Annotated in this window: 93 protein-coding genes and 1 pseudogene; 49 read left to right on the top strand and 45 right to left on the bottom strand. The window is 63.1% G+C overall.

Features of this window, described 5'->3' with window-relative positions; genetic code table 11:
• Positions 1–337: 337 nt before the first annotated feature.
• From NKH73_RS02625 to NKH73_RS02600, 6 genes are all read right to left on the bottom strand, one after another.
• Positions 338–706 carry a hypothetical protein gene (locus tag NKH73_RS02625; RefSeq protein ID WP_352927619.1) on the bottom strand — a complete coding sequence of 123 codons (369 nt, stop codon included), beginning with the start codon at positions 704–706 and terminating at the stop codon, positions 338–340.
• The gene (locus NKH73_RS02620; RefSeq protein WP_352927616.1) at positions 703–2916 is read right to left on the bottom strand and encodes a mechanosensitive ion channel family protein; all 2214 of its coding nucleotides are present in this window, start codon (positions 2914–2916) and stop codon (positions 703–705) included. The genes NKH73_RS02625 and NKH73_RS02620 overlap by 4 nt, the downstream gene beginning before the upstream one ends.
• Positions 2917–3043: 127 nt before the next feature.
• Positions 3044–4048 carry a cytochrome d ubiquinol oxidase subunit II gene (locus NKH73_RS02615; RefSeq protein WP_352927614.1) on the bottom strand — a complete coding sequence of 335 codons (1005 nt, stop codon included), beginning with the start codon at positions 4046–4048 and terminating at the stop codon, positions 3044–3046.
• Positions 4048–5418: a cytochrome ubiquinol oxidase subunit I gene (locus NKH73_RS02610; RefSeq protein ID WP_352927611.1), complete on the bottom strand. Its 1371-nt coding sequence runs from the start codon at positions 5416–5418 to the stop codon at positions 4048–4050. Before NKH73_RS02610 ends, NKH73_RS02615 begins: the two co-directional genes overlap by 1 nt.
• 200 nt (positions 5419–5618) lie before the next feature.
• A complete protein-coding gene (locus tag NKH73_RS02605; RefSeq protein ID WP_352927608.1) occupies positions 5619–9914 on the bottom strand; it encodes a putative Ig domain-containing protein in 4296 nt (1431 codons plus the stop codon).
• A 733-nt stretch (positions 9915–10647) separates the two neighbouring features.
• Positions 10648–12354 carry a phospholipase D-like domain-containing protein gene (locus NKH73_RS02600; protein ID WP_352927605.1) on the bottom strand — a complete coding sequence of 569 codons (1707 nt, stop codon included), beginning with the start codon at positions 12352–12354 and terminating at the stop codon, positions 10648–10650.
• Between the two features lie 346 nt (positions 12355–12700).
• Between NKH73_RS02600 and NKH73_RS02595 the strand changes: the two genes are divergently transcribed.
• Both NKH73_RS02595 and NKH73_RS02590 read left to right on the top strand, forming a co-directional pair.
• On the top strand, positions 12701–13627 hold the full coding sequence (locus NKH73_RS02595; RefSeq protein WP_352927601.1) for an ABC transporter ATP-binding protein: 927 nt from the start codon (positions 12701–12703) through the stop codon (positions 13625–13627).
• A complete protein-coding gene (locus NKH73_RS02590) occupies positions 13624–14385 on the top strand; it encodes an ABC transporter permease (RefSeq protein ID WP_352927598.1) in 762 nt (253 codons plus the stop codon). Before NKH73_RS02595 ends, NKH73_RS02590 begins: the two co-directional genes overlap by 4 nt.
• A 146-nt stretch (positions 14386–14531) precedes the next feature.
• Here the strand turns inward: NKH73_RS02590 and NKH73_RS02585 are convergent, their stop codons facing one another.
• Both NKH73_RS02585 and NKH73_RS02580 read right to left on the bottom strand, forming a co-directional pair.
• Positions 14532–15569 (bottom strand): phosphatidylglycerol lysyltransferase domain-containing protein, encoded by a 1038-nt coding sequence (locus tag NKH73_RS02585; protein WP_352927595.1) that lies wholly within the window; start codon positions 15567–15569, stop codon positions 14532–14534.
• 280 nt (positions 15570–15849) lie between these two features.
• A complete protein-coding gene (locus NKH73_RS02580; protein WP_352927592.1) occupies positions 15850–17856 on the bottom strand; it encodes a PhoX family protein in 2007 nt (668 codons plus the stop codon).
• A gap of 206 nt (positions 17857–18062) precedes the next feature.
• On the opposite strand from NKH73_RS02580, the gene NKH73_RS02575 reads away from it, so the two are divergent.
• The 5 genes from NKH73_RS02575 to NKH73_RS02555 all read left to right on the top strand — a co-directional run bounded on the left by NKH73_RS02575 (position 18063) and on the right by NKH73_RS02555 (position 22998).
• Complete coding sequence (locus NKH73_RS02575; protein WP_352927589.1) at positions 18063–18401, top strand: hypothetical protein; 339 nt, start codon at positions 18063–18065, stop codon at positions 18399–18401.
• 12 nt (positions 18402–18413) lie between these two features.
• Entirely contained in the window at positions 18414–19112 is a 699-nt protein-coding gene (locus NKH73_RS02570; RefSeq protein ID WP_352927586.1) for a phosphatase PAP2 family protein, read from the top strand.
• 179 nt (positions 19113–19291) lie between these two features.
• Positions 19292–19561 (top strand): helix-turn-helix domain-containing protein, encoded by a 270-nt coding sequence (locus tag NKH73_RS02565; protein WP_352927583.1) that lies wholly within the window; start codon positions 19292–19294, stop codon positions 19559–19561.
• Between the two features lie 117 nt (positions 19562–19678).
• Positions 19679–21403, top strand: coding sequence for a SulP family inorganic anion transporter (locus tag NKH73_RS02560; RefSeq protein ID WP_352927579.1), 1725 nt, complete (start codon positions 19679–19681; stop codon positions 21401–21403).
• Between the two features lie 218 nt (positions 21404–21621).
• A complete protein-coding gene (locus NKH73_RS02555; RefSeq protein ID WP_352927576.1) occupies positions 21622–22998 on the top strand; it encodes an adenylate/guanylate cyclase domain-containing protein in 1377 nt (458 codons plus the stop codon).
• Between the two features lie 83 nt (positions 22999–23081).
• Here NKH73_RS02555 and NKH73_RS02550 read toward each other — a convergent pair whose 3' ends face one another.
• The 3 genes from NKH73_RS02550 to NKH73_RS02540 form a co-directional block, all read right to left on the bottom strand.
• Complete coding sequence (locus tag NKH73_RS02550) at positions 23082–23909, bottom strand: C40 family peptidase (protein ID WP_352927573.1); 828 nt, start codon at positions 23907–23909, stop codon at positions 23082–23084.
• A gap of 61 nt (positions 23910–23970) precedes the next feature.
• Positions 23971–24918 (bottom strand): CHAD domain-containing protein, encoded by a 948-nt coding sequence (locus NKH73_RS02545; RefSeq protein WP_352927570.1) that lies wholly within the window; start codon positions 24916–24918, stop codon positions 23971–23973.
• Positions 24915–25388 carry a CYTH domain-containing protein gene (locus tag NKH73_RS02540; RefSeq protein ID WP_352927567.1) on the bottom strand — a complete coding sequence of 158 codons (474 nt, stop codon included), beginning with the start codon at positions 25386–25388 and terminating at the stop codon, positions 24915–24917. Before NKH73_RS02540 ends, NKH73_RS02545 begins: the two co-directional genes overlap by 4 nt.
• Before the next feature lie 91 nt (positions 25389–25479).
• Here NKH73_RS02540 and NKH73_RS02535 point away from each other — a divergent pair, with 91 nt between their 5' ends.
• From NKH73_RS02535 to NKH73_RS02520, 4 genes are read left to right on the top strand one after another with little or no spacing between them, the layout of a single operon-like run.
• On the top strand, positions 25480–26175 hold the full coding sequence (locus tag NKH73_RS02535; protein ID WP_352927564.1) for a CerR family C-terminal domain-containing protein: 696 nt from the start codon (positions 25480–25482) through the stop codon (positions 26173–26175).
• The gene (locus NKH73_RS02530; RefSeq protein ID WP_352927560.1) at positions 26172–27125 is read left to right on the top strand and encodes an HlyD family secretion protein; all 954 of its coding nucleotides are present in this window, start codon (positions 26172–26174) and stop codon (positions 27123–27125) included. The genes NKH73_RS02535 and NKH73_RS02530 overlap by 4 nt, the downstream gene beginning before the upstream one ends.
• Positions 27122–28042, top strand: a complete 921-nt coding sequence (locus NKH73_RS02525) for an ABC transporter ATP-binding protein (RefSeq protein WP_352927558.1) — start codon at positions 27122–27124, stop codon at positions 28040–28042. Before NKH73_RS02530 ends, NKH73_RS02525 begins: the two co-directional genes overlap by 4 nt.
• An 8-nt stretch (positions 28043–28050) precedes the next feature.
• Positions 28051–29187 (top strand): ABC transporter permease, encoded by a 1137-nt coding sequence (locus NKH73_RS02520; protein ID WP_352927679.1) that lies wholly within the window; start codon positions 28051–28053, stop codon positions 29185–29187.
• A gap of 75 nt (positions 29188–29262) precedes the next feature.
• Here the strand turns inward: NKH73_RS02520 and NKH73_RS02515 are convergent, their stop codons facing one another.
• The 3 genes from NKH73_RS02515 to NKH73_RS02505 form a co-directional block, all read right to left on the bottom strand.
• Positions 29263–29916: a glutathione S-transferase family protein gene (locus NKH73_RS02515; protein WP_352927555.1), complete on the bottom strand. Its 654-nt coding sequence runs from the start codon at positions 29914–29916 to the stop codon at positions 29263–29265.
• Positions 29917–30012: 96 nt separating this feature from the next.
• The gene (locus NKH73_RS02510) at positions 30013–30996 is read right to left on the bottom strand and encodes a threonine ammonia-lyase (protein ID WP_352927553.1); all 984 of its coding nucleotides are present in this window, start codon (positions 30994–30996) and stop codon (positions 30013–30015) included.
• A 212-nt stretch (positions 30997–31208) separates the two neighbouring features.
• Positions 31209–31532, bottom strand: coding sequence for a hypothetical protein (locus tag NKH73_RS02505; protein WP_352927550.1), 324 nt, complete (start codon positions 31530–31532; stop codon positions 31209–31211).
• 191 nt (positions 31533–31723) lie between these two features.
• Between NKH73_RS02505 and mbfA the strand changes: the two genes are divergently transcribed.
• Entirely contained in the window at positions 31724–32707 is a 984-nt protein-coding gene (gene mbfA, locus NKH73_RS02500; protein WP_352927547.1) for an iron exporter MbfA, read from the top strand.
• A 6-nt stretch (positions 32708–32713) separates the two neighbouring features.
• Here mbfA and NKH73_RS02495 read toward each other — a convergent pair whose 3' ends face one another.
• From NKH73_RS02495 to NKH73_RS02485, 3 genes are all read right to left on the bottom strand, one after another.
• Complete coding sequence (locus NKH73_RS02495) at positions 32714–33058, bottom strand: antibiotic biosynthesis monooxygenase family protein (RefSeq protein WP_352927544.1); 345 nt, start codon at positions 33056–33058, stop codon at positions 32714–32716.
• A complete protein-coding gene (locus NKH73_RS02490) occupies positions 33055–33441 on the bottom strand; it encodes an NIPSNAP family protein (RefSeq protein WP_352927541.1) in 387 nt (128 codons plus the stop codon). The genes NKH73_RS02495 and NKH73_RS02490 overlap by 4 nt, the downstream gene beginning before the upstream one ends.
• Positions 33442–33537: 96 nt before the next feature.
• Entirely contained in the window at positions 33538–33765 is a 228-nt protein-coding gene (locus NKH73_RS02485) for a DUF1127 domain-containing protein (RefSeq protein ID WP_352927539.1), read from the bottom strand.
• 68 nt (positions 33766–33833) lie between these two features.
• On the opposite strand from NKH73_RS02485, the gene NKH73_RS02480 reads away from it, so the two are divergent.
• On the top strand, positions 33834–34508 hold the full coding sequence (locus tag NKH73_RS02480) for an ArsR/SmtB family transcription factor (protein WP_352927536.1): 675 nt from the start codon (positions 33834–33836) through the stop codon (positions 34506–34508).
• Positions 34509–34516: 8 nt separating this feature from the next.
• Here NKH73_RS02480 and ligD read toward each other — a convergent pair.
• Positions 34517–35596: pseudogene (ligD, locus tag NKH73_RS02475) on the bottom strand (DNA ligase D); the annotation flags it as partial.
• Positions 35578–36084, bottom strand: coding sequence for a YciE/YciF ferroxidase family protein (locus tag NKH73_RS02470; protein ID WP_352927533.1), 507 nt, complete (start codon positions 36082–36084; stop codon positions 35578–35580). The gene NKH73_RS02470 and the pseudogene ligD, both read right to left, overlap by 19 nt.
• 401 nt (positions 36085–36485) lie before the next feature.
• Between NKH73_RS02470 and NKH73_RS02465 the strand changes: the two genes are divergently transcribed.
• Together NKH73_RS02465 and NKH73_RS02460 are read left to right on the top strand one after the other, a co-directional pair.
• The gene (locus NKH73_RS02465) at positions 36486–36632 is read left to right on the top strand and encodes a hypothetical protein (RefSeq protein ID WP_023801394.1); all 147 of its coding nucleotides are present in this window, start codon (positions 36486–36488) and stop codon (positions 36630–36632) included.
• A 212-nt stretch (positions 36633–36844) separates the two neighbouring features.
• A complete protein-coding gene (locus tag NKH73_RS02460) occupies positions 36845–37288 on the top strand; it encodes a thiol-disulfide oxidoreductase DCC family protein (protein ID WP_352927528.1) in 444 nt (147 codons plus the stop codon).
• A 69-nt stretch (positions 37289–37357) separates the two neighbouring features.
• On the opposite strand, the gene NKH73_RS02455 is transcribed toward NKH73_RS02460, so the two are convergent.
• From NKH73_RS02455 to NKH73_RS02445, 3 genes are all read right to left on the bottom strand, one after another.
• Complete coding sequence (locus NKH73_RS02455) at positions 37358–37735, bottom strand: DUF1850 domain-containing protein (protein ID WP_352927526.1); 378 nt, start codon at positions 37733–37735, stop codon at positions 37358–37360.
• Complete coding sequence (locus tag NKH73_RS02450) at positions 37732–39822, bottom strand: TRAP transporter permease (RefSeq protein WP_352927523.1); 2091 nt, start codon at positions 39820–39822, stop codon at positions 37732–37734. The genes NKH73_RS02455 and NKH73_RS02450 overlap by 4 nt, the downstream gene beginning before the upstream one ends.
• A gap of 187 nt (positions 39823–40009) precedes the next feature.
• On the bottom strand, positions 40010–40969 hold the full coding sequence (locus tag NKH73_RS02445; protein WP_352927521.1) for a TAXI family TRAP transporter solute-binding subunit: 960 nt from the start codon (positions 40967–40969) through the stop codon (positions 40010–40012).
• Between the two features lie 253 nt (positions 40970–41222).
• Between NKH73_RS02445 and NKH73_RS02440 the strand changes: the two genes are divergently transcribed.
• Together NKH73_RS02440 and NKH73_RS02435 are read left to right on the top strand one after the other, a co-directional pair.
• Complete coding sequence (locus tag NKH73_RS02440; RefSeq protein ID WP_056585399.1) at positions 41223–41576, top strand: YciI family protein; 354 nt, start codon at positions 41223–41225, stop codon at positions 41574–41576.
• Positions 41576–42832, top strand: a complete 1257-nt coding sequence (locus tag NKH73_RS02435) for an RNA polymerase sigma factor (protein WP_352927517.1) — start codon at positions 41576–41578, stop codon at positions 42830–42832. Before NKH73_RS02440 ends, NKH73_RS02435 begins: the two co-directional genes overlap by 1 nt.
• A 15-nt stretch (positions 42833–42847) precedes the next feature.
• On the opposite strand, the gene NKH73_RS02430 is transcribed toward NKH73_RS02435, so the two are convergent.
• From NKH73_RS02430 to hrcA, 6 genes are all read right to left on the bottom strand, one after another.
• Positions 42848–43474, bottom strand: coding sequence for a glutathione S-transferase family protein (locus tag NKH73_RS02430; protein ID WP_352927515.1), 627 nt, complete (start codon positions 43472–43474; stop codon positions 42848–42850).
• Between the two features lie 167 nt (positions 43475–43641).
• Positions 43642–44622, bottom strand: a complete 981-nt coding sequence (gene cysK / locus NKH73_RS02425) for a cysteine synthase A (protein ID WP_352927513.1) — start codon at positions 44620–44622, stop codon at positions 43642–43644.
• A gap of 172 nt (positions 44623–44794) precedes the next feature.
• On the bottom strand, positions 44795–45412 hold the full coding sequence (locus tag NKH73_RS02420) for a LysE family translocator (protein WP_352927511.1): 618 nt from the start codon (positions 45410–45412) through the stop codon (positions 44795–44797).
• Positions 45413–45548: 136 nt separating this feature from the next.
• On the bottom strand, positions 45549–46904 hold the full coding sequence (locus NKH73_RS02415; RefSeq protein ID WP_352927508.1) for a PQQ-dependent sugar dehydrogenase: 1356 nt from the start codon (positions 46902–46904) through the stop codon (positions 45549–45551).
• Between the two features lie 103 nt (positions 46905–47007).
• Positions 47008–47205, bottom strand: a complete 198-nt coding sequence (locus tag NKH73_RS02410; protein WP_029347942.1) for a hypothetical protein — start codon at positions 47203–47205, stop codon at positions 47008–47010.
• 98 nt (positions 47206–47303) lie between these two features.
• Complete coding sequence (gene hrcA / locus NKH73_RS02405) at positions 47304–48401, bottom strand: heat-inducible transcriptional repressor HrcA (RefSeq protein WP_352927502.1); 1098 nt, start codon at positions 48399–48401, stop codon at positions 47304–47306.
• Positions 48402–48535: 134 nt separating this feature from the next.
• On the opposite strand from hrcA, the gene rph reads away from it, so the two are divergent.
• The 5 genes from rph to NKH73_RS02380 all read left to right on the top strand — a co-directional run bounded on the left by rph (position 48536) and on the right by NKH73_RS02380 (position 51912).
• Complete coding sequence (rph, locus tag NKH73_RS02400; RefSeq protein ID WP_352927500.1) at positions 48536–49252, top strand: ribonuclease PH; 717 nt, start codon at positions 48536–48538, stop codon at positions 49250–49252.
• Between the two features lie 14 nt (positions 49253–49266).
• Complete coding sequence (locus NKH73_RS02395) at positions 49267–49677, top strand: VOC family protein (RefSeq protein WP_352927497.1); 411 nt, start codon at positions 49267–49269, stop codon at positions 49675–49677.
• Positions 49677–50339: an RdgB/HAM1 family non-canonical purine NTP pyrophosphatase gene (gene rdgB, locus NKH73_RS02390; protein ID WP_352927495.1), complete on the top strand. Its 663-nt coding sequence runs from the start codon at positions 49677–49679 to the stop codon at positions 50337–50339. The genes NKH73_RS02395 and rdgB overlap by 1 nt, the downstream gene beginning before the upstream one ends.
• Entirely contained in the window at positions 50336–51499 is a 1164-nt protein-coding gene (gene hemW, locus NKH73_RS02385; RefSeq protein WP_352927492.1) for a radical SAM family heme chaperone HemW, read from the top strand. Before rdgB ends, hemW begins: the two co-directional genes overlap by 4 nt.
• An 89-nt stretch (positions 51500–51588) precedes the next feature.
• Positions 51589–51912 (top strand): low molecular weight protein tyrosine phosphatase family protein, encoded by a 324-nt coding sequence (locus tag NKH73_RS02380; protein ID WP_352927489.1) that lies wholly within the window; start codon positions 51589–51591, stop codon positions 51910–51912.
• A 121-nt stretch (positions 51913–52033) separates the two neighbouring features.
• On the opposite strand, the gene NKH73_RS02375 is transcribed toward NKH73_RS02380, so the two are convergent.
• A complete protein-coding gene (locus tag NKH73_RS02375; RefSeq protein WP_352927486.1) occupies positions 52034–52222 on the bottom strand; it encodes a hypothetical protein in 189 nt (62 codons plus the stop codon).
• A gap of 7 nt (positions 52223–52229) precedes the next feature.
• On the bottom strand, positions 52230–52427 hold the full coding sequence (locus NKH73_RS02370) for a hypothetical protein (protein WP_352927484.1): 198 nt from the start codon (positions 52425–52427) through the stop codon (positions 52230–52232).
• A 158-nt stretch (positions 52428–52585) separates the two neighbouring features.
• On the opposite strand from NKH73_RS02370, the gene rsmI reads away from it, so the two are divergent.
• Positions 52586–53527, top strand: a complete 942-nt coding sequence (gene rsmI / locus NKH73_RS02365) for a 16S rRNA (cytidine(1402)-2'-O)-methyltransferase (RefSeq protein WP_352927481.1) — start codon at positions 52586–52588, stop codon at positions 53525–53527.
• A complete protein-coding gene (locus NKH73_RS02360; RefSeq protein WP_126104219.1) occupies positions 53520–53897 on the top strand; it encodes a YraN family protein in 378 nt (125 codons plus the stop codon). The genes rsmI and NKH73_RS02360 overlap by 8 nt, the downstream gene beginning before the upstream one ends.
• Before the next feature lie 22 nt (positions 53898–53919).
• Here NKH73_RS02360 and NKH73_RS02355 read toward each other — a convergent pair whose 3' ends face one another.
• Positions 53920–54726 (bottom strand): undecaprenyl-diphosphate phosphatase, encoded by an 807-nt coding sequence (locus NKH73_RS02355; RefSeq protein WP_352927477.1) that lies wholly within the window; start codon positions 54724–54726, stop codon positions 53920–53922.
• Between the two features lie 187 nt (positions 54727–54913).
• Here NKH73_RS02355 and NKH73_RS02350 point away from each other — a divergent pair, with 187 nt between their 5' ends.
• From NKH73_RS02350 to mepA, 4 genes are all read left to right on the top strand, one after another.
• Complete coding sequence (locus tag NKH73_RS02350; RefSeq protein WP_352927473.1) at positions 54914–55606, top strand: glutathione S-transferase family protein; 693 nt, start codon at positions 54914–54916, stop codon at positions 55604–55606.
• On the top strand, positions 55587–56747 hold the full coding sequence (gene queG, locus NKH73_RS02345; protein WP_352927471.1) for a tRNA epoxyqueuosine(34) reductase QueG: 1161 nt from the start codon (positions 55587–55589) through the stop codon (positions 56745–56747). The genes NKH73_RS02350 and queG overlap by 20 nt, the downstream gene beginning before the upstream one ends.
• Complete coding sequence (locus NKH73_RS02340; RefSeq protein WP_352927468.1) at positions 56744–57652, top strand: SDR family oxidoreductase; 909 nt, start codon at positions 56744–56746, stop codon at positions 57650–57652. Before queG ends, NKH73_RS02340 begins: the two co-directional genes overlap by 4 nt.
• A gap of 161 nt (positions 57653–57813) precedes the next feature.
• Positions 57814–58884 carry a penicillin-insensitive murein endopeptidase gene (mepA, locus tag NKH73_RS02335; RefSeq protein WP_352927676.1) on the top strand — a complete coding sequence of 357 codons (1071 nt, stop codon included), beginning with the start codon at positions 57814–57816 and terminating at the stop codon, positions 58882–58884.
• Positions 58885–58995: 111 nt separating this feature from the next.
• On the opposite strand, the gene gshB is transcribed toward mepA, so the two are convergent.
• Positions 58996–59937, bottom strand: a complete 942-nt coding sequence (gene gshB, locus NKH73_RS02330; RefSeq protein ID WP_352927465.1) for a glutathione synthase — start codon at positions 59935–59937, stop codon at positions 58996–58998.
• Positions 59938–60246: 309 nt separating this feature from the next.
• On the opposite strand from gshB, the gene NKH73_RS02325 reads away from it, so the two are divergent.
• From NKH73_RS02325 to NKH73_RS02270, 12 genes are all read left to right on the top strand, one after another.
• Positions 60247–61014 (top strand): SDR family NAD(P)-dependent oxidoreductase, encoded by a 768-nt coding sequence (locus NKH73_RS02325; RefSeq protein ID WP_352927462.1) that lies wholly within the window; start codon positions 60247–60249, stop codon positions 61012–61014.
• Positions 61011–61970, top strand: a complete 960-nt coding sequence (locus NKH73_RS02320) for a 2-dehydro-3-deoxygalactonokinase (RefSeq protein WP_352927459.1) — start codon at positions 61011–61013, stop codon at positions 61968–61970. The genes NKH73_RS02325 and NKH73_RS02320 overlap by 4 nt, the downstream gene beginning before the upstream one ends.
• Positions 61967–62608 (top strand): 2-dehydro-3-deoxy-6-phosphogalactonate aldolase, encoded by a 642-nt coding sequence (locus tag NKH73_RS02315; protein ID WP_352927455.1) that lies wholly within the window; start codon positions 61967–61969, stop codon positions 62606–62608. Before NKH73_RS02320 ends, NKH73_RS02315 begins: the two co-directional genes overlap by 4 nt.
• Positions 62605–63486 (top strand): SMP-30/gluconolactonase/LRE family protein, encoded by an 882-nt coding sequence (locus NKH73_RS02310; protein ID WP_352927452.1) that lies wholly within the window; start codon positions 62605–62607, stop codon positions 63484–63486. Before NKH73_RS02315 ends, NKH73_RS02310 begins: the two co-directional genes overlap by 4 nt.
• Positions 63487–63594: 108 nt before the next feature.
• The gene (locus NKH73_RS02305; protein WP_352927449.1) at positions 63595–64683 is read left to right on the top strand and encodes a D-alanine--D-alanine ligase family protein; all 1089 of its coding nucleotides are present in this window, start codon (positions 63595–63597) and stop codon (positions 64681–64683) included.
• 95 nt (positions 64684–64778) lie between these two features.
• Positions 64779–65447 carry a helix-turn-helix domain-containing protein gene (locus NKH73_RS02300; RefSeq protein WP_352927447.1) on the top strand — a complete coding sequence of 223 codons (669 nt, stop codon included), beginning with the start codon at positions 64779–64781 and terminating at the stop codon, positions 65445–65447.
• 29 nt (positions 65448–65476) lie between these two features.
• Entirely contained in the window at positions 65477–66547 is a 1071-nt protein-coding gene (locus NKH73_RS02295) for an extracellular solute-binding protein (RefSeq protein ID WP_352927444.1), read from the top strand.
• Between the two features lie 9 nt (positions 66548–66556).
• Positions 66557–67450: an ABC transporter permease gene (locus NKH73_RS02290; RefSeq protein WP_352927442.1), complete on the top strand. Its 894-nt coding sequence runs from the start codon at positions 66557–66559 to the stop codon at positions 67448–67450.
• Positions 67447–68232, top strand: coding sequence for an ABC transporter permease (locus NKH73_RS02285; protein ID WP_352927439.1), 786 nt, complete (start codon positions 67447–67449; stop codon positions 68230–68232). Before NKH73_RS02290 ends, NKH73_RS02285 begins: the two co-directional genes overlap by 4 nt.
• Before the next feature lies 1 nt (position 68233).
• Complete coding sequence (locus NKH73_RS02280; protein ID WP_352927435.1) at positions 68234–69343, top strand: ABC transporter ATP-binding protein; 1110 nt, start codon at positions 68234–68236, stop codon at positions 69341–69343.
• Positions 69344–69366: 23 nt separating this feature from the next.
• Positions 69367–70752 (top strand): NAD(P)/FAD-dependent oxidoreductase, encoded by a 1386-nt coding sequence (locus tag NKH73_RS02275; protein ID WP_352927433.1) that lies wholly within the window; start codon positions 69367–69369, stop codon positions 70750–70752.
• A 25-nt stretch (positions 70753–70777) separates the two neighbouring features.
• A complete protein-coding gene (locus NKH73_RS02270; protein WP_352927430.1) occupies positions 70778–71131 on the top strand; it encodes a cupin domain-containing protein in 354 nt (117 codons plus the stop codon).
• 148 nt (positions 71132–71279) lie between these two features.
• On the opposite strand, the gene NKH73_RS02265 is transcribed toward NKH73_RS02270, so the two are convergent.
• From NKH73_RS02265 to NKH73_RS02235, 7 genes are all read right to left on the bottom strand, one after another.
• The gene (locus NKH73_RS02265) at positions 71280–71567 is read right to left on the bottom strand and encodes a DUF1330 domain-containing protein (RefSeq protein ID WP_192363750.1); all 288 of its coding nucleotides are present in this window, start codon (positions 71565–71567) and stop codon (positions 71280–71282) included.
• 25 nt (positions 71568–71592) lie between these two features.
• Complete coding sequence (gene pyrF, locus NKH73_RS02260; RefSeq protein WP_352927673.1) at positions 71593–72276, bottom strand: orotidine-5'-phosphate decarboxylase; 684 nt, start codon at positions 72274–72276, stop codon at positions 71593–71595.
• Between the two features lie 20 nt (positions 72277–72296).
• Positions 72297–72893, bottom strand: a complete 597-nt coding sequence (locus tag NKH73_RS02255) for an NADPH-dependent FMN reductase (protein WP_352927427.1) — start codon at positions 72891–72893, stop codon at positions 72297–72299.
• A gap of 236 nt (positions 72894–73129) precedes the next feature.
• Positions 73130–73735: a phospholipid N-methyltransferase PmtA gene (gene pmtA, locus NKH73_RS02250; RefSeq protein WP_352927424.1), complete on the bottom strand. Its 606-nt coding sequence runs from the start codon at positions 73733–73735 to the stop codon at positions 73130–73132.
• 141 nt (positions 73736–73876) lie between these two features.
• Positions 73877–75007, bottom strand: a complete 1131-nt coding sequence (gene dnaJ / locus NKH73_RS02245; protein WP_095484655.1) for a molecular chaperone DnaJ — start codon at positions 75005–75007, stop codon at positions 73877–73879.
• 212 nt (positions 75008–75219) lie between these two features.
• Positions 75220–77136: a molecular chaperone DnaK gene (dnaK, locus tag NKH73_RS02240; protein WP_352927420.1), complete on the bottom strand. Its 1917-nt coding sequence runs from the start codon at positions 77134–77136 to the stop codon at positions 75220–75222.
• 478 nt (positions 77137–77614) lie between these two features.
• Positions 77615–78412 carry a GGDEF domain-containing protein gene (locus tag NKH73_RS02235; RefSeq protein WP_352927418.1) on the bottom strand — a complete coding sequence of 266 codons (798 nt, stop codon included), beginning with the start codon at positions 78410–78412 and terminating at the stop codon, positions 77615–77617.
• Positions 78413–78960: 548 nt separating this feature from the next.
• On the opposite strand from NKH73_RS02235, the gene rpe reads away from it, so the two are divergent.
• The 3 genes from rpe (at position 78961) to NKH73_RS02220 (ending at position 82674) form a co-directional block, all read left to right on the top strand.
• Positions 78961–79638 (top strand): ribulose-phosphate 3-epimerase, encoded by a 678-nt coding sequence (rpe, locus tag NKH73_RS02230; RefSeq protein WP_352927415.1) that lies wholly within the window; start codon positions 78961–78963, stop codon positions 79636–79638.
• Positions 79639–79777: 139 nt separating this feature from the next.
• Positions 79778–81151, top strand: coding sequence for a malonyl-CoA decarboxylase (locus tag NKH73_RS02225; protein WP_352927412.1), 1374 nt, complete (start codon positions 79778–79780; stop codon positions 81149–81151).
• Positions 81148–82674, top strand: a complete 1527-nt coding sequence (locus NKH73_RS02220) for a malonate--CoA ligase (RefSeq protein ID WP_352927409.1) — start codon at positions 81148–81150, stop codon at positions 82672–82674. Before NKH73_RS02225 ends, NKH73_RS02220 begins: the two co-directional genes overlap by 4 nt.
• Before the next feature lie 15 nt (positions 82675–82689).
• On the opposite strand, the gene nagA is transcribed toward NKH73_RS02220, so the two are convergent.
• The 4 genes from nagA to NKH73_RS02200 are packed head-to-tail and all read right to left on the bottom strand — an operon-like array spanning position 82690 to position 86541.
• Entirely contained in the window at positions 82690–83859 is a 1170-nt protein-coding gene (gene nagA / locus NKH73_RS02215) for an N-acetylglucosamine-6-phosphate deacetylase (RefSeq protein WP_352927407.1), read from the bottom strand.
• Positions 83856–84887 (bottom strand): SIS domain-containing protein, encoded by a 1032-nt coding sequence (locus tag NKH73_RS02210; RefSeq protein ID WP_352927403.1) that lies wholly within the window; start codon positions 84885–84887, stop codon positions 83856–83858. The genes nagA and NKH73_RS02210 overlap by 4 nt, the downstream gene beginning before the upstream one ends.
• Positions 84884–85666 (bottom strand): GntR family transcriptional regulator, encoded by a 783-nt coding sequence (locus NKH73_RS02205; protein WP_352927401.1) that lies wholly within the window; start codon positions 85664–85666, stop codon positions 84884–84886. Before NKH73_RS02205 ends, NKH73_RS02210 begins: the two co-directional genes overlap by 4 nt.
• Positions 85663–86541, bottom strand: a complete 879-nt coding sequence (locus NKH73_RS02200; RefSeq protein WP_352927399.1) for a glucosamine kinase nucleotide-binding domain-containing protein — start codon at positions 86539–86541, stop codon at positions 85663–85665. The genes NKH73_RS02205 and NKH73_RS02200 overlap by 4 nt, the downstream gene beginning before the upstream one ends.
• 141 nt (positions 86542–86682) lie before the next feature.
• Between NKH73_RS02200 and NKH73_RS02195 the strand changes: the two genes are divergently transcribed.
• The 6 genes from NKH73_RS02195 to NKH73_RS02170 all read left to right on the top strand — a co-directional run bounded on the left by NKH73_RS02195 (position 86683) and on the right by NKH73_RS02170 (position 92466).
• Complete coding sequence (locus NKH73_RS02195; RefSeq protein ID WP_352927395.1) at positions 86683–87114, top strand: hypothetical protein; 432 nt, start codon at positions 86683–86685, stop codon at positions 87112–87114.
• 2 nt (positions 87115–87116) lie between these two features.
• On the top strand, positions 87117–88376 hold the full coding sequence (locus tag NKH73_RS02190) for an ABC transporter substrate-binding protein (protein ID WP_352927393.1): 1260 nt from the start codon (positions 87117–87119) through the stop codon (positions 88374–88376).
• Between the two features lie 228 nt (positions 88377–88604).
• Entirely contained in the window at positions 88605–89528 is a 924-nt protein-coding gene (locus NKH73_RS02185) for a carbohydrate ABC transporter permease (protein ID WP_352927390.1), read from the top strand.
• Between the two features lie 10 nt (positions 89529–89538).
• Positions 89539–90378 (top strand): carbohydrate ABC transporter permease, encoded by an 840-nt coding sequence (locus NKH73_RS02180; protein ID WP_352927387.1) that lies wholly within the window; start codon positions 89539–89541, stop codon positions 90376–90378.
• On the top strand, positions 90375–91436 hold the full coding sequence (locus tag NKH73_RS02175; RefSeq protein ID WP_352927384.1) for a Gfo/Idh/MocA family protein: 1062 nt from the start codon (positions 90375–90377) through the stop codon (positions 91434–91436). Before NKH73_RS02180 ends, NKH73_RS02175 begins: the two co-directional genes overlap by 4 nt.
• Before the next feature lie 31 nt (positions 91437–91467).
• Entirely contained in the window at positions 91468–92466 is a 999-nt protein-coding gene (locus NKH73_RS02170) for an ABC transporter ATP-binding protein (protein WP_352927381.1), read from the top strand.
• Between the two features lie 164 nt (positions 92467–92630).
• Here the strand turns inward: NKH73_RS02170 and NKH73_RS02165 are convergent, their stop codons facing one another.
• Together NKH73_RS02165 and NKH73_RS02160 are read right to left on the bottom strand one after the other, a co-directional pair.
• Positions 92631–93476, bottom strand: a complete 846-nt coding sequence (locus NKH73_RS02165) for a fumarylacetoacetate hydrolase family protein (RefSeq protein ID WP_352927378.1) — start codon at positions 93474–93476, stop codon at positions 92631–92633.
• A gap of 31 nt (positions 93477–93507) precedes the next feature.
• The gene (locus NKH73_RS02160) at positions 93508–94239 is read right to left on the bottom strand and encodes an SDR family oxidoreductase (protein WP_352927376.1); all 732 of its coding nucleotides are present in this window, start codon (positions 94237–94239) and stop codon (positions 93508–93510) included.
• Between the last annotated feature and the right edge of the window lie 58 nt (positions 94240–94297).

Below are 94297 nucleotides of genomic sequence, written 5' to 3'. Positions count from 1 at the left end.
AATCCACCGGGTACAAATTAACTTACCGCGCCTCTCCCCCTGGCGGCCCCGGGCGCCCGTGGGGGGGGGGGTGGGGGGGGGGCGGGGCGCCCTGGTCATAGGCGATGATAGTGTGGGCTTGATCGGGGAAGTGTTCTGGTTTCCGCAGTTGTTGTGCGCTGTTCCGCAGAGGTGGAAGGGGCCGGCACTGCTGCGATGCAGAAGCTTTCGAGGCGGGGGTCGGTTCGGTTGGCGAGACGCAATCGGACATACCGAGGAAACGAAATTGGCGCTCAACGCGCGGGGATCCCTCTGTCGCCTTCAGCGACATCTCCCCCTCAAGGGGAGTAGCGCCGAGCTACGCGCCTTTTTTCCACGGCAGGCTCCAGCGCACCTTTTCCCGCGTCGCTCCGGCCGCAGTCGATGTCGGGGCGGGCTTCATTTCGTGGTACTGTGCCGAGCCCTGCGGTGGATAGGCGTGGGTGTTGTTGAGAGCGAGCTTCTCGATCTGGCTGAAATCGGGGAAAGGCAGATTTTCCGCCTCACGCCAGTCGCGGACCCTTTTCTCCGCAGCGATGCGTTTTTCCTCGTCGGCCGGCAGATCGGCGGCCGTGTACTCCAACTGCGAGGGAAAGGCGAACTGCGTGCCGGCATCGTCCATGATGTTGATGATGGACAAAAGGATGTCCTCGCGTATGGCGAGGAACTCGGACCCGTCCGCCGTCATGATATAGTGGACACCTCGATGTCGAGCGAATAGGGGCCGAAGCCGACAAAGCGCACGTGACACGGATCGTCGATGACGCGCGGATGCGCGATCAGCAGCTTGCGCAGCTCGGCCAAAGTATAGCGCAACTGATCGGGCGTGGTCTCGTAGCGCAGTTGCAGCGTCGTCGCGAAACGGGTGCGGTCGCGATGCGCGTAATTTTCGATCTGCATGCCGGCGAAGTCCGAATTGGGCACCGAGATGATTGTGCGGTCGGGCGACCTTATGCGGGTCGAGCGCATGCCGATATGCTCGATGGTGCCCGACTGTCCGCCGAACTTGCAGAAGTCGCCGACGCTGACCGGCCGGTCGGCGTAGAGCGTGAGGCCGGAGAGGAAATTCTGCAGCGTCGGCTGCGCCGCCAGCGCCACGGCGAGGCCGCCGATGCCGAGGCCGGCGATGACGCCTTCATAGGGGATGGCAAGCACTTCGGCCAACAGCAGGAAGGCGACGATCAGCAGGGCCACGCGCGCCACGCCGGTGGTCAGCGAAATCAGCGTGTCGTGATAGCCCGGCACCCGCCACATGCTACGGTAACGACCGGCGATCCTGCCGATCAGGTGCCAGATCACCGGTACGAAACCTATCACGATCAGGCTCCAGGCCACGGCCTTCACTGGTGCTGCGACCACCTGCGGCAGGCCGAGCGGGCGCAATGTCACCAAAAGGAAAAGGCCCAGGAAGATCGAACGTACCGCCCATTCGACCACGCGCAGGAAACCCGACCGCTGCGAGCGGTTCTGGCTGGGCGTGAAGAAGGAAATTACTGCATTGGCGATGAAGCCGAAGACAATGCCGGCCAGCACTGCCAGGCCGAGCATCCACCATTGCCAGCGCTCCATCGGTCCGGCGCGGGTGAGCAGGCGGGGGCTGATCTCGCGGGCCAGGCCACGCGTGGCGAAGAACGGGTCGGTGCTGGCGAAAGCGGCGAATTCCGGCGCCACCGGGACCTCTTCCACATCGGCATAGAGCGTGCGGATATTGGCGAGCGTCTCGGGCGTGAATTGCCAGATCTTGCCGTTGCCGGTGCCAGCGGGGTCCGTTTCCACCGGGCCGATGACGATGTTGCCGGACGGATGCTCGAAATAGACATAGGGCGTGTTGCTTTTGGGATCGTCCGGAATTTCCTGCCAGTAGACATAGCCGATACGATCGATGACCTTCTTCAGATAGCGCTCGAGAAGGACCGCCTCGTCGGCGCGCACGGCCGGAGTGTAATCGCGCAGATCAAGCGCCGCCTGTGCCGGGTCGCCGGCCTCGGTGACGCCGCTGAGCAGCACCTTGAACGCATCGCGCGGCGAGGCCAGCTTGGCTGGATCGTCGACCATATCGACGGCTTCGCCGCGGGCCGCCTGGAATTCGGCGAGCTTGGCCTGGAGCAGGCCAAGCGGCGGCCCGACGATGAACCACTCGCTTTGTCTGCGCCGGAAGGTGACGTCGAAGGCGACGTTGGTGCCATATTGCTGGAGCTTGGCGCTCACCTCGTCGCCCGCGATCGCGTCATGCGGCAGGCTCCAGAGGCGGAAGGTCGCATTGTCGATGACATTGAACAGAAGCTTGGTGTAGTCGGGCATGTTGAGGCCACCGCGGTCGGCGTCGGCGACATCGACCAACCCGGCCGCTCGGGCGGCGAGGCCCATGCCGCCGCCGGTTGCGCGCGGCACATTGTCGGCGCCGCTCTCGTTCATCGCCTGCAGGAACGAGCGCATGGTCGTCATCGGGCTGGCCTGGTCGACACGGATGTCCTCGACGGCACTGACGCGCACGCCTGTCCACCATTCGGCGGTAGCGGTTTCGAAGCGCCCCATGAAGCTCTCGCCGTCGGGCGACTGAACGAAGAGGAAAGCGCCCTGGCGATTGCCCTCGAACCAGCGTCCGACAAGCTTTTCGCCTTCGGCCTTTGCCTCGATGCGGCCATTATAGAGCGGGTAGACGCCCTTCACCTCGGCGCCGGTCTGCTCGAACGTGATCTCGGCGCCGCCGCCGCGCCATTTCGTGTCCCAAACGCCGGTCCAGTTGGCACCGGCCCAGTCGGCTGCCTCCTGGGCATCTGCCTGTTGCAGCGACGGCAGCAGGCCGGACAAGGCAAGCGCCACGATCAGAGCGATCATACGGATCAGGGCCGAGGCCAGCCGATGCTGTCTGGCTGAAGCGACGGGGACACCGCTCATTGCATTGTCCTTCTTCTCGCCCGTGCAGCAGTGGGCGGGACTCTGTCGAAGAAGGGTTATTGCCGCGGAAGGTGAATATTCTGTTTCCGCAGGGTCATGGAACACCGCCGGATCGCGGCGCTTGCCGTCAATCGTAGGTCAGATCCGTCGCCTTGCCGCCGAAGACGCGGTAGGCGTAGAACGAATAGAAGATGATGATCGGCAGCACGACCACCGTGCCGGCCAGGATGATGGCAAGGCTTTCGGGCGCGGATGCCGCCTGCCAGATGGTCAGCCTGTCGGGCACGACGAAGGGATAGAACGACCAGGCAAGCCCGGCAAAGCCCAGCGTGAAGATGGCGGCCAGCGTCAGGAACGGTATCAACGCATGGCGGTCGTCTGCCTTGGGCAGATGAAAGGTCTGCCGCCATAGCCAGCCGAACAGCATCGCCGACAGGACCGGCAGCGGCGACAGATAGAGCATGGAGGGCCAGACGAACCATTTGTCGAAGATGCGCGGGCTGGCTAGCGGCGTCGCCAGCGAAACGGCGACCATGCCGAGTGCGGTCAGCACCAGCGCACTGCGCAACCAGAGCACCGCCTTCTTCTGCAATTCGCCTTCCGTCTTGTAGATGACCCAGGCCGCGCCCATCGCCGCATAGGCCGCCGCAAGGCAGAGCGCCACCAGCGCGCCAAAGGCGATGCCGCCGAGGCCGACATCCAGGCCGAGCACATAGATGCCCAGCATATAGCCTTGTGCCAGCGAGGCGATGACCGAACCGAGGAAGAAGATGCGGTTCCAGCGATGTTTCCTGCCGGCCGGCACCTTGGCTCGGAAGTCGAAAGCGACGCCGCGCAGGATGAGGCCGACCAGGAGCAGGAAGACGGGGATGTAGAGCGCGGTGAGGATGGTGCCGTGCGCCAGCGGGAAAGCGACCAGCAGCAGCCCGACGGCCAGTACCAGCCAGGTCTCGTTGGCGTCCCAGAACGGACCTATCGCGGCGATCATGGTGTCCTGCTCGGCGTCTTCGGCGACCGCGAACAGGATGCCGATGCCGAGATCGAAGCCGTCGAGAATGACGTAGATCAGGATGGCAAGGCCCATCAGGCCGGCGAAGATGACGGGGAGCAATGTCGGCCAGTCGAGGGTCATCACCGTTCTCCTGGTTGGGCAACAGGCTGCGACAGCGGCGCGTTGAGGACACCCGGCAGCGGCGAGGCGTCGCCATCCTTCGCCGCCTTCAGCGCCAGATGCACCAGCACGCCGAGATAGGCGATCAGAAGCAGCGCGTAGAGGGTGAGATAGACCGCAAGCGACAGCGCGACTTGGCTGCCGGCGACCGGGCCGACGGCATCGACGGTCTTGAGCACGCCGGTCACCAGCCAGGGCTGGCGGCCGATCTCGGTGGTGTACCAGCCGGCTAGCGTCGCCAGCCAGCCGGACAGCGCCATCGGCACCATCACCAAGGCCAGCAGTTTCGGCAGGCTGTGGCGGCGCTTCAAGAAAAAGGCGGCCGACCAGGATACGACGAGCATCAAGACCCCGGTGCCGACCATGATGCGAAAAGCCCAGAACACCGGGAAAACAGGCGGGTGGTTGCCGACATAGTCGTTCAGCCCCGGCACGACGCCGCTGGCGCTGTGCCTGAGGATGAGGCTGGCCCCGTCGGGGATGGTGACCTCGAACTTGTTCTCTTTAGCCGCTTCGTCGGGAAGCGCGAAGAGGACCAACGGCACGTTTGGTCCGGTGTTCCAGTTAGCCTCCATGGCGGCGATCTTCTGCGGCTGGTACTCCAACGTGTTGAGGCCGTGCTGGTCGCCGGCAAAGATCTGGATGGGGATCAGGATCGCCGCAGTGAAGACACCGGTGCGTAATGCCTTCCACATCGATTCCGAGCGGTCGCCATAGAGATAGCGCAGCGCCGACAGGCCGGCGATCAGGAACGAAACCGTCAGGCCTGAGGCAAGCAGCATGTGGATGAGCCGGTAGGGCATGGATGGATTGAAGACGATGGCCCACCAGTCGGTGGCGTGGGCGACGCCGTCGCGCATCTCGAAGCCGACCGGCGTCTGCATCCACGAATTGAGCGCGATGATCCAGAAGGCGGACAGGGTGGTGCCGCCGGCCACCAGCACGGTCGCCAGCGTGTGGATGCGGTTGGAGACACGGCGGAAGCCGAACAGCATAATGCCGAGGAATGCTGCCTCAAGGAAGAAGGCGGTGAGGATCTCATAGGCGAGCAGCGGGCCGGCTATGTTGCCGACGGTCTCCATGTAACCCGGCCAGTTGGTGCCGAACTGGAAGCTCATGGTGACGCCCGAAACCACGCCCATGGCGAAGGACAGCGCGAACACTTTTACCCAGGTGAAATAGGCACGCATCCAGGCGGAATCGCCCGTGGTATTATAGCGAAGCTTGAAGAACAGCAGCACCCAGCCAAGTGCAATGGTGATAGCCGGAAACAGGATATGGAACGAGATGTTCGCGCCGAACTGGATGCGCGAAAGGATGAGCGGGTCCATGGTGGGCTCCGGCTGCTGCTTATGGCAGGAAGATAGGCCGGATGCGCCAAACGGTCAAAGCGGCGTGGCGTCACGCGAGGCGGAACGCCGCAGGACGGGACCGTTTATTCCTGAGGCGTTGTCATCGGAGCCAGGGTAGGCACCTATACTCGGATCAGTATACGGCCTAGCGCCTTGAGACCGGTTGACCGATCTCAAGACTAGAACCGGATGCCGAACTTGGCTGAGACGGTGTGATCCTGGCTGTCGCCATCGGTACCGACCACGGTGCTGTAATTCATACCGAAATTCCAGCCATCGCCCATCTGCGCGTCAAAGCCGAGGCCGACCGACAGCAGATCCTGCGAGAAGGCTTCGACGTCGAACCCATAAGGCAAGGTGCCGAGATCGGCATAGCCCATGCTGGCGCGGCTCGATCCCTCGAAATCATGCGTGTATTCCAGCCGCAGGCGTGGCGTCAGCACGCCCCAGCCCATGGGCATTGCCTTTTCCAGCCGCAGGCCGAGCGTGCCGGACAGCGTGTCGATCTCCTGCTCGCCAAAGGTCAGATTATCGAGGCCGGCGCCGGTCTCGGTAAAACCATCGAGCCTGGAGCGCGAGCCTGACACCCGCCCGTAAGGCGAGATCAGAAGCCCGTCCTGGCGATATTCATAGCCGGCCGAGAGCGAGGCGAAGATCTGGTCGCCGCTGCGTGTTCCCGATGCGAAGTCGCCCGTCGCCGTCACGTAACGCTCGCTGTCGAAATCCAGGCTGCTATAGCCGGCGAGCCCATCGAGGAAGAAGCCAGGCACCGGGCGGTAGCTCCCATACGCCGCAATGGAAATGGCTTTGGCATGGCTTTCGGTACCATTATCGCCGACATCGGTGACGTCGCGCCCGTAGCCGAAGCCGACTCCGGCGGTCAGTTGAGGGCTGAACCGGTAATCGGCGCCGGCACTGACGCCGACCAGGGTGCTTTCCAGCTTGAGCGCGCCATCGTCATTCCTGCCGAAATTCACATAGCCGCCGCTCCAGAGGGCGAGTTCGCCAAATGGGCTGTCGGAGACGATCGGGTCGGCCGCGGCGCTGCCGCTGCTGCCTTGAATCGCCGTGCCGGTGGCCGGCGCCTGGCGCTGCTGGCCGGGCTTGTCCTGCGCATAGGCTGTGGCAGTGGTGGGCAGCGGCTGCGCGGCTGTTGCCGTACGGTTACCGCTAGCGGTGTTGGTCGCCGCGTCGGGTACAGCGCGCTGGATGGCATCCAGCGCAGGATCGCTCTGCACGATCTCCTCGGCATAGGCGTCCGGATCGTTCGGATCGCTTTGGACGCCGAGATTTACGCCAATGGAATTTGTGCGCCGTTCGCCCTCATTGTGAAGCTGTTCGAGGCGCTGGTTGAAGTGGCGGATCTGCGTGTTGGCGAACCGCTTGGTGCTTTCCGTCTGTGCCCGGATCAGGCCGATCACTTCCGGATCACGCGATGGATCGGCGCGGGCGGTGACATTGATGGTGACTGTCGCCGGCGCCGACGCGCCATCGGAGTTGGACAGCGTATAGGTCAGGCTGGTGGCGCCGGCAAAAGTGGCGGACGCCGCAAAACTGAGGATGTAGGTACCGCTTTCCGCGACGATCGTCGCCTCGCCGGCCTCGTCTGGCGCCGGCGTGACAATGGCGGCGCTGGTGAACGGGCCATTGACCGCACCTTGGGTGAGGTCAACCGTGCCGGTGGTGCCGGCCAGAACGGTCAGCGTGTGATCCTGTGCTTCCGGCTGCGTTCTCTCGATCACGAGCGTATAGGCCTGTTGGCCGGTGAAGCCGAGATTGTCAGTCGCCGTCACGGTGAGATTGAACGAGCCGGATTCCGTTGGCGTGCCGGAGATCTGGTTGCCGCCAAGGCTCAGGCCCGCCGGCAAGGTGCCCGCCGTCAGGGCAAAGCTGTAGGGCGCTGTACCACCCTGAGCGCTTATCGTGACCGCACTATAGGCATCGAACACGTTGCCAGTCGGCAGGCTACCAGGTGCCAGTGTAATCTCCGGCGCCTCGATGGTCAGCGCGTAGGCGCGCTCGCCGGTAAAGCCGTGGGCGTCGGTGGCCGTTACGGTGAAGGTGAAGTCGCCGGCGACCGTAGGCGTTCCCGTGAGATCGCCATTGGTCAGGGTTACACCAGCCGGCAAGGCGCCAGCCGTCAGTGTATAGCTATAAGGAGCGGTTCCGCCTGCTGCAGCAAAGGTAGCTGGCCCATAGACAACGCCCCCGGTTCCGATCGGAAGGCTGTCCGGTCCCAGGGTAATTTCTGGGGCGTTGATGGTCAAAGTGTATACATTTTCGCCGGGAAAGCCGTTGGTATCCGTGGCCGTCACGGTGAAGTTGAAAGTACCGGCAGCGGTCGGCGTTCCCGCCAACTGACCATTGGTCAAGCTCATCCCGGCCGGCAGGGCGCCGGCGGTTAGTGCAAAGGTATAAGGTGCTGCACCGCCCTGACCGGAAAGCGCCACCGGCCCGTAGGCAGTGCCGGCTGTTCCATTTGCCAGATTGTCGGGCAATACATCGATGCCCGGCGCGTTGACGATCAGCGCATAGGCGCGCGCACCGGTAAAGCCATTGGCGTCGGTGGCCGTCACCGTGAAATTGAATGTGCCGGCGACAGTCGGTGTCCCCGTCAGTTCGCCATTGGTCAAGGTCATCCCGGCCGGCAGCGCGCCGGCAGACACTGCATTGCTGTAGGGTGCCGTTCCGCCCTGAGCCGACAGCGCCACCGGCCCATAGGCAGTGCCGGCCGTCCCATTGCCAAAGCTGACAGGTTCGATGCTGATCGTAGGGGCAACGACGGCCAAAGTGTAAGCCCGTGAACCGGTAAAGCCGTTGGCGTCGGTGGCCGTCACGGTGAAGTTGAAGTTGCCGTCGACAGTCGGCGTCCCGGCCAGTGCGCCAGCGGTCAAGGTCATCCCGGCCGGCAGCGTGCCGGCGCTCAGCGTATAACTGTAAGGTTCTGTTCCGCCCGTTGCAGAATATGCCACCGGCCCATAGGCGGTTCCGGCCACTCCACCGGGGACGCTCGCGGGTTCCATCGCGATCACCGGTGCGACAATCGCCAACGAATAGGTCCGGGTGCCGGAAAAGCCGTTGTCCGATGTTGCTTGCACGGTGAAACTGAAAGTGCCGGGCGTATTCGGCGTCCCTGACAAGATGCCTGCCGACGATAGTGTTAACCCCGCAGGAACCAAACCAGATGAGATGACGAAGCTGAAGGGCGCGGTTGCGCCATTTGGACTGGTGGCCGTGAGGGTCTGGCTATAGGCCACCGCCGACACGCCGCCGGGCAGCGTCGATGGCAAGATATCGACGGTCACGGCGGTGCAGGCGAGCGCCAAATTGGTCACATCGGCGCCGGCAATGGTGCCGGATGTTGGGTGGAGCGTGCAGATTTCCTGCGCCGGGTTGGAGACTATCGAGGCGCTCCAGCTGGTGCCGTTGAGCAATCCGGTAGGGAAAGTGAAGCCGGCCGCCCCGGCTGCGACAGTAACGGTCTGAGGGCCGCTCGAACTGTTCAGTTGAAGAGTGACCGGACCGCTGGCGCTGCTGCCGGTGCCGCCGACGAAGAAGCGTGGCTCGGCAAAGCAGATCAGCGCTGAGCCATTACCGGCGACAACACCGTTGTTGATTGTAGCTGATTGCAGCCCCGCGACACCCGAGCTACCGCCCGCACCGCCGCCGCCGCCGCCATTCCAGTTCTGCTGACAGTTGGTCGTGCCCACACCAGCACCACCGCCGCCTCCGCCGGTGACTGCGCCGCCGCCACCGCCGCCGCCATAGCCGGCGCCGGTAAAGGAGCCCGAGAAATTGAAGGCATCTCCGCCATCGCCGTTGGCGCCGCCGGCTGTAGCGGGAAATGTGCCGCAACCCGCACCGCCCGCACCGCCAGTGCCGACGCTGCCGCCGCCGCCGCCGAATGGCCCTGTGCCACCGGGCACGGTCGCGCCTGCAAGGCCAAGGCCACCACCGCCTACACCTCCGGCACCACCGGCAGTCGCATTGGCTGTGCTCCAGCCGGCATTGCCGCCGCCACCGCCGCCGCCTGCTATGGCGACACGGCTGCCGCTTCGCCGCAGATCCGTTGCGCCACCGCCAATGCCATCGACCCCTTCCCCAACACCGCCAGGATTGACAGCCTGCGAGCCCTGTCCGCCGACGCCGATTGTCAGCACATCGCCGGGCGTGACCTGAAGCGTCCCGCGAACGCGGCCGCCGAGGCCGCCGACGCCGCCGGGGCTATTGGGGCTATTGCCAATGGTGCCCGCGCCACTCCTGCCGGAACCACCCTGGGCACCCGAGAGAAAAACCGTGGCCTGGGTTACGCCGTGTGGAACGGTTATGGTTTGCTGGCCGCCGGTAAAACCGAATGGATGTGCCGTCTCGCCGGGAGCACAACTTTGCGCCGATGCGCTGGCCGACCAGGCGCAGACCATCGCGATCGCGCCCAGTATCCGCGCAACCGTTCGCACATGTCTCTTCGATTTCATGACGCCCCCGCCAAGTCTGCGACTTTCGATCTATAAGAATGATCTACCGGCGCAGTGCAATCAGAATTTCCATGAAGTTGTCGTGATATATCGGATGCGGCAACTGAGGCTCAATATTAAGCAAGTACGATGCATTTTTGCTACACCAGTAATGCTGTAGCCCAAACAGGGGGTGCAGGCTTCGCCAGCCTAAGCTTCGCGGTTGAAGGAAGCGTTGATATCTTGGATCGCGCGCGCCCTCTCGCCTGTAGTTTCGTTGGGAAGCTTAACTGTAGGTATTCGCATTCAAAATCGCAATGATGGTGCAATTATACTCGAATTAAATAAGATTCTTACCGACGTCACGCCCCTCTCGCAAATCATCGGTCTACGCTCGGATCAGCGAGACGCTTATGGCCGTCTCATTTGGGTAGACGTCAGCGGAGCAGCGTGGCGAGACGGTTTTTGCGTCTCATAAGGATTGGTTGCCACAGTCCGAGACGCTAGCGTGGCGTCGTCTAGAGCACGTCCTGTGATCGATGAATCGATTGTGATATGACAGCAGGCTTCGCCGGTGATTCCGTTAAGTTGATAAGGCCATTCCTGGCTTTGGACTAGGCGTTTAGATTCAGGTCAGGCAGAGCCGAGAATGGTGGGTCCCGAGAACCGGAACGGAGCGGACATTTGGGTCCATCAGTACCGGACGCGCAGGAAACCGCCGTTCGCAGGCCGGCATCACCTGAATATTCATGCCCTAGATGATCTGTGGGTCCGTCATCACGGTGAACATTCCGACCCGTTTGGACCGCAAGCTTCCGGGCTTGTATTTGCTGAGCCATTCATCCGTTTCGGACAGGAAAAGGCTCGCCTTCGCGTCTGCGGCGGCATTGCCGGCCGCCTCGGCTCTGCCCTGTATCGCCTGGTGAACAGACCGGAAATAATAGTGGAAGAAGAGACGGTTGAATTCGGTGAAGTAAATGTCGGCAGCCCTTCCGCTGCCGCGGATCACGAGCATGTTCTCGTCGTTGCCAGTGATCGAAGCGTCCGAAAAGTTCGTCGAACCGGTGATGACGATCGGGTCCGCGCCGAGCGGGTCCTTCAACAGAAACTTCGAATGAATATAGGCGACATGCTGGTTGAGCTTCAGGATGCCGGCATTGATCTCGCGGGTCCAGCGATAGAGATTGTCCCGCAAATACGATCCCCAAGCCTGGTAGACGTTGTGCTTCGCGGATAGCCGCACGAACGCATCGGGCTTTTTCGGATCCGGCTTGTCTTCCTTCTCCAGCATGAGGAAGGAGATGTGGCTGTCTCGCGTATTGTCCGCGAGTGCGGATTTGACCAGCGGGTTGACGCCGAAGGCGAGCGTGATGCAAGCGAGCGATTCCGCCGCGTCAAGCGTCTCGACATACATCTCAAGAACTGAAAGGCCCTTTCGCGGGCTGAAGATCGGCGTCACTCCGGCTGGGATCTCCGACAATTTTCCAGGCGTCGGCAGCAACGCCATCACCGCCTCGCGGTAAGCCGCTTTTTTGGCTGTCGCCTTGGCCCTTGGGTCGCCCTTCAACGAGCCAGGATCGGTTGCCAGCAGTTTCCAATATTTGCTGAACGCCGAGGCAGTGTCTTTGTTGCGAAACCAGTGCCCGACATTGGTTTGCCCGTGAACCCCGCCATCCGACAGATTGGTGGAGCCCGTCCAGACCTCTTCTGCGACCGCGGGGTCGCCACGCAGAAGCACCAGAAACTTGTTGTGCTGGATGTCGCTTGGATTGGCGGCGCGCCAGCAGGCGACGCTGTCCGCCGGCAATCCGGCGGCGGCCACCGTGCGCTTGCTGTCCTCCAGCGGGTAGCTTTCGACAAGCTTTCCCGTCTTCTTGTCGATATGGGCGTTGTCCTTTGCGTCGAGGACCAGCTTGACGGCAACCCCGCGTTCGACGGCGACCGTCAGTCTTTTGACGACGGGCAGATAGCGGAATTCATAAAAACACCCAAGCAGCGTATCGCCGGCTTGCGCGCTGTCTATGAAGCGGATCAGGGCCTCGTCGAGATCGCGGCTCAGCCAGTCGAGCGCCGCCTGGCGCTTGACCGGGTCGGTGATCTTGTCCGGCGCCTTGTTGTCGAACTGGCGCGCATAGGCCTGACTGCTCGCGACGCCACGATTGAAGAAGATGTCATGCTCGCCCTTGGTAAACAGCGGCTCGGTGCGGATGCCGATCTCCACCGGCGCTGCGCTGCGGTCGATATTCCTCGGTTTTCCCTTCAGCGGATGAAAGAAATAGCGATATTCGCGACCTGGTTTGGCGGTGAAGTCATCCCAGACGAAACTCTGGATCGGCTGGTCATATGTACTGACGATCATGTCCTGGCCGGGAAAGGGAATTACAGACGGAAACACCTTGAAACCGTACATGAAATAGCGCTCGTCTTCCTTCGGGTCGAAGCGCTCAACCGCAAAACCCAACAGGCCCGCCGTATCGGCCTGTCGGTAGTCGACAGCAAAAGAGACAGTGTTTGTGCCCGAGACAGCATATATTACATAGCCGTCTACAGAGTTTGACCTGAAATGCACGAGAACCCCCTCTTGTTCATCGTTTTTTACGGAACGCAGCGAAGTAGATACTACTATAGCATGGAATATGCTTTTATGGCGAAACTAGGCGTGCAACCGTCCGATTGCGGCAGGGGAAGATGCGTCTTCGCATGCCAATGTCCAGAACTGTCAGGAGTGCCATTGACTTCCGGCTGCGCGCACCGACATTCAGCGGATTAAAATCAACAAACCTCCTTTCAAGCAGCCGTTTTCAGCCATGTCATCCATCATTTCCATTTCCGGGGTCACCAAGACCTACGCCACCGGTTTCAAGGCGCTGAAGGAAATCAACCTCGATATCGAGCGCGGCGAGATCTTTGCGCTGCTCGGGCCGAACGGCGCCGGCAAGACGACGCTGATCTCGATCGTCTGCGGTATCGTCAACCGCTCGTCGGGCACGGTCACAGTGGACGGCCACGATATCGGCCGGGATTATCGGGCAGCGCGCAGCCTGATCGGGCTGGTGCCGCAGGAACTGACCATCGACGCGTTCGAGAGCGTATGGGCGACTGTCAGTTACAGCCGCGGCCTGTTCGGCAAGCCCGCCAACCCCGCCTTCGTCGAGAAGGTGCTGCGCGACCTGTCATTGTGGGACAAGAAGGACGCCAAGGCGATCACCCTGTCCGGCGGCATGAAGCGGCGGCTGATGATCGCCAAGGCGCTGTCGCACGAGCCGAGGGTGCTATTTCTCGACGAGCCGACAGCCGGCGTCGACGTCGAGCTGCGCCAGGACATGTGGGCGATGGTGCGCCGGCTGCGCGAGGACGGCGTCACCATCATCCTGACCACGCACTATATCGAGGAGGCCGAGGCGATGGCCGACCGCGTCGGCGTCATCAATCGCGGCGAGATCGTGCTGGTCGAAGACAAGGCCGAACTGATGCGCACGCTTGGCCGCAAACGGCTGTTGCTGGAGCTGCGCAGCCCGCTTGCCACCATACCCGAAACGTTTTCGCGCTATGCGCTGGAGCTTTCGCCGAACGGTGACCAACTGACCTATACCTATGACAACCAGAGCGAACGGCCGGGCGTCGCCTCGTTACTCCGCGACCTTGAGACGGCCGGCATCCAGTTCCGCGATATCGACACACAAAACAGCTCGCTCGAGGAGATCTTCGTCAATCTGGTGAGGAAGGACGCATGAACCTGCGAGCAGTCTGGGCGATCTACAAGATGGAGATGGCGCGCGCCTTTCGGACCGTGCTGCAGAGCATCGTCTCGCCGGTCATCTCGACGTCGCTCTATTTCGTCGTCTTCGGCTCGGCCATCGGCTCGCGCATCACCGAGATCGACGGCATCAGCTACGGCGCCTTCATCGTGCCGGGGCTGATCATGCTGTCGCTGCTGACGCAGTCGATCTCCAACGCGTCCTTCGCCATCTACTTCCCGAAATTCGTCGGCTCGATCTACGAATTGCTGTCGGCGCCAGTATCCTATCTGGAGATCATCATTGCCTATGTCGGGGGTGCGGCGACCAAGTCGATCATACTCGGCCTGATCATCCTGGCGACCGCGGCGCTGTTCGTGCCGCTGACCATCGAGCATCCGTTCTGGATGCTCGCTTTCCTGGTGCTGACGGCGGTGACGTTCAGCCTGTTCGGGTTCATTATCGGCATCTGGGCGAAGAGCTTCGAGCAGCTGCAGCTGGTGCCGCTGTTGATCATCACCCCGCTGACCTTCCTTGGCGGCAGCTTCTATTCGATCGATATGCTGCCCGGCATCTGGCGCACGGTGACGCTGTTCAATCCTGTCCTCTATCTGGTCAGCGGCTTTCGCTGGAGTTTCTACGGCAAGTCCGACGTCTCGATCGGCATCAGCCTAGGCATGACCGTCGTTTTCTTGCTTATCTGCATAGCGGTCGTCGCGTGGATATTCAGGACCGGCTACCGGCTGCGGAACTGACGAAGCCAGAAAGCACTCGGCCAGGTCACTAGAGCAATTCCAGGAAAAGTGCGTAGCGGTTTTCCGTTGGGAATTGCGTAAAAACAAACACTTAGAGCCGGTCAGCGGTTCTATCAAAAGCTGAACCGCTCTAGGTGTCGCGTCGCCTAGAGCGCCTTGATCAGGCGGAGCAATCCCAGCATCTCGACGAAGGTGCCCCTGCGGAAGGCGACGTAGGTCGGCTCCTCGATGCCGTGGAAACGGCGTTTGAAAGCAGCCTGCCCCTGCAGGTTGAACTTGCTGCGGTTGATCCATGGCGAGTCATAGGCGCGCTGAAAGGTGGTGCGCCAGAAGTCGCTTTCGGCAAATCCGCTGGGTCCGATGTCGACGAGCGGCGACAGGCCGAGCGTGACGACGGAGATGCCTTGCTCGCGGAAGCGGTCGACTGCGAATTTGGTCAGACCGATCTCGGCATGCGGCGTGGCGTCGACATGCTTGCGCTTGAACGAGGTGGTGTAGCCGATCACCTCGCCACCGCTGAACAGCGGATCGAAGTCGAGCAAGGCAACGAGCTCGCCATCCGGGCCATGCAGGACGAAGCGGCGCATGTCGACGCCGAGATGATCGCTGAAGGGGCGGTTGAGGAAAGCCATCTCCCATCGTTTGACGATGCGGTCCGCCCGCCAGTTCTGCGATAGCCGCTGGATCTCGTCGAGAAAGATGGTCCGCTTGTCCTCGGCAAAGGAGAACCCCTTCTTCAGCAGCCAGCGCTCGGAATAGCGCACGGTTTCGTTGCGCTTTCCGGAAAAATCATGGGCTGGCAGGACCAGCCGCGTATCCACGCCGAGACGGTTGACCTGGTATCCGAGCCCGGCCAGCACGCGGGCCGTCTGTTCGCCGATCTGCACGAACCAGGGGTTATCGGCGGCCTCAACGAAACGCCTGATATAGTCGGGCCGATCGGGCGGATGGACCACCGGGTCGCCAAGCGCGAAATGGTGCCTCATCTTGGTGCCGAAGGCGATGTAGCCGTCAGCGTCACCGAAATAGGAAAGGTTGCGCTGGACGGCGGTCGAATAGGCGAGCGAAAAATTGCCGTGCTGGCGGACCAGCGCCAGGCGCTGGACATGCGTCAGCTCCCGCCGCTCTACCTTCGGCGCTGCGCCCTCGAGCAGGCGGTCGAAATGAATGCGCAAGGAGGGCATTGTCGAGATTCCGCGTCCCGCGCTTCACTACTGGGAGTACCCGCCAGCTCGCGGGCTTCGAATCAATCGCATTGGGCGGTCTGATTGTCGATCATATCGCGCATGTGCCCTATAGAGCGCAACTGGGGTGGTGAACACCTGAAATGGTAGCAGCGAGAATTGAACGAAAGCCCATTAGTTGGGCATAAACTGGCAATTGGGCATAAAAATGAGGGGCTTCGGCCGAACCGAAACCCCTCCTTCACGATTTATCAGAGTGGACCTTGGAGCGAGATGATCTCTAGACCGCGATCTTGCCACCGCCCTGTTTGGTGATGGCGACGACCGACGGCCGCACCGGCATATCGGGCTTGAAGTCGGGCCAGCGGGTTGACAGGTCCTCATAGTAAGAGGGGCGGCCAAAAGGCTCCCAGTCTTCGCCGCCATCGGCCGGATGCTGGACCGCGACGAAAGCGGTCTGGTCGTCGGGTGTGAATATCGGGCCACACAGTTCAGCACCGATCGGTACGCGGAAGAACAGCTTTGACGTCGCCCGCGCCTCGCCTTCGGTGTCGACGGCCCACAGGCCGTCGGTGCGCCCGGTCGCCTTCGGACCCTGGCCATCGGTCGAGACCCAGAGCCGGCCGGCCGAATCGACGAAGCAATTGTCCGGCATGCCGAACCAGCCATTGGCGGTCGTCGCGGTCGAGAAGGTGGCACCGACTTCGGCCACCGAGGGATCGCCACATTTCAACAGGATTTCCCACTTGCCCTTGGTGGCAGTGAAATCGCCACCGTCCTCGACGATCTCGATGATGTGGCCGAAGGCGTTTTCGGCGCGCGGGTTGGCGGCGTCGACTTGGTCGGCCTTGCGTTTCGAATTGTTGGTCAGCATGACATAGACCTTGCCGGTCGTCGGGTTGGGCTGAATGTCCTCAGGACGGTCCATCTTGGTGGCACCGAGAAGATCGGCCGCAAGCCTTGTCCCGATCAGCACGTCGGCCTGGCTGGCAAAGCCGTTTTCGGCGGTCAACGGGCCCTGACCGTGAACCAGCGGCAGCCATTCAAGCGTACCGTCCTCGGCGAATTTGGCAACATAGAGCGTGCCGTCGTCGAGAAGATCCATGTTGGCGGCGCGGTCCTCGGCGTTGAACTTGCCGGCTGTGACGAATTTGTAGACATAGTCGAAACGCTCGTCGTCACCTTGGTAGAACACCACACGGCCATCCTTGGCGACAGCCGACTCGGCGCCTTCATGCTTGAGGCGGCCAAGCGCGGTGCGCTTTTTCGGGACGGAATTGGGCTCAGTCGGATCAATCTCGATCATCCAGCCGAAGCGGTTCGGCTCGTTCGGCTCCTTGGAGACGTCAAAGCGCTCGTAGAAATTCGCCCATTCATAGGTGCCTTCAGGAATGCCGTACCGCTTGTAACTTGCCGCTTCAGGATGATCGGCGGGAAGCTCGCCAGCGAAATAGCCGTGGAAGTTCTCCTCGCCAGACATAACCGTCCCCCAAGGCGTGAGTCCACCAGCACAGTTGTTGACGGTGCCCAGCACCTTCGTGCCGGTCGGATCGGCGTTGGTCTTGAGCCGGTCATGGCCGGCAGCCGGGCCGGTCAAAGCCATCTCGGTCGTGGAGGTGATCCGGCGATTCTGCTTGCCGTCGCGCACGACCTGCCACTTTCCGTCGACCTTGCGGATTTCGACGACGGTCATGCCATGAGCCGCCATTTCGATGTCGACGCGCTTCTTGTCGGCGGGCGAAACCTCGATCTTGCCCTCACTGATCTTGACGATGCCGGGGAACATCAGATGCGGGTTGGTGTATTCGTGATTGGTGACGAACAAGCCGTGCTCGGCCGAGCCGTCGATCGGGATGTAGCCGACATAGTCGTTGTTGTAGCCGAATTGTTTGGCCTGAGCCTCCGCCGACTGGTTGACCGGATCGAATTCCGGCGAATCGGCAAACAGCGGATCGCCCCAGCGCAGCAGCACGTCGGCGTCATAGCCGGCGGCGACATGATGCTTGTCGTCGACGCCTGCCTCGACCTCGTCGAAGGTGAAGGCCGAGCCGGCGGCGGCGCGGGCATCGTCGGCGAGCATCAGCGCCAGCGGGCTGACGGTGACGGCGATGGCGGTTGCCGCGAGCGATCCCTGCAGGAAACCACGGCGCGAGAAACGCGCGGCGATGATCTCGCCTATCGTCTGGTTGTCGGTGGGATTGGTTCCTGGCCCATCGTTTTCCTCGAGCAGGCTGGTGCGGAACTGGGCGTCGGGGGCGCGATGTTCAGTCGAGCGATGTTCGTTCATGTGGACTTGCCTCTGGCTTCTTTGGGATGGCTGGAGCGTCTTGCTTGACTGACCGCTATCGCCAGCAGATCACAGTTTGATGACGTTGCCAGCCAATTTCCAGTCCCGATTCCGTGTCGATGATCGGCCCCGCTTGACCGCAACCGACGCTTCGGAAACAAGATCTGCGGCAGGCACGGAAGCACCGCTTCGAGAGGGATAAAAAAGTGAGTTTTTGGGGACTGGGGCAGCTCGGTATTTCGACGGTGATCTTCCTTCTGGCGGCGACGGCCGCCAAGCAATGGGGACTGGCGCCGAGCATCGGCAAGATCATTCTGACCTTGGCGCTCTATTCGCTGGGCAATCTGATTATGCTGAGGCTGATCCGTGAATTCGGCATGTCGGTGTCGTTCAGCCTGTCGGCGGTGATCCAGTTGGTGTCGGTGAACGTGGTGGCACTGGTTTTCTTTGGCGAGCGCGTCAATGCGTTGCAGGCGACCGGGATCGTGCTCGCCGTCGCAGCGGTGGCGCTGATCACGCTCGGACCCTATCTGCAAAAATTGTAATTGCGAGGGCCGATGAAGAACACCACAACCAAGTTGCTCAGCTGGATCGAATTCCCGGTGTTGCTGGCCGGACTGGTCATTGCCGGCGGACTATGGGGGTTCGAGGAACTGATGGAGGTGGCGCGAGACACCACGCCGCACGCCTTCGACACGGAAATCCTGCTTGCCTTTCGTGAAGCGGGCCAACCCGACGATCCGATCGGCCCGCCATGGCTGGAAGGGGCGATGCGCGACATTACCAGCCTCGGCAGCGCCAGTGTCCTCGTGTTGATCACTGCTGCGGTGATCGTCTATCTGCTGCTGATCCACAGGCCGGGACCAGCATTTCTCGTTTTCGTAGCGGTGGCGGGCGGGCAGGCCTTGTCGAGCACGCTGAAGCTCGGAATCGACCGGCCTCGCCCCGAGCTCGTCTCGCATCTCGCCGACGTGGCGACGCTTTCGTTTCCGAGTGGCCATGCGATGCTGTCGGCGGTGACATATTTGACGTTGGGCAGCATGGCGTCGCGCTTCCTGCCTGGGCGAACGACGAAGATCTACGTGCTGTCGCTGGCAGTGCTGACGACGGTGCTGGTCGGCATCAGCCGCGTCTATCTCGGCGTTCATTGGCCGTCCGACGTGCTGGCCGGCTGGTGCGCCGGCTTCGCCTGGGCCATGCTGTGCTGGCTGGCCGCATGGGCGTTACAGCGATGGCGCGGGCAGACCGACACCTGAGCGACGCTGCGGCTAACACTCCTCGAAATTGATGACGGCCGAGGGCCTGCTGTCCCAGTTGGCGCGCAGGCTCGGCAGGACCTTGGTGTGCACGTCTGACATATACATTATGATGCTTGAAACATCACAATGATGGTATTATACATAGGAATGTAGACTTAGACGGGGGTTTTTAGCCGATGATCACTGCCGCGCAGATGCGCGCCGCAAGGGCGCTGGCCGGCATCGATCAGAAGACGCTTGCCGAGCGCGCCGGGGTTTCGCTTCCAACCATCCAGCGCATGGAAGCGAGCGACGGCGTGGTCAGGGCCGTGGTCGACACGCTGATGAAGGTCATCCAGGCCCTCGATGAGGCCGGCGTGGAACTGATCGGCGAGAATCAGGCCAGCGAGCGCGGCGGCAGGGGCGTGCGCCTCAAGCCGGTCGTGCCGAAGAGCCCGCCGGGCTGAGTCGGTAAAAGTCGCGACGGCGACCGCCGACAGTCCTGCCGACGATCTCGCCGCCTTGGTTTTTATGCATGTCGTTGCCCAGTTTGAGCGACCTGCATCAGGAGCGAAAGGCAGTCCATGGATCGGCGGGCAATTCATCAACCGGCCCAAAGTCCGGCAAAGCCGACTTTTTCCGAACTGTTCACGCCGAAGCTGGTGACAGTGCTGCGCGAGGGCTACACAGCAGAGCACTTCAAGGCCGATGCCATTGCCGGGCTGACCGTGGCCATCGTGGCGCTGCCGCTGTCGATGGCGATCGCGGTCGCATCCGGCGTGACGCCGGAGCGCGGACTCTACACGTCCATCATCGGCGGCTTCCTCGTCTCGGCGCTCGGCGGCAGCCGCTTCCAGATAGGCGGGCCGGCTGGCGCCTTCATCGTGCTGGTAGCGGCAACGGTGGCGCGGGTCGGTGTCGACGGGTTGCTGCTGGCGACAATGATGGCCGGCATCTTCCTGCTCGCCATCGGCTATCTCAGGCTTGGCACCTACATCAAGTTCATTCCCTATCCGGTGACCGTTGGCTTCACCGCCGGCATCGCCATCACCATATTCTCCGGCCAGATCGTCGAGCTGTTCGGGCTGAAGCTCGCCGGCAAAGAGCCCGGACCGCTGGTGCCGAAGCTGATGGCGCTCAGTGAGGCGGCCGGCACGGTCAATCTCGCTGCCACCTCCGTGGCCGTACTGACCATCGTCGCCATTGCCCTGATGAAGCGATGGCGACCGAAATGGCCCGCCATGCTGATCGCCATCGGTCTGGCATCGCTTGCCGTGGCGCTGTTTTCCCTGCCTGCCGAAACCATCGGCACGCGCTTCGGTGGCATCCCGCGCAGCCTGCAAATGCCGGCCTTTCCGCCGATCAGCTTCGACAAGGTAATCGACGTCCTGCCGGACGCCATAGCCTTTGCGCTGCTCGGCGCGATCGAATCGCTGCTGTCGGCGGTTGTCGCCGATGGCATGACAGGAAGGCGGCACCGCTCCAATTGCGAACTCGTTGCGCAGGGCTTTGCCAACATCGCGTCGGCCCTGTTCGGCGGCATCTGCACCACCGGCACCATCGCTCGAACGGCGACCAACGTGCGGGCCGGCGCGCATGGACCGGTTTCGGGCATGATCCACTCGGTCCTCCTGCTTGCGCTGATGCTGGTGGCAGCGCCGCTGGCCAGCTACATCCCGCTTGCAGCCCTTGCCGGCGTGCTGGCGGTGGTGTGCTGGAACATGTTCGAGAAGCAAGCCTTCGCCACGTTACTGCGCGCTTCGCGCGGCGACGCGCTGGTGCTGATGGCGACCTTCCTGATCGTCGTCTTCCGCGACCTCACCGAAGGCATCGTCGTCGGTTTCGCTCTGGGCTCGATCCTGTTCATCGACCGCATGGCCAAGAGCATTGCGGTTGAGCCGGACCAGAGATTGGTGCCGGACGACGTCGCCGACAGAACCGGTGCCGCGAACGCCTATGATTCCAGTGAAGCCAGCGATACCGACACCGTCGTCTACCGTATTTCGGGCGCCTTCTTCTTCGGCGCCGCCTCGACCGTCGCCACGGTGCTGGACCGCATCGCCGACCAGCGCAAGAACTTCATCCTCGACTGCTCCGCAGTGCCGTTCTTCGATTCTACGGCAGCCAACGTCATCGAGGGCGCGGCCCACAAGGCGAGGGGCGCCGGCGTGCGCTTCATCATATCAGGCGCTTCGCCGCAGACACGTCGCATGCTGATCAACCACGGCGTCAAGCGGCCGCTGGTGACATACGCCGCCTCGATCAGGGATGCGCGGGCGCAACTGGCAGGGAAGCGGAAGACGGAGTAGCGACCAGGATTTTGCCGGTCAGTGGGTCATCTGTCAGTGCAAGAATGTCCGCCCGTTGCTTCAGTTTCCACCATGATCTTTTGTCTGGACATTTTTGCTCTTTGCAGCCGCGCTTCAAAAATGGAACCACATTCATGGTAGAGTTCGCGCACTGATTTGCCAGTAGAGCGCGGGTTTGCCGAATGCGTGACACGTCCCCGTGAAATCGAAGTGATCCTATGCCGACCGCGCCAACACTTGAACTTCGCCGCTATTCGCGCCTGAAAAATTTGCGGGAGCGCGCAGAACGCCAGGGTGCTGCATTGCAGTTCTGGGCGCGTACGGCATCGCTCGCCGTGATCTCCTGCTTCTTTTCATCGATCAGCCGCTGGGATGCCTCGCTGCTCTTCGTGCTGGCGGGCCTTGTGCTGTTCCAGCTCGTCGGCCTGATCCAGTTTCTCTTTGCGCGCCGTCGAAACGCGCCATGGTGGATCGGTTACCTCGTGGGTACGCTGGACATCATTCTGTTGACCGTTCTGCTGGTAACGCCCAACCCGTTTTCCCTGGAGGTCGCGCCGGCCGCCATGCAACTGCGCGAGGGCAGCTTCAAATTCCTGCTGATCTTCGTATGCCTTGGCGCGCTGACTCTTTCGACACGATTGGCGCTCTATCTCGGCGCGCTCGCGGCCTTGACGTGGGCGATCGGGGTGGGGTGGGTGATTTTTCATGCGGGAACCGTCATTCCGGCGACGAACCTCTATTCGCTGCCGATGACAGAGCGACTGAACCTCTATCTCAATCCCAATTTCGTCGATACATTCGCGCAGGCGACCAACGTGTTGGTTGTGCTGATTATCGGCGCGATCATGGCGCTGGTCGTCTCTCGTTCCCGACATCTGTCGGAAGACTATGTCAAGGCAGAGCGCGCCCGCGCCAATCTTGCCCGGCATTTTTCGCCCAATGTCGTCGACCAGCTCGCCACGGATGACGAGCCCTTCGGCCCGGTCCGCCGGCAGGATATCGCGGTGCTGTTTGCCGACATCGTCGGCTTCACACATTATTCCGAGGATCATCCGGCCGAAGCAGTGTTCGAACTTCTGCGTCAGTTCCACCGTCGCATGGAGCAGGTCGTTTTCGACCACCATGGCACAGTCGATAACTATATCGGCGATTGCATCATGGCGACATTCGGGGTTCCGCAAGCCAGCCATGACGACGCGACTCGGGCCATCCAATGCGCTGAAGCGATGATCGCCGCTCTCAAAGACTGGAATGTGCAGCGGGTGTCCAGGGGATACCCGCCGCTGGACGTTCGGATCGGTGCACAATACGGCGCAGTCGTCATCGGCGCGGTCGGCAGCGAGCGCAATCTGTCCTTCGCGGTGGTGGGCGACACCGTCAACGTCGCCAGCCGTTTGCAAGCGCTCTGCCGTGAGCTTCAGGCGAATATTTGCTTTGGGTCACGACTGATTGAGGCCGCGCAGGCGGAATCGCCCACGACACGGTTGAATGCGCGCGATCATGGACCGGTGAGCATCCGCGGCCGGGACGAACCGGTCCATGTTTGGGTCGAACACAGAGCCGAAAACCAGGGCGCTGTTGCGGTCTCGGCGTGATATAGGCCGCCAGTGAAACGCCTGCACTTCGGCCGGATAGCGGCCGCGCCATAGGGGTATGTCCTGACCCAGGCCGAAAGCCATCACGTGCCTGAGGTGATTGCTCCAGCCTTCGCTGCTGCGGCGTCTGTGCCTGCCTTGTCCTCCCAGGCCACCGTCCGGTAGTCGAAACCATATTCCAGCGTCGGTTTGACGATGCGGAAGAAGGGCGACAGGTCGAAGTCGCGCGGCGTGTAGAGCGAGTGGTGGCGGATGTGCAGGATTTCCTTACGCGAATAGTTCGACTGCGCCGAGGCACGGCCGGGCGCCCGGGTGATCTCGGGCAGGATCGGATAGCGGATCTGGCCATAGGCCTCGGCGATCAGCGAGGAGCAGATGGCCCGGGTCGGGTCGCCGGAACCGAAAGCCAGCATGCGGCGGCGCCAGCGCACCGGTACCGGCGGTGTCGGGAAGAAGTAACGCAGCATGTCGAAGATATTCTTGAGGTCGTATCTGAGGCCGAGCTTGCCGATCATGAAGGTAACGACCTTGTCTCGATCTTCCGGCACCAGGCCGCTCGCCCGGCAGATGCGCGTATTGTAGGTCCGGTAGCGCGACAGCGGCACGGCGATGCAGCCATCGCCAAGTGTGACCTCGATCAGGCGGCGACGCTCCGATCCGTCCTCCGGTTCGGGCAAGGCATCGCCGATATAGAAGGCCGCATGCGACCACGTCGACTGGGTCAGGTATTTGATCGCTGCCGAGATCTTCTGATTGCCCTCGATGAGCAGGATGTCGCCGGGCTCGAGCGTTCGGCGCAGCGTCTCGGCATCGGACGGCGTGTAAGGCTCGTAGCCCGACGATTCCTCCTGCAACCGGCCGGCAAGCCAGCGGCCAAGTCGGTCCAGAAGCGTGTCCCCGGTCTCGATCATGCCAGACGGCGATTACCACAGGCCGGCGGCCTAGACCATGATCCCGAACTGAAGGGCTGTGTCAGCCGGCGGCTCCGGGCGCGCTGGCGTCTTCGCGCGGCGCGGCCGCCAGATCGTCGCGCGCCTTGCGTGCGAGTTTCCTTGTCGAGCGCCTGGGGCTATCGCCGAACAGATCGGCTGCCGCAGCGAGGCAGGTCTTTTTCAGGCTCTTCTCCGAGCGCTTCAACAGTTTGCCCAGGAGCCGGGTCTCTTGAGGAGAGCCGAGCGGCCGGTCGTCGGCATCGAGAAGTTCGCGCAGGACGAACAAATCATGCAGCTCGCCCAGTCTTTCACCCAATTCGTCGACTGCTTTACGCCGGGCCTTGATCGGCGTCGGCCACAGCCTTCCGAGCAGCGACAGATGCATACCGTGGGTCTTTGCCGCCTTGCGCAGATCATGGAAATCGTCGGCCTCACCGCGGGAGCCCGCCTTGTCCAGCGCCTTTCTGGCGCGACGCAGCGTGGTGCGGGCGCCTTCGGCAAGCACATCGGCGGCCTGTTCAGGCCGGTCGGGCAAGGCCAGCATATCGATCCGGTTGATTCCCTCCTCGCAAGCGGCAATCGCGGCAGCTACCGCAGCGTCGAGGCCGACACCGCCATGCAATTCGTTCTGGCGCGCGACGAGCGTCTCGCGCACGGCATCGAGGCCGCCGCCGGCGCTCTGCTCGGGAAAGCTTGCCGCCAGCCGGTCGATGGTTTCAACCAGCGCGGTCGCCTCGCGCGGACCGGCAAGCAGGGCCGCCACCTGTCGGTAGCACTGGTTCTCGGTCACGCAAAATGTTTCGTCTCCGGAACGGACCAGGCGTAGCAAGGCGCGTGCGTTCTTCAGCCGCTTGCGGCATTTGTGCAGCGCCTGCTCCGGCCGGTCATGCGCCGCGTCCAAATGGATGAGCGCCTTGCCGATCTCCTCGGCGAGAATGCGCCTGACCTCATCGGTCAGCGGCAGGCGCGGGTCGATGCGATAGCTCATGCGGCGATCTCCGGAATCCCCCCGAGGGCGAGCGACGCGTTATAGAACCTCTGCTCGCCAGTGACTTCGCGGCCGAGCCAGTCTGGCAGCATTTCGTCCGGTACGTCCTCCGGCGTCTCGAGCTCGGCGACTACAAGACCACTATGTATCCCGCCGAAGACATCGACTTCGTAGAGATGGCCGCGATGCCTAACATGGTGGCGTGTCTTCTCGATGACATGTCCGATGGCGAAGGCCAGCATCTCCTCCGCCTCCGCCAGAGGGATCAGATATTCGAATTCGTCGCGTTCGCGGGCCTTGCTGCCGAATTTGAGCGTCAGCTTTGCCGAGGCGCCGTCGCTGATGCGCACGCGCACCGAGCGGTTGGGTGCGGCGGCGAGGTAGAACTGGCGAATGCGGATATCCGCCTCGGCCAGGTCCCGCCACTCATTGCCGGAGACCAGGAACTTGCGCTCGATTTCCTTGACCATGGCTTCGCACTAAAGCGCGTGCGGTAGGAGAAGGCAAGGTCGAGGTAGTCAAAGGTTGACTTTAATCATTCGATTGATTAAATCGCTGATCATGAGCAAATCAACGGACTCCAAAATTCCGCGACGCGAGGCATCTCCCGCCGACATGACGCGTGCGGCACTTGTCCGCGCAGCGCTGAAGCTGTTCGGACGCCAGGGTTTCGACGGCACGTCGACACGCGAGATCGCGGCGGAGGCCAAGGCAAATATCGGCTCGATCGCCTATCATTTCGGCGGCAAGGAAGGGCTTCGCAACGCTGCGGCCGACTACATCGTCGACACCATCCAGACCATTGCCGGCCAGGCGATCGGCAATCTGCAAGCGCCCGCGGCGGCAATGACCGATCCCGAAGCGGCGCGGGCGCATCTATTCACCGCGCTGGAGCGGATGGTGGCTTTCATCGCGGCAAGGCCGGAAGCGGGCGAGATCGTGCAGTTCGTCCTGCGTGAGCTGTCCCATCCAACCGCCGCGCTCGACCGTATCTATGACGGCGTGTTCGAACCCGCGCATCGCCGGCTCTGCCTGATCTGGGAACAGGCCACGGGCGAGCCGGCCGAGAGCGAGGCTACCCGTCTCACCGTGTTCACACTGATCGGCCAGGTCGTCTATTTCCGCATCGGCCGCGAGGCGGTGATGCGCCGCATGGGCTGGCGCGCGATCGGCGACGCCGAGGCCACCAAGATTGCGGCGGTGGTGACGGATAACCTTGGGGCCATATTGGCCGCCCGGAAGGATCGTAGGTCATGAGTTTCCTCTGTTCTCTGCCGCTCGCCGCCCTGCTTTTCAGCGCCTGCGCACCGGCGGCACCGCTCGCCGTCGGCTATGTCGAGGGCGACTATGTGCTGCTCGCGCCGATCGAGGTGGCGCAGGTCGAGACGATTTCGGTCAAGCGCGGCGACCGCGTCGCGCCGGGCACGCCGGTGGTGACGCTTGAGAGCGCCGACGCGAAAATCGCCGTCGCGCAAGCCGAGGCGGCGCTTGCCCAGGCCCAGGCGCAACTTGCCGACTTGCAGGTCGGTAAGCGACCGGAAGAGATTGAGGTGCTCAAGGCGCAGGTCGACATGGCCAGGGCACAGGCCGCCGACGCCAAACGCAGATACACCCGCGCCAGCGATCTGTTCAAACGCGGCACCGGCACGCAGGCCGATTTCGACACCGCCTCGGCCACCCTGGAGACAGCCAACGCGCAGGTCGGCCAGGCGGAAGCCAATCTCGCTGTCGGCGGCCTACCGGCGCGGCCGGAGACGATCAAGGCCGCCGACAATCAGGTCAGGCAGGCGCAATCGGCGCTGGAGCAAGCGCGATGGCGGCTGTCGAAACGCGTGCTGGCGGCGCCGTCGCCGGGGCGCGTCAACGATGTGATCCGCAATCCGGGCGACACGGCCGGCCCGACCGCGCCTGTCATTTCGATGCTGCCGGATGGCGCGGTGAAGCTCAGCGTCTATGTGCCGGAAAGCGCGTTCTCGTCGGTGAAAGTCGGTACGCTGCTTAATGTTCATTGCGATGGCTGCGGGCCAGACGTGAAGGCTCGCGTCAGATACGTGTCGCCGGATCCGGAATTCACGCCACCAGTGATCTACTCACTCGAGACCCGGCAGAAGCTGGTCTACCTGGTCGAGGCGCGGCCCGAGGGCGACGCCAGCGCGCTGCAGCCGGGGCAGATCGTCGACGTTGATCTGGCGGATATCGGCAAATGAACGTCATCGACGTCCATGGCCTGGTCAAGCGCTTCGGCGACAAGACCGTCGTCGACCATGTAACGATGACGGTGGCAGAAGGAGAGATCGTCGGCTTCCTCGGCCCGAACGGCTCGGGCAAGACAACAACGATCCGCATCATGTGCGGCCTGCTGACGCCGGATGAGGGCGACGGCACGGTGCTCGGTTTCGACATCCGGACCGACAGTCTGAGTATCAAGCGCGAAGTCGGCTACATGACGCAGAAATTCTCGTTCTACGAGGATCTGACCATCGCCGAAAATCTCGAATTCGTAGCGCGGCTCTACCAGTTGAAGCCGCTCGACGAGCATGTGGCTAGGACGCTTGCAGAACTCGGCCTGACCTCGCGCAAAGACCAGCTGGCCGGCACTCTGTCCGGTGGCTGGAAACAGCGGCTGGCACTGGCCGCCTGCATCATGCACAAGCCCAGATTGCTGCTGCTCGACGAGCCGACGGCGGGCGTCGACCCGAAGGCGCGGCGCGAATTCTGGGACGAGATCCATCGGCTGGCGAGTGGCGGGCTGACCGTACTGGTGTCCACCCATTACATGGACGAGGCCGAGCGCTGCCACCGCATCAGCTACATCTCCTACGGCAAGATGCTGGCGTCAGGCACGGTCGAAGAGGTGGTCAGGAATGCTGGGCTGACGACCTTCGTCGTGCATGGCCCGCGGCTTGATCAGGTTGCTGCCGCACTCGGCGGCCGCTCCGGCGTCGACCAGGTGGCGCCGTTCGGCGCGACGCTGCATGTCGTTGGTTCCGACAAGAACGCGCTTCAGGCAGCCCTCGCCGACGTCGAGAAAGAGCACAAGGGCGTAACGGTGACGCCGGGCGAGACCAGCCTGGAGGATGTCTTCATCCAGTTCATGTCCGGCTCGAAGGACAATATGGGATGAAAAATGGGATAAACAGCGTCTTCTCCTTCGCCAGGCTCGGCGCGCTGCTGATCAAGGAATTCATCCAGATGCGGCGCGACCGCATCACCTTCGCCATGATGCTGGGCGTGCCGCTGATGCAGCTGGTGCTGTTCGGCTATGCCATCAACAGCGATCCGAAGAGCCTGCCGGCGGCCTTGGTTACGATGAGCAGCGATCCCTACACGAGGGCCATGGTTTCGGCGCTGCAGACCACCGGCTACTACCGCTTCGACCATGTCGCGCAAAGTGCCGCCGAGGCGGAATTCCTGATGGCGCGTGGCGACGTCGCCTTCGTCGTCACCATCCCCGCCGATTTTGCCCGGAAGGTCGAGCGCGGCGACAGTCCGCAGATCCTGATCGAAGCGGACGCGACGGACCCGGCCGTCGCCAGCGGCGCCATCTCGACGCTCGGCACGGTCGCCAACCAGGCGCTGCTTCGGGCGCGCGGCATGCAGGAGACGGCAGCCGAGAACGCCAAGGGCCAGCTCGAAGTGGTGGTGCACCGGCGTTACAATCCGGAAGGCATCTCGCAATACAACATCGTGCCCGGCCTGCTCGGCGTCATCCTGCAGATGACGATGGTGATGATGACCTCGATCGCGCTGACGCGCGAGACCGAGCGCGGCACGATGGAGAACCTTCTGGCGATGCCGTCGAGCCCGCTCGAGATCATGCTGGGCAAGGTGCTGCCCTATCTGGTGGTTGGTGCCGTCCAAGTGGTGGTGGTGCTGGCGGCGGCCAAGCTTTTGTTTGGCGTTCCGTTCACCGGATCGATGTCGCTGCTGCTGACGGCGGTCCTGATCTTCGTGCTGGCGTTAGTGCTGCTCGGCTATACGATTTCGACGATCGCCCGCACGCAGATGCAGGCGCTGCAGCTTACCTTCTTCTTCTTCCTGCCGTCGATCCTGTTGTCCGGCTTCATGTTTCCCTATCGCGGCATGCCGGGCTGGGCCCAGATCTTCGGCGAGGTCCTGCCGTTGACGCATTTCCTGCGCATCATCCGCGCGGTGATGCTGAAAGGCGCCGACCTGCCGGCGATCGCAACAGAGATCGGCTGGCTGGTGGTGTTCGTGGCGCTGTTTGCCGGCGTGGCGCTGGTACGGTTCCGCCGGACGCTGGACTAACTCACGCAAAATGGCCGAGATGGGTGGAGTGAGGGGCTCCAACGCGAACGCGCAACGGCCGCGGGGATGCTCGGTTCATGCAGACTTGGCCTGAGCCGGAACCGGCGGCAATTCAGGCGCATCCAGTCCTTTGAAGGGATCGCGCCAGGCGTCGATTTCTTCGAACTGACGATACCAGCGGCTGACAGACGGATAATCAGCGAGCGGTAATCCGGCGACATCGTTGAAGGGCAGAAACGTCGCCATTCGAAAGTCGGCATAGGAAACCGAATTTTCGACCAGCCATTCTCGCTCGGAAAGCTCGGCCTCGAGTGTCGCAGCGGCCGTGCGGAAGTCCCTCAGCCCCTCCTCAACGCGGTCCTGGTCAATCGGGCCGAGCCCGTACCGCTGTTTGGTGCCGCGTTCGAAATGCACGACGTCGCAAGCTCTTGCGAAGTTCTCTTTGCCCCAACTGAGCCATCGGATCATCTCTGGCTCGTCGTCACCGGTGCGCCAGAAATCCGAATGCGCGTCGCGTGAAAGCCGGCAGGCTATGGCGTCGGCCTCCCAGAGGCTTTTTCCCGAGCCCACAAGTATGGGCAATGAAAGATTGGGATTTAGCGGGCGAAATCGCTCAGCTTGCCCTGGAGCGAAGGGGGAGGCGAATTCAAACTCGACCTTTGCGTTGAGATAACGTGCCACCGCGACCGTGAGGCGCGGATTCGGATTGCGGCTGAAGAACAGTTTCATTCCATGTCAGCCTTCGAATGGTACCGGTTCGACTGGACGCGCCAGGAGTGCGCTTTGAGACTTTGAATCGGCGCGTGACCCGGAACTGGCCGCCACCTACGCTGCCGCCATGATCTCGGCATAGGTGCCGAAATCGACATTGCCGCCGGAGAGCACCACGACAACGCATTTGCCGGCAATGTCGATCCTGCCCGTCGATAGCGCGGCCAGCCCGACGCAGCCGCCGGGCTCGACCACCAGCTTGAGATGGGCCATGGCGTCACGCATCGCCTGTGCCGCTGCCTTGTCGGATACGGCAATGCCGCCGGCGAGATTCTTGCGGTTGATCTCGAAGGTGATCGCGCCCGGCTCGGTGGTGAGGAGCGCGTCGCAGATCGAAGTGTGGCCAGGTTCGATCGAAACCCGTTCACCTCTGGCCAGTGAACGACAGGTGTCGTCGAAATGCTCGGGTTCCACCGCCCAGACGGCCGTATCAGGTGATGCATCCTTGACCGCGATGGAAATACCGCTGCTCAAGCCGCCGCCGCCGCAGGGAATGACGACCGCGTCGAGGCTCACCCCGAGCGCTTTCGCCTGCGCCATCAGTTCGAGGCCGATCGTGCCCTGGCCGGCGATGATGGCCGGATCGTCGAATGGCGGGACCAGGACCATGCCCCGTTCCATGTAGGGGCGAACGACCGTCATGCGATCGTCGCGGAAGCGGTCGAACGGAACCACTTCCGCTCCCATTTTCCTGACATTGCCGACCTTCATTGCCGGGGCATCAGTAGGCATGGCGATAACCGCCTTGACGCCGAACATCGCCGCCGACGCAGCGACGCCTTGCGCGTGATTGCCCGACGAGAAGGCGACGACGCCACGGGCGCGTTCTTCCTCGGTGAGCGAAGACAATTTGTTGTAGGCACCGCGAAACTTGAACGAGCCGGTGCGCTGCAGCGTCTCCGGCTTGAACAGGATCCTGGCGCCGAAGCGCTTGTTCAGCTCCGGCGATTCGATCAGCGGCGTTTCGACGATCAGGCCGGACAACCGCGCTGCTGCGGCGTGGATATCGGCGATGCCGGGAGGGGTTGGTGCGGTCATGAAGTGGTCTCGTGAAAAGACATGTTGCCTTTCATGATGCCCGGAAAGGGAGGCGGCGCACCAATGAAAAAATGTGACCGTTACAAATTCCCGCTGGTAGGAAGAGGGCGGTGTGCCTGTCACCTACCGCCTCCCCGGCCTTCCGCTATGGCTCCGGGCGTTCGTCGCTTCAATCGACAAATCGTTGTCGATTGATCGGCTTCGCCGACCGATCACCCCAAAAGCGTTCGTTGCCGTTTGGCGCCGCCCATCTTGCGCCAGTTGTTAAAGCGATGGGTGGCGGCGGCGAATGAGATCTTCATCTGCTGGGCAACCGAATAGCGCGATTTGCCCTCGTCGAACATACGGTAGCAGCACTCGACGCCCTCCTCGGTCAGCTTGCCGTCGGGAGCCTTATTGTGCGGATTGGCCGGATCGAATTTTTCGACCTGCTGCTCGACCAGGCCTTTCAGCCGCTGCAGGTCTGCCTCGATATTGGCGATGAGGTCGAGAACGGGTTTCGGGTCAAATGCATGGGTGGGCTGCTTTGCCGGCATCAACGGTTTCCTTTCTCTTGGCTTAGATTCAGCTATTTAGGTGAACATTCGCCAATAATGAAGAGGCGCCAATAATGAAGAAGCGGAGGAGGATACCCGGAGCCAATAATTTGAGCGTCCAGGCGCGAACGACATTGACCAAGCGCGCGCTGAGTCCTAGTTTAGAACTATTCTAAACTAGGGTGATTCTCATGCTTTCCCGTGTTTTCGGCTTTGGCCGCCGTCCTTTCGAAACGCTCTCGGAGCAAGAGATCCTGGCGCTCGCCATCTCTTCGGAGGAAGACGACGGGCGTATCTACCGTGCCTATGCCGACGGGCTGGCGGAGAGCTTTCCGCATTCGGCCAAGGTGTTCGAGGAAATGGCCGAGGAGGAGGACGGCCATCGCGACTCGCTGATCGAGCTTCACCGCGAGCGTTTCGGCGAGCGCATTCCGCTGATCCGGCGTGAGCATGTAAAGGGCTATTACGAGCGCAAGCCCGACTGGCTGGTCAGGCCGCTCGGCATCGAGCATGTGCGCCAACAGGCCGAGTCGATGGAGCGGCAGGCGTACCTGTTCTACGTCGAGGCGGCGAAACGCACCAGCGATGCTTCGACGCGAAAGCTGCTCGACGACCTGGCGGTGGCCGAACAAGGTCACGAGACGCTGGCGCAGCGGCTGGAGAAAAAGCATGTGCCGGGCGCGGTGAAGGACGAGGAAGCCGCAGCCGAGCAGCGCCAGTTCATCCTGACCTATGTGCAGCCGGGACTGGCCGGGCTGATGGACGGATCGGTGTCGACGCTGGCGCCGATCTTTGCCGCCGCCTTTGCCACACACGACACGTTCCAGACCTTTCTGGTCGGGCTAGCCGCCTCGATCGGCGCAGGCATCTCGATGGGCTTCACCGAGGTGGCCTCCGACGATGGCAAACTATCGGGCCGTGGTTCGCCGGTGAAACGCGGATTGACCGTCGGCATCATGACCATGCTGGGCGGCCTCGGCCATGCGCTGCCCTACCTCATCCCGTTCTTTTGGACGGCGACGATTGTCGCTGCGGTCGTGGTGTTCTTCGAACTGTGGGCGATCGCCTTCGTTCAGAACCGCTACATGCAGACGCCGTTCTGGCGCGCCGCCTTCCAGGTGGTGCTGGGCGGCGCGCTGGTGTTTGCGGCGGGGGTGCTGATCGGGAATGCTTAGAAAGCCCTACCCATGCAGCGCCCGGCTGTCCTCAGGCGCCTCTGCACGTTCGGTCAGGCCATAGTCGCGCACGACATGGGCGATCCGCAGACGATAGTCGGCAAAGATGCCGCCGCGGCCGGCCTTCTGAGCCCGCCTGTGTTCCTCCGTATTGCGCCAGGCCTTAACCGCCTCTTCGTCTCGCCAGAACGACAGCGACAGGATGCGGTTCGGATCGACAAGGCTCTGGAAGCGTTCGATCGACAGGAAGCCGTCGATGCCATCGAGCAGCGGACGCAGGTCAGCGGCGAGGCCGAGATAGGCATCGCGCTTGCCCGCTGCCGGCTCGACCTCGAAGATCACGGCGATCATAGCTTCACCTTTCCTTCAGGCATGATCTCGGTCTGAAAAGTCTGCAACTTTTCAGGATCATGCCTTGGTGCATGCGGTCCGGAAGCGAGCTTCAGGAACATGCGATCCTCCTTCAGGATGAATCTCTCACGCCGGGCGAACTCATAGTTCGCCTTGCCGGCGGGATCGGCGGCCAACCTGCTACGGTAGGCTTCGTAAGCGGCCAGGCTGTCGATGTTGTAGGCGGCGTAGGCGGTAGTGGCCGAGCCTTCATGCGGCGCGAAATAGCCGATCAGATCGGCGCCGCAGCGCGGAATTGCTTGGCCCCAGTTGCGGGCATACTCCTCGAACGCCTCCTTGCCGAACGGGTCGATCTCGTAGCGGATAAAGCAGGTGATGGTCATCTTTTGTCTCCTTGCTGAATTTTGGTTCGTTGCGGCGACAGTTCGAGCCGGGTCGAAACGTTCGGCGGATCAACGTGCTACGCAGCGTCTTGGTGGTCACGCTTGCCAGAAGGATTTCGAGCATTCGTGACGAACGTCTTCCGGCGTCAGGCCAAGGTCGCGTAAAAGGTGCTCGTCAATCTCGGCGAGGTCGAGGCGTTGTAGATGGCGGTCATACCACCGCGCCAACAGCCGCAGGCGCAGCCGGCGTAAGGTCACGAACGGGAACGGCCGGCGGCCAAACCGGCCAGCGGATGCGGCGTCGGGAACGGTTCTTGCAGTCATCGTCGTCTCCTTGATCTCAGCGAAGGATAGTGGTTATCTGACGACAACGCTTCGATGAGGAACGAACTATGCGCGAAGGACCAGATATAGCCCGCATCGCCAGCCTGGTCGGCGATCCGGCGCGGGCAAACATGCTGACCGCGCTGATGGGCGGCACGGCATTGACGGCGAGCGAACTGGCGCTCGAGGCCGGCGTCTCGCTGCCGACCGCCAGCTCGCATCTGTCGAAACTGATGGAGGGCGGGCTGCTGACGTTGGCAAGCCAAGGACGGCATCGCTACTACGGCCTCGCCGGTCCGCAGGTCGCGGGCATGATCGAGGCAATCACCGGCGTCGCCGCTGCGGTCGGGCCGCAGCGGGTGCGGCCGGGTCCGCGTGACGCGGCCATGCGCGTGGCGCGGGTCTGCTACGACCACCTCGCTGGAGAACAGGCGGTGGCGATGCTGGATCGTCTTGTCGCTCGACAAGTGCTGCTGCGCGACGACAATGAGATCAGGCTTGCGCCATCAGCCGCCTCGTATTTTGCCGCGATTGGCATCCACGTCGAGAGCAAGGCGCGGCGGCCGGTGTGCCGGGCCTGCCTCGACTGGAGCGTGCGGCGGTCACACCTTGCCGGCACGCTGGGTGCGGCCATTCTCGACAAGATCCTGCTGGAAAAATGGGCGCGGCGCGAGAGAGACAGCCGCGCGGTGGTGTTTTCGCCGACGGGCAAGCAGGCGTTCGAGAAGGTGTTCCTCGGTTGAAAAACTGATCAGTCGCGCTTGAGCGGCTTACCCTGCCTGAAAAAATCCGCCCAGGGATCGGCTTTCGCCAGCTGCTTCAGCGTCGTCTTGTCGCCGATCGGGAAAGCGTTCGGCGCCAGTCCGGCCTTGATCTCCGCCCAGGTCGCCGGCATTGATACGGTAGCGCCCTTTTTGGCTCGCGACGAATAGGGCGCCACTGTGGTCGAGCCACGACCGTTGCGCAGATAGTCGACGAAGACCTTGCCGGTGCGCGCCTTCTTCGACAGCGTCGCCGTGTAGCGCTCGGGTGCCGCCTGCTCGAGGGCGAGGGCGAAATCATGGGCGAAGCCCTTCACCTCATCCCAATCGGCCGATGGTTTCAGCGGCACGACGACATGATAACCCTTGCCGCCCGACGTCTTGACGAAATTCGGCAAGGACAGCTCATCGAGCCGGCCGCGAATTTCGAGCGCCGCCGCGCGCACCGCCTTTACGTCGACACCTTCATCAGGGTCGAGATCGAAGATGATCTGGTCCGGCTTGTCCAGTTCGTCGATGGTGCAGCCCCAGATATGGATCTCGACCACGCCGAGCTGGACCAAGGCAGCGACACCGTCGAAATCGCGGATGAACAAGATCTCCTCGCCGTCCGTCGGATCCTTCATCCTGGCGATCTTGTCATGCATGCCGGCTGACGCATGCTTCTGGAAAAAGCGTTGGCCGTCGACGCCGTCCGGCGCGCGCACCAGGCTGAGCGGCCGATTGACGACGAATTGTTGCATGCGCGGCCAGACCAAAGCGTAATGATCGAGCAGGCCCTGCTTCGATACCTTCTCCTGCGGCCACAGAAGCTTGTCGGGATGAGAAAGCTTTACGACGGTGTTTGCCGACCCGGCGGATTTGACCTTGGTCTCGCCCTTGCTACCGGCAGGCTTTGCCTTGGTGTCAGCCTTCGGCTTTTCCTGCACGACTTCCTCCGCCGGTTTGTCCTCGCGCAATCCCTGGAGCGAGGCGTGGCGTATTATACGATCGGACGTCCAGCTACGGAACTCCACTTCGCCGACAAAGTCTGGCCCCGCGAAAGCGAGTGTTATTCGGCGGCCTGAAGGTTGACCTTGGCTTCCGCAATCTCGGTAAGCTTGCGGTCAGTCGCCTGCTCTTCCTTGATGTTGTTGGCCAGGACATTGGCGCAATCGCTGCGGCCAAGCTGCTTGGCCCAGGCGATCAACGTGCCGTAACGGGTTATTTCATAGTGCTCGACCGCTTGCGCGGATGCGATCAGGGCGGCATCGAGAACGTCCTTGTCGTCGATGTCGCCGCTGACTTCATCGGCTTCCTCGAGAATGCCGTCGATGGCCGGACAATTGACCGTCTTGGCCTTCACGCCATGCAGTTCGAACACCTTCTCGACGCGCTCGATATGGCCCTTGGTTTGGCCTAGGTGCTTCTCCAGGCCGGCTTTCAATTGCGGATCGGTCGCCTTGTCGATCATCTTCGGCAGCGCCTTCTCGATCTGCTTTTCGGCGTAATAGATGTCGCGCAACGTGTGGACGAAGAGGTCGTCCAGCGTCTTGATGTCTTTCGAAAAGAAACCCATGGCTTTTGCCTTTCCATTGTTCTTGCTGTTGGGATGCAGCGGCGGTTTCGTTCGGCGCTGCCTGCTGGGGCCGGGTTGGTCCGGCTCTTGGCGTCAACGTGCGGCTATCGGACGGGTTCCTGACTTTCCCTGGGCAAGCACGGAAATTTCACGGCACCGGCCAAGGCTGAAACAGAAGCGCGTCGGAGCGACATCCAAACGAAACATATGTGATGCAAAAGTCACATCGACCGAAATGCCGACGAACTGCATGGAAAGACCCCGAATCAGCCGCATTCCGGCCACGAACCAAGGCATTTTCGACCAGATATTAACATCGTGTTCACCGACTATTCACGCCTCGACGCTATGATCTCCGCAATTCGGAAGGGACATCCGAAATCGGGACAGGGACAGGTAAAATGAACTTCTTGACGCACCTCATCGGCTACGCTGCCGCCATCCGCGAATTCGTCGCGCCGACCTACCGGCCGGAGCGCTATTACATGCGCGGCCCAGGGCCCGCCTGCGCACGCCGCGGCCACACGCTCGGCATCAGCGCGCACTGATGACGACCATGGAAAGCCGTCATGACAGCCGGATCTGCAGGCCGGCCGCCGATCACCGTGCGACCACCTATCGTGCGGAGCGCCCTGCGCTCGCCGACAGGCGGCGTGCGACAATGCCAACGTCCTGAGATTCTCGGCTCTGAGATTCTGGGGCTTTGATCTCGCCGCCGGCAAGCTTATGTGTCCTTTGACACCAAGCAGCCGGGACTCGCGTGATCACCCAGCCAGACCATCCTCCTGAAAAGCCAGCCTTCGATGCAAGCCATCCGTTGATCGTGTTCGACGGCGTCTGCGTGCTGTGCTCCGGCTTCGTGCGCATGGTTGTGAGGCTCGACCGCAAAAGCCGCTTCCGCTTCGCCACGGCACAGTCACTGCTTGGCGAAGCGCTGTTTCGAAAATACGGGCTGCGGACAGACAGCTACGAAACGAATCTGGCCCTCATCGAGGGTGCCGCCTTCACCCGCCTGGACAGTTTCGTTGCTGTGATGGCCGAACTGGGCTGGCCGTGGCGGGTGGCGAGGTTTTTGCTCCTGCTGCCGCGCCCGCTCCGCGACTGGCTTTATGATCGCATCGCAGAGAACCGTTACGCGCTGTTCGGCAGGAAAGAGAGCTGCGAGATCCCCTCCGCCGAATTGAAGGGCCGGCTGATTGGCTAGCTCCGGCCTCCAGGAATGCTCATCCTGCCCACGAGCGGGTTTGCACCCCTTCATCGGAACGATCGTGCGCTATCGCGGCTGGCTCGAGCCCTCGCACGGTTCCAGCACGATCGTGCCGCCTGCCGCCTTGCCCAGTTCGCGGCAGTCTTCAACCGTGCACAGTGTCCAGCCTTCGCCGGTGGCGCCGGATGCGGCGAGCACGAGGCGCGGCTGAGGCTTGATCGGGGGCGTGTAGGCCCACCAGCCGTCCCGCAGAAGCGCTCCCTCGGGTGGCTCCATGCCGGCGCCCGATCCCTTGACCCGCGCCTCGACGATTTGCAGGCCGGAGGGCAGCACCTTCCAGTCCTCCTGCCAATGCGTCTTTTCCACCGAATGCGTCCAGGACAGCGTGAAAGCGGCGACGGCGAGCGTCACCGTCTTGCCGGCGGCCAGAACACAGAGGCTCATACGGACCCGTTGGCCGACGCCTGCCGCGCGCGCCAGCAGTGCCAGCCGATCCAGACGAGAGAGAGCGCCCAGCCGGCTTCGTCGGTGAGCGGCAGTGCGGCAACCAGCAGCGCGCCGGCCGCGAAGGCGACGAGACGTTCCCACCAGGCCATGCGCCGGGCGAGGAACCCGACAGCGGCCGCGCCCCACAGGACGATGCCCATGCCGGCCTTGGCGACGACATAGGCGACCTCGACGGGATAGCCGAACTGGGCGGCGATCGGACCGGCGTCCTGCAACATCAATGCCGGGGTGTAGACTGCCATGAACGGCACGACGAAGCCGGCGATGGCAAGCTTGGTAGCCTGGATGCCGATCTTGAGGCCGCTCTCCTTGGCCATGGGCGCGGCGGCGAAGGCGGCCAGCGCCACCGGCGGTGTGAGATCGGCCATGATGCCGAAATAGAAAACGAACATGTGGCTGACCACCAGCGGCACGTCGAGCGCCAACAGGGCCGGTCCGGCCAGCGACGAGGTGATGATGTAGTTGGGAATCGTCGGGATGCCCATGCCGAGTATCAGGCAGGTGAGCATGGTCAGCACTAGCGACAGGAACAGATTGTTCTCGCCGATGGAGATGATCCAGCCGATGAAGGTCGAGGCTATGCCGGTGAGCGTCAGCGTGCCGATGACGATGCCGACAATGGCACAGGCAATGCCGACCGGCAGCGCGTTCTTTGCGCCCTCGGCAAGCGAGTCTATGCATATCTGCAGCGTCTCGCGGCCGCCCTTGAAAGTGAAGCAGGCGACAATGAGCGCAGCGATCACAAGGCTCAGGATATTGACGCCGAACTTCATGAAAGAGGCGGCGGCAAGCCCCAGCGCCAGCCAGAAGACAATGCGGAAAGCAAGCGGCCCGATCAGCGCCGCCAGCGGTGTGCCGAGGATGAGCACGATGGTCAGAGCCAGGCCCATGGTGCCGGCGAAGATCGGCGTATAGCCGGCAAACAGCAGGTAGATGAGTGCCGCGAGCGGCAGCACCAGCGGCCAGTGTCTTCTCACCGCGTCCCACGGATTGGGCAGGTCCGCCTTGGCCATGCCGTGCAGGTCGGCCTTGCCGGCTTCCAGATGCACCTGCCAGAAACAGGCGCCGAAATAGAGCAGCGCCGGGATGATCGCCGCCTTGACCACCTCGGCATAGGGGATGTTCAGCGTCTCGGCCATGATGAAGGCGACCGCGCCCATCACCGGCGGCATGATCTGGCCGCCCATCGACGAGGTCGCCTCGACGGCGCCGGCGAAAGCCGGGCTGAAGCCGAAGCGCTTCATCAGCGGGATGGTGAACTGGCCGCTGGCGACCACATTGGCGACGCCGGAGCCGGAAATGGTGCCCATCAGCGCCGAGGACAGAACACAGACCTGGGCCGGGCCGCCGCGCCACGAGCCGACCAGGCCAAGAGCGAAATCGTTGAACAGCGCGATCATGCCGGCGCGTTCGAGAAAGGCGGCGAAGACGACGAAGATGAAGATGTAGGCGGCCGAGACGTAGACCGGTGTGCCGTATATGCCTTCGGTGCCAAAGGCGAAGGTGTCGACGAGCTGGGCGAAGTCATAACCGCGATGGATGAAGGGCGGCGGCAAATGATTGCCGGCAAATGCGTAGGCGAGGAAGATCAAGGCGATCAGGGCAAGCGGCAGCCCCATCAGCCGCCGCGCCGCCTCGAAGACCAGCACGACCAGCACCGTGCCGACGATCAGGTCCGGCGTGGTGAGGAAGCCGGAGCGGCGGATGAGATCGGCATAGAACACCCAATTGTAGAGGCCGGTGCCGAAGCCGAGCACGCCGAGCGCCCAGAACGCTGCTTTCGCCGGGACGCTGGTGGCGCGCAGATTGGCGATCAGGGCAAAGCCGAGCAGCAGCAAGAAACCGACATGCATGGCACGCACGACCTGGCTCGGCAGGCTGCCATAGGCGGCGATGTAGATCTGGAAGATGGAAAAGGCGATGGCGATGAGAAAGGCGGCCTTGCCAGCGATACCTTCGCCGAAGCCCGGCGGCAGGCCTTCGACCGGGACTTCGGCGGCGGGGGAAGCTTCGGGATGGGTCATTGACGGGGCTCCTGGCGGGGCGCTCCCCTCCCCCTCGAGGGGAAGGTGCCGAGCGAAGCGAGGCGTGTGGGGTCGCCTCAACTGCCTCGACCTTGACTGAGAAAGTTGGAGCGCGTCGCCGAGGACCCCACCCGTCCATCCGCCTTCGGCGGCTGTCCACCCTCCCCTCAAGGGGGAGGGGGACGGCTTACTTGATGAGCCCCTTCTCCTTGTAATACCGCTCGGCGCCTGGATGCAGCGGCACCGGCATGCCGTCGAGCGCCTTGGCCGGATCGATCGCCTTGGCGGCGGCGTGGGCCGCAGTGAGCTGATCGAGGTTTTCGAACAGCAGCTTGGTCATCTGATAGGCGGCCTCGTCGGAGACGTCGGCGCTGGTGATGAGGAAGTTGCCGACGGCGGCGGTCGCGACGTCCTCGGCCTGGCCCTCGTAGGTGCCCTTGGGAATGGTCACCGAAAGATAGGGCGAGCCGATCTTGGCGACGTCCTGGGCCGGTACGGCAACGACGTTGATCGGCACCGAGGTGGCGAGGTCGCGGATCGAGGCGACGCCGAGGCCGGCCGATTGCAGCGTGGCGTCGAGCTGGCGGTTCTTGATCAGCTCGACCGATTCAGCGAAGGGCAGATACTCCACCCGTCCGAGGTCTTCGTATTTCAGCCCGGCGGCGGCGAAGATGGCGCGGGCGTTGAGCTCGGTGCCGGAGGCCGGCGCGCCGACCGACAGGCTCTTGCCCTTGAGATCGGCGAGCGTCTTAATGCCGGACTCCTTGCTGGCGACGATCTGGATGTAGTTGGGATAGATGGCGGCGATACCGCGCAGCTTGTCGAGCTTGCCGGGGAAGCCGGCTTCGGTGTTGCCCTCGGCGGCCAGCTTGACGGAATCGCCGAGCGCGAAGGCGATCTCGCCCTTGCCCTGCTGCAACAAATTTAGGTTCTCGACTGAAGCTTTCGTCGCCTGCACCTGGGTGCGGGCGCCTTCGATGCCCTTGCCATAGATTTCCGACAGCGCGACGCCGAGCGGATAATAGACGCCCGAAGTGCCACCGGTCAGCACGTTGATGAATTCCTGCGCCTTGGCCGACACCGCGCCTAGGCCAAGCGACAGCGCCAGCGCGCCGGCGGCAACAAACTTCGTCCTGAAATTGAGCATGTGATTTCCTCCCTGAAATATCTGCTGTACCGCCCTCTCCAGCACGAGCCGAAGCGAGTTTAGACAGCGGGCGGGAAATGCCAACCCGGTATTGTGCTGATTAGACGAACGGCTGAGTGATGCCGCAACGCATGGCCGCTTGCGCGACATGCGATCGGAGCCGAAGATTTTCGCAGAGCCTGTCGAAATCGGGCGAGGCCGCGCGACATACGTCCGGCTCGCAACGATGCGGCCTTCGAAAATGGAGAAGACCATGCGATACATGCTTTTGATCTACGTCAACGAAGCCGCGATGGCGGCAGCGCCGACCGACAAGACCTACGAGATCAGCGCGGCCTATGGCGCTTATACCGAGGCGTTGAAGAAGTCCGGCGCCTGGCTCGCCGGCGACCGGCTAAAGCCGACCCAGGCCGCCACTTCGGTGCGCATGGCCAACGGCAAGACCAACGTGCTCGACGGCCCGTATGCCGACACCAAGGAGCAGCTCGCCGGCTTCTACATGATCGAGGCTGAGGACGCCGATGCCGCGATCGCCTGGGCGGCGCGCTGCCCCGCCGCCAGCGCCGGCACGGTCGAGCTACGGCCGATCTGGGAACAGACCATGTGATGGAAAATGGCCTGGAGATGGCGCGGGCGGCGGCGGAAGCGGCCGCCCGGCAAAGCTACGGCAAGCTGGTCGCCTGGCTGGCTGCCCGCACGCGCGACATCGCCGGCGCCGAGGACGCGCTGGCCGATGCCTTCGCTGCGGCTTTGGAGCGCTGGCCGCAGACCGGCGTGCCGAACCGGCCGGAAGCCTGGCTGCTGGCGGTGGCACGCCGGCGCCGGGTCGACGCGGTCAGACGACGGCTGACCGGGGAGGCCAGCCGCGACCATCTCAGGTTGATCGCCGAGGAGATGGAGGCACGCATGACCGACGACGACCTGCCCGACGAGCGGCTCAGGCTGATGTTTGCCTGCGCCCATCCGGCGATCGAGGCGAGCGTGCGCGCGCCGCTGATCCTGCAGACGATTTTGGGCTTCGATGCGGTAACGATCGCCTCGGCCTTCCTGGTGTCACCGGCAACGATGGGCCAGCGACTGGTGCGTGCCAAAAGCCGTATCCGCGAAACCGGCATTCCGTTCCGGGTGCCTGAACGAGCCGAGCTCGGCGAGCGGCTGGACGCGGTGCTGGAAGCGATCTACGCCGCGTTCGCCGAAGGCTGGTCCGACCCGGCCGGCACCGAAACCCGGCGCCGCAATCTCGCGACCGAAGGTATCTGGCTCGGCCGGCTGATAGCGTCGCTGATGCCGGACGAGCCGGAAGCGCTCGGCCTGCTGGCGCTGATGCTGTTTGCCGAGGCGCGGCGGGGAGCCAGGCGCAGTACCAAAGGCGATTTCGTGCCGCTTGCAGAGCAGGATTGCCAGCTGTGGGATCGCACCCTCATCAATGAGGCGGAGACGCTGCTTTCCCACGCCGCCACCAAGGCGGTGATCGGCCGCTACCAGCTCGAAGCAGCGGTGCAGTCCGCCCATGCGGCGCGACGGCTGACCGGCCGCACCGACTGGATGGCGATCCGCGAACTCTACGACGCGTTGCATTCGATCGCAGGCTCGCCGGTGGTGTCGATCAACCGAGCGGTGGCCGTTGCCGAGACCGAGGGCGCCGCGGCGGGATTGAGCGCACTTGATGGGCTTGGCGACGACAAACGGCTGCATGATTATCAGCCTTATTGGGCCGCCCGCGCGGGCCTACTGGCCAGGCTCGGCAAAACCCGGGAAGCGACCGAAGCCTACGACCGGGCGATCGGCCTCGAACGCGATCCTGCCGTGCGCCGGTTCCTGCAGGAACGACGGGCTGGGCTCGGCCGCGTGGAAAAAGCCTGAGACGTGGCGGTCCGTTCAGGCAGGCCACATGGCGTGGGAGGCGTTCAGCTTCTTCATCACCGGATGCTCCCGCAACCCGGCCCACAGGCGTTCGATGTTTGGCCGGGCGCTGGGGACCTTTTCAATTTCGGGATGCCAGGCCACCAGCATGATGAGATAGATGTCGGCCAGCGAGAGCCGGTCGCCGACGAGCCAGTCACGGCGTTCGAGGGCAGCATCGAGAATGGCCAAGCCGCGATCCATTTCCGAGATCGCCGCCTGCTTGACGGCGTCCACCCCGTCTGGATCGGCCGTGTAGCGATGAGCATAGAAGAACCGCAGGTCAGCTTGATAGATGGCCGACGACATGAACGTCATCCAGCGCAGGAAGTCGGCGCGATCAGGCGAGTTCGCTGCCGGCGCCAAGTTCGCTTCCGGGTGGCGCTCGGCAAGCAGGATGCAGATCGCCGCCGATTCGGTCATCGAGCTTCCGTCCGGCAAGACCAGGACCGGCACCTGGTTCAACGGGCTGATGTCGAGAAAGGCCTGGTCGGGCGAGGTCGACTTCGGAACGCCGATCTGGTCGAAAGGCACGCCCGCCAGTATCAGCGCCGCCTCGACGACAAAGCCGCCGGTGTTGGCACGGGTATAGAGTTTATACATGAATTCCTCCGCCAGCCGGTGCAAGGCCGGCGACGATCTGAACGGAAGCGCCGCTTTACTCAAGCGCGCGGCAGCCGCCACAGGTATTTTTTCAGCGGTCCAGCGAACTGCGATGTAAACCCTGGGCGTTATCGTTGGAAGCTGTCGCGAGACGAAGTGTCGAGGACCTAAGCCCCCAACCCCTCGAACAAGATCGTCGACAGATAGCGTTCGGCGAAGGATGGAATAACGACCACCAGGTTCTTGCCCTTGTTCTCCGGCCGCGAGCCGACGACGATCGCCGCCTGCAGGGCAGCGCCCGAGGAGATACCGACAGGGACGCCTTCGAGGCGGGCGACGAGCCGCGCATTGGCGACCGAATCCTCGTTGGAGACCTTGACGATCTCGTCATAGATCGTCGTGTCGAGGATCTTCGGCGCGAAGCCGGCGCCGATCCCCTGGATCTTGTGCGGGCCGGGCTGGCCGCCCGACAGCACCGGCGAGGCTTCCGGCTCGACGGCGACGACATGCACGGAGGGCTTGCGCTGCTTCAGCACCTGGCCAACGCCGGTGATGGTACCGCCGGTGCCGATGCCGGCGACCAAGATGTCGACCTCGCCTTGGGTGTCGTTCCAGATTTCCTCGGCCGTGGTGCGGCGGTGGATTTCCGGATTGGCCGGATTCTCGAACTGCTGCGGAATAACGGCGTCGGGCAGCGTCGCGGCCAGCTCGTCGGCCTTGGCGATAGCGCCCTTCATGCCTTTCGGACCTTCGGTCAGCACCAATTCGGCACCGAGCAACGCCAGCATCTTGCGGCGTTCCACCGACATCGTCTCCGGCATGGTCAGGATCAGCTTGTAGCCCTTGGCGGCGGCGGCGAAAGCGAGCGCGATGCCGGTGTTGCCCGAGGTCGGCTCGATCAGCGTGGTCCTGCCGGGCGCAATCCTGCCCGATGCCTCAAGCGCCTCGATCATCGAGACGCCGATGCGGTCCTTGACGGAGGCGATCGGGTTGAAGAATTCGAGCTTGGCCAGCAGATTGGCGACGACGCCCTTTTCATTGGCGAATTTGTCGAGCCGCACCAGCGGCGTGTCGCCGATCGTCTCGGTGATCGAATTGTAGATGCGGCCTCGGCCGGGCGCGTGCGCGGTGGTGGCGGGCTTGTTCATTGGTTTCGCTCCCAAGAGTTAGGCGGGCAAGAGTGAGGCAATTAAGTCTCGACCAGGCAGGATAAAGCCTTCGGCCGCGCAAGATAGTCTGCCGTTTGAAAATATCCGAGTAAGCCGCATGCCGAAAGCATCCTCGCCCCGGAAGAGCATTTCAGACGTGACCAAAAGTGGGCTATTGCCGGGCGGCGATGGCAGCGGCCGCTCCGACCATGAAGCCGGCGGCGGTGCGGTTGAGCGCCCTCAGCGCGCGCGGCGACTTCAGGAGCCCACGCGCCTTGGCTGCCAGCGCCAGATAAGGCACCAGCACCACCAGCAGCACGACAACCGTCAGTGCGACGAGGATGGCGTAATCGGCCAGCGTGATGGTCTTCAGATCGACGATGGTCGGCGTGATGGCGAGATAGAAGATCATCGTCTTCGGATTGCCAAGCGTGACGGCGAGGCCGGCGATAAAGCTCGACACCAACCCGCCTCTGCCTTTCTTCGCCTCTACCGTTTCGGGCGTGATGCCGCTCGTCCAGAAGCGCCAGCCAAGGAAGGCGAGATAGGCTACGCCCAGCCATTTGATGGCCAGGAAGGCCACGCCGAAGGTCTGCGCGATGATGGCGAGGCCGAGCACCACGGCGGTCAGATAGGTGAGATCGCCGAGCATCAGCCCGAAAGACATGGCGAGCGCCGAGCGAAAGCCGGAACCAAGTGCACGCGCAATAAGCGCGGTGAGTCCAGGGCCAGGAATGGCGGCGGCAATGCCGAGAGCCGCGCTATAGGCAAGGAATCCGGTGAGAGTCATGATTTCGGCCCTAGCGCATGACCCCGAAAATCGGAATCGATTTCAAGTCGTGCCTTGTCGCACAAAGGCAGGCAGGCATGAATTCCCTGAGAGACGGATTCGATTGCACCAGCGGAGTGCCGGGCGACCTCGCCGATCAAGACGGACTTTTGCCGTAAGTGACGCGCCAGATGGAACCGCTGCCGTCCTCGGTGACAATCAGTGCACCGTCCTTGGCCACTGCGACGCCGACCGGGCGGCCCCAAACCGCGTCATTGGAGACGACGAAGCCGGTCATGAAATCCTCATACTCGCCGGTCGGCTTGCCGTCCTTGAACATGAGCCGCACCACCTTGTAGCCTGTCCTTGTGCCGCGGTTCCACGAACCATGCAGGGTCACGAATGCGTCGCCCCGATAGTCGACCGGAAAGTTCTTGCCGTCGTAAAAGGCGATGTTGAGCGGCGCCGAATGCGCCTGCATCAGCACGTCGGGGATAGCGACCTTGCCGGCAAGGTCGGGGCGTTTGCCTCTGTGGCGCGGATCCTCATTGTCGCCGATATAATACCAGGGCCAGCCGTAGAAGGCGCCGCCCTTTATTTCAGTCGCAAATTCGAACGGCACGTTGTCGCCGAGCCCATCGCGCTCGTTGACGACGCACCAGAGCGCACCCGTCGCCGGCTGTACGGTCATGCCGGAGCAGTTACGCAGGCCGGTGGCGACGATCCGCCTGTTTTTGCCGTCGGGGTCGAACGCCAGCACATTGGCACGGCCTTCCTCCGAGCCCCAGATCGCTCCGAGCGGCTTTGCCTCAATCCACGCGTCGAGACCGCCATCCGGCTCAGCTCCGATCTTCTCGGCAGCATTCGAACCGGAACCGACCGACAGATAGAGCGTCTTGCCGTCCGCAGAGAAGGCGATGTCGCGGGTCAAGTGACCGTTCGAGGGAATGTTGGCGACGATGGTTTCCGGCTCGCCGGAGGCCTTCAGGTCGCCGTCCCGATAGGGGAAACGAACGATGCTGTTGCTGTTGGCGATGTAGACCCATTGCGGCTTGTCACCCGGCGGATAGAAGGCGATGCCGTAGGGGCGAGTGAGTTTCGTGGCGTAGGTCGATTTCTCGGCCGGTTTTGCGCTGTCCTCGGCGAGACGGTAAACCCGTATCTGGCCGGCTTTGCTGTTGGCGACGAACAGATCGCCATTCGGCGCAACACGGACGGCGCGCGGATTGTAGATGCCGGAGGCGATCATCTCGGCCGAGAAGCCCGGTGGCAGCAGTGGCCTGGCACCTTCGGGTATTTCGGCCCGGCCGGCGCCGTTCTTTACGGATTGGCTGACATTGGGCGCCGGCAGATCGTCTGGCCTGATCAGGCGTCGCACGCCCGGCCTGTCACCTTTCCAGCCGCCGAACGCGGCTTCGCCTTTCAGCACCTGTTGATCCGCTTGCTGGGCGAACGCTGCTGTCGCAAGAAACAAGGCGGCTGCAATGGCCGCAAAACCGCCAAATCGGATCAACCTGTCCTCCTAAACTTGGCTCCGATCCTGAGAAACTGGCTAGCTCGACGGTCGTTCCGGGTTGAGTGGTTCAGCACAAGCAAATCGCCGTTGGCTTTCAGGCTCAGTTTCCGGCCGCGTAGAAATCATCGTCGAGGCGTTTTTCCAACGCGACGAGATCGGCCGGCAGCGGCAGGCCCATGGCGCGCATTTCCCTCAGCTTTTCGCGCAGTTGCTCCTGCACTTCATGCTGATCCTCGGGCTGGTTGATCATTTGCTCGAGCAACAGGCTGATCTGGGCCTTGAATGATTCCAGCGCCATTTTTTCTCCTTGAGGTCCGGCCTAAGCGCATGCTGCGACGCGCCTGGGTTTTGTTTTATGCATGTCCCAAAACCGCTGCACTTTTGGGACGATATGCATTATCGCAGCATGCGGGAAATAAGCTGCGCGGTATAGTCGACCATCGGCACGATGCGGGCGTAGTTCAGACGGGTCGGGCCGATAACGCCGAGCGCCCCGATGACGCGGGCGTCCTTGTCGCGATAGGGCGCAACGACCAGCGACGAACCCGACAGCGAAAACAGCTTGTTCTCCGAGCCGATGAAGATGCGCACGCCCGACCCTTCTTCGGCAAGGTCGAGAAGCTGGATCAACCCGTCCTGTGTCTCCAGATCTTCGAACAAGTGCCGCAACAGCTCGATGTCGGCCTGGGCGGTGACGTTTTCCAGCAGATTGGCGCGGCCGCGCACGATGAGACGCGCCGGCAGGCCGCTCTCGGTGCCCGCCCAGACCGCGAGGCCCTTTTCGACCAGATCCTGCGACAGCGTGTCGAGGGCGGCCTTGGTCTCTTCCTTGAGGCGGGCGATCTCGATCCGCGCCTCGGCCAGCGTGCGGCCGCGGATGTGGGCATTGAGGAAGTTCGAGGCTTCATGCAATTGCGAGACGGTGACGCCGGCGGGCAGGTCGACGACGCGATTTTCGACGTCGCCGTTCTGCGACACCAGCACGGCCAGCGCCTTGGTCGGCTCGAGCTGGATGAATTCGATGTGCTTGAGCGCCACCTCGTTCTTGGCGGCAAGCACCAGGCCGGCGCCGCGCGACATGCCGGACAGCATCTGGCTGGCTTCGGTGAGCATGTGCTCCAGCGTCGCGCCCGAGCCGGAGGCGCGCACCTGCGCCTCGATGGTGCGGCGTTCCTCGTCGGAAAGATCGCCAAGCTCCATGAACGCATCGACGAAGAAGCGCAGGCCGGCCTGGGTCGGCAGCCGGCCGGCCGAGATATGCGGCGCGTAAATCAGGCCGAGATGCTCGAGATCGCTCATCACGTTGCGGATCGTGGCCGGCGACAGCGACGACGGCAGGATACGCGACAGGCTGCGTGAGCCGACCGGCTCTCCGTCCTTCAGATAGGAATCGACGATGCGCCGAAAGATGTCGCGCGAACGCATGTCGAGCGACTGGAGTGCGGGCGATTGAAGCAGGGGCGACTGCGAACTGGGATCGACTGCCTTGGTCATTCGGGCCAAAATCCTCCGGCCCAAAGATATAGACTTCGGCCGCGCCCGCGCAACCGGCCATTTTCCTTTGCGCCTTGCGCACCATGCGGCTACAAGCCGGCCACGATTCCGAAAAAGATAGGAAAAAAGCCTGAATGCGCCCTTCCAAACGCCAATTCGACGAAATGCGCGCCATCTCCTTCGAGCGCGGCGTCTCCAAGCACGCGGAAGGTTCGTGCCTGGTGAAGTTCGGCGACACGCATGTGCTGTGTACGGCCAGCCTTGAGGAAAAGGTGCCGGGCTGGATGCGCAATTCCGGCAAGGGCTGGGTGACGGCGGAATACGGCATGCTGCCGCGCTCGACCGGCGAACGCATGCGCCGCGAAGCTTCGTCCGGCAAGCAAGGCGGCCGCACGCTGGAAATCCAGCGGCTGATTGGCCGTTCCCTGCGTGCCGTGGTCGATCTGCAGGCGCTCGGCGAACAGCAGATCACCGTCGACTGCGACGTGATCCAGGCCGATGGCGGCACGCGCACGGCCTCGATCACCGGCGGCTGGGTGGCGCTCTACGACTGCCTGCGCTGGATGGAAGCCCGGCAGATGGCCAGCGTCGCCAAGGTGCTGAAGGACCATGTCGCGGCTATCTCCTGCGGCATCCATGACGGCCAGCCGGTCATTGACCTCGACTACCTCGAGGACTCCTCGGCCGGCACCGACGCCAATTTTGTCATGACCGGCAAGGGCGGCATCGTCGAGATCCAAGGCACCGCCGAAGGCGAGCCTTTCTCGGAAGAGCAGTTCACGGCGCTGATGGAACTGGCCAAGAAGGGCATTGCGCGACTGGTCAGCCTGCAGCAGATGGCTGTGGCTTAGCCATCGGTTCTGTCATGACCCCTTCCGCCATCCTCGAATCAGCCCTCTACGTGACCGACCTCGATGCCGCGGAAAACTTCTATTCCAGCGTCCTCGGGCTCGATCTGCTCGGCAAGGTCGACGGCAGGCATCTTTTCTTCCGCTGCGGGAACGGGGTGCTGCTCATCTTCAACGCCGAGGCGACCAAGGTGCCGCCGGCGCCCGATGCCAGGCTGAAAGTGCCGCCGCACGGCGCTGTCGGCGACGGCCATCTGTGCTTTGCCGCAAGCGCGGACGAGATTCTCCGCTGGAAAGCGCATCTGGAGGAGAAGAAAATCGCTATCGAAAGCGAGTTCGAATGGCCGCAGGGCGGCCGCTCGATCTATATTCGCGACCCCTCCGGCAATTCAATCGAATTCGCCGAACCAAGAATCTGGGGCATCTGATGCAATCACTTGATGGACATGAGATCGTCGTTGCCAGCCACAATGCCGGCAAGCTGCGCGAATTCGCCGATCTGATGGCGCCATTCGGCATAGATGCGAAGTCGGCCAAGGAATACGGCCTGCCGGAGCCGGACGAGACCGGCACCACCTTCGAGGAGAACGCCTATATCAAGGCATTTGCCGCCGCCAAGGCGACAGGTCTGCCGGCATTGTCGGACGATTCCGGCCTGTGTGTCGATGCACTGGGCGGAGCGCCCGGCGTCTACACCGCCAACTGGGCCGAGGCGCCGGACGGGTCCCGCGACTTCGGCATGGCGATGCAGCGGGCGGAAGTGGCGTTGCAGGACGTCGGCGCGGTCGCGCCTGCGCAGCGCAAGGGCCGCTTCGTCGCCGTCATCTGCCTGGCCTTTCCCGACGGCGCGGCCGAATATTTCCGCGGCGAGGTCGAGGGCACGCTGGTGTGGCCGCCCCGCGGCGAACTCGGCTTCGGCTACGACCCCGTGTTCGTGCCGGACGGTTTCGAAAAGACCTTCGGCGAGATGACCGCGGAGGAAAAACATGGCTGGAAGCCCGGCCAGCCGACGGCGTTGTCGCACCGCGCCCGCGCTTTCCAGAAATTCGCGCAAGCCAGGCTGGATTTGGCACGATCGGGCGTGAAATGACCATGCTGCTCGACCGCAGCCCCGGCTTCGGCGTCTACATCCACTGGCCGTTCTGCGCAGCCAAGTGCCCATATTGCGACTTCAACAGTCATGTCCGCCACCAGCCGGTCGACCAGGAGCGTTTTGCGCACGCCTTCGAGACCGAGCTTGCGACCATGCGCGACCGCACCGGACCACGCGAGGTGACCAGCATTTTTCTCGGCGGCGGCACGCCATCGCTGATGAAGCCGGAAACCGTGGCGGCCGTGCTGGACGCGGTGGCGAAGAACTGGACGGTGCCTGCCGGCATCGAGGTGACGCTGGAAGCCAACCCCTCCTCGGTCGAGGCCGAGCGCTTTCGCGGCTACCGGACGGCAGGCGTCAACCGGGTGTCGCTCGGCGTGCAGGCGCTGAACGACAAGGATCTGCGCTTCCTCGGACGGCTGCACAATGTCGACGAAGCGCTGCATGCGATCGGCCTGGCGCGTGAGATCTTTCCGCGGCTGTCCTTCGACCTGATCTACGCGCGGCCCGGCCAGACACCGGAGGCATGGCAGGCGGAGCTCGAGCAGGCGATCGGCCACGCCGCCGACCATCTGTCGCTCTACCAGCTGACCATCGAGGAAGGCACGCCGTTCCACGCGCTGCATGCGGCCAGGAAATTCGCCATTCCCGACAACGACCTTGCCGCCGACCTCTATGCGCTGACGCAAGAGATCACTGCCGCGCATGGGCTGCCCGCCTATGAGATTTCCAACCACGCCAGATCAGGTGCCGAAAGCCGGCACAATCTCACCTATTGGCGCTATGGCGAATATGTCGGCGTCGGTCCCGGCGCGCATGGCCGCTTCGTCGAAAACGGCCGCCGCGTGGTGACGATCGCAGAGAAAATGCCGGAGACCTGGGCCAATCTGGTCGAGGCCAAGGGCCATGGCATCACTGGCGGCGAGATTCTGACACGCTCGGAAGAGGCCGACGAGTTCCTGCTGATGGGGTTGAGGCTGGCCGAGGGCATCGATCTTTCGCGCTACGAAGCGTTTTCTGGCCGCGGCCTGTCGACCGCAAGACTGTCGATGCTGCAGGGTGAAGGACTGGTGGCGCCGATCGGCAATGCCCGCCTGCGCGCCACGCCGGCCGGCATGATCGTGCTCGATGCGGTGGTGGCGGATCTGGCGCGGTAGAGCATGATCCCGAACCGGAGGTCCGCGTCAGCGAGAAATGGAAACTGGTTTTCGGACCAGATCATGCTCAAACCAGAAGATGGCATCCGTTGAAGAACGTCCTCTTCATCTGCAGCCAAAACCGTTTGCGCAGCCCGACCGCGGAGCAGGTGTTTTCCGGCCGCAGGGATATCGAAGTCGCATCGGCCGGCACCAACCACGATGCCGATACTCCGCTGACGCACGAACTCGTTTCGTGGGCCGATATCATCTTCGTCATGGAAAAGGCGCACCGCGCCAAACTGCAGAAGAAATTCAAGGCCAGCCTGAGGAAGGCTCGCGTGATCTGCCTCGATATTCCGGACGACTATGAGTTCATGGATCCGGGCCTGATGCGTCTGCTGGAGGCGCGCGTCTCGAAGTACCTGGGTTGAATGATGTGGTTGAGCGTTTCAACCCGCGCTTTCGTCATCCTCGGGTCTGCGCGGCTTCGCTCCTGCTCCGCCCAGGATAACGAGGAGAGAAGTGTCTCGGCCAATCGCGGGGTTGCGATAGTCAGCCGTCGTGCTTGTGGCGGCGCTTGACGTGATCTTTCTCAGCGTCCGCTTCACCGGAGCGAGCCGGCTTGGCGTCGCCCTTGTCGCGGCGGGCGCGGTTTTGATCGCTTAGGGGATGTGACGGTGCTCCATTGCGGGAGCTTTTCGTTTCAAGGCGGGTGATGAAAATGTCGAAGCGATTGGGCATCGTCTGGTCAGTGCTCCATCGTGCTGCCGGTGCCGGTCGAGGGCTCGATTTCCAGGCTGGTTGCCTTTGAAGGACGACGCTTTCGCGGCTTTTTGGCCAAGCCGGCGCCAGCTTTGGCAGGCTGGCCCTTGTCCTTTCGCGCGGCAAAGCGCTTGCGCCCTGCATAGTAGGGTTCGAAAACGTCTTGTATCTTGAGACTGTCCATCCTGCTCCTCCCGAGATCAGGGGTAAATACGCCGGGCACGGTTTCGTTCCGTACTATGGCAAAGGCATGGCGGCTGCTTCACTTCGGCACGGGTTTTGCAACCGCGCGTCAGCCGTGCCAAACAGGTCCAAATGCATGCAAGCAGCTTGAGGACAGCGGTGACCGGCGACAAACGCAGCTATGTGATCGGCCAGACTGAGATGTCAGCCCGGCCGCTCGAGCCGGCGCTCTATCTGGTGGCGACACCGATCGGCAATCTGGCCGACATCACGCTGCGGGCGCTGGAAACGCTGGCTGCCGCCGACATCGTCGCCTGCGAGGACACGCGGGTCAGCCGCGTGTTGCTCGACCGCTACGGCATCCGCCGCCGCACCACGGCCTATCACGAGCATAATGCCGGCGAGGCCGGGCCTAAGCTGATCGCGGCACTCGAAGCCGGGCAGAGCGTGGCGCTGATCTCGGACGCCGGCACGCCGCTCATCTCCGATCCCGGCTACCGGCTGGTCGGCGAGGCCCTCGACCAGGGCATTCGCGTCGTGCCGATCCCCGGCCCGTCGGCGCCGCTTGCGGCGCTGACGGCCTCCGGCCTGCCCTCCGACGCGTTTCTGTTTGCCGGCTTCCTGCCGGTGAAGACCGGGCAGCGGCTGACGCGGCTGGAAGCGCTGAAAACCGTGCCGGCGACGCTGGTCTTCTTCGAATCGCCGCGCCGGCTGGCCGAGACGCTCAGCGCCATGGTCGAGTCGCTGGGTGGCGCCCGCAAGGCTGCGATCGGCCGCGAACTGACCAAGACCTTCGAGGAAATGCGGACCGGCACCTTGCAGTCGCTCGCCGACCATTATGCGGCGGCCGACACGCCGAAGGGCGAAATCGTCATCTGCGTCGGCCCGTCGGAAGCAACGGCCGACGAGCCTGAAGACATCGACCGGCTTCTGCTTTCGCTTGCCGCCGAGATGCCGGCATCCAAGGCAGCGGCGGAAGCCGCCAAAATGACCGGCGGCCAGAAGCAGGCACTTTACCGGCGGCTGCTGGAACTTAAGGATGCCGGGCAGAACGGAGAGATCGGGGAAGAGGGTGACACCGGGAAAGACGGGGATGGCTGAACGCCCGGTCGCCAGCCGCCGGCAGGCCTATCGGCGCGGCCATCGCAGTGAGTGGCTGGCAGCGGCAGCATTGATGGTGAAGGGCTACCGGATACTGGCGCGCCGCCACCGCACGCGGTTCGGCGAGATCGACCTGATCGCGCGCCGCGGCGACCTGGTGCTGATCGTTGAAGTGAAGGCGCGCCGCACGCTGATGGAAGCGATGGAGGCTATTGCTTACGAGTCGGAGCGCCGCATCGAAAGCGCTGCCGATCTCTGGCTGTCGCGACAGTCCGACTATGGAAGATTGTCGGTGCGCTTCGACATGGTGGCAGTTCTGCCCTGGCGCTGGCCGGTGCATGTCGAGAATGTTTTCTACGGGCGGAACTAACCGCAAACCTGCCTGCGCTGGATCACCCCCAGATCATCAGCGCAACCAAGCCGACGGTGCCGATGACCAGCCGCCACCAGCCGAACAGTGAATAGCCGTGGCGCGAGACGTAGTTGAGCAGGAAGCGCACGACGATAAGCGCCGCGACAAAGGCCGCGATGAAACCGGCGGCGATGACCGGTAGGTCGGCGCTGGTCAGCACATTGCGGTTCTTGAAGAGGTCGAAGGCGAAGGCGCCGACCATCGTCGGCATGGCGAGGAAGAAGGAGAATTCCGCAGCCGCCCGCTTGTCGACGCCCAGAAGCAGCGCGCCGACGATCGTCGAGCCGGAGCGCGACGTGCCGGGGATCAGCGAAAGGCACTGGAACAGTCCGATCTGTAGATAGAGCCTGAGCGGAAACCGCTCGACGTCGTGGTAGAGCGGCTTCGGTTTGAATCGATCCACCCACAGCAGGACCACGCCGCCGATAATCAGCATGACGCAGATCAGCCTCGGCGATTCAAACAGCACCGTCTTGATGAAACCATGCGCCAGCGCGCCGATGACGGCCGCCGGCAGGAATGCGACGAGGATGCCGAGGACGAAATGCCGCGTCACCCGGTCACGCGGCAGTTCGACCAGCATCTGCCACAGACGATGGAAATAGACGCTGAGAATCGCCAGGATGGCGCCAAGCTGGATCAGGATCTCGAAGGCCTTGCCGGTCGAGTGGAAGCCAAGAAAATGGCCGGCAAGCAGGATATGGCCGGTCGACGAGACCGGAATGAACTCAGTCAGGCCCTCGATCATGCCGAGCAGCAGCGCTTCGACGATGGTCTGGCTTTCCATGGAAACCTCGGTGTTCGAGTGAGGGCTTGAAAAACGGCTTGCGAAAGGGCTTGCAAAAGGGCTTGCTTGTCATGGCGCGGAACTCCTCCTATAGGTCGCAGCACCCTGACGGCCCTTTTGAATCGGGGCGGCCAAGACTTACCGGCGCAGCCGGCGATTTGCCAGTGCGCTCTATTATCGCGGGACCATGCTGACGCTTTTCCACCACCCGATGTTCGCCTCCTGCCGGTTCGTACGCCTCGCTTTCGGCGAATATGGCGAAGAGCTGGCGCTGATCGAGGAAAAGCCGTGGACGCGGCGCAAGGAGTTCCTGGCGCTGAACCCGGCCGGCACGCTGCCGATCCTGCTTGCCGAGGGCGACGTGCCGATCGTCGGCGCCATGGTCATCGGCGAATATCTCGACGAGACGCGCGGCGTGCTCAAGCGTGACAAGCGGCTGTTCGCCGAGGATCCGATGGGGCGCGCCGAAATCCGCCGACTGACCGACTGGTATCTCAACAAGGCCGATAGCGAGGTGACGCGGCATCTCGTGCGCGAGCGCGTGCTGAAGCCGGTCATGCCGGAAACGGCGGGCGGCGGTTCGCCCGATTCGGCGGCGATCCGTGCCGCGCGCGCCAATATCCGCCAGCACATGAAATATACCAATTGGCTGGCCGGCACACGCCATTGGCTGGCCGGCAGCAAAGTCACCTATGCCGACCTCGCTGCGGCGGCGGCGCTGTCTGTGCTCGACTATCTCGGCGAGATCGACTGGCGCGAACATGCTGCTGCGCGCGAATGGTATGCACGGGTGAAATCACGGCCATCGTTCCGGCCGCTTTTGTCCGACCGGGTGCGCGGCCTGTCGCCGGTGTCACATTATGCGGACCTCGATTTCTAAAGCGGAAAAACTGCGCGCGCTGATCGACCGCGAGGCACGGCGCGCCGGTTTCGATGCCGTTGCCTTTACCACTCCCGATGCTATCCCGCAGGCGCCGGCCCGACTTGCCGCATTCGTCGCCGACGGCTTCCACGGCTCGATGGGCTGGATCGCCGAGACGCTCGAACGCAGGGGCGAGCCGACAGCACTTTGGCCCGAGGTTCGCTCCATCATTGTGCTGGCCATGAACTATGGCCCCGACCACGACCCGCGCGCGGTCCTGGTGAAGCGTGACCGCGGCGCGATTTCCGTCTATGCGCAGAACCGCGATTACCACGACGTGATGAAGGGCCGGCTGAAAGAGATCGCCGGCAAGATCGTGGCCCGCACCGGCGGCGACGTAAAAGTGTTCGTCGACACCGCCCCGGTGATGGAAAAGCCGCTGGCAGAAGCCGCCGGCCTCGGCTGGCAAGGCAAGCACACCAATCTGGTCAGCCGCGAGCACGGCTCCTGGCTGTTCCTCGGCACCATCTTCACGACGGCCGAGCTTGCGCCCGATACGCCCGAGGTCAACCATTGCGGCTCGTGCCGCGCCTGTCTCGACATTTGCCCGACCGACGCCTTTCCCGCGCCCTACCGGCTCGATGCGCGACGCTGCATCTCCTATCTCACTATCGAGAACAAGGGGCCGATCCCGCACGAGTTCCGGGAAAAGATCGGCAACCGCATCTATGGCTGCGACGACTGTCTGGCCGCCTGCCCGTGGAACAAGTTTGCCCGAACGGCGTCGGAGGCAAAGCTCGTCGCCCGCGCGGATCTGCGCGAGCCGGCGCTCGCCGATCTCTTGGCGCTCGACGACGCGGCTTTCCGGTCCTTCTTCACCGGTTCGCCGATCAAGCGCATCGGTCGCGACCGCTTCGTCCGCAATGTGCTGATGGCGGCCGGCAATTCCGGCGATGCCTCGCTCGGCAACGCCGTGCGTGCGCTGCTGGGCGATGCCTCGCCCCTCGTGCGCGGGGCGGCGGTATGGGCGCTGTCACGGCTTGTGCCTGAGACCGAATTTGCCAAACGTGCCACCGCTGCAGTGAAAGCGGAAAGCGACGAGGCCGTGCAACGCGAATGGCGCCTGGCGCTGGCAGATCAAATCGAGGCGCATGCATGAGCGAGAAGCAGATTTTCATTTTCGGCGCCGGCTATTCGGGGAGGGCATTCGCCCGCGCCAGCAAGGATGCCGCGACAACTGTCTTCGGCACGACGCGCTCGCCGGAGAAATTCGAATCGTTGCGGCAAGCCGGAACCCAGCCGCTGCTTTTCGATGGCGCGCTGACGCCAGAAATTGGCGACGCGCTCGAGAAAACAACCCATCTCGTCGTCTCGGTGGCACCGGAAGAGGCCGGCGACCCGGTGCTGAATGCGGCGCGTGAGACGATCACGAGGAAGACGCCGGCGCTAAAATGGATCGCCTATCTCTCCACCGTTGGCGTCTATGGCGACCATGGCGGTGGCTGGGTGGATGAGACCGCCGAATGCCGGCCGGTGTCGAAGCGCTCGATGATGCGTGTCGCCGCCGAGCAGGATTGGCTGAAACTGGGTCGGGACATCGGCCGGCCGGTGGCGGTCCTGCGCCTTTCCGGCATTTACGGGCCAGGCCGCAATGCCCTGGTCAATCTGAAAAACGGCACCGCGCGGCGGCTGGTCAAGCCAGGCCAGGTGTTCAACCGCATCCATTGCGACGACATTGCCGGGGCGCTCTGGCATTTGATCGGAGACGATCGCGGCGGCATCTTCAACATCACCGACGACCTGCCGGCGCCGCCACAGGACGTCGTCGCCTACGCCGCGGGGCTGATGGGAATCGAGCCGCCACCCGAAATTCCGTTCGAGACCGCCCAACTTTCGCCCATGGCGCGGTCCTTCTATGGCGAGAACAAGCGTGTCGCCAACACGGCGATCAAGGCGGCCGGCTATCGCTTTCGCTTTCCCGACTACCGCTCGGCCTTCGACCAAATGTGGGCTGACGGCAACTGGCGCGACGGCGAGGCGCGCAGCCCGATGAAGCGGTCGTGATCGAAACTGCGCGCCGGGCGTGATATGATTCGACTTAATTCGCAGAGGGGTTCTGCTCCATGAAAACGTTGAGGCAATCACTGCCCGGTGGAACGCTGCTGCTAAAGCGCGTCCCAACGCGCTTTAGATCTCTGTTTAGGCATGTCGTTGTCCCAAACCCGCTGCGCACTTTTGGGCGATATGCACTAGCAGCGCTCGCCATTCTCGCCCTGGGGGGGCTTGCAGCGCGACCAGCAGCGGCCGAGGAGTTGGCAAAAAACCTGTTCGGCGCCAAAAAGTTGCCCGCCGTGGCTGCGCCGCAGTCGATCGGCTTTTATTCCAAGGGCTGCTTTGCAGGCGGCGTTGCCATTCCCCTAGACGGCCCGAAATGGGAGGTGATGCGGCCTTCGCGCAATCGCCGCTGGGGCCATCCGACTATGATCGCGCTGATCGAGAAACTGTCGCGCGACGCCGCGGCCGACGGTTGGCCCGGCCTGCTGGTTGGCGACATTTCGCAGCCGCGCGGCGGGCCGATGCTAACCGGCCATGCCTCGCACCAGATCGGCCTCGACGCCGACATCTGGCTGACGCCGATGCCCGACCGCAAGCTTTCGATCGAGCAGCGCGAGAACATGAGCGCCACCTTGCTTGTCGATGAAAAAACGCACTTGGTGAAGGATGCGCTCTGGGTGCCGGCGCATACCCGGCTCCTGAAGCGCGCCGCAAGCTATCCTGAAGTCGAGCGCATCCTGGTCAATCCCGGCATCAAGAAGAAGCTCTGCGACACGGTGAAGGGCGACCGCGCATGGCTGCGCAAGGTCAGGCCGTTCTGGGGCCACGACTATCACTTCCACATTCGCATCGGCTGCCAGCCCGGCTCGCCCAATTGCAAAGCGCAGGAAAACACAGCGCCCGGCGACGGCTGCGACCAGTCGCTGGCATGGTGGTTCACCGAGGAACCGTGGCGCCCGAACAAGAATCCGGACAGGCCGAAAGCACGCGACGTGATGACCATGGCGAGCCTGCCCGCGGCATGCCAGGCCGTGCTCGACGGGCCCGATCCGGCTTCGGCGGAGGCGGTCACCTATTATGGCGAAGGCGTGCCGGTCGCGGCTGCACCCGCTCTCACGGTGGCCCCGGCGCCGGCGCGGGCATCCGCAAGCGGCGCGGCGGCGCTTCCGGCCTCGATCAACGCCTTCGCGGCAACGCCCGAGATAGGCATTCCACTGCCACGGCCGCGGCCGGGGAACTGATCCGTCGAAGGCGCTCTCAACTCAGCAGGGCGAAGGCAAGGACATTACGGGAAAGGTTGAAACGGCGGATGCAATGGTCCAGAACGCTGCCGTTTCCACAAGCAATGCACGCTACTTGCACTTTCCCTCCACGCAATCCCAGAACAAGCTCGCTATATCGGCGCCCCCAAAACGCTGCACCTCGCGCACGCCGGTCGGCGAGGTCACGTTGATCTCGGTCATGTAGTCGCCGATGACGTCGATGCCGACCAGGATAAAACCGCGCTCTTTCAGCGATGGGCCGATGCGGGCGCAGATCTCGCGCTCGCGCGCCGTCAGTTCGGTTTTTTCGGCGCGGCCGCCGACATGCATGTTGGAGCGTGAATCATGCTCGGCCGGCACCCTGTTGATGGCGCCGACCGGCTCGCCGTCGATCAGGATGATGCGCTTGTCGCCCTTGCGCACGTCCTTCAGGTAGCGCTGCACGATGTAGGGCTCACGGAACATCTGGCCGAACATCTCGAGCAGCGAGGCGAGGTTGCGGTCGGCTTCGTGCAGGTGGAAGATGCCGGCACCGCCATTGCCGTAGAGCGGCTTGACGATGATGTCGCCGAACTCCTTGCGGAAGGCGGCGACCTCTTGGCTGTCCTTAGTGATCAGCGTCTCGGGCATCAGGTCGGGGAATTCAGTGACGAAGATCTTCTCCGGGCTGTTGCGCACCCAGGCCGGGTCGTTGACGACCAATGTCTTGGGATGGATGCGCTCGAGGATATGCGTGGTGGTGATGTAGTTCATATCGAACGGCGGATCCTGCCTGAGCAGGATGACGTCCATCTCCGACAGATCGGTGCGCACCTTTTCGCCGAGCGAGTAGTGATTGCCCTTCTCGTCGCGGACCTGCATTTTCTCGATGCGGGCAAACACCTTGCCGTCGCGCAGCGACAGTCGGTCGGGCGTATAGTGGAACAACTGGTGGCCGCGGCGCTGCGCTTCCAGCGACAGCGCAAAAGTCGTGTCGCCGGCAATCGAGACGGTGAAGATATGATCCATCTGGACAGCGATTTTCAGGGGCATGGCGGATCTCCAGCGGGTCGGATGGCAGCTTTGCTTGCCTGTACAGGTTCCCCGGGCATCTGCCAATCGCAACGTTTGCATGCGCGGCAGCATGCCGGAACGGTTCCTAAACGCCGCAGGCAGAACTGCGCAAATAGCTAGGCGTGGCGCCCCTGCGCCTGGGCGATCTGACGACCGGTCGCACTGCGGTTACTGCGCAGCGTCTTTTTGTCAGACATAAGCCCGCCAAGTTGCTTTTCGCCCTTGCTCCTCCGATCTGGCTGGATAGGATGCGCGCCGGTCGGACAGGGCCAGATCTGGAGAGAGAAAATGATGCCATCGGCGCGCTTTGCCGACCTTAAAGACGCTTCGGTGCTGATCACCGGCGGCGGCTCCGGCATCGGCGCCGCGCTGACCGAAGGTTTTGCCCGCCAAGGGGCAAAAATTGCCTTCATCGACATCGCCGACGGCCCGAGCCTGGCGCTGGCCGACCGTATCGAGAAGGATCTCGGCCGGCGGCCCCTCTATCTCAACACAGACATACGCGACATCAAGGCGCTGCGGGCTTCAGCCGCCAAGGCGGCCGAAGCGCATGGCGACGTCACCGTGCTGGTCAACAATGCAGCACTCGACGATCGCCACACCGTGGAAGACGTCACGGTTGAGTTCTGGGATAACAACCATGCGGTCAATCTGCGCCCGCATTTCTTCACCGCGCAGGCGGTGGCGCCGGGCATGAAGCGGGCCGGCGGCGGCTCGATCATCAATTTCACCTCGACGTCCTATCTCATCAATCATCCCGACATGCCGGCCTACACCGCCGCCAAGGCCGGCATTGTCGGCCTGACCAAGGGCCTTGCCGGCAGGCTCGGCGTCGACGGCATTCGCGTCAATGCGATCGCCCCCGGCTGGGTGATTACCGAGCGGCAGAAGCAGCTCTGGGTTAGCGAACAAGCGCTCGCCGCCCACGTCGCCAAGCAATGCATCAAGCAGGTGATGCAGCCGGAAGACATTGTCGGCACGGCGCTGTTCCTGGCGTCGGACGCTTCGCGCATGTTGACGGCGCAGATGCTGATCGTCGACGGGGGCTTCCTGTGAGCTCAGGAATTGCGAGCAAGGCGCCTTCTGTCGCCGCCGTCGACTGGGGCACAACCCGTCTCCGGGTCTGGCTGATCGATGACGCCGGAAAAGTCCTTGCCGAGCGCCGCGGTGACGATGGGCTGATCACCGCGCAAGCCGCCGGTTTCTCGACCGTTCTCGAAGGGCACCTGGAGGCGATGGGCGCGCCGGAAGCGATGCCCGTCATCATCTGCGGCATGGCCGGCTCGCGCCAGGGCTGGCTCGAGGCGCCCTATGTCACAGTGCCGGCGCCGATCGGCGCCATTCTGGCCGGTGCTGCGCGCATTCCGGGCCAGCGCCGCGACATCCGCATCGTGCCGGGCCTGGCCCAGCGCCAGGCCGACGCGCCCGACGTCATGCGCGGCGAGGAAACGCAGCTTGCCGGCGCTGGTTTGCCGGCAAAGGGTCGCCATCTCGTCTGCATGCCTGGCACCCACTCGAAATGGGTGCTGGTCGAGGACGGCGCCGTTGCAGGTTTTGGCACGTGGCCGACCGGCGAGCTGTTTTCGGTGCTGGCGGCGCATTCGATCCTGCGCCATTCGCTGGGCGAGCAGCCTCAGCCGGTCGCATCGGGAAATCCGTTTTTCCGGCGCTGGTGCGAGCAAGCGCTTGCTGACGGCGGCGATGTCACATCGAGGCTGTTCTCGATCCGCGCGGCGGGCCTGCTGCAGGACCTAAAACCCGACGATGCCGCTGCTTGCCTGTCGGGCCTGCTCATCGGCGGCGAGATCGCCTCCGCCAGTCGCCGCTACGGGAAGGGCGCGGCGCCGGTCGTGCTGATCGCGTCTGGCGCGCTCGGCGCGCTCTATACTGAGGCGCTCGGCCTTGGTGGACTTGCGGTTCGGACTGTCGACGCCGACGAGGCAGTGCGTGCCGGCTTGATCGAAGCCGCACGCGAAAATGGCATGATTGCCGCAAGCGGAGTTGTAGCATGACCGAGACCGCACCGTTTCCGAAGCTTGGGCGCGGCCTTGTCGCCATCCTGCGCGGCCTCAAGCCAAGCGAGGCGGTGGCAATCGGCCAGGCGATTTTCGAGGCCGGCATCGAAGCGATCGAAGTGCCGCTCAATTCGCCGGACCCGTTTGCCTCGATTGCCAGCATCGTCGAGGCGCTTCCATCGACAGCTCTGGTCGGAGCCGGGACTGTGCTTACAGCTGCCGATGTTGACGGATTGCATAAAGCCGGCGGGCGGCTGCTGGTCAGCCCCAACATCGATGCCGAGGTCATGGGCCTCGCCATGCACTATGGCATGGTGACGATGCCCGGCGTGTTCACGCCGACCGAGGCCTTCCAGGCGCTCCGGCTCGGCGCCTCCGCGCTGAAATTCTTCCCGGCCAGCGTGCTTGGCGCGGGCGGCATCACAGCGATGCGCGCCGTTTTGCCTGATGAGACGCTGGTCGGCGCGGTCGGCGGCGTTTCGGAAAAGGACTTTGCCGGCTACAAGGCGGCCGGCGTCAGCGTTTTCGGCTTGGGATCCAGCCTGTTCAAGCCTGGTATGAGTGTCGATGAGGTGGCCGCGAAGGCGCGGGCTGCCACAGTAGCCTGGGATGCGGCGTTTGGAGCGGCAGTATGAGGCAAGCTATCGTTTCGGTTTTTTCCGACCATGTCTGCCAGCTCGGCGAGGGACCGAGTTACGACCCGGCCACGGATACGCTCTACTGGTTCGACATCGTCAACGGCCAGCTTCTGGAAAAGCGCCTTTCCGGCGGCGCGGTTAAAATCCACGAGCTTGGCCAGATGGCCAGCGCGATTGCCATCATCGACGACAACAGACAGTTGATCGCCACCGAAACCGGCCTGCACGTCCGCGACGTGGCGACCGGCAAGATGACGCTGCACACGGCGATCGAGGCCGACAACCCGGTGACCCGTTCGAACGATTCGCGCGTCCACCCCTGCGGCGCCTTCTGGATCGGCACGATGGGCAAAGGCGAGGAAAAGGCCGCCGGCTCAATCTACTGGTTCTTCAGGGGGGAATTGCGCCGGCTTTATTCTGATATCACCGTGTCGAACTCGATCTGCTTTTCCGAGGATGGAACGATCGCCCATTACACCGACACCAGCACCGGTCTGCTGATGCGGGTCGGCTGCGATCCGGCTAACGGGCTGCCGTCCGGCGAACCGAAGGTCTTCGTCGATCACCGCAAGGCTAGGGGCTATATCGATGGTTCGGTGCTCGATCGAGACGGTGTCCTGTGGAACGCCTGTTGGGGCGGCAGCGTCATCGAGGCTTACGGACCTGACGGCAAGCTCGTCCGATCGGTCGCGATGCCGGTAACGCAACCGTCTTGCCCGGCCTTTGTCGGCAGGAATGCCGACCGGCTGGCGGTCACCTCCGCCTGGTCGGGCAAGGACGAGAAACAGCGCCGGCTGGATCCGCAAGCCGGCATGACGTTTCTGCTCGACGTCGAGGTCAACGGCCGCTTCGAGCCGCGCGTGCTGATTGCTTGAGTACGTTTCCACTGTCGTGGAGGCGTCTGGCTGACGTCGGTTCAGCGAAAGCCTGATACACTGACCATGCGATGGTAGGTGATCGCGCCGCCAGGAATTACCCATCCCATGCCAAGCCGGAAACCGAAGCTGATCCTCGTCTATGAGCCGGAAAAGGTCTGCATCGAGCGGCTGATCGCCGATGGCCACATGCCGGAGCGCGCCGCCGAAATCGCCTCCTATCTGGCGCAATCGACCGACATCGCCCCTGAGTTCGATGCGCTGGCCGCAGCCTGCCTGACGCGCGGCCTGTCCTTCGCGCCGGTGGCGCTCGACGATGCCGCAAACGTGCTTGACGGTGAGGACCCGGACACGACGCTGGTGTGGACGCTGACCGACGGCGTCGCCTACTTCCGTGGTGGTGCAGCGCCGGCCCTGGCAAGGCTGAACGGCCTGAAGACGGTCGGCGCCGATGATGCGCTGTTTGCGCTCTGCCAGGACAAGTTCCGATGCGGTGCCGTGCTTGGCGCGCTCGGCCTGCCGGTACCGCAAGCCGGGCTGGCCCGCGACGGCCGCTGGCTGGTCGAGCCACCGCCTTCGCCTACCGGCTGGTTCGTCAAACCGAACCGGCTCGGCGCCAAGATCGGCATCTGGCCGGATTCGCGCAGTGGTGATCTCGGCCACGCGCTGGAGCTTAGCCGACGCATCTTCGCCGCCTATCGCGACGACGCCCTCGTGCAGCCCTATGTCGCCGGGCGCAATGCGCGCGCAAGTTTTCTCGGATTGAGGCCGGACACCGGCGTCGAGGCGCTCGGCATCGCCTTCGTCGATTCGGGCGGCGATTTCCAGACCATGGAAGATAGCCTGGCGCTCTACGGCGACACCGGCGAGGCTGCGAGGGCCGCGGGAACATACACGGAGCCGGTGTTGCTGCCGATCGCCGCCAGCCAGCCGCGAGCCGACGCAAGCATCCGACGGATAGCGCAAAGGCTGATGGCCGGGCTCGGCTTGAGGGATGTGTTTTCCATCGACTTCCGGGTCGAAGCCGACGACAGCGTTCATCTCATCGAATTCGAGGTCTGCCCCGGCCTGCCCTGCTTCGATTTCCGCGCCTATTGCCGAACGCAATGGGAGATGGGTCTCGCCGATGCGATGGCCGAGACCGCCGCGAGCCGTTTTAGCCAGAATGATCGCGTCTTGAGTAGAAATCCTGCCTAACGCTGCCCCAGCGACCCAGGATCATATCGTATCTCGACAAATAGCTTGCGTTCCAGCATCTCACTTAATAGGGTGTTAAGTGAAGGAGGAGCTCGGTGAAAGTCGACTCTGCGACATCCCCGGACATGGCCGTGCTGGCAGCGGCGGATGCGGACAAGACAAAGCATGTCGGAGGGCGGATCAAGGCCATTCGCACTGCCCGACGCATTTCGCTTCGTCAGCTGGCCGACATGATTGGCACGACGGCAAGCTTCATCAGTCAGCTCGAGCGCAATCTGAGTGGAGCCAGCGCCAGCACTCTGATGCGGATCGCGGCTGCGCTGGACCTCGGCATCAACGACTTGTTCGAGCAGACCGAAGGTGGGTTCCACAAGGTGCTCACCAGGGCCGACCGGCCCCTGCTGCCGATCAGCCACGGTTGCCGAAAGACGTTGCTGTCGCGGCGGCCGATCCATGAATTCGAGGTTTATTCGGGAGATTTCGAGGTCGGCGGCTCGACCGGCAACGACGCTTACACGCATGGCGGCAAACACGAGATGTTCGTCGTCCTGAAGGGAACGGTCGAGCTGACGCTGGCAGACGAGCGCTTCGTCATGAACGAGGGCGACAGCATCGAATACGCAACCTCGACGCCGCATCGCACGGTGAACATCGGCAAGACGCCGGCGCAGGTGCTCTGGATCATCGCGCCGCCGACCAGCGGGGCGGCGGAACTCAATCAATACACGTCCGGACAAGGCTCGCAGCCGGGCGCACAAAAGTAATGCGGGTGCACGTAAATGGGAGATAAAACATGAAGACCAAGATCGGACAGGCGGCCGCGCTCGGGCTGCTGATGATCACGACCGCAGCGCTTGCACAGAGCAAGCCTGTGGCGGGCGAGGTGGCCGAGGGCTCGCTGAAGGGCAAGACGCTTACCTTCGTCTCGTATGGAGGCATTTATCAGGACGGCCAGATCGCCGCGCTGAAAGAGTTCGTCGACAAATCAGGTGTGACGCTGCTCAGCGACGGGCCAACCGAAATCTCGAAACTGCAGGCGCAGGTCGAGTCCGGCAATGTCACCTGGGACGTTGTCGACACCGGCGATTTCCCGCCCTACGTCTATTGCGGCAAGCTGTTCCAGAAGTTGGACTTCTCGAAGATCGACACGTCCAACATTCCACAGGGCCAGATCAGCGATTGCAGTGTGCCGGCCATGAACTATGGCGTGGTGCTGATGTACAACACTGAAAAGTACAAGGATAACCCGCCCAAGAACTGGAAGGATTTCTTCGACATCGAGAAGTTCCCGGGCTCGCGCGCTCTGGAGGGCAGCGGCGATCTGTCCGGCGGCATGATCGAGCAGGCGCTGCTCGCAGCCGGTGGGTCGGTGGAAAGCATGACGGTTGCCGACATCGACAAGGCTATCGAGAAGGTGAAGTCGCTCGGTCCGGACACGATCTTCTGGAAGACCGGCGCCGATTCCCAGCAGCTCGCCGAATCCGGCGAAGCCGACATGATCGCGATGTGGACCGGACGCGCCATGACCGCGGTGAAGAACGGCGCGGCGTACACGCCGGTGTGGCAGGACTGGCTGGTCGTGATGGACCAGATGACCATTCCGATGGGCGTCAAGGATCCCGACGCGGCGCATGCGCTGATCAACGCCTATGTCGGCAAGGGCGCGCAGGAGACGCTTGCAAAAACCACCTCATATACCCCGATCCACAAGGACGCGAAGCCCGAAGTGGACGAGGTCACCGCGGCGTTCATGACCAACACGCCGGACAAGCTTAAGCTTGGCTATCAGCAGAACATCAAGTTCTGGGTGGAGAACTTCGAGGTCGCGAACGAAAAGTGGAACGCGTTGATGGCGGGCAACTAGGCCCGCCCCGTGGCAACGATAACAACAGACAGCCGGAACACTGGTCCGGCTGTCGCGGCAGGTGACCGGCGGCGCTGGTTTCGCGGACAGGCTTTTTGGCTCGTCGCGCCGGCGCTGCTGCTGCTCGTTGTCTGCCTGGGCCTGCCGCTCGCCATCGTGACCTTGCGGAGCTTTTCCGAGCCGCAATGGGGATGGCAGAACTACGCCTGGTTCTTCGGCACACCGGTCAACCTGACCGTCCTCCAGCGGACCTTCGCGATCTCCGCCTGGGTGACGCTGGTATGTCTCATCGCCGGCTATCCCTATGCCTATGTGATGACCGCAGTCGGACCCAAGATGCGGCTTATCCTGATCCTGTGCGTGCTGGTGCCGTTCTGGGTGAGCGGCGTGGTGCGCACCCTGGCATGGGTCATCCTTTTGCAGGACTCCGGCGTAATCAACTCCGTCATCCGGGCAGTCGGCCTTAGTCCGGTCAAACTGATCCGCACGCAGACCGGCGTGGTGATCGGCATGGCGCAGGTGCTGCTGCCGTTCATGATCCTGCCGCTCTATTCGGTGATGAAGACGATCGACCTGCGGCTCATGCAGGCGGCACGAAGCCTCGGCGCCAGCCCGGCGCGCGCCTTTGCCCAGGTCTATCTGCCGCTCTCGCTTCCGGGCGTCTATGCTGGCGCCATCATCGTGTTCATTCTGGCGCTCGGCTTCTACATCACCCCCGCGCTGCTCGGCGGTCCGCGTTCGACCATGCTCTCGACCCTGATCCAGAACCAGGTGCTCAGCCTGCTCAACTGGGGTCGCGGCGGTGCTATGGGTGTGGTGTTGTTGATCGCGACCTTCGTCCTGCTCGCGCTTGCAGCGCCGCTGTCGCGCCAACCGTACAAGACGGGATCGAGACGCGGATGAAACAGCCCGGCCGAATCCTGCTCGGTCTGTTCTGCCTGCTGGTCGCGGTCTGGCTGGTCGCGCCGACAATCGTCGTCGTGCCGATGTCGTTCAACGACAAGAAGTCGCTGGCCTTTCCGCCATCCGGCTTTTCCTGGCAGTGGTACCAGAACTTTTTCACCAACCCCGAATGGTTGGCGAGCCTGGTCGGCTCGCTCAAGGTTGCCGTCGTCACGGCGGTGTTCGCCACTGTCATCGGCACGCTGGCGGCATTCGGCCTCGATCGCATGAAAAGCCGCGTCAGCGGCGTGCTGCGCGCACTGCTGATCACGCCAATGGTCGTCCCGGGGGTGGTACTCGCCGTCGGAATCTATGCGGTCTATCTCGATACGCAGTTGGTCGGCACCATGACCGGCTTCGTGCTGGCCCACACGATGCTCGCCGTTCCTTTCGTCATCATCGCCGTCTCCGCCAGCCTGGAAGTCTTCGACAAACGGCTGGAGACGGCTGCGGCCAGCCTCGGTGCGACCCGGCTGACCGCATTCAGGACAGTGACCTTGCCGCTGATCGCGCCGGGCATCCTGTCGGGCTTGCTGTTTGCCTTCGTAACCTCATTCGACGAGATCATTGTCGCGCTGTTCATCACCAGCCCTTACCTGAAGACACTGCCGGTCCAGATCTTCTCCAGCATCACCCGGGACGCCGACCCCACCGTTGCGGCGGTGGGCACGCTGCTCTTCATCGTGACGTCGCTGGTTATCGGGGCGGGGCTGCTGATCGGCTCGAGACAGGGAAAACGCTGACATGGCCTCACCATCGACACGCGGCGCAGCCATCGATCTCAAATCCGTCAGCAAACAATATGGCAGCTTCGTCGCTCTCGATAAGGTCTCGCTGCACATCGAGCCGGGGGAGTTCATGACGCTGCTCGGACCCAGCGGTTCGGGCAAGACGACGACGCTCAACGTCATCGCTGGCTTCACCGAGGTCAGCTCGGGTTCGCTTGATGTCGGCGGCAAGAGCGTCATCGGCGTACCGGCGCACAAGCGCAATATCGGCGTGGTCTTCCAGCACTACGCGCTGTTTCCGCATATGACGGTGAGCAGGAACGTCGCATATCCGCTGACCTTGCGCGGCATCGCCAATCCCGATCGCGAGGCGCGGGTGCGCAAGGCGCTGGACATGGTGAAGATGGCGGATTTCGGCCACCGCTTCCCCAGCGAGCTTTCCGGCGGGCAGCAGCAGCGCGTCGCGCTGGCGCGCGCCATCGTATTCGACCCGCCGCTGCTGCTGATGGACGAGCCGCTCGGCGCGCTCGACAAGAAGCTGCGTGAATGGCTGCAGCTCGAGATCAAGCGGATCCACCGGGAATTGGGCACCACCTTCGTCTACGTCACGCACGACCAGGAGGAGGCCCTTGTCCTCTCCGACCGCATCGCCGTGTTCAACCAGGGACGCATCGAGCAGATCGGCAGCGGTCGCCAACTCTACGATGAGCCCGAGACCTTGTTCGTCGGCAAGTTCGTCGGCGACTCGACGATACTGCGTGGTGCAGCCTCCACCTCCGGCGGCGAGACCGCCATCGAAATAGCCGGACGGAAAGTGGCCGCCGCCAAACGCCTTCCAGACGGCGCTAAACCGGTGATGCTGCTGCGGCCGGAGAAGCTGAGCCTCGCCAGACGGGGGAAGGGCGGACAGGATCGAAACGTCCTGCCCGGTCGCATCGGCGAAGCCATCTATCTCGGATCGGGCTCCAAATACGAGGTCGTGCTGGCCGACACCTCCAAGGCGATCGTGCGCTCGACGCTGGATGCCGAGACCTTCGCCATCGGCGACGAGGTCGACCTGATATTCGCGGGCAGCGACGTGAAGCTGTTGGCGGACGACGAAAAGGCCGATTTCACACTGACCTGAATCTTATCCTGGGAATCGCAGTAATGGACGTGAAGAAGAACGGCGACGTGTCATTCTGGTATGCCGACATTGGCGGCGTGCCCGGCTACCGGCCGCCGCTGCAAGGCGATATCGTGGCCGACATTTGCATCGTCGGGGCCGGCTACACCGGGCTTTGGACCGCCTACTATCTGAAGCAGGCAGCTCCGCACCTCAACATCGTCATCGTCGAGAAGGAGTTCGCCGGCTTCGGTGCTTCGGGACGCAATGGCGGCTGGCTGTCCGGCGGGTTCTCATGGTCGCGCGAAAAATATGAGGAGGCATCGTCGCGCCAAAGGGTCATCGCCATGCAGGCGGCGATGATGGGCACGGTGAACGAGGTCATATCGGTCGCGGAAGCCGAAGGTATCGACGCCGACATTCGCCGTACCGACGAACTGCTGGTCGCAACCAATGAGGCGCAGGAGCAACGCGCCAAGGCGATGTATGCCCATGCCAGATCCTGGGAGCTGACCGACGAACGCGTCGGGTATATCGATGCCGCGGAGATGCGCCGGCGCATAGCGGTGCACAATGCCCGCGGCGCTTTCGTCATCAAGAAAGTTGCGCGGGTTCAGCCCGCAAAGCTGGTGCAGGGGCTCGCCAGGGCAGTGGAGCGCCTCGGTGTCCAGATCTGTGAACAGACGACCGTGCTGTCGATCGAGAAAGGCAAGGTCGTAACCAATCGGGGCGTAGTGCGGGCCGAAAAGATCGTGCGGGCGACCGAGGGTTTCACTGCGGGAATTGCCGGCCACGAGAGACTTTGGCTGGCGCTCAACAGCGCCATCGTGGTGACCGAGCCTTTGTCCGAAAAGCTGTGGAGCGAAATCGGCTGGGACGGCTACGAGGTGCTCGGCGACGCCGCGCACACATACTGCTACGCGCAGCGCACCCGGGAAGGACGCATTGCCATGGGCGGGCGCGGGGTGCCCTATCGTTTCGGCTCTAAGACCGACATTCGAGGGGTCACCCAGCAGGCGACGATCGACAAGCTGCACAAGATCCTGACGACGCTTCTGCCGCAGACCAAGGAGCTCAGGCTCGACCATGCGTGGTGTGGAACGCTGGGCGTGCCACGCGACTGGTGCACGACGGTGGGCTTCGACCGGCAGAGCGGAATAGGCTGGGCCGGCGGCTATGTCGGCCTCGGCGTCTCCACCTCGAACCTCTCGGGACGCACATTGAGGGATCTGCTGCTGGGCAACGACACCGAGCTGACGCGGCTTCCCTGGGTCAATCGAACCGTGCGCAAATGGGAGCCGGAGCCGCTGCGCTGGCTGGGCGTCCATTCGATGTATCAGCTCTATCGAATTGCCGACGAGCGGGAAGCAAAGGGGTTGCCGCGGACATCGCGGCTGGCCGCCCTGGCAGACCGCATCACCGGCCACTGAACCGCATCACCTCAAGGACTCAGGAATGATCGACTTCAAGACCTTCGCCCACCTTGCGCATATCGACCTCGGCGAGCCCCAGCCGAAACCCACCTCGGTGGAAGGCGATCAGCTGGAAGCAGCCAGCACCCTCTGGGCTTCGGATGACGGCAAGATCGAAGTTGGTGTCTGGGAATGTTCGCAGGGCCGGTTCACCGCGCGCCGAGACACGAATTCCGAGATTTGCCACATCGTCTCCGGTCGTGTGACGCTGCATGGTCCTGACGGCGCGGCCAAGAATGTCGGGCCCGGCGAATTGCTTGTGCTGCCGCTTGGCTGGGAGGGCGAATGGACCATCCACGAGAAGACGCGCAAGCTTTACATCCTTCATTCGGTCTGATCGCCGCGGCGGTTGCCGCTGAACTAGAGCAATTCCAGGAAAAGTGTGAAACGGTTTTCCCGGGAAAAGCGCATAGCGCTTTCCCTAGGGAATTGCGCAAAAACAAAGAGATAGAGCGGTTCGGCGTTTCCGTGAAACGATGATCGCTCTAGACCCCTTCGACCAGCACGATCTCGCCGTCGGCCACTTTCTGGCGGATCGTCACGGCGCGCTGATACTCCGGCGAGTGGTAGCAATCGTGCGCCGCCGCCAATGACGGAAACTCGATGATCACATTGCGGTCGCGACCCGGCCCCTCGGCCTTTTCATGCGCGCCGCCACGTGCCAGGAAAACGGCGCCGAAACGATCGAAGGCCAGTTTGGCGGCAGTGACATAGTCCTTGTAGCCTTCCGCATCACGCACATCGACGCGGGCGATCCAGTATCCCTTGGGCATGCTCTTTTTCTCCCAGATCTAAGCGTTAAGCCGAGCGCATTTCGTCAAGGATCGCTTCCGCGACCGCCCGCCTGTCGGTCGCGCCGACGATCGGCCGGCCAACGACGAGATGGCTGGAGCCGTTGCGGATCGCCTGCGCTGGCGTCACCACGCGTTTCTGGTCGCCATGGTCGCTGCCCTTGGGCCGTATTCCCGGCGTCACGACGGCCATATTGGGGCCGACGATCCGGCGCACCGCTTCCGCTTCCTCGGCCGAGCAGACAATGCCGCCCATGCCGGCATGCAGCGCCTGCTCGGAGCGCCTTAGCACCAGCGTATGCGGGTCGTATTCATAGCCGGCGTCGATCACGTCCTGCTCGTCCATCGAAGTCAGCACGGTGACGCCAAGCAGGCAGAGATCGCTGCCCCTGGCGGCCTCGACCGCTGCCTTCATCGTCTTCGGATAGGCATGCAGTGTCAGCATGGTCATGCCCATCCTGGCGATGGCCTCGACGCCCTTGGCCACCGTGTTGTCGATGTCGAGCAGCTTCATGTCGAGGAAGATCCTGGTGCCGCCGCTGGCGAGCTCGCGGGCGAAATCGAGGCCGCCGGCAAAGGCGAGCTGGTAGCCGATCTTGTAAAAGGAGACGACCCCGTCGAGCTCTCGCACCGTTCTCTCGGCTTCCTTCAGCGTCGGCACGTCGAGGCCGACGATCAGCCTGTCCTGCATGGTTTCGGCGCGTTCCTGGATCACGCCTCGATCCGGGTGGACAGCATGCGCGAGGTTTCGATCAGCGTGCGGCATAGGTGCTCCATCGATCTGTGCAGTCTCTCGTCCCTGAAATTTCCGTCCTCGTCAAAGGCGTTGCCGCCCTCCGGTACCGAGCACTCCGGCGTCACCACCTCCATCTGGCAGCGAACCAGCACGGCGCGCAGATGGTTGATACAGCGTACGCCGGCGAAGTGCCCTTTGGAAGACGAACAAAGGCCAGCAGGCTTGCCGGTGAACGGCCTGAACGACCGCCCGCCATCCTTGCGCACCCGGCTCACCCAGTCGATGCTGTTCTTGAGCAGCGGCGGGATGGAGCCGTTATATTCGGGCGTCGCGATCAGCAGCCCGTCATGGGCGGCGATCTGCCGGGCAAGCTTCATGGCGTTTTCGGGAACGCCCTTCTCCCTTTCCAGGTCCTCGTCCAGGATCGGCAGCGGATAGTCGGCAAGCGAGATGCGGGTCACCTCGGCGCCCTGCATGGCGAGTTCCTTCTGCGCCACATCGGCGGTTCTGCCACTGTAGGCGCCAGCGCGAATCGAGCCCGCGAAGACGAGAATTTTCGGGATCACTGCCATTGGCCACCTTGTTCCCGAACAGGTACAGCCAAGGGTCACTCAAATCAACGCATCGGCCCAAAAATCGAAAGCGGTTCTGGGGGCACATGCGCGAAGGGTGTGTTGAGATTCAGGTCAGGCCGAGTCGAAAATGGTTGGTTCCGAGAACCGGAGCGGAGCGTACTTGAAGTACGTGAGCACCGGAAGCGCAGGAGGCTGCCATTTACAGGTCGGCCTCACCTGAATATCGGCACACCCTAATGCGCCCCGCGCCGATAGATCCAAAGCTGCGTTGGCGGGATGTTGCGGATGACGAAATGGAAATGCTCGACCGTGTAATCGCCGCGGCCGGGCGGGATCGGCGACATCGGGCCGTAGGTCAGCTGCACGATCGGGCGGCCCGTCGGGATGCGGTCGAGAAGGCTTTCGACATAGGCGATGCGCTGGGCGACCGGGAAATTGAGCAACGGCACGCCGGAGACGACCGAATCGAAGGTCAGGCCGCTCTTGTCGCCGAGCGTCGCGTCGAGATTGAAGGCGTCGCCCTCGATGACGTTGACGCCGGGATAGAGCCGGCGCAGATGGTGCACGAAATCAGTGGAATATTCGACCGCGTAGAGATTTTCAGGCCTTACGCCCCGGGCAAGGATCGCCCGGGTGATGACGCCGGTGCCGGGCCCAACTTCGAGCACTGGCAGGCCTGACGTCGGGTCGACGACGGAGGCCATCTTGCGGGCCGTGATGGAACTGGTTGGCACGATCGAACCGACGGCCTTTGGCTTGTCGATCCAGCCCTTGAAGAACTTCAGTTCGTCATCGAACTTTTCCGCCAGCGCTTTTCGCAGTCCGGGACCATGTGCCATGCAAGTTCTCCTGAACGCTCCCCCGAGAGGCTACTTAGCAGCTACAGGGTCCAAGGCAAGGCGGATGCCGGTTTAAGATGTTGATGACGCTAGGGGAGCTTCCCCTTGATTGTACTCTACGTTGATTGGCAAGAACAGGCGTCAGCGCTCGCTGAAGGTTTCGAAGAAGTCCTTCATGCGGGCGAAAAAGCCGCTCGACTGGGGCGAATTGTCCTTCGAGGAAAGCTGTTCGAATTCCTCCAGCAGCTCGCGCTGGCGGCGCGACAGGTTTTGCGGCGTCTCTACCGCGGTCTGGATATAGAGGTCGCCGACATTGTGCTGGCGCAGGACCGGCATGCCCTTGCCCTTGAGACGGAATTGACGGCCGTTCTGGGTGCCTTCCGGTACCTTCACCTTCGTCTGGGTGCCGTCCAGCGTTGCCACCTCGAACGAACCGCCAAGCGCGGCGGTCGTCATCGAGATCGGCACCTTGCAGTAGAGATCGGCTCCGTCGCGCTGGAAGAATTCGTGCGGCTTGACCGCCAGGAAAATATAGAGATCGCCCGACGGACCGCCGCGCAGGCCGGCCTCGCCCTCATTGGCGAGGCGGATGCGGGTGCCGTCCTCGATACCGGCCGGGATGTTGACCGAGAGCGACCGCTCCTCGGTGACGCGGCCCTGACCGGCGCATTTCGGGCATGGCTCCTTAATGGTCTGGCCACGCCCCTGGCATTGCGGGCAGGTGCGCTCGATCGAGAAGAAGCCTTGCGTGGCGCGCACCTTGCCATGGCCGTTGCACATCGAGCAGGTGACGGGCTGAGTGCCGGGCTTGGCGCCGGTGCCGGAGCATTCCGTGCAGGAGATCGACGCCGGCACGTGAATCTGCGCCGTCTTGCCGGCGAATGCCTCCTCCAGCGTGATTTCCATATTGTAGCGCAGGTCGGCGCCGCGCTCGCGGCCACCTGAGGAGCGGCGCTGGCGCCCGCCCATCATATCGCCGAAAATATCCTCGAAGATATCGGCGAAGCCGCCGGCGCCGAAGCCTTGCGCGCCGCCATTCATGCCGCCCTGTTCGAAGGCGGCGTGGCCGAAACGGTCGTAGGCCGCGCGCTTCTGCGGATCCTTCAGCGTCTCGTAGGCTTCGTTGATTTCCTTGAACTTGTGCTCGCAGGAATGGTCGCCGGGATTGCGATCGGGATGGAACTGCATGGCGAGCTTGCGGAAAGCGCTCTTGAGCTCCTTCTCGTCGGCCCCCTTTTGCACGCCCAACGTTTCGTAGAAATCAGCTTTCATCTTTTCCTGCAGTCCGGATATTCAACGTCTTGAAGCCTTGTTGCGTCGTTTGCCGGCACGCTGTTCCGATTTAGGTGCGATGGGGCCGGGATGCCAGTGTCGACGCGGGCTTGCCCGCATTTTTTCGATCAAGCCCGCATTTTTTCGGCCGGAGTTGCAAAAAAGCCCGGCTTTGCGCCGGGCTTTTCTGCCTCAACCTGCCGTCAGGCGGTTCAGGCCGACTTCTTCTTGTCGTCGTCCTCGTCGATTTCTTCGAAATCGGCGTCGACCACGTCGCTGTCCTTGGCGGCATCCGCCTTGGCGTCAGCCTCCGCGGCTTCCTTCTGCGAAGCTTCGTACATGGCCTGGCCGAGCTTCATCGAGGTTTCGGCGAGCGCCTGCGTCTTGGCTTCGATCTCGGTCGCGTCGTCGCCTTCGGCAGCGGTCTTCAGCGCCGCGATCGCATCTGATATCGCCGTGCGGTCGGCCTCGGAAACCTTCTCGCCATATTCCTTCAGCGACTTCTCCGAGGAATGCACCAGCGCCTCGGCCTGGTTGCGGGCCTCGACCAGCGCGCGCCGCTTCTTATCGGCCTCGGCATTGGCTTCGGCGTCCTTCACCATCTTCTCGATGTCGGCGTCCGAAAGGCCGCCAGAGGCCTGGATGCGGATCTGATGTTCCTTGCCGGTGCCCTTGTCCTTGGCCGAGACGTTGACGATGCCGTTGGCGTCGATGTCGAAAGTGACCTCGATCTGCGGCACGCCACGCGGCGCCGGCGGAATGCCGACCAGGTCGAACTGGCCGAGCGCCTTGTTGTCGGCGGCCATTTCACGCTCGCCCTGGAAGACGCGAATGGTCACGGCCGACTGCGAATCCTCAGCCGTCGAGAACACCTGGCTCTTCTTGGTCGGGATCGTCGTGTTGCGCTCGATCAGGCGCGTGAACACGCCGCCCAGCGTCTCGATACCGAGCGAAAGCGGCGTCACGTCGAGCAACAGCACATCCTTGACGTCGCCCTGCAGCACGCCGGCCTGGATAGCGGCGCCCAATGCGACCACCTCATCCGGATTGACGCCCTTGTGCGGCTCCTTGCCGAAGAACTGCTTCACGATCTCCTGGATCTTGGGCATGCGGGTCATGCCGCCGACCAGGACGACCTCGTCGATTTCGCCGGCTTTCAGGCTGGCATCCTTGAGCGCCGCCTTACAGGGCTCGATCGTGCGCTGCACGAGATCCTCGACCAGGCTCTCGAACTTCGCCCGCGTCAGCTTCAGCGTCAGGTGCTTGGGGCCGCTGGCATCGGCGGTGATGAAGGGCAGGTTGATCTCGGTCTGCGTGGTGGACGACAGCTCGATCTTGGCCTTTTCGGCCGCTTCCTTGAGGCGCTGAAGGGCGAGCTTGTCGTTGCGCAGGTCGATGCCCTGCTCCTTCTTGAACTCGGCCGCCAGATACTCGACCAGGCGCATGTCGAAATCCTCGCCGCCGAGGAAGGTGTCGCCATTGGTCGACTTCACCTCGAAGACGCCGTCGCCGATCTCGAGCACCGAAATATCGAACGTGCCGCCGCCAAGGTCATAGACGGCAATGGTCTTGCCTTCCTTCTTGTCGAGGCCGTAGGCAAGTGCGGCCGCGGTCGGCTCGTTGATGATGCGCAGCACTTCAAGGCCGGCGATCTTGCCGGCATCCTTGGTGGCCTGACGCTGGGCGTCGTTGAAATAGGCCGGGACGGTGATGACCGCCTTCTCGACCTTCTCGCCAAGATAGGCTTCCGCCGTTTCCTTCATCTTCTGCAGGATCATCGCCGAGATCTGGCTGGGCGACTGCTTCTTGCCGCCGGCCTCGACCCAGGCGTCGCCATTGTCGCCCTTGACGATCTTGTAGGGAACAAGCTTCTTGTCCTTGTCCGTCACCGGGTCGTCATAGCGGCGGCCGATCAGGCGCTTGACCGCGAAGATGGTGTTTTCAGGGTTGGTGACCGCCTGGCGCTTGGCCGGCTGGCCGACGAGGCGCTCGCCATCGCTGTTGATGGCGACGATGGAAGGGGTCGTGCGCGCGCCTTCCGCATTCTCGATAACCTTCGACTCCTTGCCGTCCATGATGGCGACGCAGGAATTGGTGGTCCCCAGATCGATACCGATTACTTTTGCCATTTTTCTAGTCTCTCCGCTAAGCAGGCTTCTCTGGACCCGTACAGGCGTTCCGACGAAAGCCCCTGTTCACAAGAAATTCCGCTTCGGCAACCGGCATCCCGGCGTCGAACGGCTTGGCGCGTATATAAGAACAGGCTGCGCGGCGCGCAAGCATTCTGCGCAAGGCGTCCAACATCCTTTTCTCGGGGCCGGCCGGGTGTCCTCCGGCGACGGCATAGCGAGTTCAGGCCGTGCAGCGTTTCCCGAGGGATCTTTTCGGGTCCGTTCGCGGGCCGCGATCCTTCCCGTAGGGTTGGCGCGCAATAAGCCGCAACTTGCATGGCCACAACCGAGACCCGTCGGAGCAATCCGGAGGTTTTCATCGCGCGTGGTCGTCGAGTGCGGGTCGGCCGCCATCGACCTTCAAACCCGAGAACTCATGGGCAATCGTTCGATTGCGTCCAGTCCGTTTCGCCTGGTAAAGCCTTGCATCGACCCGTTAGTACAGGCTCGACCAGGCTTCGCTGGGTTTAAACGTTCCCACGCCGAAACTCGCAGTGAGCGGCCCGACCCCCTTCAGCCCGGCAAAACTGTTCTCCTCTATGGCGATCCTTAGCCGTTCGGAGCATTCATAGGCTTCCTCGGAACTGGTATCTGGAAGGAACACCGCGAATTCCTCACCGCCGAGCCGGCCGACGATATCCCCTTTGCGCGCTGATTTGCGCAGCACGCGTCCGACCTCTCGCAGCACGCTGTCGCCGACGTCATGACCGTGGGTGTCGTTGATGCTCTTGAAATGGTCCAGGTCGCACAAGACGAGCGATGCGGCGCCTTTTCCGCTCTTTCGCTGATAGGCCGAGGCGCGCTCTTCGAACCCGCGCCGGTTCAGAACGCCGGTCAGCGGATCGACATCGCGCTCCCGTCGAAGATCGTCGATCACGTCGGCAACGGCGGCGGCGAGGATCGCCAGAGCGAGAGCCGCGCCGAGCACGGCAAGAGAAAGCTGAAGTGCCTGCCAAAACATCGAGTTCGCGAAGGCTGTTTTATCGGCGGGCGCCGAAAGCCCGATCGTCAATAAGGTCCGCGGAAAGAAATGCAGCGCAAAGATCAGGAGAATCCAGAACAGCACCCTGTCGACGTACCGGCCTTCCGCAAGCGGCGAGAGTCGCACTGCGGCAATGAGCAGGATCATCCCGTACCCGAAATTCTGGATGTAGACGCGAGCAAGAAGGTTGCGATCGACGTAAAAGAAATACGCCAGCAGAAGCGTGAATCCGATCAGGATCGCCGCGTCCATTCTGAGGCCGAGCCTCGTCCCCGAGCGGAGGAGGATACCCTCGACCGCCGCGAGAACAGCCGATGTATGATGTATAGAGAGCGCCGGACACGATTGCATTGGGTCCGGCCCCTGACGGCCAACCGAGAATTTGGGATATGGCGCCAAAAGCAAATAAAGCGCACGCGCCCGCCAACACAAGGAGATAGCTTCGCTTTCGTTCGATGAGCCAGGCGCAGACGAAGGCAATCCCAAAGACAAACAATATTCCAGGGCTTATCAATGCGAGTGTGGTCCTGACGATCGCCCCGTCCATCAAATCAATGTTCCTGTTGCGCCGAGACGCGGCCCTTTGCATGGGTCTAGATCGCTGCCGGGGATACTCCGAAACCTTTATCCAATCTGATAAGAAAAGCCTCGGATTAGAATCGTCTGATTTCGTCGAGCTGGACGCCACGCTACGCCTTCGTCTGAACGTGGGGCAGCAACAGCGCCTTTCCGCCACGACGACTGGCCATTTTCGGGCCGATACGGTAGGGCGGGAGCTGGCTCAAGAGCGGGAAGCGGACATGGCTCAAAAAACCCTGATCGCGCCATCGGTGCTGGCGTCGGATTTTTCGAAGCTAGGCGACGAGGTTGAGGCGGTGGCGGCGGCCGGCGCCGACTGGATCCACCTCGACGTCATGGACGGGCATTTTGTGCCCAACATCACCTTTGGCCCGCCGGTGATCAAGGCGATCCGCAATCGCACCAAAGTCTTCTTCGACTGCCATCTGATGATCGCGCCGGCCGATCCTTACCTGGAGGCTTTCGCCGAAGCTGGCTGCGACGGCATGACGGTACATGCCGAAGCTGGGCCGCATCTCGACCGTTCGCTGCAGACGATCAGGAGCCTCGGCAAAAAGGCGGGCGTGTCGCTCAATCCGGCGACGCCGGAAACGGCGATCGAATATGTGCTCGACCGGCTCGACCTGATCCTGATCATGACCGTCAATCCGGGTTTTGGCGGCCAGGCCTTCATTCCGGCGATTGTCGATAAGGTGAAGCGGGTGAAGGCGCTGATTGGCAACCGGCCGATCCGGATCGAGATCGACGGCGGTATCTCGCCGCAAACAGCACCTTTGGTCACCGCCGCCGGCGCCAGCGTATTGGTCGCCGGTGCGGCCATCTTCAAGGGCGACAGCGTCGAAGCCTATCGTGCGAATATCGAGGCGATCAGGACGGCGGCCGACCGGGCGGCCGGCTGACGCTGCTGGTGCCACGCGCTGTCCCTTCGGCCGGCCCGACGCCGGTGCGCTTGTGCTCACGACATGCGGTCCCATATTCTCTGTCTCCATCCTTTTGCCTCGGACCCTCCCGCAGGCTCCTCTTCGACGGGTCGGATCGATGAACCGCAGCCCTTTCTTCGCTGATCTGCTGAACACCATCGCCGATCGCGGCCGGATGATGCTGAATCTCGTTCGAGGCGACGAGCCCGTCTCGGCCGACAGCCTGGCGCGTCTGTGCGCCCGCCTGCTTTCCAGCCAGGGCGAGGCATCGGGCGTCGCCTATGCAAGGGAAATACTCGATCGCTGGCGCACTCTCGGCGCCGACGGAAGGCTGGCGTTTCTGCATGTGCTGCGCGATCGGTTCGGCACCGATCATGTCAGGCTTGCCGCCGCGGTGGATGCGTATGGCGACGCGCCCGACGATCGCACGGCGCTCGCTTTGCATGACGCCGCCGAGCCGGCCAGGCAGGAGCTGCTGCGCCGTTTGAACCTGGCGCCCGGCGGCATCGAGACGCTGGTGCGCATGCGCCAGGATCTGCTTGCCCGGCTGCCAACATCTCCCGACCTCGCCATCGTCGACGCCGACTTCACGCATCTCTTGTCGTCATGGTTCAATCGCGGCTTCCTGGTGCTGCGGCGGATCGACTGGTCGACGCCGGCCAACATCCTGGAAAAGATCATCCGCTACGAGGCTGTGCACGCGATCCACACCTGGGACGATCTGCGCCGCCGGATCGAGCCCGAGGACCGGCTCTGCTATGCGTTTTTCCATCCGCAACTCGGCGACGAGCCGCTGATCTTCGTCGAGGTCGCGCTCACCCGGGTGATGCCGACGACGATCGCCGAGCTGCTGGCCGACGAGCGGCCGCTGGTGCAACCACGGCAAGCCACGACGGCGGTGTTCTATTCCATCTCCAACTGCCAGGAGGGTTTGCGCGGCATCTCCTTCGGCAATTTCCTGATCAAGCAGGTGGTCGAGGATCTGCGCCGCGACCTTCCCGGCCTGACCGATTTCGTCACGCTGTCCCCGGTGCCGGGCTTTGCCCGCTGGCTGGCCGAGCAGACCGGTCCCTCCGCCACTGAGGCGCTGGACCTCGTCGGCAACGAGGGCTGGCATGCGAACGCTGCCGCGCGCGACCGCGTAGGCCAGGCATTGCTTCCTCTAGCGGCACAGTATTTCCTCGAGGCCCGCACCGCCTCCGGCAAGGTGATCGACCCGGTCGCCCGGTTCCATCTCGGCAATGGCGCGCGGCTGGAGCGCATCGACCATCTCGGCGACCTGTCGCCCCGAGCCTTGCGTCAGGCGCATGGGCTGATGGTCAACTATCGCTACAAGCTCGACGACATCGAGAAGAACCACGAGCTGTTCGCCGCCAGGAACGATGTGGCGGCCGCACCTGCCGTGCGCCGCCTGCTGCCGAAACCAGTGAGGCCGGCCGCGCCGCGGCTTCCGGCGCAACCTCAGTGGAATGAGGACAAGAGGGACATATGAGCAACCATTTGTTCGACGCTTTCCGCGCCCGCATCCCGGCGCCCGAGCGTCTCCTGATGGAAACGGATGACGGGCGCTCGATCACCTATGGCGATATGCTGGCGCGATCGGCGCAACTGGCCCACGCGCTGCTGCAACTGGGCGTGGAAGCCGGCGACCGTGTCGCCGTCCAGGTCGAGAAGAGCCCGCAGGCGGTCCTGCTCTATCTCGCCTGCCTGCGCGCCGGTGCGGTCTTCCTGCCGCTCAACACTGCCTACACACTGACCGAGCTCGAATACTTCTTCGGCGATGCCGAGCCGCGGCTGGTCGTCTGCGATCCGGCACGGGCAGCCGAGATCGGCCGCCTGGCGGGGTCATCGGACGCTATCACGGTCACGCTCGGCGGCAATGGCGAAGGGTCGCTGATGGATCAGGCCTCGCAGCAGTCTTCGTACTTCCACGACGTGGCGCGCGGAGCGGACGATCTGGCGGCGATCCTCTATACGTCGGGAACGACCGGCCGCTCGAAGGGCGCCATGCTCAGCCATGAGAACCTCGCCTCAAATGCGCGCGTGCTGGTCGACCGCTGGCGCTTCACTGCCGCAGACGTCCTGATCCACGCGCTGCCGATATTCCACACGCATGGCCTCTTCGTCGCTACCAACGTCGTGCTGATGGCCGGCGCCTCGATGCTGTTCGAAACCAAATTTGACCCCGCCCGCATCGTCTCGCTGCTGCCGCGCGCCACCGCGCTGATGGGCGTGCCGACCTTCTACGTGCGGCTGCTGCAGCAGGACCGCTTGAACCCCCAAGCGGCCAAAAACATCCGCCTGTTCGTTTCCGGCTCGGCGCCGCTGCTGGCCGAGACGCACAAGGCCTGGCGCGAGCGCACTGGCCATTCGATCCTAGAGCGCTACGGCATGACCGAGACCAACATGAACACGTCGAACCCCTATGATGGCGAGCGGCGCGCCGGCACAGTCGGCTTTCCCTTGCCTGGCGTCGCGCTTCGTATCGCCGACCCCGAGAACGGCGAAACACTTGCCAGGGGCGAGGTCGGCATGATCGAGGTGAAGGGCCCCAACGTCTTTGCCGGCTATTGGCGCATGCCGGAAAAGACCAAGGCGGAATTCCGTGACGACGGCTTCTTCATCACCGGGGATCTCGGCCTGATCGACACCGACGGCTATCTCCACATCGTCGGGCGCGGCAAGGATCTGATCATTTCGGGCGGCTACAACATCTATCCCAAGGAGGTCGAGAGCGAGATCGACGCGCTGCCCGGCATTGCCGAAAGCGCTGTGATCGGCGTTGCCCATCCGGATTTTGGCGAAGGCGTCACGGCGATCGTGGTGCGCGCGCCGGCCTCGGCCGTCACCGCGGCCGATATTGTCGGCGCCATCGCGGGGCGGATTGCCAAATACAAGCATCCGAAGCGGGTGATCTTCGTCGACGAGCTGCCGCGCAATACGATGGGCAAGGTGCAGAAGAACCTGCTGCGCGAAACCTACAAGGATCTCTACGCGCCGGCCAAAGCCGGCTGACGCAAGAGGTTGCACTCAGTTGGCGCCGGCTCCGAAAACCGTGTTGCCTTCTATCCAGACGCCCTTGACGTCCAGTTCATCCGACAGCGCAACGATATCGGCGGCGGTGCCGTTGGCGAAGCGTCCAAGCCGATGCGCCTGGCCGATCGCTTGTGCCGGATAGAGCGAAGCCATGCGCAGCGCCTCCGACAGGTCCAGTCCGACTACGTGGTGAACGAAGCGCACGGCGGCGATCATGTCGAGATCGGCGCCTGCCAACGTCCCGTCGGCAAGCGTCAGCTTGCCGTCCTTGCGGTAGATGGTGCGGCCGTTCAGCGTGAACGAGGTCATGTCGGTGCCGATCGTCGCCATGGCATCGGTGACCAGGAAAATTTTTGCCGGACCCTGTTTGGCGCGCAAAGCGATGGCCATGGTGGCGGGATCGACATGGAAGCCGTCGGCGATGATGCCTGCAGACAATGTGCCCATATTAATGGCCGCGCCTGCCAACCCCGGCTCACGATTACCGATCTGGCTCATGGCATTGAACAGATGGGTGACCATTGTTGCGCCGGCCTCAGTGAACGCGCGCGCCGTGGCATAGCCGGCATCGGAATGGCCGAGGCTGACGACGATCCCGGCCTCGACCAGCGCCGAAACGCGCGTGGGGTCGACGGATTCCGGCGCTATGGTTGTCAGCAGCACCGGCAGAGCTTTCCGCGCCGCGACCAGCATGGCCTGGTCGATATCCAGCATCGGACGGATCAATGCCGGATCATGCGCGCCTTTGCGGGCGATCGACAGATGCGGCCCTTCGAGATGCAGGCCCAAGAAGCCCGGCACCTTTTGCCGCGCGGCCTTAGTCCCCGCGGCAACCGTCGCGGCAGTGATGTCGGGAGTGTCGGTGATCAGCGTCGGCAGCAGCGCCGTCGTGCCGAACGGCGCGTGCGCCCGGCAAATGGTTTCGATCGAGGCCACATCGGGATGATCGTTCAGCATGACACCGCCGCCGCCATTGACCTGCAGGTCGACGAAGCCGGGAGCCAGCATGCCGCCGTCGGTCTCGATACGCTCAATACCGGACGGAATGGCGCCCTCCGGAACGATGGCTTCGACGAGACCGTCACGCACGATAAGGGCCGCATCGTCATGCCAGTCGTCGCCGTCGAATATACGGGCGCCAGTCAGGGCAAAACGGTCGCTCATAGGGTTTCCGTCACCTTGCGAAGATTGGGCGGCGTGTCCGGATCGAGGCCGCGATGGCGGGCAAAAGCCTCGACGAAGCCATAGAAGGACACGATCAGCGCCAGTGGGTCGGTCAGCGGATGGCCGGTGGCGACATGCGGCAGGTGCGCAGCATTTGTCGCCTTGTCCGAGGTCACAAAAGCGGCCGCGCCCTTGGCCGCCAGGCTGTCGGCGGCCTCGGCAACTGACGGCTCTGAAGCATCGCGGGCGGCCAGCGCCAGCACCGGAAAGCCCGGTCCGACCAGCGCCAGCGGGCCATGCATGACTTCCGCGGCACTATAGGCCTCGGCGTGCATGGCGCAGGTTTCCTTGAACTTCAGCGCCGCCTCATTGGCGATCGCCGCGGACGGACCGCGGCCGAGGATGAACAGCGATTTCGGTGTCTCAAGGGCGCCGGCCAGCACCATCCAGTCGCAAGCGATCGCCTTGCGGAAATGCTCCGGCAAGCGGGCGAGTGCTGCCAAAAGCGCATCGTCACCGGTGCAATGCGCCATCAAGGCGAGGCCGGCGACCGCCGAATTGACGAAGGTCTTGGTCGCCGCGACGCTGCGTTCCGGCCCGGCCAGAATGTCGATCGCGTAATCGGAGGCGCGGGCGAGCGGCGAATCGGCGGTGTTGGTGATGGCGACGGTCAGCGAACCGCCGGCTCTCGCGGCTTGCGCCATGGCGACGATGTCAGGGCTCTTGCCCGACTGCGAGATGGCGAGGCAGGCCGAGCCGCCCAGCTTGAGCTTGGCGCCATAGATCGAGGCGATCGATGGGCCGACGGAAGCAACGGCAAGGCCGGCGGTCAGCTCCACGGCGTATTTCATGAAGGTAGCGGCATGGTCGGACGAGCCGCGGGCGACGGTGACGATAAAATGCGGGTCGCGCTGGCGAATGCCGCGCCCGGCCTCGGTCAGCACGGCTGCCGAACCATCGAGCAGGCGCGCGGTCGCCTCCGGGATCTCCTCGATCTCGCGCCGCATATGAGTTTTGGTTGCGCTCATGGCCGGCCCTCTTCGCCCGGCCCGCTCAGCCGGAGTTCGGCGACGAAATCATAGGCGTCGCCCCTGTAGATGGAGCGGGTGAATTCGATCACCTTGCCGCTCGCCAGATAGGAAATACGCTCGATGTGCAGCCCGGCAATGCCCGGCGGCACTTCGAGCAGCTGCGCGTCTTCGCCACCGAGATTAGCGGCGGAAATGCGCTGCACCGCACGCACCGGCCGTTTACCGGTCGCTTCCAGTGCCGCGTAGAGCGACGAACCGATCGCCGCCGGGTCCGGCAGCACGCTGGCAGACAGTGCCGCGCGTTCGATCGCCAGCGGCGTGTCGTTGGCGATGCGCAGGCGCGCCACGCGCGCCACCATCTCGTTTGACGACAGGCCGAGCACCATCATCTCGTCTGGCGAGGGCGCATAGAGGCCGCGGTCGAGCCAGGCCGAACGAACAGCCATGCCGCGCCGCGCCATGTCCTCGGTGAAGGAAGTCAGCCGCGACAGCGACTGCTCGACACGTTCCATACGCGGCGCGACGAAGGTGCCGGAGCCATGGCGCTGGACGAGGATGCCGCCCTTGACCAGATCCTGCACCGCCTTGCGCACGGTGACGCGCGAAATGTCTGCCTTGCTGGCGATATCGCGCTCGGACGGCAATGCGTCGCCCGGCCCGATCAGGCCGCGATTGACCGCGTCCTCGATGCTCTTCCTGAGCTGCAGATAGAGCGGTGCGCCGCTTTGCGACGACTGTTTCAGCGTGGCGAAAATCTGGTCGGCCGCCTCGCTCATCGCGCTGCCTCCGCTCTCGCGAAGATACGGACCGCCATCTGCACCGCGCCGCCCAGCGCATCGTCCAGGGGCGGCTTCAGCAGCGCCCGGTAGCGCGCCGACAGGCGTGGTGCATAGAGCGGCGCCAGCCCGCCGAGCAGGCAGAGCGGATCGTCGCCACTGAGATCGAGCACGCCAAGTGCTGCCTCGACATCGGCGACTGCCTTGTCGAGGATCCAGTTGGCGACGGTGTCGCCTTTTTCGGCATGGTCGAAGACCTTGGGCGCAAAGCCGCCGAAATCGCCGGGTTTTGCATTGGTGGTGAACTCGACCACATCCTCGGGATTGTCGCGGAAGGTGGCGAGCATCGCCTGCGTCAGCGGCGAACCCTGACGGATTCCGTCATAGGCAAGCAGTGTCTGTTCGAGCAGGTCGCGGCCGATGCGGGCGCCGCTGCCCTGGTCGCCGACCTGGAAACCCCAGCCGCCGATGGCACGCGACTTGCCCTGCCTGCGTGCCATATAGGCGGTGCCGGTGCCGAGGATGGCCATGGCGCCGTCACCGGAGCCGACCGCGCCTTCGAGCGCGATCTCGGCATCGGTCTCGACACGGCTTTGGCTGAACGGCAGGATGGCTTCGAGCTGCTGCCTGTAGGTGCCGACATTGGCGCCGGCGAGGCCTAGCATGGCCGGGGTTTGCGGAATCAGTTCGGGATCTTGCCCGGCATCGACAAAGGCCTGCCGCGCCGCGTCCACGATGTTGGTCCTGGCGCCGGTGAGATCGGTGCGAATGTTGGCGGCGCCGCTCTTGGCGCGGCCGACGACGATGCCGTCCGCTGTCGCAAGGGCCGCCCTGCAGCTGGTGCCGCCGCCATCGATGCCAAGCACGAAATTCACGCGATTTCTCCTCGGGACGGATAATACCAATAAAGTACCAATAGCCAAGGGTTAATTTCCGCTTCAAAAAGATTGAGGCATATTTTACTGAAAAATCAACGAATTCCGCTGGGGAGACGGTTCAAAGCAAGGAACTCGTTAATGCATGTGGACAAGTGGTATTTTTTTGGTATTGTTTTACGGATTGGAGGAAGATGGATGGCCGCAATGCGCACCGAAGCGCTTCACCAGAATGCCGAGGGGCTGGACATCCAAGCCCCGAACGTCATCCTTTCCTCTTTGGCCAACGCCCAGATCGAGGTCGCCAAGGCCGCGCGGGGCGCCATTCCCGCCATTGCCAAGGCCGCCGAGATCATCGCCAGCCGGCTGAAGAGCGGCGGCAAGTTCGCCTATACACCAATGGTCAGCTCGGGCCTGATGGCGCTCATCGCCGCCGGTGCCGATGCGGCCGAGAAGATACTGGAAGGGACCAGCCAGAAGCTGCGCCCGGCCCTTTCCGCGATCGAGGGGAGCATGGGGCGCAATGCCTCTGTTCTCAAAACCGAACCTGAAAAAGGTCAACAGGGAGACTGAGCATGACAACGAAATTACTGACGGCACTTCTTCTCGGCACCAGCATTCTCGGCTCAGCCGGAATGGCTTATGCTCAGGACGTAACGCTCAATATCGAAAGCTGGCGTGGCGACGACCTTGCCATCTGGAAGGACAAATTGATCCCGGCCTTCGAGGCCAAAAACCCGGGCATCAAGGTGGTGTTCGCGCCGTCGGCGCCGACCGAATATGACGCCGCACTGGGTGCCAAGCTTGCCGCCGGCTCGGCGGGTGACCTGATCACCTGCCGCCCGTTCGACAAGTCGCTGGAGCTCTTCAAGAAGGGCAATCTCGCCGACATCTCGACACTGCCCGGCATGGAGAATTTCTCCGACGTGGCCAAGGCCGCCTGGCAGACCGACGACGGCAAGTCGAGCTTCTGCGTGCCGATGGCTTCCGTCATCCACGGCTTCATCTACAACAAGGACGCCTTCGACCAGCTCGGCATCAAGGTGCCGACGACGAATGAGGAGTTCTACGCCGCGCTCGACAAGATCAAGGCCGACGGCACCTACATCCCGATGGCGATGGGCACCAAGGATCTCTGGGAAGCTGCAACCATGGGCTACCAGAACATCGGCCCGAACTACTGGAAGGGCGAGGAAGGCCGTCTGGCGCTGATCAAGGGCGAGCAGAAGCTGACCGACCCCGAATGGGTCGCGCCCTTTGCCGAACTTGCCAAGTGGAAGCCTTATCTTGGTGACGGCTTCGAGGCACAGACCTATCCGGACAGCCAGAACCTGTTCACGCTCGGCCGCGCCGCCATCTACCCTGCCGGCTCGTGGGAAATCGGCCTGTTCAACACCCAGGCGCAGTTCAAGATGGGCGCATTCCCGCCGCCGGTGCAGAAGGCCGGCGACACCTGCTACATCTCCGACCACACCGACATCGGCATGGGCCTCAATGCGGCGTCGAAGAATGCGGACGCCGCCAAGACCTTCCTGACCTGGGTCGCCTCGCCCGATTTCGCCACCATCTACGCCAACGCGCTGCCGGGCTTCTTCAGCCTGAACAACACCCCGGTGAAGATGGAAGACCCGCTGGCGCAGGAATTCGTCTCCTGGCGCGACAAGTGCAAGCCGACGATCCGCTCGACTTACCAGATCCTGTCGCGCGGCACGCCGAACCTCGAGAACGAGACCTGGGTCGAATCGGCCAACGTCATCAACGGCACCGTCACGCCGGAAGCTGCCGCCAAGAAGCTGCAGGACGGCCTCGACAGCTGGTACAAGCCGGCGAAGTAAGAGCGCGGCGAAGCGACATCTCCCCCCTCGAGGGGGAGATGTCGCCGAAGGCGACAGAGGGGGTCGGTGAAAGCAGGCTGCGACCTGATCGTTGCTGGAAAGCACGGTCGGGATCATGATGGCGCGCTGCCTTGGCCGACCTTCGCGAGGCACCCTCCCCTTGAAGGAGGGAGGCGCCGCGCCTTTTGGCGGCAATTGCAAGAAACTTGATCGGCGGGGACCGAATTCATGGCCGCAGCACCGAAACGACCGTTCCGCTGGCATATCGTCGTCTTCCTGGCGCCGGCGGTGCTGGTCTATACGGCGATCATGATCCTGCCGCTGGCCGGCACGCTGCAGCTCTCGCTGTTTCGCAACATCGACCAGGCCCAGGTCTTCGTCGGGTTCGAAAATTTCCGCAGGCTGTTCGGCGATCCCAACTGGTCTGTCAATTTCTGGAACGCACTGCGCAACAACGTCTGGTTCTTCATCATCCACATGGTCGTGCAGAACCCGATCGGCGTCCTGCTGGCCGCACTTCTGTCCAGCCCGAGGCTGAGATTCTCCGCCTTCTACCGTACGGCGATCTTCGTGCCGACGATCCTGTCCTTCGTCATCGTCGGCTTCGCCTGGAAGCTGATCCTGTCGCCGCTATGGGGCGTGGCGCCGAACCTGATGGATCTCGTCGGCCTCAAAAGCCTGTTCACGCCGTGGTTGGGCAAGGAGCAATATGCGCTGACCACGCTCAGCCTGATCTCGGTGTGGCAGTTCGTCGGCATTCCGATGATGCTGATCTATGCGGCATTGCTGTCCATCCCCGACGAGGTGATCGAAGCGGCCGAATGCGACGGCATATCAGGCATGTCGCAATTCTGGAAGATCAAGCTGCCGCTGATCCTGCCGTCGATCGGCATCATCTCGATCCTGACCTTCGTCGGTAATTTCAACGCCTTCGACCTGATCTACACCGCGCAAGGCGCGCTGGCCGGACCGAATTATTCGACCGATATCCTCGGCACCTTCCTCTACCGCGCCTTCTTCGGTTTCCAGTTGCAGGTCGGCGATCCCAACATGGGCGCGGCGATCGCCACGATGATGTTCCTGATCATCCTTGGCGGCGTCTGCGTCTATCTCTTCCTCGTCCAGACGCGCCTGCGTCGCTACCAGTTCTGAGGCGCCAGACATGAGCACGGCAACCCGCTCCCTGCCCCGCACCATCGGCGCCCATGCGGTCCTGTTGACCTACACGGTGATCGCGCTGTTTCCGGTGATCATCGTCATCATGAATTCATTTAAATCCCGCGCGGGCATCTTCGGTGCGCCGCTGACGCCGCCGACGCCAAAAACCTTCGACCTGATCGGCTACACCACGGTGATTGGGCAGGGCGATTTCATCCACTATTTCCAGAACAGCCTCGTCGTCACCGTCGCCTCGCTGTTCTTCGTGCTGCTGTTCGGCGCCATGGCCGCTTTCGCGCTGTCGGAATACCGCTTTCGCGGTAACACGATGATGGGGCTTTATCTCGCGCTCGGCATCATGATCCCGATTCGCCTCGGCACCGTCGCCATCCTGCAATTGATGGTGGCGAGCGGGCTGGTCAATACGCTGACGGCGCTGATCCTGGTCTACACCGCACAAGGCCTGCCACTGGCGGTGTTCATCCTGTCGGAGTTCATGAAACAGGTGTCCGACGATTTAAAGAATGCCGGCCGCAGCGATGGGCTGTCCGAATACACCATCTTCTTCCGGCTGGTGCTGCCGCTGGTTAGGCCATCGATGGCAACCGTCGCCGTCTTCACCATGATCCCGATCTGGAACGATCTGTGGTTCCCGCTGATCCTGGCGCCGTCGGAAGAGACCAAGACCGTGACGCTCGGCGCGCAGCTCTTCCTCGGCCAGTTCGTCACCAACTGGAACGCGATCCTGGCGGCACTGTCGCTGGCAATCATGCCGGTGCTGATCCTCTACGTCATCTTCTCGCGGCAGCTGATCCGCGGCATTACTTCGGGAGCGGTCAAGTGAACGAGGAAAAACCCCTTCGCGTCGTCGTCGCCGGCCTCGGCAATATGGGCCGCAGCCACGCGCTGGCCTATCATACCAATCCGGGCTTCGACATCGCGGCGCTGATCAACCGCTCCGACGTGCCGCTGCCGGCCGGCCTTTCCGGCTATGATATCAGGCGCTCCTTCGACGAGGCGCTGCGCGACGAAAGACCCGAGGTCGCCTGCATCGCCACCTATTCCGACAGCCATTCCGACTATGCGGTGAGGGCGTTCGAAGCAGGCTGCGATGTCTTCGTCGAAAAGCCGCTGGCGACGACGGTGGCGGATGCGAAACGTGTCGTCGCGGCGGCCAAGGCCAACGGCAAGAAACTGGTGATCGGCTACATCCTGCGCCATCACCCGTCCTGGATCAGGTTAATCGCCGAAGCGCGCAAGCTCGGCGGTCCCTACGTGTTCCGCATGAATCTCAACCAGCAATCCTCCGGCCATAGCTGGGAGACGCACAAGCAATTGATGCAGACGACGTCGCCGATCGTCGATTGCGGTGTCCACTATCTCGACGTGATGCTGCAGATCACCGACGCCAGACCGGTCGAGGTGCGCGGCATGGGGCTGCGGCTGACCGATGAGATCGCGCCCTCGATGTACAATTACGGCCATCTGCAAGTGCTGTTCGACGACGGGTCCGTCGGCTGGTACGAGGCCGGTTGGGGGCCGATGATTTCGGAGACCGCTTTCTTCGTGAAGGACGTGATCTCGCCCAAGGGCTGCGTGTCGATCGTCATGAAGGAAGGTGTCCGATCCGACGACATCGACACCCACACCAAGACCTCGACCATCCGCCTGCACAGTGCGGCAACCGGCGCGGACGGTAAGTTCGTCAAAGCGGATGAGATGCTGTCGATGGAGGGTGAGCCCGGCCATCAGGATCTTTGCGATCTCGAACAGGCTTTTCTGCTCAAGGCGATCCGCGAGGATCTCGACTTGACCCGCCATATGGACGACGCGGTGAAGTCGCTCGCCGTCTGCCTTGCCGCCGACGAGAGCGTTCGCAGCGGCGCCCCAATCAGACTCTAGACCAGTCAAACTCTTGAACAGGGACGAAGCCGTGGGCTCGCTGAATATCGAGAATGTGAAAAAAGCCTTCGGGCCGGTCGAGGTGCTGAAAGGCATCAACCTCGAAGTGACCGATGGCGAATTCGTCGTCTTCGTCGGCCCCTCCGGCTGCGGCAAGTCGACCTTGCTCAGGGTCATCGCCGGGCTGGAAGATTCGACTTCGGGGCGCGTGGTGATTGACGGCGCGGACGTCTCCGCGACGCCGCCGGCCAAGCGCGGCATCGCCATGGTGTTCCAGACCTACGCGCTCTACCCGCATCTGACGGTGAAGAACAATATGGGCCTCGGTCTCAAGCAGGCGGGCACGCCGGCGGCCGAGATCGACCGCCGCATCGACATCGCCTCCTCGATGCTGTCGCTGGAGCCTTATCTCCAGAGGCGGCCGGCCGAGCTGTCCGGCGGCCAGCGCCAGCGCGTCGCCATCGGCCGCGCCGTGGTGCGCGAGCCCAAGCTTTTCCTGTTCGACGAGCCTTTGTCCAACCTTGACGCAGCACTTCGCGTCAACACCAGGCTGGAGATCGCCCAACTGCATCGCCGCCTGAAGGCGACGATGATCTATGTCACCCACGACCAGGTCGAGGCGATGACGCTGGCCGACAAGATCGTCGTGCTCAACGCAGGAAAGATCGAGCAGATCGGCGGACCGATGGAGCTTTACAATTCGCCGGCAAATGAGTTTGTCGCCGGCTTCATCGGCTCACCGAAGATGAATTTCGTCGACGGCGCCAGGCTTGGCGAGACGGCCAAGACCATCGGCGTCCGGCCTGAGCATCTGACCGTTGATCCAAAATCCGGCGCCTGGAAGGGCACGGTCGTCCATGCCGAGCATCTTGGTGCCGACACCAATCTCTACCTTGACTGCGAGAAGGCCGGGCTGATCACCGTGCGCATCTTCGGCGTCTACAATGCCGAGCCAGGCGCTACGCTCTATGCGACGCCGGATCCGGCAAAGACGTACCGGTTCGGGGCGGATGGGAAGGTGCTGAAGTAGCTTCGCGGCAAAGGTCGGTACTGCCCCTCATTGCCCTGCCGGGCATTCTCCCCGTAAACGGGGAGAAAGAGCTGGCCCCCGGCCTCGGAGCTCTTCTCCCCGTTCACGGGGAGAAGATGGCGGTAGCCAGATGAGGGGCTGCGCGAACCGTCGAGAATGAACTCTTATACGTCAGCCTTGAACGTCTGCTTCTGCTGACCGAGTCCCTCGATGCCGAGTTCGACAACGTCACCAGCCTTCAGGAACACCGGCGGCTTCATGCCCAGGCCGACGCCGGGCGGCGTGCCGGTCGAGATGATGTCGCCCGGATGCAGCGACATGAACTGGCTGAGATAGGAGACGAGGTAGGCGACACCATAGACCATGGTCTTGGTCGAGCCGTTCTGCATCGTCTTGCCGTTGACCTTCAGCCACATCGGGATGTTCTGCGGGTCCTTCACCTCGTCCTTGGTCACCAACCATGGGCCGATCGGCCCGAACGTGTCGCAGGACTTGCCCTTGGTCCACTGGCCCTGGCGCTCGGCCTGGAAGGCGCGTTCGGAAACGTCGTGCGCGACGCAGTAGCCGGCGACATAGTCCAGCGCCTCGGCCTCGGTGACATATTTCGCGGTCTTGCCGATGACCACGCCAAGCTCGACTTCCCAGTCGGTCTTGACCGAGCCGCGCGGGATCAGCACGTCGTCATCAGGCCCGACGATGGCCGAGCTTGCCTTCATGAAGATGATCGGCTCCGGCGGCACGGTGGCGCCGGTCTCGGCGGCATGGTCGGAATAGTTCAGGCCGATGCAGATGAATTTGCCGGTGCCGGCGACGCAGGCGCCGATGCGCGGCTTGCCGGAAACCGCCGGAAGCGATTTCGGATCGAGCTTCGACAATGTCTCGAGCGATGCAGGGTCGAGCGCCTTGCCGGCAATGTCGGCGACATGAGCGGAGAGGTCACGGATCGCCCCATCCGCGTCGAGCAGGCCGGGGCGTTCGCTCCCCACTTCGCCATAGCGCAGCAGTTTCATTCATTTTCTCCTGATTGCGGCCGGAGGCCTCTTAAATCGACCAGCCACCGTCGATATTATAAGCCTGCCCCGACGTATAGGTGGCGCCGGCCAGATAGACGGCGAGATCGGCGATTTCCTCGGGTGTGCCGAGGCGGCCCATCGGCTGGCGGGCGATGAAGGCGGCGCGGGCCGCCTCGTAGTCGCCCTGCGCATGCATGCGGTCCTGCAGCGACGGGCTTTCGACCGTGCCGGGGCAGATGGCATTGCAGCGTATGCCCTTGCCGACATAGTCGGCGGCAACCGATTTGGTCAGGCCGATGACGGCAGCCTTGGTCAGCCCGTAGACGAAACGGTTCGGCACGCCCTTGGTCGAGCTGGCCAGCGACGCCATGTTGATGATCGAGCCGTCACCGCGCTCAAGCATGCCGGGCAGCACGGCGCGGATGGTACGGATCATCGAGCGGACATTGAGATCGTACGCAAAGTCGAGATCGCCGTCCTTCATCTCGAGGATGGAGCCCGAATGGACGAAGCCGGCGCAATTGAACAGCACGTCGACGGCGCCGATCTCGGCAAAGGCGCTTGAAACCGCCTCGTCGTTCAGCACGTCGAGCTTGCGGGCCTTGATCCCGGGCGTCTTGCCAAGTTCGGCGAGCATCACCTCGTTGATGTCGGTGGCATGGACGACGGCGCCTGCCTTGGCGAAAGCCAGCGCGCTCGCCCGGCCGATGCCTTGTGCCGCCGCCGTGACGACAACGATCTTGCCTGCCAGATCCGCCATGCTTTTCTCCTCTGTGGCCGCCCGGTTTTTTATCGGCATGCGGCCAGGGCGCAATGTG

Source organism: Mesorhizobium sp. M0938 (assembly GCF_040319125.1).
Lineage (GTDB): Bacteria > Pseudomonadota > Alphaproteobacteria > Rhizobiales > Rhizobiaceae > Mesorhizobium > Mesorhizobium robiniae.
The sequence above is the reverse complement of the archived record's forward strand: the minus strand, read 5'-3'. Positions and strand labels throughout refer to the sequence as shown.

Excerpts from the sequence above, each read along its gene's own strand:
- NKH73_RS02625 (WP_352927619.1), bottom strand. The coding sequence starts at position 706 with ATGACGGCGGACGGGTCCGAGTTCCTCGCCATACGCGAGGACATCCTT.
- NKH73_RS02620 (WP_352927616.1), bottom strand. The coding sequence starts at position 2,916 with ATGAGCGGTGTCCCCGTCGCTTCAGCCAGACAGCATCGGCTGGCCTCG.
- NKH73_RS02615 (WP_352927614.1), bottom strand. The coding sequence starts at position 4,048 with ATGACCCTCGACTGGCCGACATTGCTCCCCGTCATCTTCGCCGGCCTG.
- NKH73_RS02610 (WP_352927611.1), bottom strand. The coding sequence starts at position 5,418 with ATGGACCCGCTCATCCTTTCGCGCATCCAGTTCGGCGCGAACATCTCG.
- NKH73_RS02605 (WP_352927608.1), bottom strand. The coding sequence starts at position 9,914 with ATGAAATCGAAGAGACATGTGCGAACGGTTGCGCGGATACTGGGCGCG.
- NKH73_RS02595 (WP_352927601.1), top strand. The coding sequence starts at position 12,701 with ATGTCATCCATCATTTCCATTTCCGGGGTCACCAAGACCTACGCCACC.
- NKH73_RS02590 (WP_352927598.1), top strand. The coding sequence starts at position 13,624 with ATGAACCTGCGAGCAGTCTGGGCGATCTACAAGATGGAGATGGCGCGC.
- NKH73_RS02585 (WP_352927595.1), bottom strand. The coding sequence starts at position 15,569 with ATGCCCTCCTTGCGCATTCATTTCGACCGCCTGCTCGAGGGCGCAGCG.
- NKH73_RS02580 (WP_352927592.1), bottom strand. The coding sequence starts at position 17,856 with ATGAACGAACATCGCTCGACTGAACATCGCGCCCCCGACGCCCAGTTC.
- NKH73_RS02570 (WP_352927586.1), top strand. The coding sequence starts at position 18,414 with ATGAAGAACACCACAACCAAGTTGCTCAGCTGGATCGAATTCCCGGTG.
- NKH73_RS02565 (WP_352927583.1), top strand. The coding sequence starts at position 19,292 with ATGATCACTGCCGCGCAGATGCGCGCCGCAAGGGCGCTGGCCGGCATC.
- NKH73_RS02560 (WP_352927579.1), top strand. The coding sequence starts at position 19,679 with ATGGATCGGCGGGCAATTCATCAACCGGCCCAAAGTCCGGCAAAGCCG.
- NKH73_RS02555 (WP_352927576.1), top strand. The coding sequence starts at position 21,622 with ATGCCGACCGCGCCAACACTTGAACTTCGCCGCTATTCGCGCCTGAAA.
- NKH73_RS02550 (WP_352927573.1), bottom strand. The coding sequence starts at position 23,909 with ATGATCGAGACCGGGGACACGCTTCTGGACCGACTTGGCCGCTGGCTT.
- NKH73_RS02545 (WP_352927570.1), bottom strand. The coding sequence starts at position 24,918 with ATGAGCTATCGCATCGACCCGCGCCTGCCGCTGACCGATGAGGTCAGG.
- NKH73_RS02540 (WP_352927567.1), bottom strand. The coding sequence starts at position 25,388 with ATGGTCAAGGAAATCGAGCGCAAGTTCCTGGTCTCCGGCAATGAGTGG.
- NKH73_RS02535 (WP_352927564.1), top strand. The coding sequence starts at position 25,480 with ATGAGCAAATCAACGGACTCCAAAATTCCGCGACGCGAGGCATCTCCC.
- NKH73_RS02530 (WP_352927560.1), top strand. The coding sequence starts at position 26,172 with ATGAGTTTCCTCTGTTCTCTGCCGCTCGCCGCCCTGCTTTTCAGCGCC.
- NKH73_RS02525 (WP_352927558.1), top strand. The coding sequence starts at position 27,122 with ATGAACGTCATCGACGTCCATGGCCTGGTCAAGCGCTTCGGCGACAAG.
- NKH73_RS02515 (WP_352927555.1), bottom strand. The coding sequence starts at position 29,916 with ATGAAACTGTTCTTCAGCCGCAATCCGAATCCGCGCCTCACGGTCGCG.
- NKH73_RS02510 (WP_352927553.1), bottom strand. The coding sequence starts at position 30,996 with ATGACCGCACCAACCCCTCCCGGCATCGCCGATATCCACGCCGCAGCA.
- NKH73_RS02505 (WP_352927550.1), bottom strand. The coding sequence starts at position 31,532 with ATGCCGGCAAAGCAGCCCACCCATGCATTTGACCCGAAACCCGTTCTC.
- mbfA (WP_352927547.1), top strand. The coding sequence starts at position 31,724 with ATGCTTTCCCGTGTTTTCGGCTTTGGCCGCCGTCCTTTCGAAACGCTC.
- NKH73_RS02495 (WP_352927544.1), bottom strand. The coding sequence starts at position 33,058 with ATGATCGCCGTGATCTTCGAGGTCGAGCCGGCAGCGGGCAAGCGCGAT.
- NKH73_RS02490 (WP_352927541.1), bottom strand. The coding sequence starts at position 33,441 with ATGACCATCACCTGCTTTATCCGCTACGAGATCGACCCGTTCGGCAAG.
- NKH73_RS02485 (WP_352927539.1), bottom strand. The coding sequence starts at position 33,765 with ATGACTGCAAGAACCGTTCCCGACGCCGCATCCGCTGGCCGGTTTGGC.
- NKH73_RS02480 (WP_352927536.1), top strand. The coding sequence starts at position 33,834 with ATGCGCGAAGGACCAGATATAGCCCGCATCGCCAGCCTGGTCGGCGAT.
- NKH73_RS02470 (WP_352927533.1), bottom strand. The coding sequence starts at position 36,084 with ATGGGTTTCTTTTCGAAAGACATCAAGACGCTGGACGACCTCTTCGTC.
- NKH73_RS02465 (WP_023801394.1), top strand. The coding sequence starts at position 36,486 with ATGAACTTCTTGACGCACCTCATCGGCTACGCTGCCGCCATCCGCGAA.
- NKH73_RS02455 (WP_352927526.1), bottom strand. The coding sequence starts at position 37,735 with ATGAGCCTCTGTGTTCTGGCCGCCGGCAAGACGGTGACGCTCGCCGTC.
- NKH73_RS02450 (WP_352927523.1), bottom strand. The coding sequence starts at position 39,822 with ATGACCCATCCCGAAGCTTCCCCCGCCGCCGAAGTCCCGGTCGAAGGC.
- NKH73_RS02445 (WP_352927521.1), bottom strand. The coding sequence starts at position 40,969 with ATGCTCAATTTCAGGACGAAGTTTGTTGCCGCCGGCGCGCTGGCGCTG.
- NKH73_RS02440 (WP_056585399.1), top strand. The coding sequence starts at position 41,223 with ATGCGATACATGCTTTTGATCTACGTCAACGAAGCCGCGATGGCGGCA.
- NKH73_RS02435 (WP_352927517.1), top strand. The coding sequence starts at position 41,576 with ATGGAAAATGGCCTGGAGATGGCGCGGGCGGCGGCGGAAGCGGCCGCC.
- NKH73_RS02430 (WP_352927515.1), bottom strand. The coding sequence starts at position 43,474 with ATGTATAAACTCTATACCCGTGCCAACACCGGCGGCTTTGTCGTCGAG.
- cysK (WP_352927513.1), bottom strand. The coding sequence starts at position 44,622 with ATGAACAAGCCCGCCACCACCGCGCACGCGCCCGGCCGAGGCCGCATC.
- NKH73_RS02420 (WP_352927511.1), bottom strand. The coding sequence starts at position 45,412 with ATGACTCTCACCGGATTCCTTGCCTATAGCGCGGCTCTCGGCATTGCC.
- NKH73_RS02410 (WP_029347942.1), bottom strand. The coding sequence starts at position 47,205 with ATGGCGCTGGAATCATTCAAGGCCCAGATCAGCCTGTTGCTCGAGCAA.
- hrcA (WP_352927502.1), bottom strand. The coding sequence starts at position 48,401 with ATGACCAAGGCAGTCGATCCCAGTTCGCAGTCGCCCCTGCTTCAATCG.
- rph (WP_352927500.1), top strand. The coding sequence starts at position 48,536 with ATGCGCCCTTCCAAACGCCAATTCGACGAAATGCGCGCCATCTCCTTC.
- NKH73_RS02395 (WP_352927497.1), top strand. The coding sequence starts at position 49,267 with ATGACCCCTTCCGCCATCCTCGAATCAGCCCTCTACGTGACCGACCTC.
- rdgB (WP_352927495.1), top strand. The coding sequence starts at position 49,677 with ATGCAATCACTTGATGGACATGAGATCGTCGTTGCCAGCCACAATGCC.
- hemW (WP_352927492.1), top strand. The coding sequence starts at position 50,336 with ATGACCATGCTGCTCGACCGCAGCCCCGGCTTCGGCGTCTACATCCAC.
- NKH73_RS02375 (WP_352927486.1), bottom strand. The coding sequence starts at position 52,222 with ATGCCCAATCGCTTCGACATTTTCATCACCCGCCTTGAAACGAAAAGC.
- NKH73_RS02370 (WP_352927484.1), bottom strand. The coding sequence starts at position 52,427 with ATGGACAGTCTCAAGATACAAGACGTTTTCGAACCCTACTATGCAGGG.
- NKH73_RS02360 (WP_126104219.1), top strand. The coding sequence starts at position 53,520 with ATGGCTGAACGCCCGGTCGCCAGCCGCCGGCAGGCCTATCGGCGCGGC.
- NKH73_RS02355 (WP_352927477.1), bottom strand. The coding sequence starts at position 54,726 with ATGGAAAGCCAGACCATCGTCGAAGCGCTGCTGCTCGGCATGATCGAG.
- NKH73_RS02350 (WP_352927473.1), top strand. The coding sequence starts at position 54,914 with ATGCTGACGCTTTTCCACCACCCGATGTTCGCCTCCTGCCGGTTCGTA.
- queG (WP_352927471.1), top strand. The coding sequence starts at position 55,587 with ATGCGGACCTCGATTTCTAAAGCGGAAAAACTGCGCGCGCTGATCGAC.
- NKH73_RS02340 (WP_352927468.1), top strand. The coding sequence starts at position 56,744 with ATGAGCGAGAAGCAGATTTTCATTTTCGGCGCCGGCTATTCGGGGAGG.
- gshB (WP_352927465.1), bottom strand. The coding sequence starts at position 59,937 with ATGCCCCTGAAAATCGCTGTCCAGATGGATCATATCTTCACCGTCTCG.
- NKH73_RS02325 (WP_352927462.1), top strand. The coding sequence starts at position 60,247 with ATGATGCCATCGGCGCGCTTTGCCGACCTTAAAGACGCTTCGGTGCTG.
- NKH73_RS02315 (WP_352927455.1), top strand. The coding sequence starts at position 61,967 with ATGACCGAGACCGCACCGTTTCCGAAGCTTGGGCGCGGCCTTGTCGCC.
- NKH73_RS02310 (WP_352927452.1), top strand. The coding sequence starts at position 62,605 with ATGAGGCAAGCTATCGTTTCGGTTTTTTCCGACCATGTCTGCCAGCTC.
- NKH73_RS02305 (WP_352927449.1), top strand. The coding sequence starts at position 63,595 with ATGCCAAGCCGGAAACCGAAGCTGATCCTCGTCTATGAGCCGGAAAAG.
- NKH73_RS02295 (WP_352927444.1), top strand. The coding sequence starts at position 65,477 with ATGAAGACCAAGATCGGACAGGCGGCCGCGCTCGGGCTGCTGATGATC.
- NKH73_RS02285 (WP_352927439.1), top strand. The coding sequence starts at position 67,447 with ATGAAACAGCCCGGCCGAATCCTGCTCGGTCTGTTCTGCCTGCTGGTC.
- NKH73_RS02280 (WP_352927435.1), top strand. The coding sequence starts at position 68,234 with ATGGCCTCACCATCGACACGCGGCGCAGCCATCGATCTCAAATCCGTC.
- NKH73_RS02275 (WP_352927433.1), top strand. The coding sequence starts at position 69,367 with ATGGACGTGAAGAAGAACGGCGACGTGTCATTCTGGTATGCCGACATT.
- NKH73_RS02270 (WP_352927430.1), top strand. The coding sequence starts at position 70,778 with ATGATCGACTTCAAGACCTTCGCCCACCTTGCGCATATCGACCTCGGC.
- NKH73_RS02265 (WP_192363750.1), bottom strand. The coding sequence starts at position 71,567 with ATGCCCAAGGGATACTGGATCGCCCGCGTCGATGTGCGTGATGCGGAA.
- pyrF (WP_352927673.1), bottom strand. The coding sequence starts at position 72,276 with ATGCAGGACAGGCTGATCGTCGGCCTCGACGTGCCGACGCTGAAGGAA.
- NKH73_RS02255 (WP_352927427.1), bottom strand. The coding sequence starts at position 72,893 with ATGGCAGTGATCCCGAAAATTCTCGTCTTCGCGGGCTCGATTCGCGCT.
- pmtA (WP_352927424.1), bottom strand. The coding sequence starts at position 73,735 with ATGGCACATGGTCCCGGACTGCGAAAAGCGCTGGCGGAAAAGTTCGAT.
- dnaJ (WP_095484655.1), bottom strand. The coding sequence starts at position 75,007 with ATGAAAGCTGATTTCTACGAAACGTTGGGCGTGCAAAAGGGGGCCGAC.
- dnaK (WP_352927420.1), bottom strand. The coding sequence starts at position 77,136 with ATGGCAAAAGTAATCGGTATCGATCTGGGGACCACCAATTCCTGCGTC.
- NKH73_RS02235 (WP_352927418.1), bottom strand. The coding sequence starts at position 78,412 with ATGGACGCGGCGATCCTGATCGGATTCACGCTTCTGCTGGCGTATTTC.
- rpe (WP_352927415.1), top strand. The coding sequence starts at position 78,961 with ATGGCTCAAAAAACCCTGATCGCGCCATCGGTGCTGGCGTCGGATTTT.
- NKH73_RS02225 (WP_352927412.1), top strand. The coding sequence starts at position 79,778 with ATGAACCGCAGCCCTTTCTTCGCTGATCTGCTGAACACCATCGCCGAT.
- NKH73_RS02220 (WP_352927409.1), top strand. The coding sequence starts at position 81,148 with ATGAGCAACCATTTGTTCGACGCTTTCCGCGCCCGCATCCCGGCGCCC.
- nagA (WP_352927407.1), bottom strand. The coding sequence starts at position 83,859 with ATGAGCGACCGTTTTGCCCTGACTGGCGCCCGTATATTCGACGGCGAC.
- NKH73_RS02210 (WP_352927403.1), bottom strand. The coding sequence starts at position 84,887 with ATGAGCGCAACCAAAACTCATATGCGGCGCGAGATCGAGGAGATCCCG.
- NKH73_RS02205 (WP_352927401.1), bottom strand. The coding sequence starts at position 85,666 with ATGAGCGAGGCGGCCGACCAGATTTTCGCCACGCTGAAACAGTCGTCG.
- NKH73_RS02195 (WP_352927395.1), top strand. The coding sequence starts at position 86,683 with ATGCATGTGGACAAGTGGTATTTTTTTGGTATTGTTTTACGGATTGGA.
- NKH73_RS02190 (WP_352927393.1), top strand. The coding sequence starts at position 87,117 with ATGACAACGAAATTACTGACGGCACTTCTTCTCGGCACCAGCATTCTC.
- NKH73_RS02185 (WP_352927390.1), top strand. The coding sequence starts at position 88,605 with ATGGCCGCAGCACCGAAACGACCGTTCCGCTGGCATATCGTCGTCTTC.
- NKH73_RS02180 (WP_352927387.1), top strand. The coding sequence starts at position 89,539 with ATGAGCACGGCAACCCGCTCCCTGCCCCGCACCATCGGCGCCCATGCG.
- NKH73_RS02165 (WP_352927378.1), bottom strand. The coding sequence starts at position 93,476 with ATGAAACTGCTGCGCTATGGCGAAGTGGGGAGCGAACGCCCCGGCCTG.
- NKH73_RS02160 (WP_352927376.1), bottom strand. The coding sequence starts at position 94,239 with ATGGCGGATCTGGCAGGCAAGATCGTTGTCGTCACGGCGGCGGCACAA.